The following is a 110,336-nucleotide window of genomic DNA, read 5'->3' as shown; positions in this document are numbered from 1 at the left end:
TCGGCCGCCGTGAAGTGCTCGCCCGTCAGGTAGTGGCCGTGCTGCAGCTGCGCGTCCAGCCACTCCATCTTCTTGCGCAGCAGGGCGGCCAGCACAGCCTTGGCGTTGTCGTCCAGCCCGGCCTGGAACAGGGGCGTGAAGGACTTGTGCAGCTCGGTGCTGACGTAGTTCTGCCACTCCATCACCCGGTAGCGCGCCCACGTGCCGGCGGCCGGCATCAGTTGCGTGGCCTGGGCCTGGTCAGCGATGTATTGCGCGATGACCGGGCCTTCGGTGAGGCGGGAGCCGTCGTCCAACTCCAGCACGGGCACCTGGCCTTTGGGGTTGATCGCATGGAAATCCTGTCCGTCGGCCGTCTGGTGGCGCGCGGTATCGACCTTCTCCAGCGCAAACGGCAAGCCACATTCCAGCAGCAGGATGTGGGGCGACAAGGAGCAGGCGGCGGGGGAAAAGTACAGCTTCATGGAGAGGCCCTGGGGGTGTGGTGGAAAGGTGAAGCGATGGTATTGGCGATGTAAACAGCAATAAACTAGGTTCTGGGAATTTCACTGATTACATGAAGTAATAAACAAGACATGGCGCGCCAATTCGACGACCTGAAGCTGGGCAGCATCGAGCTGTTCTGCCTGACCGCGCAGTGGCAGAGCTTCACGGCCGCCGCCCAGGCGGCCGGGCTGACGGCGGCGGCCGTGAGCCGATCGGTGGCGCGCATGGAGGCGCGCCTGGGCGTGCGCCTGTTCCAGCGCACCACGCGCCAGGTGCGGCTGACCGACGCCGGCAAGCGCTACTACGAGCAATGCCGCCAGGCGCTGGGGCAGCTGGCCGAAGCGGAGCGCGAACTGTCAGGCCAGCAGCAAAGCCCGGCAGGCCTGGTCCGCTTCAGCCTGCCCACGTCCTACGGGCACTGCCGCATCCTGCCGCTGCTGCCCGCATTTGCGCAGTCCTACCCCGACGTGGAGCTGGAGCTGCAGTTGAGCAACCGCAACGTGGACTTCACCGAGGAAGGCTTTGACCTGGCCGTGCGCGGTCGCGCGCCCATCGACTCGGGGCTGGTGGCGCGCAAGCTGGAGGACGCCGCCCTGGTGGTGGTCGCCACCCCGGCGTACCTGGCGCGTCGCGGCACGCCGCACGAAACGGCCGACCTGGCGGCGCACGAATGCATCCAGTTCGTGCTGCCCAGCAGCGGCCAAGCGGTGCCATGGATACTGCGCGACGCCGCCGGGCGCGATGTGGAGGTGCCCACCCAAGGCCACCTGCGCTGCGCCGACGACATCCTGGGCACCGTGACCCTGGCGCGTGCCGGCGCGGGGCTGCTGCAGACCTACCGGTTCATTGTGGAGGCCGACCTGCGCAGCGGCGCGCTCCAAGAGCTACTGCCCGCGCATGCGGGCGCCTCCCGCCCGTTTTCGCTGCTGTACCCCGCCAACCGGCACATGCCGCTGCGCGTGCGCGTGCTGGTGGATTTCCTCGTCGATCGGCTGGCGCGGGCTTGAGCCTGGCCCGTCCACCCTGCGCCATGCGCCGGACCGCAAAATACACACAACCACCCTCCCCCACCATGCTCCGCTACCTCACCATCCCTGTTACTGCGTTCCAGCAAAACTGCTCCCTCGTCTGGTGTGACGCCACCCAAAACGCCGCCGTGATCGACCCCGGCGGCGACCTGGAGGTGCTGCTGGCAGAAATCCGGCGCCTTGACCTCACGCTCGAACAGATCTGGCTCACCCACGCCCACATCGACCACGCGGGCGGCACGGGCGAGCTGGCCCAGCGGCTTTCGCTGCCCATCGTGGGCCCGCACCCGGGCGACCAGTTCTGGATCGACGGCCTGCCGCAGCAGAGCGCGATGTTTGGTTTTCCGCCCGCGCAGCACTTCACGCCCACGCGCTGGCTGCACGATGGCGACCAGGTGCAGATCGGCAACGAGACGCTGAACGTGCGCCACTGCCCGGGGCACACGCCGGGGCATGTGGTGTTCCACGCGCCGCAGATCGACCGCGCGTTTGTGGGCGACGTGCTGTTCGCAGGCAGCATCGGCCGCACGGACTTCCCGCAGGGCAACCACCAGCAGCTCATCGACAGCATCACGCAGCGCCTGTGGCCGATGGGAGATCAGACGGTGTTCATTTCCGGCCACGGCCCCGAGAGCACGTTCGGGCGGGAGCGCCAGAGCAATCCCTACGTGGGCAATACCTGACCTGGGCCGTTTCGCTGCCAGCGGACTTCGCCCAGGATGCAGTGGCGCAACGGCTACTACCTGGTGACGCCTGCCATGGCGGCGCCGGCGCGCAGCGAGCATGTCGACAAGGACGTGAAGTTCTCGGGACGTGCCCCGTCACGCAGGTCTACGATTTCGCCCTATGCCCCCCGCCCACAGGCACGGGACCGGAAGGCGCTGCTACGGCGCATCCGGTGCATGCCCAGGCCAGCCGCCATCAGCGACAACAGGATCAGCCCCCACTCGCTCAGGGTGGGAATGGAAGCTGGGCCTGACGTGCCGGGGATCGCAGCCAGCAACACCGGTGCGAACGGGTCTTCAATCACCCCCGCATCGGCTGTATTGCCATCGCCCATGCCGTTGTCGGTGATCGCGTACGCCACAGTCAACCGGTCTGCACTCAGCGTTGCACCGGTCATTGGATACCAGCTGCTGGCGGCCCCCGCGCTGGCAGGCCCATACTTCATCAGCTGCACCCCGGCAGGAAGTGCGTGGGGGTAGGTGATTCGCACCGTCAGCGTGTTGCCCGCGCAGCCTGTGGAGCGGAAGCGAAACATCCCGGCGGGCGTGCTGGCGTTGGCTGGCAGGCCTGAAGGCACCGCGCTGCTGAACCCCGTGGCGGTGGTATCGAGCGCGCAGCCTGGCGCGCCGCCACTGATCGCTACCGACCCCACACCCGTGCCCACGCTCCCCCCTCCGCCCGGCCCGCCACCCACCACAACGGACACAATGGCGCTGTATGTCTGCACTGCAGGGGCAGAAGTTGCATAAAGCTCGACGCTGGTGTCAGAGCTGCCGCTGCCCCCTGTAGCCAGGACCCTGCCGTCAGCGAGCAGGGTGGCTCGGTGGTTGACGCGCCCGGTGTTCAGGCTGCCCGTGGCGCTCCAAGTGGCGGTGGCCGGGTCGTAGAGCTCAGAGCTGGCGAAATCGCCGCTGCTTCCGCCCGCGAGGAGGACCTTGCCACTGGGCAGCAGGGCGGCCGTGTGACCTGTGCGGGTGCGTACCAGACTGCCCGCTGCGCGCCAGGTATTTGCGCCAGGGTCGTAGAGTTCTGCATCGGCCGGCATGCCACTGACGCCCCGCCCCCCCGCGACGATGACCTTGCCGTCGGGCAGCAGGGTGGCCGTGTGGGAATAGCGCCAGGTGGCCATGCCGCCCGCGGGGCTCCAGGCGTTGGATGCGGGGTCGTAGAGTTCAGTGCTGGAGAGCATGCCGACGCTGGTGTATCCACCTGCGACAAGCACTTTGCCATTGGGCAGAAGGGAGGCCGTGTGATAAATGTGCTCATCGGCCATGTTGCCTGTGACACTCCACTGGTTCGTCTCGGGATCGTAGAGCTCGCCTTTGGTGAAGACACTGCCAGCGCCCTCACCTCCCACGACAAGCACCTTGCCATTGGCCAGCAGAGTGGCCGTGCGGTTGTAGCGAGCGACAGCGAGGGTGCCGGCAGCACTCCATGTGCCAGCGACGGGATCGTAAAGTTCTGCGCTGGCAAGCGCACCGCCGTTCGCGACCCCTGAAGTGACCAGTACCTTGCCGCTGGGCAGCACGGTGGCGGTGTGAAAAGTGCGCCCGGTGATCATGCTGCCCGTGGGGCTCCAGCTATCTGTGGCGGGGTTGTACCGTTCAGCGCTTGCAAGAAAACCCCCGCCACCGCCGAACCCGCCGGTGACGAGCACTTCACCACTGCGCAGCAAAGTGGAGGTGTGGACACTGCGCCCGCCAATCATGCTGCCGGTAGCCCTCCAGGCGCCAGGGCCTACTTCGTATCGCTCGGCACTTGCGAGGTAGCCGCCAGTATTCCACCCGCCTACAACGAGCACTCTACCGTTGGACAGCAGGGAGGCCGTGTGGCTGACCCGGCCGGTGGCCAGGCTGCTGGTAGTGTCCCAGGTGCCGGTAGCGGGGTCGTAGAGCTCAGCGCTAGCGAGGTAAGTGCTGCCATCTCCTCCGGCAACAAGCACTTTGCCGCTGTGCAGCAACGTGGCGGTTTGAGAACTGCGCTTGTTGGCCAGGTTGCCAGTGGTGCTCCACGTGCCTGTGGCCGGGTCGTACAGCTCGGCACTGGAGCGCGCGCCGTTGCCTCCCCCACCAGCCACCAGCACTTTGCCACTGGGCAGCAGGGTGGCGGTGTGACTGATACGCGGTGTGGTCATAGTGCCTGTGGCGCTCCATGTGCCAGTGACCGGGTCGTAAAGTTCAGCGGTGGCAAGGTAGCCAACGTCCGCGTTGTTCCCCCCCGCGACGAGTACCTTGCCGTTGGGCAACAACGTGGCAGTGTGGGCGTCGCGCGTGGTGACCATGGTGCCCGTGGTGCTCCACTGGCCGGTGGCCGGGTCGTAGACCTCTGCGCCATTCCCCGCGACAAGCACTTTGCCATTGGCCAGCAGGGTGGCGGTGTGGAACAAACGTGCGCCGGACATGCTGCCCGTGGCGCTCCAACTGCCTGTGCCAAGGTCGTAGAGTTCGGCGCCGGCAAGCGCGCCGCGGCTCCCTGCTCCACCGGAAACCAGCACCTTGCCATTGGGCAGCAGGGTGGCGGTGTGGTACGCGCGCCCAGCATTTAGATTTCCTTTGGCGCTCCAGGTGCCTGCGACCGGGTCATACAACTCGGTGCTGGCAAGGTTGCTGCTGCTGTAGGCCCAGCCCCCCGCAATCAGCACGGTGCCATCGGGCAGGACCGTTGCGGTATGGGCTTTGCGTGCGGTAGCCAGGCTGCCGCTGCCAGCCCAGGTGTTGGTCTGCGCCTGCACAACACCTGACAGCAGCACCATGGCCAACGCGACGGTGCAGCGCAAAAGCGCCCCCGGGACGGAGCGGCGGATCATCGCCATGGCCCCGCAACGGGAGCCAGGCGTCTGGTAAATCCGGGACAGCGAACGCCGGATCTGATGAATGCGAAATAAGACCGCTGTGCACTGGGCTTGCAATGGCTTCACTGGAACCGTCTTCCCTGAATGAGTCTTTGGGGGGAGAAGGCGCCGAATGAAAGCCAGTACCTCCTGGCTGGAGTGAGCGCGAGACGAACATCGCTGACCAGCTATCGCATCCTAGGAGGGTCAACCACATCCAGATTGACTGGGAGTTTCAGACAAATTGACTGTGCGTATCAAAATCTGCGTGCGGGCATGCCCGACGTGGCACAACATCCTCCGGCGGCTTGCCTGGGCACGGGCCCATGCGACGCCCCCAAGCATCCACGGCATCCTGATGGTGCTCCAGCGCGGCCCCGCGAGATCGTCAATCCCTGTTTGCAACCGCCTATCTCTGTCAGCAACACCCCACCAGGTCGTCATGATGGACCCCGTGAGCAACCTGGACCTGCTGTTCACGGAGGTTCGGAGCCTGGGCCTCACGTTGTCACAACAGTGGCCGATGGGAGATCAGACGGTGTTCATTCCCGGCCACGGGCCCGGGAGCACGTTCGGGCGGGAGCGCCAGAGCAATCCCTACGTGGGCGGGACCTGAGCCCCGCTGGACAGACCCGCGGCGGCGCGCGGCCCGTGGCCCGGCTTGCATGCCGTGCCGACGGAAGTCTTGGTGTTTTGGATGTTTTTGGCCGCCAGCGCCTATCCATCAAGCGCCAATAGCTACTATATTAATAGCGTAACCAGCCCCACCACAGGCGCCTGGCGTGCCCACCAGGACACACGCCAGACCCCGTGGCGGGGTTGCTTCGCTCGCGCCGTGCTTCGCCGGGATCAGAAGTCGAACGAGGCCGACAGGCGCACGGCGCGCGGCGCGCCCACGTTCACCCGGCCCGCGCCCCAGATGCTCTCGAAATACGCGCGGTTGGCGAGGTTGGTCACCGTGGCGCGCAGCACCACCGGTTGCGCGCCAAGACGCGTGGCGTAGCGGGCGCCCACGTCCAGGGTGGTCCAGGACGGCAGCTTCACGCTGTTGTCGCCCGTGAGCCATTGCGAACCGGTGTGGTTCACACGGCCGTTCACCGACAGGCCCTGCACGCCGGGAACCGCCCAGTCGGCACCCAGGTTCAGGGTGAGCCGGGGCACGCCGAACTGCGCGCGGCCCTGGTTCACGCCCTTGTTCGTCCGGGTCTGGTCGGCCTCGGTGTAGGCCACGCCGCCCAGCAGGGAAAGCGCCGGGGCCAACTGCCCGAACACGTTCCACTCCACGCCCCGGTTGCGCTGCTCGCCGTCGAGCACCTGGCGGTTGTCTTGCTCGATCAGGGCGGGCTTGCTGATCTGGAACAGGCTCACGGTCTGCGTCAGGCTGCCGCTCACCCACTTCACGCCGACCTCCATCTGCTTGCTCTTGTACGGCGCGAAGGTCTGGCCTTCGTTGGCATAGGGCGCCTTCACGGTCGTGCCCGCGCTCAGGCCTTCCACGTAGTTGCCGTACAGCGCAACGGTCTCGCCCCAGGGCTTGGCCACCACGCCCACCAGCGGCGTCACGGCGCTCTCCTTGTACTTGTTGAGCTTTTGGTGCACCCGCTGCGCGCGCAGGCCCAGGGTGAGCTGCACCTGGTCGTCGGCGAACGACAGCGTGTCGACCGCGCTCAGCGCCGTCATCGCGTCATCGTTCATCTTGCTGTAGGTCGATGCCGCCGCCCCGGCCGGCATGGTGATGGGCGTGGGGTGGTAGATGTTGCTGTTGATGGGCGCCGTGCCGTTGCCGCGGCTGCCGCCTTCGTAATTCATCACGTTGGCGGCCAGGGTCAGCCTGTGCGCCACGGCGCCGGTGCCGAACTGGCCGCGCAGGCCCAGCTCGGCCGTGGTGGTGCCGTACTCGCCCCAGGAGTTGTAGGCCGTGCCCGTGGCCTTGCCCGAGGCCGCGTTCGCCGCCGTCCACACCGGGCGGGTGCCGAAGATGAAGCCGTCGTAGGAATGCTCGGCCTTGCCCGCCGAGGCAAACGCCGTCCAGCCCGCGTTGATCTTCGCCTGGCCGCGCACGATGAGGCCCTGGGTCTGCGTATTGCTGTACACGCCCTCGCCGTAGAAGAAGTTGGTGGAGCCGTCGGGCGCCTTGGGCACCGTGGTCCAGCCCGCGATGATGGGCTGCATGGGCGAGCCCTTGCGCACCTTGTTCCTGAGCGAATAGGCATCGGCCTCCACGTTCCAGCCCTCGCCCTGGTAGTCCAGCGCCAGGTGGCCGATCTCGCGCGCCTTGGTCTGGTGGTCGAGCCAGGTCTCGCCGCCCGACAGCACGCCATTGACGCGCACGCCCAGGCGCTGTTCCCCGCCGAAGCGGCGCGACACATCGGCGTGCACGCCCACGTTGGATTGGGACGAATAGGTGGTGGTCACGCGCGTGAGCGGCTCCTTGCCCGCGCGCTTGGGCACGAGGTTGATCGCGCCGCCCACGTCGCCCGCGGGGGGCAGGCCCATCATCATGGCGCCGGGGCCCTTGAGCACCTCCACGCGCTCGAACATCTCGGTGGGCGTGTTCTGCTCGGGCGCCAGGCCATAGGCACCGTTGATGGCCAGCGAGCCGGCGCCCACGCCGAAGCCCCGGATGATGAAGTTCTCGACGATGTGGCCTTCGTTGGTGGTGGTGCGCACCGAAGGGTCGTTCTTGAGCACCGCGCCCACGGTCTGCGCCTGCTGGTCGGCGATGCCTTCGGCGGTGTAGCCCGTCATGTTGAACGGCGTGTCCATGACCCCCACGTTGCCGAGCACGCCCAGCCGCGTGCCCCTGGCGACCTGGCCGCCCGGGGCCGCGGCTGGCAGGCTGTCGGGAGTCTCGGCGGCCGCATTCACCGTGACTTCCCGCAGCAGCGTGGCGGACGGGGCGGGCGCGTTCTGCTGCGCCAGGGCCGCGCCGGCACCCGCCAGCAAGGTCCACGCGCAGGCCTGGGCGACCTGGCGCAAGGCAAAAGGATGTGCCCGGGGGACACCCGGGGATGGGCGGCGAGTCTGCATAGAAGTCCTGAATCAAAAACGAAGGAGAAGGGAGTCCGCCTCGCCAACGGATTGCAAACAGGAATGAATGCGATTTCACTCAGGGCGCGCAGTGGCTCCGCGAGGAAGCCATCCAGGCGCGGTGCCCGGAACGTGTTGCAAGGCGTGCCGGCTGGTTCCACCCGGCATGGGAGCGATGATTTCACGCAGCCCGCCGCCCCGTGTTTGCACGCCCAACAAAGACGTTTGCCGCGGCCCCGCCAGGGCCGCCGTGGAACGGGCCTTGCCAGGACCGGGGGAGCCGCGAGGCGGCCCGGCGGGCTTCAGACCCTCACTCGCGCCAGCTTGGGGGGCATGCCAAAGCGCTTGCGGTAGGCCGTGGCGAAGTTGGCGGCGCTGTTGTAGCCCGCCACCAGCGCCGCCTGGCCCACGGTCAGGCCCTCCTGCTCCAGGGCCTTGCGGGCGCGCTGCAGGCGGCTTTCGCGCACGAAGTCGAACACCGTCGTGCCGTACACCGCCCGAAAGTGCCGCTGCAGCGTGTTCGCGTTGGTGCCGGCCTGGCGCGCCAGGGCATCGAGCGACAGGTCCATGGCCCCTTCGGTCTGCAGGAAGGCATGCAGCGCCCGCATGCGCCGGTGCTCGTGGGGCAGCAGCCGCAGCCCGGTGGGCGCGGGAGCAGGTGCCGGCGCGGGCCCGGGGGCGTGCTGCGCCAGGCTGCCCAGCGCCTCGCCCACCAGCTCCAGCGCGCGGCTCTCCAGGTACAGGTGCAGCAGCAGGGGGCTCAGGTCCGGCGCATGGGTGATCTGCTCGGCCAGGGCGGCGATGCGCGCCGAGGGCTGCCAGTGGTGCATGGCCAGGTGCTGGCGGCGGAAGGCCTCGATGGCGCCGGAGGCCGACGGGCCGGCCACCTGCTCCAGCCATTCGCCGCCCAGGCCCACGCTCACCCGGCGCGCATACGCGCCCTTGCGGGCGCGGCGCTCGAAGCGCTCCGGCTCCGCCACCGACACCAGCAGGGCGCGCGGCAGGCTGGCCAGGCCTGCATCGTGGGACTGGCGGGCGTGGTCCGCCGCGCTCGACAGCGCCACGCGGCGCGGCCCATAGCTCACGTCCACCGAGCCCTCCAGCAGCACCACGATGCGCAGGCCCGTCTCCATCTCGCCGCTGGCCGTGAAATCCTGCGCATCGGCCGCATCGTCCGCGTGCAGGTGCAGGCCCGGACGCAGCACGCGCAGGCGCTGCAGATGGCGCTGCAGCGACGCCTGCATGCCGTCCGACGCGGGCGCGGCGGACAGCACACTCAAGGGGCTGACGACAGACATGGGCAGGCAGGTGTGACGGCGAAAAAGCGGCAGGGGCAGCGGACGGCAATGCACCACGGCGCGTGGAACCCGGGGCCTGGCGTTTGCGCAAAGGTTTTTCTCCGCTTGGCAAACACGGCGGGCACCGCGGCATGGGATGCTAGCAAGTCGGCATAATAAATGCAAATGATTCTCAATATTGGCCATTGAACCGGCCGCCGCCGATGGCCGCCCGCACACCGTCCCTCCCATGCCCCTGATCCGTTTTTGCCCCTGGGCGCCACTGGCGGCCCTGCTCTGCGCCCTGGTCCTGGGTGCCTCGCCCGCGCGCGCGCAGGGGGGCACGCAGACCGTGACCGACCTGGCGGGCCGCGCCGTCACCCTGCCGGCCAAGGTGGAGCGCATCCTGCTGGGCGAAGGCCGGCTGCTGCCCGCGCTGGGCGTGTTCGAGCGCGACGACGTGGCCCGCCGCCTGGTGGGCATGATGGGCGACTACGAGACGCTGGATGCCGCCGGCTATGCGCAGTGGCGCGGCCGTTTCCCGCAGATCGACAAGGTGCCGCGCGTGGGCCGCAACAGCAGCGGCAGCTTCAGCGACGAACAGGCCATCGCGCTGCGTCCGCAGGTCGCCATCCTGGGGCTGGCGGGTGGCCACGGCCCGAGCAAGAACGACCGCGAAACGCTGGCCCGCCTGGAGGCGGCCGGCGTGGCCGTGGTGTTCGTCGACTTCCGCCACGACCCGCTCCGCAACACGACGCGCAGCATGGAGCTGCTGGGCGCCGTGCTGGGCAAGCGCCAGGAGGCCCAGGCGTTCAACACCTATTGGCGGGCCCAGCTCGACCGCGTGGAAGCCCGCCTGCGCACCCTGCCGGCCGGCACGCGGCACCCCGGCGTGTTCCTGGAGAACCGCGTGGGCCTGGCCGATGAATGCTGCGCCACCATGGTCGGCCTGGTGGGCGTGCTGCTGGATGCCGCCGGGGCCCAGAATGTGGCGCGCGGTCGCATTCCGGGCGAGCACGGCACGCTCAACCCCGAATTCCTGATCGCCACGCAGCCCCAGCTGTACATCGGCACCGGCATCGGCAGCATGGCCACGGCCGAGAAATCCCCCCTGCGCATCGTGCTGGGCGCCGACGCCACGCCCGAGGCCGCCCGCGCCTCGCTGGCGCGCGCCACGCAGCGCCGGGGCATCGCCCAGCTGCAGGCCGTGCAGCAGCCCGGCCGCGCGCATGCCATCTGGCACCACTACTACAACTCGCCCTTCAACGTCGTGGCGGTGCAGGTGTTCGCCAAATGGCTGCACCCCGAGCTGTTTGCCGACCTGGACCCGCGCGACACCCTGCAGACGATGTTCACCCGCTTCCAGCCCATCCCGCTGACGGGCGTGTACTGGACCAGCCTCTGATGCGCTCCATGCCCATGCCCCGCGACACCCGCCGCCGCGCGCTGCTGGCCTCTGGTGCCAGCCTGTGGCTGGCGGGCTGCGCCAGCGGCGCGCCAGAGGCGTCCCTGCTGCAGGCGGGCCCCGCGCGGCTGCCGGACACGCGCCAGCTGGACCTGCGCGACCCGGCGAGCGGCCGCGTCTGGCGCATCTGGGTGCAGCAGCCCGCCGGCCCCGCGCCCGCCACCGGACACCCCGTGCTGTATGTGCTCGACGGCAATGCCGCCTTTGCGCTCGCGGCCCAGCTGGCCCGCAATGAGGCCGCGCGCCCCGCGCAGATGCGCGCGGACAGCGCCATCGTCGTGGGCATCGGCCACCCCGGCGATGCCGTGGTCCACCCCGCGCAACGCCAGCGCGACTACACGCCGCCCGCGCCCGGCGGCTCGGCCACGCCCGAGGCCGGCGGCGCGGACATCCTGCTCGACTTCATCGCGCGCGAGCTGCAGCCGCGCGTGGCGCGGGCGTTTTCCATCGACCCGCAGCGCCAGGCGCTGAGCGGGCACTCGTTCGGCGGCCTGCTGGTGCTGCACGCGCTGTTCACGCGCCCCGCGTTGTTCACACGGTATGCGGCCACCAGCCCGTCGGTGTGGTGGAACGGCGCGCAGGTGCTGCAGACGGCATCGCAGTTCATGCAGGCGCACGCGACGGCGCCGCGCCCCTTCCGGGCCCGGCTGCAGCTGCGCGTGGGCAGCCTGGAGCAGCCCCGGGCCGCTCCCACCGCGGCGCGCGCCGCCGTGCAGCACGAACGCCGCATGATCGAACGCACGCAGGCGCTGGCGGACCAGTTGGAGGCCTTGCACTGGCCCGAACTGCGCGTTCACATGGGCATATTGCCCGGCGTGGACCATGGCGGCGCCATGGCGCCGGGGCTCATCGACGCCCTGGCATGGGCCCAGCAGCCCCGCTGAAAACCGCCGCCCCGCGCCATGGAACCCTCTCGCACCCCACACGCCCTGCCCCGGAACTGCCTTCGTTGAACCCCGCCGCCCCGTCTCCCTTGCCGCCGCCCCTGGACGCGGCCCGCGCTGGTTCGCTGGCGCGGCGCTACCAGCACTTCGTGCGCCTGCGCCTGCTGCTGCTGGCCGCCCTGCTCGCCGTGCTGTGCGCCAGCGTGGTGGCCGACATCGCGCTCGGCCCCTCCACCTTCGCGTTCGCCGACGTGCTGCGGGGCCTGTTCGCCCCCGCCAGCCTGCCGCAGGCGCAGCAGGTCATCCTGTGGGAAGTGCGCCTGCCCTACGCGGTGATGGCCGTGCTGGTGGGCGCCAGCCTGGGCTTGGCAGGGGCCGAGATGCAGACCGCGCTCAACAACCCGCTGGCCAGCCCGTTCACGCTCGGGGTGTCGGCGGCGGCGGCCGTGGGCGCTTCAGCCGCCGTGGTCACGGGCTTCACGCTCGTGGCCTGGGGCGAGAACCTGGCCGTGCCGCTGTGCGCCTTCGCGGGCGCGGCCGGCGCCACGGCGCTGATCCAGTTGCTGGCCTGGCGCCAGGGCGCCACGGTGGACACCGTGGTGCTGTTCGGCATCGCGCTGCTGTTCAGCTTCGAGGCCCTGCTGTGGCTGCTGCAGTTCATCGCCGACAGCAACGCGCTGCAGCAGATCGTGTTCTGGACCATGGGCAGCCTGGGCCGCGCCACCTGGACCAAGATCGGCATCGTGGGCACCGTGCTCGCGCTGTGCATGCTCTGGTCGGCGCGCCAGGCCTGGGCCCTCACGGCGCTGCGCGCGGGCGAGGACCAGGCGCGCAGCTTCGGCATCGGGGTGGAGCGGCTGCGCCTGGTCACGCTGCTGCGCGTGAGCCTGCTGGCGGCCACCGCCCTGTCGTTCGTGGGCACCATCGGCTTCGTGGGCCTGGTGGGGCCGCACATCGCGCGCATGCTGCTGGGCGAGGACCACCGCTACTACCTGCCCGGCAGCGCGCTGGCGGGGGCGCTGATGCTGTCGCTCGCGTCCATCCTCAGCAAGGCGCTGGTGCCCGGCGTGGTGCTGCCCATCGGCATCATCACCGCGCTGGTGGGCGTGCCGCTGTTCATGGTGCTGGTGCTGCGCCAGAGAAGGGCCACATGAAGCACCCCCTGAGCCGCTGCGCGTCTTCCCCCTCTCCCACATTGCTGCGCGACGCGGGAGGAGGACGCCCCCAGCGCGGCGGGGCGGCCCTTGCGCGGGGGCGCTGGCCCGGGCCGCGTCAGTTTCATTGGCTGCCGAGGGTGCGTAGCGCCATGGAGGCTTGATATGACAACCGGCCTGACCCTCGAACAACTCACCGCCGGCTACCCCGGCCGGCCCGTGCTGCAGGGCGTGGACCTGCCTGCCGTGCCCGCCGGCACGCTGGTGGCCGTGGTGGGGCCCAACGCGGTGGGCAAGTCCACGCTGCTCAAGGCCGTGGCCGGGCTGCGGCCGGCGCAGGGACGCGTGTGGCTCGAGGGCACGGACCTGGCCACCCTGCCGCCCCGCGAGCGCCTGCGCCGCGTGGGCTACCTGCCGCAGGCGCTGCCCCAGAGCACCTCGCTCGTGGCCTACGAGACCTGGCACAGCGCCCTGCGCGCCGGGCGCAGCGACTGGAGCGCCGCCCGGCGCGAGGCGGCCATCGAATCCGTCGTGGCATCGCTGGGGCTGCAGGCGCTGGCGCTGCGCCGGCTCGATGAACTCTCGGGCGGGCAGCGCCAGATGGTGGGACTGGCGCAGGCCATCGTGCGCGCGCCGCGCCTGCTGCTGCTGGACGAGCCCACCAGCGCGCTCGACCTGCGCTGGCAGCTGCAGGTGCTGCAGGCCGTGCGCGACCTGGTGCAGCAGCAGGGCACCGTGGGCCTGGTGGCCGTGCACGACCTGAACCTGGCGCTGCGCTTTTGCCAGCAGGTGCTGGTGCTGGGCGGCGGCGGCGTGCTGGCCGCCGGCGCGCCGGCCCCGCTGCTGACCCCCGCGCTGCTGCGGCGCGCCTATGGCGTCCAGGCCCGCGTGGAGCGCTGCTCGCAAGGCAACCTGCTGGTGCTGGCCGACGCCGCGCTGCCGCTGGATGCCGCTTCTTCCATGACCACAACCAGCCCCTTCCCATGATGCGACGCCAGGGCCATGTGCCCACGCCCGACGCCAGCCGCTACCTGCAGCGCCTGTGCTACCACTTCACGCGCAAGATCACCGTGACGTATGACGAGCACCAGGGCCAGGCCCACTTTCCCTGGGGCCTGTGCCTGCTGCGGGCCGATGGCGCGGCGCTGCACTTCGACTGCAGCGCCGACGACCAGGCCAGCCTGGACCGGGTGCAGTTCGCGATCGACTCGCACGTGGAGCTGTTCTCGCGCAAGAGCCCCATGGCCGTGGACTGGCAGCCCGTGCAAACCGTCAGCGCGCCGGCGGCTGGCACGGCGCCCCCCGCCCCTTAAGCCCCAATTGCGGCCCGCCTGCCGCCCACATCGGACGATGGGCAGCGCAGGCGCTTCCTAGAATGTGACATTTTGTTATCGCGCCGCACCGGTGCCCGAACACCGGCGAGGCCCCTGCCCGCCATGGCACATTCCGCATCCGCCCGCCCCGAGCCCCGCCCGCCCCGCCCGTTCGCCATCCCGCAGCGCGGCTCCAGCCTGGCGGGCAAGGCCTACTGGGCCATGGTGCAGCGCGTGGCGCTCACGGCGGCGGCCATCGACGGCGGCTACATCGTGCTGTTCCTGTGGCTGGGGTCGCTGCCGCTGGCGGCCGTCAACCTGGTGAGCATCGCGATGTACCTGGGAGCCTACCGGCTCATCCAGTCGCGCTACAACGCGGCCGCGCTGGCGCTGATCTGGCTGGAGGTGGTGGGCCACGCGGCACTGGGCTCGCTGCTCATCGGCTGGAACAGCGGCTTTCACTACTACCTGCTGCTGTTCATTCCGGCCATCGTGATCGCCAACACGCGCGGCTTCGCGGCGCCCATGGTGATCGCGCTGCTGGCGTACTACCTGGGCCTGCAGGTGCTGTGCGACCACCTGGGGCCGCTGGCCCCCCTGCCGCCCCTGAGCGTGAAGATCGTCAACTGGATCCACATCTGCCTGGTGTTCGCGATGTCGGCGGCGCTGGCGGCGTTCTACCGCCGCACCATCCTCATCGCCGAGGGCCGGCTGCGCAAGCAGGCCACGCTGGACCCGCTGACCGGCCTGAACAACCGCAGCCACTTCGAGGCGCTGGCCGCCCACACGCTGGCCCGCGGCCAGCGCGACGGCACGCCCATCGCCCTGCTGCTGTGCGACGTGGACCACTTCAAGCGCGTGAACGACCAGTACGGCCATGCCGTGGGCGACGAGGTGCTGGTGGCCATGGCCCGCACGCTCAGCCAGAGCCTGCGCGAAGGCGACGTGCTCGCCCGCTGGGGCGGCGAGGAGTTCCTGGCGCTGATGCCCGCCAGCCCGCTCGACGCCGCCTGCGCCACGGCCGAACGCATCCGCGCCGCGGTGCAGGCAACGCCGATGGAGGTCGGCCCCGCGCCCCTGTCGCTCACCATGTCGTTTGGCGTGGCGCAGGTGCATGGCGCGGACGACCTGCAGGCCGCCATCGTGCGCGCCGACAAGGCGCTCTACGAAGCCAAGCACGCAGGCCGCAACCGCGTGAGCGTGGCCTGAGGCCAACGTCCATGCCGAGCGGGGCAGGGCAAAAAAAAGGCAGCTGGCGCTTGATGGACAAGCGCAGAAAGCTACCATTTTAATAGCAACCCAGCACCAACACCCGGCCCCGGGGCCGCCCGGCGCCTCAGCCGTTGCGCCGCGCCGCCTCGTACAGGCCCTGCACCTTGGGCACGTTCAGCTCCAGCTCATGGATGCGCGCGGGACCCGAGGGGTGGGTGGACAGGAACGCCAGCCCGCCCTGCTTGCTGCCGCTGGCATTGCCCATCTTCTTCCACAGGCTCACGGCGGCCGAGGGCTGGTAGCCCGCGCGGGCGGCCAGCTCCAGGCCCACCAGGTCGGCCTCGCTCTCGTCCGAGCGGCTGAACTGCAGCGTGAGCAGCTGCCCGCCCAGGCCGGCGGCCGCCTGGCCCAGGTCGCCCAGGCCCAGCAGCTGCGAGCCCAGCCGCAGCGCGAGGTTGGTGCCCTGCGTCTTGGCGATGCGCTCGCGCGCATGTTCGCGCAGCGCATGGGCCATTTCGTGGCCCATGATCATCGCGGCCTCGTCGTCGGTGAGCTTGAGCTGGTCCAGGATGCCGGTGTAGAACGCGATCTTGCCGCCGGGCATGCAGAACGCGTTGATCTGCTGGCTGCCGATGAGATTGACCTCCCAGCGCCACTGCCTGGCGCGGTCGTTCCACGGCGCGGCGTGCGGGATCAGCCGCTTGGCGATGGCGTGCAGGCGCTGCAGCTGCGGATGCCCCTCGGGCGCCAGCGCGCGCTTGGCCTTGGCCTGCTGCAGCATCTGCTGGTACTGCTGGGCGGCCGAGTTTTCCAGCGTCTCGGCGGGCACCAGCTTGCGCAGGCTGGACGCCGTGCCCACGTCCACCTGCGCGAGCACCGGCGCGGCGGCAGTGGCGCCGGCCGCCAGCAGGAATGCACGGCGCGCCGACCACGGGGACGACGGTGCAACGGAGGGAGCGGGGCAGAAAAGGCACATACAGGCAATCCCTGAAGGAATAATAAGCAGCGCTGGCGCACCACACACCAGGGCTTGTCGCCAGATGGAGGCTGGCAGGCCGGGCTGCAAGGGTGTCGGCGATGATAGACAAAACCTCCGCCCCCCATGTCAGACACATCCACTTCATCCCCCCCCGGCCTCAGCCCCGAAAAGTCCGCGCGCACGCCCTGGCTGCAGACCCTGCGCGTGTACCTGGAGCCCGCCAGCCTGCGCATGCTCACGCTCGGGTTCTCCGCCGGGCTGCCGCTGCTGCTGGTGCTGGGCACGCTGAGCTTTCGCCTGCGCGAGGCGGGCATCGACCGCAGCACCATCGGGTACCTGAGCTGGGTGGGCCTGGCCTACGGTTTCAAGTGGGTGTGGGCGCCGCTGGTGGACCGCATGCCGATCCCGCTGCTCACCCGGGCCTTGGGACGGCGGCGCAGTTGGCTGCTGCTGTCGCAGGCGCTCATCGTGGGCGGGCTCATCGGCATGGCGCTGGCCGACCCGCGCCAGACGCTCGGACCCATCGTGTGGTGCGCGCTGGCGGTGGCGTTCGGCTCGGCCACGCAGGACATCGCGCTCGATGCGTTCCGCATCGAATCGGCCGACGCCAATCACCAGGCGGCGCTGGCGGCGTCATACCAGACGGGCTACCGCCTGGCCATGATCTGGGCCGGTGCGGGCGTGTTGTGGATTGCGGCGCGCTCCGAAGTGGCCCCTGCGGTGGGGCAGGTGGTGGCGCAAGGCGCGGCCGCGTACCAGAACGGCGCCTGGCAAGCGGCCTACCTGGCCATGGCGGCGTCGATGGCGGTGGGCGTGGTCACCGTGCTGTTCTCGCGCGAGCCCGCGCCCGTGCAACTGCCCCCGGCCAGAAACGCGGCCGAGTGGATCCAGGGCGCCATGGTGGAGCCCTTCGCCGACTTCCTGCGCCGCTACGGCTGGCACGCGGCGCTGATCCTGGCGCTCATCGCCGTCTATCGCATCAGCGACGTGGTGATGGGCATCATGGCCAACCCGTTCTACGTGGACATGGGCTTCACCAAGGACGAGGTGGCCGCCGTGACCAAGGTGTACGGTGTGATCATGACGCTGGCGGGCGCCTTCGTGGGCGGCGTGCTGTCGATGCGTTTTGGCGTGATGCGCATCCTGATGCTGGGCGCCATCCTGAGCGCCGCGAGCAACCTGCTGTTCGCCTGGCTGGCGGGCCACGGGCACGACGTGACGGCGCTCATCGCCGTGGTGTCGGCCGACAACCTGGCCAGCGGCATCGCGTCGGCGGCGTTCATCGCCTACCTGTCGAGCCTGACCAACGTGAGCTACTCGGCCACGCAGTACGCGCTGTTCAGCTCCATGATGCTGCTTGCCCCGAAGTTCGTGGCGGGGTTCTCGGGCGACTACGTGAATGCCTTCGGCTACGCGCACTTCTTCACGGCCACCGCGATGCTGGGGTTGCCGGTGCTGGTGCTGGTGTGGCTGGCATCCCGGGTGAAAACAGCCTCTGGCGCTTGATGGCAAGGCGCTAATAGCTATCTAATTTATAGCAATCGCCTGCTTTTCACCCCCGGCGGTTTACCGCAACTTTACGGAGGCTTCAACACGGGGAGACGCCCGCGCGCGAGCATGGGGGCTCTGTCCAGGCCTCCCACTACACTGCCCCCATGAGCTCCCAACTGCTGATGATCGAAGACGACGCCCGCCTCGCGCAGATGGTGGGCGAGTACCTGGGCCAGTCGGGCCTGCAGGTCACGCACCGCGCGGACGGCAAGAGCGGCCTGGCGCAGCTGCAGGGGCCGGACGCCGGGCCGTTGCCCGACCTCGTGATCCTGGACCTCATGCTGCCCGACATGGACGGGCTGGAGGTGTGCCGCCGCATCCGCTCGCTGCAGGGCAGCGCGGCGCAGGTGCCGGTGCTCATGCTCACCGCCAAGGGCGACCCCATGGACCGGATCATCGGCCTGGAGCTGGGCGCCGACGACTACCTGCCCAAGCCTTTCGAGCCGCGCGAGCTGCTGGCGCGCATCCGCGCCATCCTGCGGCGCCGCACCGATGGCGGCGGTGCCTCGGCGGCCACGCAGGTGCTGCGGTTCGGCACGCTGGAGATCGACCGCGACGCGCGCACCGTGACTGTGTCCGGCGAGCTGGCCGACCTCACCTCCTACCAGTTCGATTTGCTGGTGGCCCTGGCCGAGCGCGCGGGCCGCGTGCTCACGCGCGACCAGATCATGGAGGCCGTGCGCGGCCGCGAGCTGGAGGCTTTCGACCGCTCCATCGACGTGCACATGGGCCGCATCCGTGCCGCCATCGAGGCCGACGCCAAGAACCCGCGCCGCATCCTCACGGTGCGCGGCGTGGGCTATGTATTCGCGAAACAACAAGACTGACCGGTGGAGCGCGGCCCTGCCACGGCGCGCACCCCGCTTTGCTGAATGTCCCTCTCCACCCCCTTTTCCCGCCGCCTGTATCTGCGCATCTGGCTGGCCGTGGTCGGCGGCATCGCGGTGCTGACGCTGACCGTGGGCTGGGCCTGGCGCATGGCCGAAGAGCAGAAGGCGCAGAACGCGCAGCCTTTTGTGCCGCCGTCGCGCGAGATGGTGCTGCGCGACCCCGCCGGCAACCTGGTGCTGCGCGGCCTGGCCACGCGCCAGCCCAGCGAACCCGGCGAAGGGGCCGAGTTCCATATCGAGTCGGGCACCGGCCAGCCGTTCGTGCTGCAGATGGCGCCCCGCCAGCCGCGCGGCGAACGCGGCGGCCGGCCCGGCGGCCCCAACCAGGGCGACGCGGCGTTCTGGACCCGGCCGCCGTTCGGCTTCCTGTGGCTGCTGGGCATCGTGAGCCTGGCGGTGGCCGTGGGCGTGTACCCCATCATCCGGCGCCTGACCCTGCGGCTGGAGGCGCTGCAGCGCAGCGTGCAGAAGTTCGGCGAGGGCGACCTGTCGGTGCGCGTGCCCGAGCAGGGACAGGACGAGGTGGCCGACCTCGCGCGCCAGTTCAACGCCGCCGCCGCGCGCGTGGAAACGCTGGTCAAGTCGCACAAGTCCCTGCTGGCCAACGCCTCGCACGAACTGCGCTCGCCGCTCACCCGCATCCGCATGGGCATGGAGCTGATGGGCGGGCAGCAGCCCTCGCCCGCGTTCCGCGAGGAAATCCTGCGCAACATCGCCGAGCTGGACCAGCTGGTGGACGAGATCCTGCTGGCCAGCCGCCTCGATGCGCGCGAGGCCGACGTGGGCACCGTGGAGCTGGTGGACCTCATCGGCCTGGCCGCCGAGGAGTGCGCGCGCGTGGATGCCGACCTGGATGTGAGCTCCAGCGCCGACTCCGTGGACGTGCGCGGCGTCTCCAAGCTGCTGCGCCGCGCCATCCGCAACCTGCTGGAAAACGCCCGGCGCTACAGCACGGGCGAGATCACGGTGGTGGTGCACCGCCGCCAGGGCCACGCCGAGGTGCGCGTGTGCGACCGGGGACCAGGCGTGCCAGCCAGCCAGCGCGAACGCATCTTCGAGCCCTTCTACCGCCTGCCGGGCGCCAGCGAGCGCGCGGGGGGCGTGGGCCTGGGGCTGGCCCTGGTGCGCTCCATCGCAGGGCGCCACAACGGCACCGTGCACTGCGAGGACCGCGAGGGCGGTGGCGCCTGCTTCGTGCTGCGCCTGCCGGTCAGCACGGCTGGCGCCAGCGCCATGCCATGACGCCGTAGAGCACGGCCCCCAGCACCAGCACCGACCCCGCCACGCCCAGCGCCCAGTCAAAACCCTGCGCCTGCGAACCCGCGCGTGCCAGCAGCGCCGCCGCCATGGGCGGCCCCACGATCTGGCCGATGCCATAGAGCGCGGTCATCAGGCCGGTGAAGCCCGCGCCCGCCTGGGGCCACTGGTGGCGCGCCTCCTGCAAGGCAAAAAACGTGATGGCGGTGAACGGCAGCCCCAGCAACAGGCTGCCCAGCGCGAACCCCGCGCGCCCCGGCCAGAGCAGGCCCAGCCCGATGGCCGCCGCCTGCAGCAGGTAGGCCCAGGCCAGCAGCATGCGCCGGTCGCGGGTGGGTGCGATCCGTGTGGAGAGCAGCGCGCCCAGCGCCACGCCCGCGCCGAAGAGCGGCCAGAACAGGTCGGGCCAGACCGATCCGGCGGGCAGCGCCGCGCGTGCGATGACGGGCAGGAAGGTGGCCGTGACGATGTACCCCAGGCCCGCGAGGCCGTAGGCCACGGCCAGGAGGGTCCGCTCGGCCACGGGGCGCGCGGGCGCAGAGGCGCCGCCTGCGGCCCCCGCCGCCCCCGCGGCCGGGGCGTCCACCCCCTGGAACACCGCCCAGGCCCCCGCGCACAGCACGGCCGCCAGTGCGCTGAAGGCCGCCCAGCCCGCCGCGGCGCTCCAGCCCGCAGCCACCATGGCGCTGGTGGGCAGGCCGGTGATGACGATGCCCAACCCCGGCCCGCAGAAAATCAGCCCCCCCAGGGCCGGGCGCCCCAGGTGCGCCAGCCGCCCCATGCACCAGTTGGCCGTGCCCAGGAACACCAGCGCGCTGGCCACGCCCGCGAACAGGCGCAGCAGGGGCCAAAAGGCCGGCCACGGCACGGCCAGCAGCCCCGTGAGCAGCACCGTGGCCACGAGCCCGCCGCGCACCAGCGCCGCGTTGCCGGGCACGCCGCCCAGGCGCCGGCCCAGCCAGGGCAAGGCCATGTAGAGCAGCGCCCCCGCGAGGTAGCCGGCGTAGTTGGCCGTGGCCAGCCAGCTGCCCGTGGCGATGTCCACCACGCCGTCGTGCAGCATCATGGGCAAGAGCGGGGTGAAGGCAAAACGGCCGATGCCCATGGCCGCCGCCAGCGCGGCCATGCCGGCCAGGGCGACCTGCAGGGCCGTGGCGCCGTCAGCGTGCCGGGAGGTGGGAGGGGAAAGAGACGCCGGGTTCACGGTGGGGACATGGGGTTGCCACGGGGAATGCTGTTGCATATCATCTTAGCAAGAGATTGAATTTTTGTAATTCATACTTTTTCATGATGGACAAAGGGCCACCCCCGCTCGACCTCGCCGCTCTCGACATCTTCCGCACCGTGGCGGCGGAGGGCAGCGTCACGCGCGCGGCCGAGCGTTTGCAGCGCGTGCAGTCCAACGTGACCACGCGGGTGCGCCAGCTGGAGTCCGACCTGGGCACGCCGCTGTTCCTGCGCGAGGGCAAGCGCATGGCGCTCACGCCCGAGGGCGAGGTGCTGCTGGGCTATGCCGACCGGCTGCTCGCGCTGGCCGAGGAGGCGCGGCAGGCGCTGCACCCGGGCCCGCCCGCGGGGCGCCTGCGCCTGGGATCGATGGAAAGCACCGCGGCCAGCCGCCTGCCCGCGCCGCTCGCGCGCCTGCACCGCCAGTGGCCCGGCGTGGCGCTGGAGCTGACGACCGCCGCGACCCGCGTGCTGGTGGAACGCCTGCGCGCGCATGCGCTCGATGCGGTGCTGGTGGCCTGGCCGCCGGGCCAGCCCGCCGACCCGGCCCTGGAAACCCGGCCGGTGTTCACTGAAGAGCTGCTGCTGGTCCTGCCCGCCGGCCACCCGCATGCCGCCGGGCCCGACCAGGTGCAGCCCGGCACACTGGCGGTGTTCGAGCCCGGCTGCACCTACCGCCGCATCGCGCAGGACTGGTTCGCGCCACGGCGCGAGCCCATGCAGCTGCTGGAACTGGGCTCGTACCACGCCATCCTGGCCAGTGTGGCGGGCGGCGGCTGCGCGGGCATCGTGCCGCGCTCGGTGCTCAGCATCTCGCCGAACGCGGCCCTGCTGAGCCAGCAGCCGATCACCACCATCACCACCTTGCTGACCTGGCGCCAGGGCTACCGCTCGGCCGCGCTCGATGCGCTGCAGCAGGTGCTGGTCGAGTGACCGCCTTCAGCTCGTTTCCCCCTTTATTTCCTTCTTTCTTTCACGGAACGTCACCATGCCCGACCGCAGCCTGCGCACCGCCCTCTCCCTTCGCCTGCCCATCGTGCAGGGGCCCATGACCGGTGCCGACACGCCGGCCCTGGCGGCCGCAGTGTCCGCCGCGGGCGGGCTGGGCACGCTGGGCTGCGGCATGCGCTCGCCGGCGGCCATGGCCGAGGCCGCCGCCGAGGTGCGCCGTCGCACCGACCGGCCCTTCGGGCTCAACCTGTTCGTGCAAGACACACCCGCGCCCGATGCCGCCACCGTCGAGCAGGCGCTGGCCCGCGTGGCCCCGCTGTACGCCGAGTTCGGCCTGCAGGCCGCCGTGCCCGCGCGCTGGTGCGAGGACTTCCCTGCGCAATTCGAGGCCCTGGTCGAGGCCCGGCCCGCCGTGGCGAGCTTCACCTTCGGCATCCTCACTGCCGCGCAGGTCGAGCGCCTGCACCACGCGGGCTGCTACGTGATCGGCACCGCCACCACGGTGGCCGAGGCCCTGGCCTGGGCCGACGTGGGGACCGATGCGGTCTGCGCGTCGGGGATGGAGGCCGGGGGCCACCGCGGCACCTTTTTGCCCACGGGCCGGCCGCAGGCCGAAGGGCTTGCCCCCGCGGACGCCACCGTGCGCGCGGGCGTGCCATCGCAGGCCGACTTTGCCGCCGCGATGGTGGGCGCGCTCGCGCTGGTGCCACAGTGCGTGGATGCGCTGCGCCCACGCGGCGTGGCCGTGATCGCGGCGGGCGGCATCATGGATGGACGCGGCATCGCCGCCGCGCAGGCGCTGGGGGCCGAGGCGGTACAGATGGGCACGGCCTTCCTCGCCTGCGACGAATCGGGCATCGGCCGCGCCTACCGCGATGCCATGGCCCAGGCCATCGCCACCGACACGCGCACCACCCGCGTGTTCTCGGGCCGCCCCGCGCGCGGCATCGTCAACCCCATGCTGCAGCGCCTGCATGCGCACGAGACGGAGGTGCCGGCCTACCCGGTGCAGAACGCCCTCACCGGCGCCCTGCGCCGGGCCAGCGCCGAAGCCGGCCGCGCAGACCACCTGTCCCTCTGGGCCGGCCAGGGCGTCGCCGCGGTGCGCCCCATGCCCGCCGCCGCGCTGGTGGCCGCGCTGGAAGCGGAATGGCGGACGGCGCTGGCCGCGCAGGCAGCGTTGCTGCAAGCGCAGTGACGCTATCCATTCGATAGCCGCTAGCGCTTACTGGACAAGCGCTAGCGGCAATTCAACCAGGATTCTCTGGAGAGTAATCGGGCTTTGCAACACCGTGTACGCCCTGGCTTCGACAGGCTCAGCCCGAACGGGTGGGAGTGATGGAGGCAGTGCGGACGGCCAATCCCGGTCTCTGCAAAGCGCGCGGCCCCGCCAGTGCACCCGTGGAACCGGCTTTGCCGAGCCACCGGGTGCGTCCCCCTCGGGGGATGGCGCGCAGCGCCTCAGGGGGGCTTCACTGCCTCCAGGGCAGTTCGCGCGCAGGCCCCTGGATCACCGGCGGCTGGGCATTGATCTTCTCGCCTGCGAGCACACGTTCGTACATCCGCAGGTAATTGCGCGCCATGCGCTCGGCGCTGAAATGGTCGACCACGTGCTGGTGGCAGGCGCGCGCATCGAAACGGTTGCCACGCACCGCCTCGGCCAGCACGTTCGCCTCGGCCGACAGCACGCCGCAGTGCAGCGGCACCAGCTCGGGCAGCGCGCCATAGGGCGTGGAAAACACCGGGCAGCCGAAGTACAGGCTCTCGATCACCGCCAGCCCGAAGGGTTCGTGCCAGCGCACCGGAAAGATCAGCCCGCGCGATGCGTTGAGCAAGCCCGTCTTCTGCGTGCCGCCCACCATGCCGTGGAAATGGATCTTGCGCGACAGTGTCCAGCGAAAGCCGCGCTTGAAATTGATGCGCGTGCCGCCCAGCACATCCAGCTCCACACCCGCGCGCAGTGCCACCTTGATGGCGCCGCGCACGTTCTTCACGCCCCACGCCGCCTTGCCCAGGAAGTGGTAGCGCGGGCGCGGCGATTGGAAGTCCACCGGGCCGTAGCCGCTCCAGTCCAGGCCGTTGTAGACGAACTCGGTGGAGCCATACCGCGCGGCGTGGTCGCGCGACAGGAACACCGTGTTGAGCGGCAGCGGCTTGGGCTTGCGCGCGTTGCCGTGCTCGGTCACCAGGTACGGCTTGGCCAGCTCGGTACGGGGGTTGAACTGGAAGTGCGTGATGTCCACGCCCTTCGGGATCTGCCCCTCCCACGGCTCGTCCGGGCGGATGGGCAGCACGTCGCCGAAGTCGCAGGTCGAACCCTCGGGCACCAGGTAGCTCACGCGGTGGCCCTGCTGGACGAGTGTCTTGCCCAGGTCCCAGATCACGCGCTCGGTTCCCCCGTAGCCGTAGACGGGGATGGGGGAGTTGTTGACCAGCAGGATGTGCATGAAGAATGCCTCTGTCTCAGTTGTCTATGGCGCTCTGCGAGGCCCGCAACGGTTGAAACCGGCACGGCCCAGTCCCCGGCAGCCGAGCAAGGGCCGCCCCGCAGCGAGGGCTGCGTCCCCCTGCCCGCATTGCACAGCAATGCGAGAGCGGGGGGATGCGGCGAAGCCGCTCAGGAGGGTGTCGCATCTAGAACGGCCGGCCGCAGCCGATGCGGGCACGCCGCTCGTGCAGGGCGGCCAGCAGCAGCGGGCACATGAAAAGATAGAACATGTTGCCGCTGTTGTGGGCCAGGAAGACCTGGGTGAGGCCGAAGCCGATGTACGACAGGGGCACCATCACTCCCACCAGGCACAGGGAAAGCGATTCCTTGTCCATCTTTCCCGCCCCATCGCGGATGCGCCGGGCCGTGGGCCAGAACATCGCCAGCGGAATGCCATAGAACGCCAGCAACAGCAGCACGCCGGGCAGCCCCCGCTTGGCGAAAAGATCCAGGATTTCGTTGTGCGCGTGGCCGAATTCGAGCACCACCGGGTGTGCCAGCCCGGCCGCCACGCGCCGCGCCTTCTCCTCCGCATAGCCCGCGCGGCCCCAGCCGGTCAAAGGCCGGTCCCAGCCCATCTCCCACGCCAGGCCCCAGTGCGCCAGCCGCTGCCCGACCGAGCTGCGGCCATCGCCGTGGTCCTTGTAGGTCTGCACTTCCTGGCGCGCCTCGTCCACCCGCTGCTCCACCGCGGGCACCTGCGACAACGCGGCCGCCGCCAGCGCCAGCGCGCACAGGCCCCAGTACATCCGGCGCTGCCCCGTGGTGCGCACCAGCAGCCACGCACTGACCGGAAGCAGCAGCACCAGCGCCAGCCAACCGCCCCGCGACTGCGACAGCACCGACCCCACCGCGCCCAGCACGATGGCCGCCGCCAGCAGCACCCGCTGCCACAGCACCCAGCGCTTCCACTGCACCACCAGCAACAGGCCGCTCATCACGGCCAGCAGCATGCTCAGGTTGCCGTACTGGATGGCGTTGGTGAAGCCATTGGCGCGGGGCAGCGCCTGCACGCAGATCTGGTAGATGGCCACCAGGCCGCTGCCCACCGCGCCCACCGCCACCCCCATCCACAGCCACGATGCGCGCGGCTCGAAGGTCATCAGGTAGAAGATGCAGGGCAGCGCCAGCAGGTACTTGACGGGGCGGTCCATGCTGCCCCAGCCCCAGGTGGCCCCCACGTCCAGCAGCCACAGCGCCGCCATGCAGGAAAACGCCGCCGTCAGCCACCAGGCCGCGCGCGGCGCGGGCCGGTTCCACCACACCGGCGCGCTGGCGAGCGCGGCCAGCAGCAGCACGACCGCCCCATAGGAATAGCCCGAGGGCAGCCACAGGGCCAGGCCCGGAACCATGAACGCGCCGAGGCTGGCGCAGCGCCCGAACCAGCGGTAGGCCTTCATCCGCGGATCACCCGGCCCGTGAGGCGGTCACGGTCGTACCGCAGCGCCGCATAGCGGAAGAACCCCTCCAGCGCCACGAAGAAGCAGTACAGGAAGCCCGCGCCCCCGCACAGGAAGCCCAGGCGAAACACGTACAGGCGCACGAACATGGAAGTGCCCGAGGCCAGCCCCCGCAGCACCCCCCCCCGCTGCCCGTTCTCGGCGCGCTTCGCGGCGCCGAGCATCACGTACTGCGTGAGCTTCTCCAGGCTGCCGCGCACCGTGGTGCGCGAGTAGTGCAACAGGCGCGCCTTGATCAGGCGGCGCGGCACCTCGCCGCCACCGGGCAGCGCATGCAGCTGCGCCTGCTCGTGCACCACGCCCGTGTACTCCCGGACCATGCCGCGCACGAACAGCCGCTCGATCTGGGACTGCGAGCGAAAGTGCGTGAGCTCCTGCCCGAACGCCACCATGCGCCAGCGGATCTTCCACACGGCCTGCTCGCCCGAGCGCACGATGGCCTGCAGCTCCCGCGCGAAGGCCGGTGTCATCACTTCGTCAGCATCGAGGAAGAAGATGTAGTCGCCGCGCGCATGGGCGAGCAGGCGGTTGCGCTGCACGGCAAAGCCCTGCCAGTCCGGGTGGACATGGACTTCGGCGCCCAGGCCCCGCGCGATGGCCACGGTGTCGTCCGTGCTTCCACTGTCCACCACCAGCAGCTGGTCTGCAAAGGCGGCGCTCTTCAGGCAGGCTTCAATGCGGTGCGCCTCGTTGTGGGTCAGCACCGCCACGGTCAACGTGGGCGGCGGCGATGCGCCGCCGGCTGCAACTGGCATCAATCAATGACCGGCGTGCACGCGCTCGCCCGCCCTGAGGCGGTACACCGTTCCGCAGTAGGGGCACTTGGCCTCGCCCGTGCGGGCCACGTCCAGGTACACCTTGGGGTGGCTGTTCCAGATTTTCATGTCGGCCTTGGGGCTGGGGCAGAAAACCCCGCCCTGTGCGTTCAGGTCCTTGGCCAGGAGTTCAACGGTTGCTTGCGACATGTTCATCAGACCTTGGTGAGCCAGTGGGCGTAGTTGGAATTGCGGCCGTTGACGATGTCGAAGAAGGCACTCTGGATTTTTTCGGTGATCGGGCCCCGCGACCCCGCGCCGATCTCGATGCGGTCGAGTTCGCGGATGGGCGTCACCTCGGCGGCCGTGCCGGTGAAGAAGGCTTCGTCGGCGATGTAGACCTCGTCGCGCGTGATGCGTTTTTGCACGATCTCCAGGCCCAGGTCCTTGGCGATGTGGAACACGGTGTTGCGGGTGATGCCGTTCAGGGCGCCGGCCGACAGGTCGGGCGTGTAGATCACGCCGTTCTTGATCACGAAGATGTTCTCGCCCGCGCCCTCGGACACGAAGCCGGAGCTGTCGAGCAGCAGCGCCTCGTCGTAGCCATCGTCCAGCGCTTCCATGTTGGCCAGGATGGAGTTGGTGTAGTTGCTCACCGCCTTGGCCTGCGTCATGGTGATGTTGACGTGGTGGCGCGTGTAGCTGCTGGTCTTCACGCGAATGCCGCGCTTCATGCCCTCTTCGCCCAGGTAGGCGCCCCAGGCCCAGGCGGCCACCATCAGGTGGATCTGGTTGCCCTTGGGGGAGACGCCCAGCTTCTGCGAGCCGATCCAGGTCAGCGGGCGCAGGTAGCAGGATTCAAGCTTGTTCTCGCGCACCACGGCCTTCTGGGCCTCGTTCACTTCTTCCTTGCTGAAGGGAATCTTCATGCGCAGGATCTTGGCGCTGTTGAACAGGCGGTCGGTGTGTTCTTCCAGGCGGAAGATGGCCGTGCCGTTGGCGGTGTTGTAGGCGCGCACGCCTTCAAAGGCGCCGCAGCCGTAGTGCAGGGTGTGGGTCAGCACATGGATCTTGGCGTCGCGCCAATCGACCATCTGGCCGTCCATCCAGATCTTGCCGTCACGGTCGGCCATCGAGGGAACTACGGGGCTCATGGGTGTCCTTTTGTTGCTGTGGGTCGCAAACCGGGGATTTTACGGGGCGGCCGGGGGCTGGCCCGCCGGGGCGGCGGAACCGTCGCCTTCGGGCCGCCACAGCGTCCACTTCGCCAATTTGCCGTGGCGGAACTCGCACGTCACGTGCGACTGGGTGCCATCCGTCCAGCGGTACACCTCCGGCTCGGCCTGCGCCGGCGACAGCTGCTCGCCCAGGGACTGCGTCATGGCCACCACATGCATCAGGTTGACCCCCTCGCCGAGGCGGGCGTTGAGCATGACCGCGCTGCCCACATACCCGATGGGGCGGTTGGCGGCCTTCTTCATCACATTCATGAGCCGCGTGAAATGCAGCAGCGCCCACATGACCAGCCCGCCCATGACGGCGGCCACACCGGGCCATCCGTAGGCCATGAAACCAAAAACAACCAGCCCCACCACGCCCAGGGGCACCAGGATTTTGCGCAAATTCATGGGCGGTATTGTCATATGAGCGCCCGGGCCGCCGGCAAAGATCCCGAGGCCGGGGCGCCAAGCGGCCGGCAAGGCACCTCCAGACGCTGGCCGAGAAATTGTTTCGTTGTGTAAGCACTACATTAATGAAATAACATCGCACGCGAAGGCGGGCCGGGCCCCCGCAAGTGTTTACGGCCGTGGCGGAAGCACGAAAAATGCGGACTCGTCCTTTCTGGAGATGGTCAATGAAATTGGATAACGTGCGCCTGTCGCCCAAGCTGTGGGGTTCTATCGTGGGGCTGCTGGGTGCCATGCTGCTGGTGTCGGTATGGGCGCAGCACCAGGTGGCCCAGGTGATGGACCGGTCCATGGAGTCGATGGCATCGTTCGAGAACCGCATCACGCTCGCCGCGCAATGGAAGGGCGCCACCGAAACCACCGGCGAGCGGGTGCTGGCCAGCAATTCCACGCCCGATGCGGACCTGACGGCCCTGTTCGACGGCCGCGTGAAGGCCGGCGTGGCCGGCATCTCGGCCATCCAGGCCAAGGTGGTGGAACTGGCGACCAGCCCGGCAGACAAGGCCGCCCTCGAGCGCGTGGCCGCCGAGCGCACCCATGTGCTGGCCCTCAACAAGCAGGCGCGCGAAATCAAGCAGGGTGGCGACGGGGCCGCCTTCAAGTCGTTCATCGAATCCAAGTACCTGCCGTCCATCGGCCGCTATGTGGACAGCCTCGAGACCTTCGTGCAGCTGCAGCAGAGCCAGCGCGACGCGGCCCGGCAGGAGGCCCAGGCCGCCCGCAGCCACGCCAACCTGCTGGCCTGGATCACCCAGGGGGCCGTGTTCGCGCTGGGCCTGGTGCTGTCGTTCCTGCTGGTGCGCTCCATCACGCGCCCGCTGAACCGGGCGGTGGATCTGTCCGATGCCATCGCCAGCGGCAACCTCACCGTGTCCGCGCAGGACGATCGCCAGGATGAGTTCGGCCACCTGCTGCGCTCGGTATCGCAGATGGCGGCCCGCCTGCGCGGCCTGGTTTCCGAGGTGCGCAGCGGCGTGGACTCCATGTCCAATGCCTCGGTGGAGATCGCCACGGGCAACCAGGACCTGTCGTCGCGCACCGAGCAGACGGCCGCCAACCTGGAAGAGACCGCCGCCAGCATGGAAGAGCTGACCGCCACCGTCACCCAGTCGGCGGACACCGCGCGCCAGGCCAACCAGCTGGCCACCACGGCCGCGCAGGCGGCCACGCGGGGCGGCGAGGTCGTGGCGCAGGTGGTCGAGAGCATGCAGCACATCACCAGCAGCTCGCGCAAGATCGCCGACATCATCGGCGTGATCGACGGCATCGCCTTCCAGACCAACATCCTGGCCCTCAACGCCGCCGTGGAAGCCGCCCGCGCGGGCGAACAGGGCCGGGGCTTCGCCGTGGTGGCCAGCGAGGTGCGGGGCCTGGCCCAGCGCTCCGCCTCCGCGGCCAAGGAGATCAAGGAGCTGATCAGCGCCTCGGTCGACACCGTGGAGACCGGCTCGGGCCAGGTCGCGCAGGCGGGCCAGTCGATGGACGAGATCGTGGCCAGCGTGCGCCGGGTGTCCGACCTCATCGGCGAGATCACCGCATCCTCCAGCGAACAGCGCGACGGCATCGGCCAGGTCAACCAGGCCGTGAGCAACCTGGACCAGATGACGCAGCAGAACGCCGCCCTGGTGGAGGAATCGGCGGCCGCCGCGGCCTCGCTGCGCGACCAGGCGCAGCGCCTGGCCGAGGTCGTGTCCGTCTTCAACGTGGGCCACCAGCCCGCCAGCACCACGCCCAGCCCTGCCCGCGCGCCGGCCCCGGCGCCCAGGCCTCGGGCGGCGGGCAGCGCGCTCAAAGCCGCCCCCGCCAAGGCCGCCCCGCCCCTTGCCAGGCCGCTGCAGGCCCCCGCGGCGCGCCCAGCGCCGCCTCCCGCACCCGCCGCCCCGGCGGGCCAGAAGGCGTCGGATGACGACTGGGAGTCTTTCTGACGTGCCGGTGCGGCACGGGCCGCCACCATCGGCTGCTCTAATTGCGCACTTCTGCATCCAGCCCCCCACCGCTTTCCATGCGCAACCCTCCCCTTTTGCTGGCGGCCCTCGCCGCCATGCTGGCCGCCTCCACGGCCAGCGGCCAGAACCTGTTCAAGTGCACGGACGACAAGGGGCACACCACCTTCTCCGACCGGGCCTGCGCCCAGGCGCCACGCCCGGCCGCGCCGCCCAGCCCACGGCCGTCTCCCGCCACGGCACCCGTGGCCAAGGTCAAGGCCAGCGCGCCCTCCGCGCCACCGGCCGCGCCCGCCGCCAGCAGCCCCAAGGCCGAGAACATCACCAGGCTGACCCCGGCCGTGGTGGAGGGTGTGCTGCGGCGAGCCGTGGAGCTCGGCGACCGGTCGGACTACCGTGCTCAGTGCGCGCTGGCCGCGCCCGACCTGAGCTTCAAGCTCACCGACCACAGCAGCAGCCCCGCGAGCGTGTACTCCGGCGGGCGCGCGGAGATCTGTGCGCTGCAGCAGCAGTCCGCGCAGGCCATGCAGGCCAGCGGTCTGCGCTCCGCAAGCCGGCTGGGCAAGCTGGACATCCGCGTCAATGCCGATGGCACCCAGGCCACGGCGCGGTCTGAATCGGCGGCGGCCATTTCCGCCCAGGGCCAGCATGTGCTGACCATGCAATGCACGCGCGAGGAGGTGCTGGGCCTGTACAGCGGCAGCGTGCTGTACCAGCGCGTCACCGCCGTCTGCAGGCCCTCCTAGCCCATCTCCCGCACCACGTTCATCGCCTCCTCCACGCGCTCCACGGCGTGGATGGTCAGGCCCTCGATGGGCTTCTTGGGCGCGTTGGCCTTGGGCACCACCGCCACGCTGAAGCCCAGCTTGGCGGCTTCTTTCAGGCGCTCCTGCCCGCGCGGCGCGGGTCGCACCTCGCCCGCCAGGCCCACTTCGCCAAAGGCCAGGAAGCCGCGCGGCAGCGCCTTGCCGCGCAGGCTGGAGGTGATGGCCAGCATCACCGCCAGGTCGGCCGCCGGCTCGCTGATGCGCACGCCGCCCACCGCGTTCACGAACACATCCTGGTCCATGCACGCCACCCCCGCATGACGGTGCAGCACGGCCAGCAGCATGGCCAGGCGGTCCTTGTCCAGGCCCACGGACAGGCGCCGGGGGCTGGGGCCACCGCTGTCCACCAGCGCCTGGATCTCCACCAGCAGCGGGCGCGTGCCTTCGAGCGTGACCATCACGCAGCTACCCGGCACGGGTTCGCTGTGCTGGCTCAAAAAGATGGCGCTCGGGTTGCTCACGCCCTTGAGGCCTTTTTCCGTCATGGCGAACACGCCGATCTCGTTGACCGCGCCAAAGCGGTTCTTGATGGCGCGCACCAGGCGAAACTGGCTGTGCGTGTCGCCCTCGAAGTACAGCACCGTGTCCACCATGTGCTCCAGCACGCGCGGCCCCGCCAGGGCGCCTTCCTTCGTCACATGCCCCACCAGCACGATGGCCACGCCGGTGGACTTGGCACAGCGCGTGAGGTGGGCCGCGCATTCGCGCACCTGGGCCACGGAGCCGGGCGCGGACGTGAGCTGGTCGGAATACACCGTCTGGATGGAATCGATCACGGCCACCGCGGGCTGCATGGACTCGATGGTCGCCAGAATCTTCTCGAGCTGGATCTCGGCCAGCACGTTCACCTGGCTGTGGTCCAGCCCCAGGCGGCGCGAGCGCAGCGCCACCTGGGCGCCGCTTTCCTCGCCCGTCACATACAAGGTGGGCAGGCCCACGCGCTGCAGGGCATCGAGCGCCTGCAGCAGCAGGGTGGACTTGCCGATGCCCGGGTCGCCGCCGATGAGCACCACGCCGCCTTCGACAATGCCGCCGCCCAGCACCCGGTCCAGCTCGTCGATGCCGCTCGGTGTGCGCTCCACATCGCTGGCCTCGATGGCCGACAAGGGCATCACCGCCTGCGCCTGGGCCAGGCCTGCAAACTGCGACCCGCTGTAGCGGTTCTTGCCCGGCCCCGCGTCGGCCACCTGCTCGATCAGCGTGTTCCAGGCACCGCAGGCCGGGCATTTGCCCAGCCAGCGCGGGCTGGTGCCGCCGCATTCGGTGCAGGTGAACGTGGTTTTTTCTTTGGCCATGGCGATGTAGAGGGAAAGCCCCCGGGGTGGGGCAGCCGACTATAGCGGCCATGCCCCCACGTGCTGGCAACAGCCCGTACGATGGAGGGCTTGGCACCCCGCCGCAGGAAGCTCACATTGCAGACACCCGTCAACCCCTTCAAACAGGCCATGGCCCAGGGCCAGTCGCAGATCGGCCTGTGGCTTGCGCTGGCCGACGCCTACAGCGCGGAAATCATCGCCGGCACTGGCTACGACTGGCTGCTGGTCGATAGCGAACATGCGCCCAACGACGTGCGCTCCATCCTGCACCAGCTGCAGGCCATCGCCAGCGCCAGCAGCGCCCTCGCCCCCGGCGCGCGGGCGCCCCACCCCATTGCGCGGGTTCCCGTGGGCGACACCGCGCTCATCAAGCAGTACCTGGACATCGGCGCGCAAACCCTGCTGGTGCCCATGGTGGACACCGCCGAGCAGGCACGGCAGCTGGTGCGCGCCACGCGCTATGCACCTGAAGGTGTGCGCGGCATGGGCAGCGCGCTGGCCCGTTCGTCGCGCTGGCAGGCCTACCCCCGGTATGTGCACGAGGCCAACCAGCAGGTGTGCCTGCTGGTGCAGGCCGAGACGGTGGAAGCCATGGCCAACCTGGATGCGATCGCCGCCACGCCCGGCGTGGACGGCGTGTTCATCGGCCCGGCCGACCTGTCGGCTTCCATGGGGCACCCCGGCAACCCGGGACATCCTGACGTACAGGCCGCCATCCACGATGGCATCACCCGCATCCTGCGCGCGGGCAAGGCGCCGGGCATTCTGGCCACCACCGAGTCGCAGGCGCGCCAGTGGCTGGCGGCGGGCGCCCTGTTCGTGGCCGTGGGCGTGGACACCATGCTGCTGGCCAGCGCCGCGCAGGATCTGCTGGCCCGCTTTCGCACCGATGCCGTGGGCACCCCCCAGCGCCCGGCGGGCTACTGAGGCCCCGCAGCAGTCGCGCGCCCCGAATCCCTCACCACCACAAACAACAACCCTGGAAGACAAAGGCTCTACAACCATGAAAGCATGTATCTACGGCGCGGGCGCCATCGGCGGCTGGCTGGGCGTGGCCCTCGCGCAGGCGGGCCACCCGGTCAGCATGGTGGCGCGCAGCGACACGCTGCGCGCCCTGCAGGCCGAGGGGCTGCGCATGCGGCGCGCCGACGGCACGCTGGCGCAGGTGGCCGTCACCGCGCACGACGACCCGGCGGCACTGGGCGTGCAGGACCTGGTGGTGATCGCAGTCAAGGCGCCGGGCCTGCCCGAGGTGGCGCGCGCCATGGCCCCGCTGATCGGGCCCGAAACCACCGTGCTCACGGCCATGAACGGCGTGCCGTGGTGGTTCCTCGACGGTTTTGGCGGCGCGGCGCAGGGCCATGCCCTGCAGTCGGTGGATGCAGGCGGCGTGATTGCCAAAGCCATCCCGGCGCGCAGCGTGGTGGGCAGCGTGGTGCACACCAGCTGCTCGCTGGAATCGCCCGGTTTTGTGCGCCAGCACTTTGGCAACCGCCTCATCGTGGGCGAGCCCGACGGCCGCCGCAGCGAGCGGCTGCAGGCGCTGGCCGACACGCTGCAGCGCGGCGGCATCGATGTGGAGGTGACCGGCTGCATCCAGAAGGACATCTGGTTCAAGCTCTGGGGCAACCTCACCATGAACCCGATCAGCGCGCTGACCGGCGCCACCACCGACCGCATCCTGGACGACGACCTGGTGCGCGGTTTTGTCAGCGCCGTGATGCTGGAGGCCAAGGCCATTGGCGAGAAACTGGGCCTGCCCATCGACCAGCAGCCCGAGGACCGCCACGCCGTCACGCGCAAGCTGGGCGCGTTCAAGACCTCGATGCTGCAGGACGTGGAGGCCGGCAAGCCCATGGAGATCGACGCCCTGGTGGGCGCGGTGCGTGAACTGGGGCAGATCACCCACACACCCACGCCCCACACCGATGCGCTGCTGGGCCTGACCCGCCTGATGGCACGCACACGAGGCCTGTACTGAAATATTTCAAGAAAATTGGCCGTCAGCGCTTACCTATCAAGCGCCAATAGCTATCTATTTTATAGCACATCAACCATGACCACTCTCACGCTCTACTACACCCCCGGCACCTGCGCGCAGGCCGTTCGCATCGCTTTGGAAGAGGCCGACGCCCCGTACCAACTGGTGCGCGTGGACTTCGCCGCGGGCCAGCAGCGCACGCCCGAGTACCTTGCCGTGAACCCCAAGGGCCGCGTGCCCGCGCTGGCCACGCCACACGGTACCCTGACCGAAACACCCGCCCTGCTGGCGTATGTGGCGCAGAGTTTCCCCGAGGCGCGCCTGGCCCCCACCGATGCCCACGGCTTTGCGCGTCTGCAGGAATTCCACAGCTACCTCGCGTCCACGGTGCACATCGCCCATGCGCACCGCCCCCGCGCCAGCCGCTGGGCCGACGAGCCCGAAGCGATTGCCGCCATGCAGCGCAAGGTGCCGCAGAACATGACCGACTGCTTCAACCTGATTGAAACCCACTACCTGCCCTCTGCGGAACACGGCCCCTGGGTGATGGGCGCGCAGTACACCGTGGCCGATGGTTATCTCTTCACCATCGCCAGCTGGCTGGCCAGCGATGGCGTGGACATTGCGCTCTTTCCCAAGGTGCACGCCCACACCCAGCGCATGCTCCAACGCCCCGCCGTGCAACGCGCCCTGGCCTGAAGCCCGCGGCGAGCAGCGGCAGGAAAAAAAGCCCCGGGCTCTGGCAGCACCGGGGCTTTTTTTGCGGGGCGCAGGTGATCAATTCACCTTGAGGTAGCGCCAGTCGATCCGGTTGTCGGCACGGTGGATGATGTCCACCTTCTTCGTCGCTGCCCACGGAATCACCTGGTTGTACAGCGGGATGTGCGAGACCAGTTCATGCTCCTTGATCAGCGCCTGCTCGATCAGGTTGTTGCGCGTGGTGGCATCGGTCTCCTTCTTCACGCGCTCCACCAGGGCATCGAGCTGCGGGTCGGAGAAGCGGCCCAGGTTGAAGTTGCCATCGCCCCCCGCGCCAGGCGAGCGCACCAGCGACTGCAGGCTGTAGAACGCATCGAACGTGGGTACGCCCCAGCCCAGCAGGTAGATGCTGGCCTCGTTGCGCTGGATCATCGGGAAGTAGGTGGCAAACGGCAGCGAGCGCAGCTTGGCTTTCACCCCCACCTTGGCCCAGTGCGCGGTGATGGCCTGGCACAGCTGCTCGTCGTTGATGTAGCGGCCCGCGCTGCAGGCAAAGTCCACCTCGAAGCCGTTGGGGTAGCCCGCGTCGGCCAGCAGCTTCTGCGCGGCCTTGGGGTCGTAGGGCCAGCGCACGTCGGCCTTCCTGGTCCAGCCATTGACCTGGTTGGCGATCAGCGTGCCCGTGGGCTGGGCCAGGCCGCGCAGCACCACGCGCTGGATGGACTGGATGTCGATCGCCTGGTACAGCGCCTTGCGCACGCGCAGGTCCTTGAGCGGGTTCTTGCCCTTCACGTCCGAGCCGGGCAGCTCGTCGCGGAACTGGTCCAGGCCCAGGAAGATGGTGCGGTACTCAGGCCCTTCGAGCACCTGCAGGGTGGGCGTCTGCTTGATGCGCGCCAGGTCCTGCAGGCTGGGGTCGATCACAAAATCAATCTCGCCCGACAGCAGCGCGGCCGTGCGCGTGGCGTCGGCCTTGATGGGGGTGTAGACGATCTCGGTCAGGTTGGTGGGGTACTTGCCCTTGCCCCACCAGTGCGGGTTGGGCTCCAGCACCACGCGCTGGTCGGGCGTCCACTGCCTGAGCTGGTAGGGGCCGGTGCCCAGCGCATTGCGGTGGGCGTACGTCTCGTCCTTGGTCTTGATGTCCTTGGGCTCGACCGACTTGTTCTTTTCGGCCCAGGCCTTGCTCAGAATGCGCAGCTCGGTGAGCTGGTTCACGAGCACCGGGTTGGGCAGGTCGGAGTGGATGTCGATGGTGTACGCATCGACCTTTTCCACGCGGTCGATGCCCTGGGTGTACACCGCGAAGTTGGAACTCTTGGCCTTGGCGCGCTCCAGCGAGAACTTGGCGTCGTCGGCCGTGAACTCGCTGCCGTCGCTGAACTTCACGCCCTTGCGCAAGGTCAGGCGCAACTGGGTGGGCTTGATGAGCTTCCACTCGGAGGCCAGCGAAGGCTCGGGCTTGAAGGTCTTGCTGTTGTATTCGACCAGCGTGTCGTACACCGCGCCGTGCATGGTGTTGTTCACGCCCACGTTCTGGGCGTGGATGTCCCAGGTGGAAATGTCCACCGACCGGGACCAGCGGAAGGTCTTGGCCTGTGCCGCCATCGGCAGGGCGGTGGCCAGGGCGGCCGCGAGCAAAAGGGTCTTGAAACGCATGGGGAAAACACTCCAGATCAGTCAATAGACCGACTATGGAGCAAGCCCGCGTTTTACCCAACGAACTTATCTTTCTTAGCTTAGACCCATCGCCACCGCCAGAACCATCATGGTGGCCGCCGTCACCCCGTCCAGCACCCGCCAGGCCCCGGGCGACGCGAACACGGGCGCCAGCCAGCGCGAACCGAAGCCCAGGCTCAGGAACCACAGGGCGCTGGCCAGCGAGCCCCCGGCCGCAAACGTGGCGCGGCCCCACACCGGGTAGGGGCTGGCCATGGTGCCCAGCAGCACCACGGTGTCCAGGTACACATGCGGGTTCAGCCAGGTCAGCGCCACCACGGTGAGCAGCGTGGCGCGCAGGCTCGCACCCGGCCCGTTGGCCGACACCAGCAGATGGGCCGGCTTGAAGGCCCGGCTGGCGGCCTGCACCGCGTACGCGGCCAGAAAAATCGCCCCCGCCCAGCGCATGAACTGCGCCCACTCCGGCCGGGCCAGGAGCACGCCGCCCATGCCCCACACCCCCGCCTGCAGCAGCGCCGCGTCGGACAGGGCGCACACCAGCACCACCGGCAGCACATGCTCGCGCCGCAGGCCCTGGCGCAGCACGAAGGCGTTTTGCGCGCCGATGGCCATGATCAGGATGGCCGTCGACGTGAATCCGTGAAGAAAGGCAGTGGTGCTCATGGGCGCGGATTGTGGGCCGCGTGCCATGGTCACGCCAGCTATACTTTTTAACGATCCGTCAGAATGGCTAACCATCCATGCGCCTCGACTCCGCCCAGCTCAACGCCTTTGCCACCGTGATCGACGAGGGCAGCTTCGAGCGCGCCGCCGCTGTGCTGCACGTCACCCGCTCGGCGGTGTCGCAGCGCGTGAAGCTGCTGGAAGAACGCGTGGGCCAGGTGCTGGTGCGCCGCGCCACGCCCTGCGCGCCCACCGAGGCCGGCCAGGCCCTGTACCGGCACGCCCGCGAAGTGGCCCTGAGCGAGGCCGACGCGCTCGCCACGCTCGGCGGCGGGCAGCACGCGTCCACGCGCCTGGCCCTCGGCGTCAATGCCGACTCGCTCGCCACCTGGTTTCCCCATGCCATGGCGCAGGCCGCGGAGGGCCAAAGCATCACCTTCGACATCCATGTCGAAGACCAGGACCATTCGGCCAACCTGCTGCGCGAAGGCCGCGTGATGGCCGCCGTGACGGCCGACCCACAACCCGTGCAGGGCTGCAAGGTGCTGCCGCTGGGCACGCTGCGGTACCGCGCGCTGGCCAGCCCCGCCTTCCTGCAGCGCCACTTTGCCCAGGGGGTGAACGCCGCCACCCTGGCACAGGCGCCCATGCTGGTGTTCAACCGCAAGGATGCGCTGCAGGCGCGTTTCGTGGGGCGCATCACGCGCCGCAAACTCGCGCCGCCCGTGCACTGGCTGCCCGAGGCGAACGCGTTTGTCATGGCCTCCCGGGCTGGCCTGGGCTGGGGCATGACCCCGGACCCGATGGTGCAGCACGACCTGAAGGCCGGGACGCTGGTCGAGCTGATTCCGGGCAAGCCCGTCGATGTTCCGTTGTACTGGCAATACTGGCGCCTGAACGTGCAGGCGCTGCACCACATGACCGAAGCGGTGCAGCAAGCGGCGGGGCTTACCCTGCTGCGCTGACCAGGTCTTCGTGGTGGTCCGCAGCGCCGCGCTTCCAGTAAGCGGAGATGCGCATGCGCTTGGCGTCCACGCCCGGCTTGGCCAGCACGGCACGGCGCACCGCGGCCATGTCGCTGTGCTCGCCTGCGGCCCACACAAACCCCGCACCGGTTGGCAGCGAGAGATCTTCCACCGCCGCAGGCAGCGCGTCTACCCATTGCAGATCGAGCCGCGCCGCACTGGCCAGGACCCGCTGGTCGGCAGGATTGCTCACCTGGATGCGCACGGTGGCCTGGGTGTGCGCGGGCAGCTCGGCCAGGCGGCGGGCGATGGCGGGCAAGGCGGTTTCGTCGCCCAGCAGCCAATGCCAGTCAAAACCGGTGGGTACGACCATGCTGCCGCGCGGCCCGGCAATGCCCACCCACTGGCCCACGGCGGCGCTCGCGGCCCAGTCGGTGGCAGGGCCTGCGTCGTGCAGGGCCACTTCGATGTCCAGCTCGCCCGCAGCGGCGTCATGGCGCGCGGGGGTGTAGTCGCGCAGCACGGGGCGCGGGTCGGGGAAGACGGGGCGGCCGTCCTGCATCGACGGCAGCGACGGGCGCTCCTGGCCCGGCTGGGGCAGGATGAGCTTGAGGTGGTCGTCAAACCCCGCGCTCACAAAACCGGCCAGCTCGGGCCCGGCCAGGGTGAGCCGCACGAAACCGGGGCTGACGGTGGTGCGCCGCACCACCTGGAGGTGGCGGGCTTGCAAGGGGTGGCGGACGCGTTCGATGGCAAGGTGTGCAGCGTCGGCGCGGGGTGTGGCGGTAGGCAGGGGTGCGTTCATGACTTAAAATGTTGATTTAATCAACCAATAATCTGCGCATTGGTTGATTTTGTCAACCATAGATCGCCATGACCACCCACGCGCCCGCCGATGTCTTTGAAGCCATGCACGACCTGCTGCATGCCTACCGGGCCCACATGGTGCGCGCCATGGCCGCCATCCACCCCGACCTGACGCACAACGAAGTGCGGGCGCTGATGTTCGTGGGCCGCCACCCCGGCACCACGCAGCGCGAACTGGTGGCCCACAGCGGCGCCGACAAGGCACAGGTGGCCCGCATGGTGGGGATGCTGCAGGACAAGGGCTGGCTGGAGAGCGCACCGAATGCCGAGGACAAACGCAGCCGCTGCCTGCGCCTGAGCGCCCAGGGTGCGGCCCTGCACCAGGCGCTGCGCGACGCCCGCCGGGGGCTGGCGGCGTCCCTGCTCAAAGGGTGTGACAACGCCACGCAGGCCCAGCTGCTCGCCCTGCTGGCACAGGTGCGCAGCAACCTGGACGCCATCGATACCGGCTGCCAGGGCGGCCGGGACTGCCGCCGCTGAGGCCGGGAGAGGGAACGCGGGGCCAGCCTGACCCAGGCCGGGAGGCGCCAGGACATGAAAAGAACCGGCCCCTGCCGCTTGATACTCCTATATTTCAAGCTACCAATTTAGTAGCATTCTGCCTTTTGCATCACTGCCCCTGGATCACGCGCACGGCCTGGGGCAACGACTGCACGCCGGGCATGAAATGGTCGATGGTGGCACCCAGCACCACGGCGCAGACCAACGCGCCCAGCAAGGGCTTCCAGGTCAGGCGCACGGCGGCCGTGAGCCAGCCCTCGCGCTCCACGCCCACGGCGGCCCGCGCAGTGGCCACCGAGAATGCGATCTCCACCGCCACGGTCAGCAGCACATCCCAGCCAAAGAACAGCATGGCCAGCGAGCCCGCGCCAAAAATGATCGCCGCGCCGATGAGGAAGATCGCCACCACGGGCACGACCACCACGGCGCCTTCGTCGGCGCTGCCCAAGGCGTCGGCGGCGCCACTGGCCAGGTCGCCCAGCGCACTGGAATCGCCGCCGGAGCCCCCGCTGGACAGGCCCTGCGTCCATGCGCCACCAAAATCGCCCGACGCTCCGCCACCGCCAAAATCACCGCCGCCCGTGCGCGGCAGCGGCACCTGGCCACCGCCACCGCCCGACGGCCCGTTGCCGGGCCAGGACACGTCGGGCACATCCAGGCCGCTGCCATCGCCACCCGTGTCGCGGTCCTGCCGCACCAGCCGCGCCGCCCAGGCCCGCAGCACCAGCAGGTACCCCAGGTAGCCGACCGAGAGGGTGACGAAATACCGCAGCGCCAGCGACTCCACGCCCACCAGCATCTGCACGTGGGAGGTGCACCACATCAGCAGCAGCGTGAAGCTGCCGATCAGCAGGCCATGCCAGCGCAGGCTGTAGCGCTGCTGCAGGGTGCGTGCCACCGTGCCGTGGTGGGGCATGCGCACGGAGCGCCAGGTGGAGGTTTTCTTCTTGCTGTTGCTGTGGCGGTCTCTGCGGGAAGTGGCCATGGAGGAAACACCTGCGGTGGAAAGAGGGGGGCGGCCGGCGGTGTTGCGTGCCAGCGCCGCGCCATTTCACACCACTTTGGCCCGGCGGTGCAGCCCCGCGCCCCGCCGTGCGTGAACTTGTCGACGGTTCGGATCAGCCGATGCCGTCCACCGACACGGGCACGCGCTGGGCCAGTGCCGTCAGCAGCTCCCAGCTGACGGTGCCCGCGGCGGCGGCCACCTCGTCCACGCCCAGCACCGTGCCGTTGCCAGCCTGGCCCCACAGCGTGACCTCGGAGCCGAACCCCGCGGCCACGCCCGCCTGCTGCAGCGGCGTGAGGTCCACCGTCACCATGTCCATGCTCACCCGCCCCACCAGCCGCGTGCGCACGCCGTTGACCAGCACGGGGGTGCCGGTATCGCAGTGGCGCGGGTAGCCGTCGGCATAGCCGCAGGCCGCCACGCCGATCAAGAGCGGCCCCTCGGCCGTGAAGCGCGAGCCATAGCCCACGGTGTCGCCCGCCTGCAACTGCTGCGTGGCGATGAGGCGGGTGGCAAGTGTCATCGTGGGGCGCATGCCCCAGTGGCTGGCGTCATGCTCGGGGTAGTCGGGCGCGCTGCCATACAGCGCGATGCCGGCGCGCACCCAGTCGGCGCGCACGCGCGCGTCCGCCGCGTGGCGCAGGGTGGCAGCACTGTTGCTCAGCGTGCGCTCGCCCGGCAGGTCCTGGGCGGCGGTGTTGAACACGGCCAGCTGGTGGGCCACACCCCGGGGGCCATCCGCATCGCTGAAGTGGGTCATGAACGAGATCTCGTCCACCTGCGGCAGCGCGTTGAGCCGCGCCCAGGCCGCGCGAAAGCGCTGCGGCGCGAAGCCCAGCCGGTTCATGCCCGAGTTCATCTTGAGGAACACGCGGTGCGGCACCTGCGTCTTGTGGGCGGCCAGCATGTCGATCTGCTCGTCGCAATGCACTGCGTGCCACAGGCCCAGGCGCGAGCACAGCTCCAGGTCGCGCGGCTCGAACACGCCTTCAAGCAGCAGGATGGGCCCGCGCCAGCCCAGATGCCGCACGCGTTCGGCCTCGGCCAGGTCCAGCAGCGCGAAGCCGTCGGCGCCACGCAGGCCTTCGTACGCGCGTTCGATGCCGTGCCCGTAGGCATTGGCCTTGACCACGGCCCAGACCTTGGCATCGGGCGCCGCCTGTCGGACACGCTCCAGGTTGTGGTGCAGGGCTGCGGTGTGGATGGTGGCGGCGATGGGACGGGGCATGGAAAGGACCAGGTGGGGCAAGGGATTTACCGGGGAATACGCGCAGGATTCTGGCACCGTGGCCGTTTATCCGCGTGATATAACCGTCCGTCACTTGCCAGGGTCCCCACATTTAACAGGGCATCAGCCGAACTGATGCAGCCACCAGCCATTCGATGAAGCGCGGTTTCTACACCATCATGTCGGCGCAGTTTTTCAGCTCGCTGGCCGACAATGCACTTTTCGTGGCCGCCGTGGAGCTTTTGCGCACAGAAGGCGCTCCCGAGTGGCAGCGCGCCGCCCTGGTGCCCATGTTCGCGCTGTTCTATGTGGTGCTGGCGCCCTTCGTCGGCGCCTTTGCCGACGCCCTGCCCAAGGGCAAGGTCATGTTCGTCAGCAACGCCATCAAGGTGGTGGGCTGCCTGATGATGCTGTTCGGTTCGCACCCGCTCATCGCCTATGCGGTGGTGGGTCTGGGCGCCGCGGCCTACTCGCCCGCCAAATACGGCATCCTCACGGAACTCCTTCCCGCCTCGCAATTGGTCAAGGCCAATGGCTGGATCGAGGGACTCACCATCGCGTCCATCATCCTGGGCGTGCTGTTCGGCGGGCAGCTCGTGGGGCAGCACCTGTCGGGCATGCTGCTGGGCTTCGACCTGCCGATGATCGACACGGGTGTGGACACCCCCGCCGAGTCCGCCATCGCCGCGCTGATCGCGGTGTATGCGCTGGCGGCCTGGTTCAACACCCGCATCCCGCACACCGGCGTGGAAATGCGCCCCCTGCGCGCCGACCCCGCGCGCAGCGTGTTCTCCAACGCGCTGAGCCTGCTGCCCGACTTCTGGGCCTGCAACGGTCGCCTGTGGCGCGACAAGCTCGGCCAGATCTCGCTGGCCACCACCACCCTGTTCTGGGGCGCGGGAGCCAACCTCAAGTTCATCGTGCTGGCCTGGGCCGGTGCCGCACTGGCCTACAACACCACGCAGGCATCGGCCCTCACTGGCGTGGTGGCCATCGGTACGGCCGTGGGGGCGGTAGTGGCTTCGATGCGCATGCGCCTGGACATGGCCACCAAGGTGATTCCGCTGGGCATCGCCATGGGGCTGCTGCTGATCCTGATGGTGTTCATCAACAACATCTGGCTGGCGATCCCCTTCCTCATCCTGCTGGGCGGCCTGGGCGGCTACCTGGTGGTGCCCATGAATGCACTGCTGCAACACCGGGGCCACAACCTCATGGGTGCGGGCCGGTCGATTGCCGTGCAGAACTTCAACGAAAACGCGTGCATCCTGGCGCTGGGCGCGTTCTACAGCCTGTCGCTCAAGCTGGGCCTGTCGGTGTTTGGCGCGATCATCACCTTCGGCCTCGTGGTGGCCGGGATCATGTGGATCATCCGCCGCTGGCACCAGCGCAACTGCATCAACTACCGCGACGAAGTGAACCACCTGCTGCACATTGCGCGGCACGATACGCATCATTGAGTTGCCCCCCTGAGCGGCTGCGCCGCTTCCCCCGGAGGGGGACGCACCCAGTGGCCTGGCAGAGCCAGTTCCACGGGTGCACTGGCGGGGAAGCGTGCCAGTTTTTGGCGCCGCCTCACTTGCGCAAATTGCTACATAATCGATAGCTATTGACGCTTATCCATCAAGCGCTAGAGCCTATTTTTATTCTCGATGCAATCTCCCCTGCCCTTTGCCGCCCTGCTGTTCAACGCCCTCGTCTGGGGCCTGGCGTGGTGGCCGTTCCAGCACATGCACCAGGCGGGGCTGCATCCGCTGTGGGCCACGGCCTGCATGTACGCCGTGGTGCTGCTCGCGCTCATGGCCTGGCGCCCGGGCATCCTGCGGCAGGTGCGCGAACATCCGCAGCTGTGGCTCCTGGCGCTGGCCTCGGGACTGAACAACGTGGCCTTCAACTGGGCCGTGACCATCGGCGACGTGGTGCGCGTGATCCTGCTGTTCTATCTGATGCCCGCCTGGGCCGTGCTGCTGGCCTGGCGGATCCTGGGCGAACGCCCCACGCCCTCGGCACTGCTGCGCCTGGCCCTGGCCTTCGCCGGCGTGGTGCTGGTGCTGCTGCCCGAGGGCGCGCCCGCCGCCCGGCTGCTGCAGAACCTCAGCCTGGCCGACGCGCTGGCCCTGCTGGGCGGTTTCATGTTCGCGCTCACCAACGTCACCCTGCGCCGCCTGCACGCCGTGCCCGGGCCGGCGCGCATGGCCACCATGTTCGGCGGCTGCATGCTCATGGCGCTGGCCGTGGCTGGCCTCGGGCTGCAGGTGGGCGTGGTCGAGCCCTTCCCCGCCCCCAACAGCACCTGGGTCGTCACCGGCCTGCTGCTGGCCGGCGTGCTGATGCTGGGCAACTGGGCGCTGCAGTTCGGCGCCGCGCGCCTGGCGGCCGGCACCACGGCGCTGGTAATGCTGTCGGAGGTGATGTTCGCCAGCGTGTCTTCCGCGCTGCTGGGCGCCTCGGCCTTGAACACGCGCACCGTGCTGGGCGGGGCGATGATCCTGCTGGCGTCCCTGCTCGCCGCGCTGCAGTTCCGCAGGGCAGGCCCCAGCACCCCCTGAACCGCCAGGGCGAAAAGCAGAAAAGGGGCGCAACCCCTACCATGCACAGTCTTCCACCTTCAGGAGCATGCGCCATGCCCGACAGCATCTACGACTTTGAAGCCCAGCAGATGAACGGCCAGACCGTGCCCTTGTCGCAATACAAGGACAAAGTGCTGCTCATCGTGAACACCGCCAGCGCCTGCGGCTTCACGCCCCAGTTCGGGGGCCTGGAAGAGCTGCACAAGCAGTACGGCGGCCAGGGCCTGGTGGTGCTGGGCTTTCCCTGCAACCAGTTCGGCAGCCAGGACCCGGGCAGCAACGACGAGATCGCGAGCTTCTGCCAGCTCAACTACGGCGTGAGCTTTCCGATGATGGCCAAGATCGATGTGAACGGTGCCAACGCGTCGCCCCTGTACCAGTGGCTCGCCGCCGAAGCGCCCGGCCTGCTGGGCAGCAAGGCGATCAAATGGAATTTCACCAAGTTCCTGGTTGGCAAGGACGGCCGCGTGATCCGCCGCTATGCGCCGCAGGACGCGCCCAAGAAGCTGGCGGGCGACATCGAGGCGGCCCTCGCGGCCTGAGGCCGCGCTCAGCCTGCTGCCGCTGCCGCCGCAGGCGCCCAGCGGCACAGCACCCGCTCGCGGCCCGTGGCCGGATGGGTATCGACCGGCCCCTCCACCAGGCCATGGCGCGCATAGAAGCGGCGCGCGCCGTGGTTGCCCGTGGCCACGTGCAGGGTCCAGCCGCCCGGGCACAGGCGGATCACCTGCTGCAGCATTTCGGCCCCCACGCCCCGACTCTGGCATGCGGGGTCCACGAACAGCTGGTGCAGATGCGCGCCGCCCACGTCCAGCACCAGGAACGCCGTGACCTCCGGCCCCACCGCACGCACCAGCACCGCACACGGCGGACCGAATTCCGCGCGCACCCGCGCCTCCCAGTGGCCGGGCGGAGCCACGGGCCTCACCGAGGGGTTGGCGGAACGCCAGGCCCTGCGCCACACGCGGGCCAGGCCGGCGTGGCTGTCGGCATCGGTCGCCGGCCGGATCACGGGCTGGACGCCAGGGGCATGGGAGCGGGGCTGCATGCTGGCATTGTCTTCGGAACGCGCCCGCGCCCGCCCGGCAACCCGAACAGCGGCCGCAGCCACGCCACACGCCGCACCACCGTCCCGGCCACCAGGACCCGCGGCTCCACCACCAGCCCCAGTCGCGCGGGCGCCAGCGCCCCGCAGCCTCCTTCATGCACCACGGCGTGCCCGGGTGCCACGCGGGCGGCGCCCAGGTACCGCGCATTGCCGGCCTGGTCGGCCGCCAGGGAGGCCGTGGCGCCGGTGGGCACGACGGGTTCGCGGCCGCCATGCGCCCCAGGCGCGGCAGCGGATCTTGCGCGACGGCGACGGCGCCGGCCCGGATTGCCCTGGGGGTGCCGGAATCCTTGATCGAGCGTCCCGAAACCGCATGCAAATCCCGGTGCGTAGCAATTCGTTGCACCATGGTGCCAGGACCGCCGCACCCCAGGCCCGCGGCCCTGGCGCCCCATGCGAGGGCCGTCTTCCAGGCCGGGCATCTGTAGCTCAAAGTCCCATCAGCGCTTATCGAATCTGCGCAAATAGCTATTTTTCTAATAGCATCAAGAAGCCGCCGCACCACCAATGCCCCGCCACCCAAGGCCCCTCGCGCGCATTGCAGCCTGCCGCCAGATGTGAGAGGCTACTGCGCTGTCCCGCCCCCAAGGAGCACCAAGATGGTCAGCAAGAACACGGTATGTCTGTGGTACGACGGCACCGCGCTGGATGCCGCGAAGTTCTATGCCGAGACGTTTCCGGACAGCGCCGTGGGCGCGGTCCACCGGGCGCCCGGGGACTTTCCCTCGGGCCGGCAGGGCGACGTCCTGACGGTCGAGTTCACGGTGATGGGCATCCCCTGCCTGGGCCTGAACGGAGGCCCCGCCTTCCGGCACAGCGAGGCTTTCTCGTTCCAGGTGGCGACCGACGGCCAGGCCGAAACCGATCGTCTGTGGAATGCGATTGTCGGAAATGGCGGCCAGGAAAGCGCCTGCGGCTGGTGCAAGGACCGCTGGGGCCTGTCGTGGCAGATCACGCCCCGGGCCCTGACGGCCGCGGTCACCGGTCCCGACAAGGCGGCGGCCGCGCGCGCGTTCGAAGCCATGATGGGGATGAAAAAAATCGACATCGCCACGATCGAGGCGGCCCGGCGCGGCTGATGCCTGGCGGGCCGGCGCGGCCCAGGGCCCGAAGGCCTTCAGGCCGTCAGCCCGGGCGTCGGCGCGGGCGGCCATTCGGGCGGCCGCGAGGCCATCTCCGCCTCCACCTTGCGCAGCATGTCGGCCAGCGTCTTGCCGGGCTCCTGGCGAAACTGCTCCTCCAGCACCACAAGGTCCACGATGCGGTCGATGCGAAAGCCCCGGAAGTCGTTGCGCAGCTCGCACCAGGCCGACAGCGTCCAGACCTTGCCCCAGTAGAAGCACCCCAGCGGCCGCAGGCGGCGCAGGCTGGGGCGGCCGTGCACGTCGGCGTAGTCGATCTGCACCACGTGGCGGCTGTGCACCGCCTCGCGCAGGGCCTGCAGGGTGGCCTGCGCCCGGGGGTCCAGCCCCACGGACGGCGCATACAGCGCCTGCGCCTCGGCCGCCGCGCGCGCGGCCGGCGGCAGCACCGACAGGATCTTGCCCAGGGCCCCTTCCACCTCGCGCGCGAGCCCCGCGTCCAGCCAGGCCTGCGCCAGCCGCGCGGCCGCCACCAGCGCGTTGGCCTCGCCCTGGCTGAACATCAGCGGCGGCAGCTCGAAGCCGGCGCCCAGCCGGTAGCCCACGCCGGCCTCGCCCTCAATGGGCACGCCCTGGTGCTGCAGGTCCGCCACGTCGCGGTAGATGGTGCGCGGAGACACCTCGAGCCGCTCGGCCAGGAACGCCGCCGTGGACAGGCGCCGCCCCCGGATGAGCTGGACGATCTGGAAAAGGCGGTCAGCGCGGCGCATGGATGAAAGGGGACATCTTGTGGGTATTCCTGGCTTGCACCGCTCATGCCATCAGCGCGGGAAGCTATTGAACATATAGCATCATGCACCAACGCCAAGGCGCTGCGCGTGGCGGCTGGGCGGGGTGCGCCGCCATCGGCAGGCCGGTGGCGCTACGGCTTCACGCCGACGTGGATGGCCACGCTGTCCGGGCCCTCGTAGGCCTCGAAATCGGTGCCGAAACGGCGCTGCACCTGCGGGTTCTCGGCGAAGTAGCGCCAGATGCGGACCCAGGTGTCGATCACCATCTGGGGCATGTCGCCGTGGCCGGTGAAGACGAGGTAGTCGCCCGCCTGGATGTCCACGCGGGCGGCTCCGGGCACCGCCTGGGCCAGTTCCGGGTCGGCCGTGGCCACGCCGGCGGTCACGTCGAAGGCGCCGTGTTCGTTGGATTCGTAGCCGCTGTAGACGCCGAAGATGCGGCCATCGCTGTCGCGGCCAGGCAACTTGCGCTCCCAGCTCTGGCTGAAGAAGCGGTCCCACAGGCCCCCGAGGCGCGCGATGGCGGGGTTCATCTCGTCGCTGTTGCGCGTGCGGACGGCAATGCCGGCCACGCTGAAGGCGGGAATCTGGACGGTGGTGGGTGTGGTCATGGGCTGGTCCTCTCTTGTCTGTGAAGGGGATCGATGGATCGATCGGTGGTGTGCAGCTGCGAGGACCGATGGTGCGGACCCGCTGCTGACAGCCTGATGTCAGTAGCGTGCGCAACGCGCTGGGGGCCGGGCGGCAGGCTGCTGACACACCGTGTCAGCAGCCTGCCCCGGGGGGCCTCAGCCCTGCGGCTCCACGATGGCGGCCGTCACCCGGCGCACCACGGGCAGCACCAGCAGCAGCGTGGGGAAGGCGACGAGCCAGGACAGTGCCCAGGAGCTCATCCACAGGCGGGGAAGATCCAGCGAGAAGCCCACCACGCGCACGGTGCTGATCAGCGACACGATGAAGGTCATGAGCAGCGACAGCAGCAGGGGCATGACCCAGGCCGCAGACCGCGCGGGCAGCTTGCGCAGGCCCCAGGAGGTCCTGGGGGAAGGCGGTGGGGTGGGCGACGAAGAGTGGTTCATTGCAGTTCCAGAAAGCAGCCGGTCAGACAAGGTGCCGCCCCCGCCCGCCCACGCGGCGCGGGCCGCGCCGGGACAGGAAAGAGGCCACCACCCCGGCAAGGCCGGCGTTGGTTGGCACGTTGATTGACGTAAACGCTTACGGCAACCCATGAACCGGGCCGCAGCGGGATTCTAGGCGTTCTGCGAAGCGCCCTGTCCGGCATCCCCTGAGGCGCCGCCCCGCAGATGGCGGTGGATGTGCCCGGCCACGGCCCCGGCGTGCGTGCGGGCCAGGTCGTGGGCACCGCCTGGCAGCACGTGCATGCGCGCGCCCGGCAGCAGGCCGCACAGGCGCCGCCCCACGGCCACAGGGCTGATGGGGTCCCTGTCGCCCCACAGCAAAAGGGCGGGTGCGCGCACCGACGCCAGCCGGGCCGACAGATCCCACCGCGCCTGGGCCATCCACGGCGGAAACGCGGGGTTGGCGCGCAGGAAATCGGGCCGCCAGTCGTGGGGATGCAGGTCGTCCATGGGCACGCCGCCCGACGTGGCCACGAGCACCAGGTGGGTCAGGTGGTCGGGCCGCTCGAGGGCGGCGAGCAGGGCCACCACGCCGCCCAGGGACTGCGCGACCAGCGCGCAGGGCCGGTCCATGTGCGGCGTGACCGCATCGACCAGATCCTGCATGCCACCGGCCTCGTCCAGCGCCAGCCCCGCGCCGGCTCCTGCATCGCGCCAGGGCCAGCCGAGCAGCACGCGCGCGGCGGGCAGCGGCATGGCCGACGAGACCGGTTGCCAGAACGCGGGGTCGCCCCCCACGCCGGGCAGGAAGATCAGCCTGGAAGGTGCCGCCGGCACGGGCGAGCCTCTCGCGTCAGGCGTCTTGCGGGGCCGGTGCGATGGCGGCCACGGCCGCGGCCGCCGCGGCCTGCACCCGCGCGGCGGCGAGGCGGCGAGCGCGCTCGAGCTGCTGGCCCACGGTGCGGGGCACCAGGCCGTACATGTCGGCAAAGGCCTCCAGTGTCTGGCCGCTGGCCTCGAACGCGCGCAGCAGGGCCTCGTCCTTGGCGTTGCGCGCCGACCATTCGGCAAAGGCCTCTTCGAGGATGGCGTTGGCGGCTTCGTCGCGGCCCTGCACCAGCTCGGTGTAGGCCTCGCGCGTGAGCCCCGAGGCCTCGAACGCGGCCATCATGCGGTTGCGCAGCTTGGGCAGCAGGTCCTCGGTGGCACGGGCCTTCTTGCGGCGATAGACCTCCAGCAGCGCATGGTGCACGTGCTCGGGGGCCATGTCCTCCACGGGCTGGCCCGAGAGGTCATGGCGCCGGTCGCCCGCCGCCACGCTTTGCAGGTAGCGCGTGGAGCGGGTGTGGATGCCCAGCGCCACCTTGAGCGCCTCGCGCTCGAACACCTCGGGGTGCGCGGCCAGCAGGTCCTGGAAGATGCCGCGCTTGAGCGGGCGGAACACCGCGCCGAACAGGTGCGGGTAGAGTCCCGCCAGCTGCTCCAGCGCGGGGTGCACACGCTGCGGCGCGCGCGCGCCCGCAGGTGCGGGGGCAGAGGCCTCGGCGCCGCCCTCTGGCGCCGGGCGCCCTTCGGGCTTGCGGCGGTTGCGGCCGCCACGGCGTGATCCGCCCGCGCGCTGCTGGGGTGCTCCGGCAGCGGCGGCGGCGGACGCCCCGGGAGCGGCGGCAGCCACCTCGGCCGGTGCGGCCGAAACAGGCGCCGCCAGCGGTGTGGCAGGGGCTGCGCTCGGTTGTTCTTGTGCGGGCACGGAGTCGGTCATGGCGGTGCGAATGGGTGAGGGAGAGGGCAACAAAACCCTCAATCATGCCAGCGTTGGAGAAAAGCCCGCCAGCGGCGGCATCCCCTTGTCAGGCCAGGGCTTCGTCCAGCACCTCGATCCAGTGGCGCACCGGCGTGCCGGTGCCGCTTTGCAAATGGGTGATGCAGCCGATGTTGGCCGACAGGATCACGTCCGGGGGCTGGTCGCCGAACGCCTCGCCGAGCACGCCGAGCTTGCGGTCGCGCAGCTGGTACGCCAGGTCCGGGTTGAGCACCGAATACGTGCCCGCCGAGCCGCAGCACAGGTGGGCCTCGTTGCGCGCCGCGCGCAGCCGGAACCCCAGGCGCGCAAGCTGAGTTTCCACCCCGCCGCGCAGCTTCTGGCCGTGCTGCAGCGTGCACGGCGGATGGTAGGCGTACAGCACGTCGGCGGCGGGCTGGGCGCGGCCCGCCAGCTTGTCGGCCAGCTCGGGCAGCAGGGCCGGCAGCAGCTCCGACAGGTCGCGCGTGAGCGCGCTGATGCGTTCGGCCCTGGCGGCGTACTGCGCGTCGTCCTTGAGGATGTGGCCGTATTCCTTGACGGTGACGCCGCAGCCCGAGGCGTTCATGACGATGGCTTCCACCCCGCCCTGCTCCACCAGCGGCCACCAGGCGTCGATGTTGGCGCGCATCTCGGCCTTGCCGCCGTCCTGGTCGTTGAGGTGGAACTTGACGGCACCGCAGCAGCCCGCCTTGGGCGCGACCACGGTCTGGATGCCCACGGCGTCGAGCACGCGGGCGGTGGCGGTGTTGATGTTGGGCATCATGGCCGGCTGCACGCAGCCGGCCAGCAAAAGCACCTTGCGCGCATGTTCGCGCACGGGCCAGGCGCCGGCATTTTGGGGCGCGGGCACCTTGGCCTTGAGGGATGCGGGCAGCAGGCCGCGCACCAGTTGCCCGGCCTTCATGGCGGGGGCGAACAGGGGCGAAGGCAGGCCCTCCTTCAGCGCCCAGCGCAAGGCCTTCTCGCCCACCGGGCGGGCGACTTTCTCATCGACGATCTTGCGGCCGATATCGACCAGATGACCATATTGCACGCCGCTCGGGCAGGTGCTTTCGCAGTTGCGGCAGGTCAGGCACCGGTCCAGGTGCATCTGGGTCTTGCGCGTGGGCTCGGCGCCCTCGAGCACCTGCTTGATGAGGTAGATGCGGCCGCGCGGGCCGTCGAGCTCGTCGCCCAGCAGCTGGTAGGTGGGGCAGGTGGCGGTGCAGAAGCCGCAGTGCACGCATTTGCGCAGGATGGCCTCGGCCTCCAGGCCATCGGCGCGGGCGCGGTATTCAGGGGCGAGTTGGGTTTGCATGGAGCATGCCTGGACAGGGGAAGGTAAAACAGGGCCGGAAACGCTCAGAGCGCGGGCGGCGGAGTGAGCGGCGGCTCCAGCGGCAGCGCCTTGCGCAAGGGGTGGCGCAGGCGCGCGCGGTCGGCCCACAAGGGGGGCAGCGACAGCCCCAGCAGCACCAGCGCCAGCGGCACCACGAACACGAAGCCCACGTGCTTGAAGCCCGCGGCCCCGGCAACGCCTCCCACGAGGAACATCGCCACGAGTCCCGCGAACAGCCGCAGCCGGGCCTGGTTGGCGCGCACCTGGGATTCCGGCGCGGTGCCGGTGCGGTTCCAGTAGAGCATCTTGCCCAGCTCGATGCCCAGGTCGGTCACCACGCCGGTCATGTGCGTGGTGCGGATCTGGGACGAGGACATCTTGGTCACCGTGGCGTTCTGCAGGCCCATGATGAACGACAGCAGCAGCACCGTGGTGGGCACGGCGAACGGCGTGCGCCAGTTGAGCGTGATGGCGCCCACCAGGCCGAACACCAGCATGAGCACCGCCACCACCAGCAGCGGCAGCGCATAGCTGCTGTGCAGTTTGCGCTGGCGCGCCCAGTTGACCATGACGGCCGTGGTGGCCGCGCCGCTGACGAAGGCCAGCAGCGCCCCCACCGCGCCCAGCACCAGGGCCATGTTGCCCAGCACGAGGTTGTCGGCCAGCATCGAGACAAAGCCGGTCATGTGCGAGGTGTACAGGTGCACCACCAGGAACCCCCCGGCATTGACCGCGCCCGCATTGAAGGCCAGCAGCAGGCCCAGCACGCGGTTGCTCGCCACCGTGCGGTGGTGTCCGGTGAGATGGCGCAGGCGTCGCATGGGTGCCGCAGGCTGGCGCGTGGCTTACCAGGCGCGGGCCATGCGCCCGGGGTTGAAGATGCCCGCGGGGTCGAAGCTGTGCTTGAGGCGCGCGTGGATCTGCTCCAGCGCACTGGATTTCAAGCCAAACTGGCCGCTACCGCTTGATGCACCTGCGCTGGAAGCTATGAAAACAGAAGCACTTCCGCCCACCGCGCGTGCTGCCTCGCGCAGGGCATCGCCCGCCGCTTCCGGCGCCTGCACCCAGCGCAGGGCGCCGTGCCATTCGATGAGCGGCTGGGCCGCCGCAGGCAGTTGGAGCACGGGGGCCGTGGGCGGCAGGGACAGGCGCCACAGCGCGTGGCCGGGGCGCTGGGCGCGGTCGCTGAACCAGGGCAGGGTCTGTTCGCGGCAGGCGCTCCAGTCGGGCGCCACGGCCGCATTGTCCAGCCGGGCCCCGCCCATGGTGCGGCAGGCGGCCTCGACGGCGGCCACGGCCCCGCGCAGGCGCACGTAGAGGGTGCCCGCGCCCGTGTCCTGCACCCAGCAGCTCGCGTTGAGCGGCAGGGGCTGGCCGCCCCAGGCGTGCAGCTTGCGCAAGGCATCGGCCTGGTTGCATTCGAAGCGCAGCGTGGCCTCGGCCGGGGCCACCGGCAGCACCTTGAGGCTGACCTCGGTGAGCAGGCCCAGCGTGCCCCAGGCGCCGGCCATGAGGCGCGACACGTCATAGCCCGCCACGTTCTTCATCACCTGCCCACCAAAGCTCAGCAGCTCGGCCCGGCCGTTGAGCAGCGTGACCCCCAGCACATAGTCGCGCACCGCGCCCACGCTGGCGCGGGCCGGCCCCGACAGGCCGGCCGCCACCATGCCGCCCACGGTGGCGGCATCCGGCGGGGTCTTGGCGAAGTGCGGGGGCTCGAAGGGCAGGCACTGGCCCTGTTCGGCCAGCGTGGCCTCCAGCTCGGCCAGCGGGGTGCCCGCGCGCACGGTGACGACCAGTTCGCTGGGCTCGTAGCTCACGATGCCGCGCAGCACGCGGGTGTCGAGCACCTCGCCATGCAGCGCCAGGCCATGGAAGTCCTTGGTGCCCCCGCCCCGGATGCGCAAGGGGGTCTGGTCGGCGGCGGCGGTGCGCACACGGTCGGCGATCTGGGCAAGGGCGAGGTCCATGCATTGCATCGTAGCTCCAGCGATGTCCGGCGCCACGCGGAGAGCGCGTGAATTTTTTGAACAGCGCGCGTGCAAATGGCTCGGGACCGCCGGGAGGGATGTCTGCGGACGTGTGCTCTGGGCGTGCATGCCAGAACAGAATGCAGACAAGCGAGTCCCCCCGCCCGGTACGAAAAAAACCCGCCGTTGCCGGCGGGTTCAACAACCAAAGGAGCGACTCGCTTGTTCTTGTTGCGACGCCACAGTGCCACCAGACACCGCGGCGCGTCGGGCGCACCGGCCTGCTTCAGCGGTTGTACGCTGTTTCGCCGTGCGAGGTGATGTCCAGGCCTTCGCGTTCGTCTTCTTCCGAGACACGCAGGCCCACCGTCAGGTCGACGATCTTGTAGGCCACGAAGGAGACCACGCCCGACCACACGATGGTCAGCAGCACGGCCTTGGTCTGGGTCCACACCTGGGCGGCGATGGAGTAGTCGGCGGAGGTCACCATGGTGGCGGTCACCCAGTCGGCCACGTAGCCGGGGCCACCCAGGCCAGGCGCATTGAACACGCCGGTCAGCAGGGCACCCACGATGCCGCCGATGCCGTGCACGCCGAACACGTCGAGCGAGTCGTCCGCGCCCAGCAGCTTCTTGAGGCCGTTCACACCCCACAGGCAGGCGAAGCCGCCCACGAGGCCGATCACCAGCGCACCGCCGATGCCGACGTTGCCGGCAGCGGGCGTGATGGCCACGAGGCCGGCCACGGCACCCGACGCGGCACCCAGCATCGACGCCTTGCCGCGCATCAGCGCTTCACCGATGGACCATGCCAGCACGGCGGCGGCGGTGGCCACCAGCGTGTTGATGAAGGCCAGGGCGGCAAAGCCGTTGGCTTCCAGGGCGGAGCCGGCGTTGAAGCCGAACCAGCCCACCCACAGCAGCGAGGCACCGACCATGGTCAGCGTCAGGCTGTGGGGCGCCATGGCTTCCTTGCCGTAGCCGATGCGCTTGCCCACCATGAACGCGCCCACCAGGCCCGCCACGGCGGCGTTGATGTGCACCACGGTACCGCCGGCGAAGTCCAGCGCGCCCCACTGCCAGATCTGGCCGGCCTTGCCGGTCATGGCGTCGGCCACTTCCTTGGAGGCGTATGCGTCAGGGCCCATCCAGAACCACACCATGTGGGCGATCGGCAGGTAGCTGAAGGTGAACCACAGCACCATGAACATCATGACGGCGCTGAACTTGATGCGCTCTGCGAACGCACCGACGATCAGGGCGCAGGTGATGCCGGCGAACGTGGCCTGGAAGGCGGCGAACACCACTTCCGGAATCACGACACCCTTGCTGAAGGTGGCGGCGTTGGCGAACGTGCCGGCGGCGTTGTCCCAGATGCCCTTCATGAACAGCCGGTCGAAGCCGCCGATGAAGGCGCCGCCCTCGGTGAAGGCCAGGCTGTAGCCGTAGATGAACCACAGCACCACGATCAGCGAGAACGTGACCATCACCTGCATCAGCACGGACAGCATGTTCTTGCTGCGCACCAGGCCGCCGTAGAACAGCGCCAGGCCGGGCAGGACCATCAGGATCACGAGGATGGTGGAGGTCATCATCCAGGCGGTGTCGCCCTTGTTGGGGACCGGAGCGGGGGCTTCGGCGGCGGCGGCCGGTGCAGCGGCTGCAGCGGCGGTCGCGGGAGCAGGGGCAGCCGCAGGGGCTTCAGCGGCGGGAGCGGCCGCCGCAGCGGGCGCGGCGGCGGCCGGCTCGGAGGCGGCGGGCGCCTGGGCCAGGGACAGGTTGCCCATGGTCAGCAGGCCCAGCCCCAGAATGAAGGAAGCAAGCAGTTTTTTCATGGCGTTTCTCTTCTTGGGTGTGATGCGGCCGGGCCCTTACAGGGCTTCCTTGCCGGTTTCGCCAGTGCGGATGCGCACCACCTGCTCCAGGTGGGTCACGAAGATCTTGCCGTCGCCGATCTTGCCGGTGCGCGCGGCGCTTTCGATGGACTCGATCACGCGGTCCACGAGGTCATCCGCCACGGCGGCTTCGATCTTGACCTTGGGCAGGAAGTCGACCACGTACTCCGCGCCGCGGTACAGCTCGGTGTGGCCCTTCTGGCGGCCGAAGCCCTTGACCTCGGTCACCGTGATGCCTTGCACGCCGATGTCCGAGAGTGCTTCACGCACCTCGTCGAGCTTGAAGGGCTTGATGATGGCTGTCACCATTTTCATTTTGGTTCCTCCGACGATGGGCGCACCCGGCGCCCATCGAGACTTGCTTACAGGGTTTTGGTGAGCGTGACGATCACGCGCGACTTGTTGACGTGGCCGAAGAAGGCCTTCTTGTTGGCGCCCACCACGGCGGCGCCCAGCGACAGGCCGCTGCCGAAGTCATACGCGCCGCCCACGCTGTAGTCCATGTAGTTGGGCACGCCCAGGTCCTTGATGTCGCTGGCGAAGCGGGTGAAGCCCACCGAGGCCTTCAGGGTGACGCTGGGAGCCACTTCCTGGGCGAACGCCAGGTTCAGGTAGCCGGTGTTGCGGCCCTTCAGGCCCGAGCCGGACTTGGCGCCGGCCCAGCCGAAGTAGTCCTTGGAGATGGTGTGCGAATACTTGGCGGTGAAGGGGCCCATGGTGGCCGCGCCATACAGCTCGGTGGTGTTGCCGTTGGCATTGCCGGGGTAGATGTAGGTCAGCGCGCCCAGATCCAGGTCGGCGCCGCCGGCCTTGAACTTGTAGCCGCCGTACAGGTCGGCTTCGAGCGAGTTGTTGGCCAGCCAGTCCACGCTGGAATTCCAGTTACCCACGTACCAGCCGGATTCGCCGAAGGCATAGTCAAAACCGCCTTGCAGCGCGGGCTTGAGGGCCTTGGCCTTGGAGGCGTCCTGGTCCTGGCCACGGAACTTGTAGTTGGTGGTCAGGCTGACGTTGCCGGTGAGCTGGGCGCTGGCCAGCAGGGGAAGGGATGCTGCAAGGGCAACGCCCAGGGTCTTGATGATGGCGCGGGTCATGTTTCCTCCGGTTGGACAAAGTAGGGACGAGCGCTTTAAGCACGGACCGTGCCACGCGGCGCAATACATCCGCGCGCGCCGTTGCTTCGCGTTACAACGATCCCCGGTACAGTGAGCATCAGCACCGTGCCACGGCCATACGCACGCTATTGGTGCATGGCGCCAAGGGCCCGCGCGGGAACGCCATAAAACGCACCCATCTGGGGAGGAATCGCTTCATGAGTCTTGCTTTGGTGCAAAGCCGCGCCCTTCTGGGGCTGCAGGCGCCGTCCGTCACTGTCGAAGTGCACCTGGCCAACGGCCTGCCCAGCTTCACCCTGGTGGGCCTTGCCGAAGTGGAAGTGAAGGAAGCGCGCGAGCGCGTGCGGTCGGCACTGCAGAACGCGGGGCTGGAGTTCCCCCACAACAAGCGGATCACCGTCAACCTCGCCCCCGCCGACCTGCCCAAGGTGACATCTGGACCGCAATTTACGAAGTTGCCGTTAAATGCGAATTGGGATGATTATTTGCGAGGTTTTACTGTGAGAAAATTTCAGACCCTATGCCGCTAACACCGTGTTCGCGCGGGGAAGCGCATAGATGCCTTGGAAAAAAAGTACAGCTTTCCACTTCCCCTCCCCCCTGGTCGTTGGCGAGTCATTTGGTTCGGTAACCTCGCACAGCTACCCCAAGCAGCCAGCGCGCTGGGTATTCACACCTTCTTCGTGTTGGCCGGAGTACCCAAGGATGAACGACGTACTGCGCACGTCTTAGTTTCCCTGGCTCACATGCCGCTTCTGCACATTGGCGCAGAGATCGACAGCACTGATGGAACGATCTGGGCAGCGCAACCCTCGGCCTCATTAAGACTGCGCACACTGGCACTCGATCTGAGGCTAAGTAACACTGAGCTGACCACGCGTTCGTCTCTTGAGTTGCGGACGCTTACAGCGCCTCTTGTGAAAACTCCGGAATACGACTCGCACCTCATCAGAGTGATGGGGACCTCGCACGCCCCCGAAGTTTTCATACCATGCTCGACGTTGTTTTTGTTCTTTTGGGCAGTGTCATCTGCTCTGATAGACGCTGTGACAACGGAAAAGTTAATGCGCCCAGAGCGCTATTTGTACAACCCCAAAAACACAGATCTAGGATCCCACCCGGTGCGCTTGGAGATTCGGCGCCAATGGAGCGATGATGAAGGTCCCTATCTACTGGCTCTACTCAAGGAGCCAGATGCGCTTAAGGCCGGGGAACGGGTGTTCAAGCGCATAGCCGGCGCTCGAATGCGTGACCCGACCGGTTCGTACCCCCTTGAGGTATGGCCCCCATTCGCCAGGCCACTCTCCGTTACGGGCCTCGTTTTACAGCTCGAGAACGCCCTACTACTTACTCACATCACGTCCTCAGACTTGGCACCGCATTGGTCTGTTTTGGACCTCTATCGGGAGGGCGGGCGTCACCTGCACACCGCCCCACCGTTAACTGAATACCCTGAAAGCCCGCACGAAGCGCCCGGCGAACCGCCTTCGCCCCGTGGCTTCAACATCGGTCCAGCAGCCGACAACAATGAGATCCTTGAGTCACCTAGCGGCTATGGCAACGCTGCAGCAGACCTGCCCGCGATCGCAGCGCTGAAAGACCGATTCCCTGATCTGGCTCGTTCAACTGTAAACAGGCCTTTCCAAAGCGATCTTGTAGAACAGCGACCGAAGAAACGCCGCCATCTCACTCCTGGCCCATGGAGCGGAATTGATGGCAGGCAGCTTCCTGGGAAACGTACCATCAAAGGAAAATTGGTAGGCGAGAAAGCTACAGAGACAACTGAAGAGCCTGCAGAGGAGTACAGAGAAATCAATGCTCCGTTCGACGATCAGTTAGCAAAATTCGCGGACCTGCTTGCACGTCCAGTTGACACGTTGAGTGTCAACGGGAAAGAACTCAACGTTCGGTGGGACTTCTGGAATCCCTACGGCGGCATTGGTGGCGCAAGTGCGGTCACTTTTTTCGAGCTTCCGACGACGATTGACGACGAGGTTCTCACTTGGCTCTACAGAGACCCAAACTGCCGGCGGACAAAACGCGGTTTATGCGTCCGTGTCACTACTGAAGATAGTTCCGGCTATCGACAAACCCGCTTCATCCTTGACCTTGAACGTCGCATCCCCAGCCCCCGGGAGGGTACCCAAAACGCTGGACTGATAAAGAGCGGACTCATGGTGGTTTGGTTCGATGAAGAATCAAGCGCTCTCGATACTTGCATCAATCTGAGCATTGTTCTGGCAGATGCCGCCAGAGCCAGAAGCCCCGCCCTACGCAAGCGACCATTTGAAGGCGTGAAAGTAGCAACTATTCGGCATAGCAATACAGTTCAGCAGATTCTTTCAAGCGCGCTTTTGGTTGCTGACCAATGCGATCGTGCCAAACAGAGACGCCACAAGGCAGTCGCGCTAACCCTGCGCGAGTGAGCACAAAAATCCGAGCTTGGAGGCGCGTGAGAACGTCGCAATTCGCATGCTTGGAACTCGATGATTCTCCCGTGCCGTACTAGCCGACTCGACCGCTATCGCTTGATCCGTGCGTCATGGTTGCCCGACGCAGTAGAACTTGATCGAGACTTGAGCATCAAGTGATTGCACCGCCTCACGACACAACCTGGAGAAGGCGCTGCGCCGTGCGCAAGGGACCGATAGGTACAAGCCGTTTGGACAAATGAAGTTAAGCGAGTCACGGGTCACCGACATTTGAACTCACAGGGATCTGCCAGCAACTTATTGACACGTCTCCAACACGCGTCGGAACAAAGGCTTGCAACGCACTTAGCTCGTTACATTTCTCACCATCGTAGGTAGTATTGGAATTCCTACAAGGGAGGTGTACATGTCTGGCTCTAGCGGTGGTGGTGGTGGCGCGGTGGCTGATGACCAAATTGCTTGCGATTTGCTGCGATTTGAAACCCGGATTACTTCCCCCAATGCGGCGGTCCTCGCGACGCTCAATGTGGGAATGCAGCTGAGCGTTCAAATTGCTACGGGATCAGCTGCTCAGGAAATACAGGTGGTGACCCAAACAGGCCAGATCGTCGGTGGCCTGTTGCACAACCGGGTACAGCGCCTACGTGAGTGTCTCTTGGCTGGCACACACTACAAAGCCACAGTGCGGTTGATCAACAATGGTCAAGTGAACGTATTCGTGGAGCCCATCTGATGGCAATTCATGTGGTCGGTGGCTTCTACGAAGAACGATGTACACGGCCAGCATGGGATGAAACTTTCGGCTCAGGCGGTCGAGCTGCAGCCGCTATCGCCACGTGTGCCACGGAAGTTGTCTTTCATACCTATACCAGCCCTAAGTCGCAGAGCTACTTGGAAATGGTCGCAGCGGCATACAAGCTGAGTGTCCACACAAAGACCATTCAACGAACAGTCGCGTTCTCATATCTGCACGATCTGGCAGATCCACGCATCTCCAATGTTCCCTCCTCGGATGCCAAGGAGCCGCCGCTACAGATCCAACAAGACAAGGTCGTGCGCTTTGGCATGCTAGAAGGCGACGCGGTCGTACACGCACAGTGGGCTGTTTATGACCCTCAAAACCAAGGTGCCCCAGTTGCATTTAGTGCCAACGGCTCGACAGCAAAGCACCTTGCCCTTGTTCTCAACAGTTGGGAAGCCAGGCAAATGGCTGAACTCCCGCAAGGTGATGCGCAAGCCTGTGCTCACAAGATTGCGCAGGAGCAGCACGCCGAAGTTGTGATCATCAAGCAGGGCGCAAACGGTGCACTTGTCTGGGCGAATGGAAACGCCTGCCAAGTGCCCGCCTACCGCACCAATAACGTCTGGAAGATTGGCTCGGGCGACTGCTTCGTTGCCTATTTTGCGCAAGCTTGGATGGAGCAAAAACTCCCTCCCGCCATCGCTGCCGACTTCGCGTCTCGCGCCACCGCCTACTACGTCGACACCAAGGGGTTCGCCACCTTTGCGGCGCTAGAGGCATCGCATTACCCCCCCATCCGCACCGCGAGCAGCTCGTTGCCCATCACACCAAAAAAGGTGTATCTGGCTGGACCTTTCTTCCACCTCGCGCAGATCTGGTTGATCGAAGAGGCCCGAATGCTGTTGCAGACAACTGGCCTGCACGTCCTTTCGCCCTTCCACGATATCGGACTGGGTACGGCAGCGGACGTCGTACCCCTGGACATCCAGGCGATCAAGGACTGCGACCTGGTTTTTGCAGCCGTGGATGGTCTGGATCCTGGAACAGTGTTCGAAATCGGATATGCGCGCAGCTTGAACAAGCCTGTCGTAATCTACAGCGAGGTCCAGGTCGGCGCCGAGAGCCTCAAGATGATGGAGGGCACGGGCTGCGAAATTTACGGCAATTTCACCACTGCAATTTATGCAGCACTCTGGAGGTCCGTCGAGTCATGAAAACGGCGTTGTTATTGTCCGGAGGCATGGACTCTCTAGCGGTCGCCTGGTGGAAGCGGCCAGACGTAGCAATCACAATCGACTACGGGCAGAAGGCGGCAGAGGCAGAGAAAAGGGCTTCTGCCGCTGTGTGCGCTCAACTGGGAATCGAGCATCACATCCTGCACATCGACTGCAGCTCCCTTGGCTCGGGCGACATGGCGAACTCCGCGCCAGATGCCGCAGCGCCAGCCAGCGACTGGTGGCCCTACCGCAACCAGATGCTGCTCACCTTCGCCGCGATGAAGTGCATCAGCCTCGGGGTGAAGAAGCTGCTAATCGGTACGGTTCGCTCTGATGGAACTCACGTGGATGGAACATGCGAGTTCATCGACGCTATGGATCAGCTGCTGGGCATGCAAGAAGGCGGGCTACAGGTTGAGGCTCCCGCCATTGGATTGTCGACCGCAGAACTGATCCGCCAATCGGCTTTGCCTTCCGAGATGCTTGCTTGGGCGCACAGTTGCCACAAAGCAAATACTCCGTGCTGGAACTGTCGTGGGTGCAACAAGTATCGGGAGACCTATGACGAGGTCAATGCCTACGTGGCTTGATCTAGGCAATCCACGGCCCAAAGAGCGGCCTACGGCCTACACGCCCATCGAATGGAGCGGTCAGCGTATTGCACTACCGAGCAAAGGTTCATCACGCGCCCCTCACCTTGCAGCGCTGCTTGCGTCCAGGCGTTCGCGCCGAGATTTCGCTGGACCTGCCACTCTTGACGATTTGGCGGCGATGCTGGAGCTTTGCTGCCGAACGCGGGAGCTGCAAGCCAGCGATTTGGGCTTCGATCTGGAGTTTCGCCCCCATCCTGCGGCTGGAGCAATCCACAGCGTTCACACCTTGGTTCAGCGCCAGAGCGCCGAGGATTGGATGTACTACGATGCCCAAGCCCACCAGCTAGTCTCCCTGCCAGGTACAGCCTCTGCTGCCAACGTGGCCCGTAGCGCAGCTGATGAGCTTGTACCGACAACTAACGCATCCCTGATTGCCTTGGTAGCGGAGCCTAACAAGGTAGCTGCGAAGTACGAAAGTCCGGGCAGTCTTATATGGCGCGACGTCGGCGTGCTGCTCGGCTACTTCAGTATCTGCGCAGAGGCGCTAGCCCTCTCGTTTTGCCCGCTGGGAATCTCTGGATCACCCATCCTGGACCTAGAGCTAGATAAGCAAGGACGCTTGTGCGGGGTCGGCATGGCGCTGCTTGGCCACCCGTCCGCTGCTTGACCTAGCGCTATTAGGTGGCAGCTTATGTCCTAGCATCACTTGCGTAGACAACGGCGACCGGGCCATCTCATACCAAATCACCGCGTCCAACTCGGAGGCGCGGACACCCATTCGCTGACTGAATGCCAAGAACAGTTCTTCAAGGGCGAAGTAATGGCGCTCGACCGTCAAAGTCTTTGGGAACAAACCAATTGCCACGCCTACTCGCAGGATGTGAATGTCCAAGATAGCAACATCGTCGGCGCGTAGCCAGTTGCGAGCTATCCAAGAGGCTGTTTTTGGCCCAATCCCGTTGAAGTCTAGTAACCAATCGCGCAGAGCCCTGCCGGACTGTAGCGGAGCATCTCCCACCGACACCCTCTTGAGCGCCTCGCTGACGTAGCGGGCCTTTTGCTTGGCAAAGCGATAGCGTACGGCTCGCCCTCCGACCTCCAATGGCTTTTCGAGAAGCGCCAACAGTTCCTCTTCGGTCGGAGCTTGAGCCAGCACACCGCGTGTTCGCAAAAGCTCAAACGCAGCAAGACCAACAGCAGCTGGAATGCCGTGACCTCCCAGCAGGCAGGCAGCAACCTCCTCTGCAAGGGTATGGCCGAGCTTGTATTCCGGCGGTCCTCCGAGGACGCGCTTGGACATCACTTGGTATGCCCAATAAGCTGGCGTGGGAAAGCCCTCCACGCGGCCCCAGGGAACGCCAGGCAACAGCAACTCAGCTGGAGGCGGGAGTTCAAGCTGCATGACCCCCACGGGCCCCAAGATCGCGGCAGTTTGCATCACGCCACCTCCCTTGATTGAAACGAGAACTCTTCGCTCATCCATTGCATGAACGCCGTACGTTCCGCCGCATCCATGGCCACCACTTTAGACTGCAAGCGCTGCAATCGACGCTTTGTACTCTGGCGCTCTCGGAAGTTTTCTCCAAGATAGCGCGCATCATGTAGTTCGGTGGGTGGCTCGTAGTTGAACCATAGGCATTCCACGCGAATACCTTTGTGCGACGCAGCCTCAAACTTTTTGCAGTTCCAGCCAGCAAGCATCTCATCGTAAAGAGGGTGTGCATAGCCGGAAATCAGTACCTTGCACGGCAGGCTCGTGAGCAGCTTGAGCAGCTCTGCATGGTCTTGCTCGCTGTAATCGTGGCGGTAGACCCGTGGCTGCCGTCGGGTAGCAGGGTGGTATGGGGGATCGCAGTACACCAGCTCACAACCAGTGAATGCATAGCTACGCAAAAAATCTTCAGCCTTACCGTGCACCAGCTCTGCGGGCACCTGCGGCGAACACTGCCATGCCGCAACTACGCGTTCATCCAATTCAATGGCAATGCTGCGTTGTGCGGGCTTTTTGTTGCGTAGAACAGCCCCCCCTCCCAGATGCGTCTCGATGTAGACGGTGTGCGGGGGCATGAGATTGACGACGTGCTGGAATGTGCGGCCTTTGCCACCTGGATACTGCATTCAACAGATCATCGTCAGATCTGACGATGAAGTCAAGCATCCTGGCGCTGGGGCGCATCCCATCAGAGATCAGTCGACATGGGTACAACTTAGATCTCCTTCAGCACATGCGTCAGGCCTTCCTAAGCGTCTGAAGTGGGACAGGCGGCCAGGGGCAGGAGTCAGAACGGGATATCGTCTGGGTCCTCGGTTTGACTTTGGCTCTCGGGCGCAGCTATCGCCGCTGCTGCGGAAGGATCTACGGCCCCACCCAGCGCCTTTTCTAACGCCTTTTCCACAGCGTCAATTCGCGTCTGGCAAACCTTGTAGGCTGCCACGGATTCTTCGACGATGCTCAGCAGATCATCAATGTTGGGCTCGGTCTGTTTGCGTAGGGTTTGGGCATGCCGCTGCAGTATCCCGTACGACTCTTTGAAAGTTTTGTTGCTCATGGCTTGCTGTCCTTGGTGAGCTCTGCGGCCCTGGTCCCGTCTCTGAACTGGATAGTGATTTGGGTCTCTGCGCTGCCTGCGCTGGTAATTGCCTTGCCGGAAGCATTGCGTATCAGCGCGAAGCCTCGTCCCAGTGTTTTGTCAGGCCCTTGCCCGGCGATCTCGCGCATCAGTGCCCGGGTATCTGCTCTAGCGTCCGCAACAACCGTCCGAGCTTGGACGGTGAGGTCTTCGAAAGAGCGCTCGGTGTTGTCTTTGAGGTATCGCACATCGGCCGATGCCCGGTCTAATACAAAGTCCTTATGTGTGAGAACGTGGTTCCTGGCGCCCTGCAGTGTTTGCTTGGCCTCGACCCGGATCTCGGACAGAAGAGCTGGAATCTCGGTGCGCGCGGTACTCACTTGCTGGGTTGCCAGACGGCGCACATCGTAGAACTCAGCAGCAGTCCGCTCAGCCGCCGTGTGAAGGGCCTGAACCGCACCCATTCGGGTCAGGGTCAATAGCTCCGATGTCCGCTGACGGCTGCGAGCAATCTCCTGACGTGCACCTGCTTCAATGCCTACGAAATATTCAGCCACGGCGCGCTGGGCACCGCCGACTCTACGGCTGACCTCCCGACTGACCTCCGCGTACAGGCTCTTCACTTCGTGGACCCGCTGCAGAATCAATCGCTCAATGCCGGCGATCACCTTGGAGGGAGTATCAAAACGGATGTTGGCTACCTCATCCAACACAGTGTTGTCGCGCTCATGGCCAATACCTGTCAGTACGGGCACTTCCGTCTCACAGACGGCACGCACCAAGGCATAGTCGTTAAGCCAAGCCATATCATTGATGGCTCCGCCACCCCGGATGATGGCTACGGCATCTGGGAGATCGCCAGCCTCTCGCATGCGTCCCAGAGCGCCCAGCAGTTCCGCCCGGATCTGGGCCGCTGCGCCATCCCCTTGGAAGCGGCTATGCACATAGACGAACCGGCAAATGCCCTGGTCTTCCAGCCTTTGCGCCTCTGCCTGGAAATCCCCCAGTCCAGCACCTCCTTCCGGCGCCACAACCAAGACCAGCCTGTAGTCCCACGGGGATGGCAATTGCCGGTTAAGTTCGAACAGCCCTTCGCGTTGAAGCCTCTCCCGGATGTCGCGCTTGCGGGCCTCGAGATCACCGAGGGTGTAATCAGGGTCAATCGCGTCAACTTCCAAGCTGAAGCCGTACTGAGGTTTAAAAACCGGTCGCGCCCGCACCAGCAATTTGATTCCTGGCCCGACTTGCGCGCCAGTGGCCGCCGCGAACTGAGGCAGTAGCCAGCTTGCTGTGCTGGACCACACTACTGCGGTTGCCTTGGCGGTCATCACCCCGGAAGAATCCCGCTCAGAAACCTCCAAGTAAACGTGGCCACCGCGAACACGCGTATCGACCACTTCCACAAGGACCCAGACACCAGCCTTAAAGGCCAGGGCTACGGCCGCAGAGACTCCTTGCAACAGTTGGGACAGCGGGAGCCCGCGCTGGCTCGTCGGGGCCAAGGCAGCGGCTGGCATAGGCGCCACAAGTGAAGTGACTGAAGCAGAGGCCGCATCTGCAACTGGCAGCCACTGGGCAAATGGAGCCAGCTCTCGCCCCTCCGGGACATACCACTGGCGCCGGGTTGGGTCCCAGCGTGCGCCCAGGGCTTTGACCCGGTCCTTATCCGCAAACGACGAAACGAGGTAGGTGCCACTCATTGCGCAGGGGTCGCAGGAGGCGGTGCATCATTCGCCCCACGGCGCCAGGTATGCAAATCAGAGAACTCTCGCCCACACCCCGAGCAGACCAGCCGATCGGTATAGCTCATTGCCCCAGCCTCATCGCGCTCAATCAACGGGCGATAGCTGGTCGCACTGCAGAGGCCGCAGCGGTTCATGGGTAGGAGCTGATCGGGGGGCATGACGATTTGGCGGCGGCCAGAATTTTGGGTAAGCTGGGGCGAAACACAGTCAGTGAGATGGAAAGCTTTGAGCAGGTAACGACGCCTAGCGCTCGCGGTTGAGATCGACTTAGACACTGATCTCGGGCTTGTACCGCCTCCCTTTGCTTACGAATTTTATTGGCGTGGGGGATGCTGTTAGCTCCAGCATAAAGAGTTAGCCCGATGCAAGACAAGAACTGTCAGGAAATCGTGGATGGTGAATATGCGCAATCCAATTCTTTCGACCACGGAGCCCATTACCGCGCACAGTGTGACGAGAGCAATGACAACTGCCTATTCGCGCTGCCGCTGCCGGAGACCCAAAGCTGACGCTTAATCCTAGGGATTGCATCGTCATCGCTGCGGGCTGGTCTACTGCCATTCCACGGACTACACCATGGCTCTTGAAGACGACATCAATACTCTCACCGTGCTCGTACAGAGAATGGTCAATGAAGCGGGAGAACCACGCGGCTTTGACGCACGGTCTTGGCTTGACCATTGGCTCATAGGGGAGGTTCGCGCATTGGGCAATCGGAGGCCTCTTGATGTGCTGTTTGAGCCCAATGGCCTGGATGTGGTGAGCAGCTTTCTCTTGCGCGCTCAGTCTGGTGCTTTCTCGTAGCTTTCATTGGAAATTGCTGAGTTCGCTCCGGCCATGCCGTCGTCCACGCAGACCTAGTAGCGCCAAGCAGAATCCCCACGGCAATGCCTTTAGGCCAGAATTCCCCGTATCTTCCGGCATCCACTCCGCGCAGTGCCGACGTCGTTCTGTACCTGGATCTTGACGGTGTTGTCCACCACGAAAAAGTGCTTTGGCATCCCCGCAAGGGTATCTACATGAGCCCGTACGAGGCGGCTGGGCATTCTCTTTTCGAATGGGTTCCTATCCTGGAGTCATTGCTCGAACCCTACCCAACAGTCGCATTGGTACTCAGCAGCACCTGGTGCATCCGGCCCGGATACAGCGCGACCCTCAAACGCCTTCCGGCCTCCTTGCGTGTTCGGTTCATTGGTGGGACGTACCACAGGCGTGTGCATGGTGTGGACCCCTGGAACCTGTCCATGTTTCGCACCACCCCCCGGGGGGTGCAAGTTCAAGAAGACGCTCAGCGGCGAAAACCCCGGCAGTGGATAGCTCTCGATGACGACCTGGAGGGTTGGCCCGATTCCTGTCGGCAAAACCTCGTGGCATGTGAGGGAACGGCGGGCTTGTCCAGCCCAGATGTCCAACAGGAACTGAGCAAGAAGTTGCACTGCTGCTTTGTGGCTTTGTCGGCCAAACCCTCATAGTTTCTAGAAACAACCAACTGACTGGGGAAGAAGCCCTTTGACAGTAGATTTCCGATCAGCACACTGCAAGCAAAACTGTCCTGCAGCGTGACGAGTTTGTCGTCGGCGGAGAGCGGACCCACGGCAAGCACCATCAAGCCGACGTGCGGTTTGGACGCTTGCGCACAGCGGAGCGGCAGCTATTCGGTGCATATCTACAAATGGCAGTATCGCTTCTCAAGGACTGTCTCCCTACTGCACGAGTTGTGGTGGCACCTTGTCATAGGAACGCGTAGCGTAAGGCTCAACGGGTCGCCCCGGGCGCGGACGAGATGACTGTTTTCGCTCGTCGCCGTTGTATCAACGCAAGCACCATGAGACAATCGAACTTTACGAAACATACCAACTAATCAAAATTATCATGATTGTGTTGAAGGCAACCCAAGACAAGGTCCTCGCGGTCTTGCAATCTGTCGCTGGCATCGTGGAACGCCGCCACACGCTCCCGATCTTGGCCAATGTGCTTATTCATCGGTCACCCCATTTCAACGTTATGGAGCTGGAAATGTGTCCGGCTGCTGTCGAAGTACCGGTTCGCCATAGCGCGGAGGTATTCACCTTGTTCTCCCGTCCCGCTGCCAAGCTCAAGCAGGCTCTTGTCCTCAACTTGCCCCGCACTTCCTATTTCAGCAGCAAGGTCAACGGCCGCAACGCGCCATAAGGCGCCATTGATGAAGTCCTCATGAAAACAGCCTCGACAACATCAACCTCATCGACTCGCCACCGCACAAACAACACCCCAAGCGCAGTTGCACATCCGTCGCCCTACGCGTCTGCTGCTCAGACCAAGGCCTTGCTGGCTGGCAGCCTGGCCGCCCGGATGGCTCGCTTGGAAGCCAATGACATGCTCAGCACCGATATGGCTGCCGATCTAGTGGGTACCACTCGAGTGACGATCAATGCGTGGATCGCCAAAGGGCGGGCTATCGGATTGACCCAAACTCGGCGTGGTTTCAAGTTGCCCAATTGGCAATTTGAACCCGCTCTATGGGATGCCGTGCCCAAGCTTTCAAAAGCCCTGGGCACCAATGAGGGCTGGGCACTGCTCGCCTTCTTGGAGACGCCATCGGGCGCTCTGGGTGGCCTGACACCGCGTCAGGCAATCGAGCAAGGCCATCTGACACGTGTTGTTGAAGTGGCGGGTGCTGAGGGCTATTGACCCTTTTTCGCCCCATGAAACTCGCAGATCTTCAGTACATCCCTCACTTTGATCTTCAGGCCCCTCAGCTTCTTTTTCGTGTTCAGCACTCCATCGCGCGTGCGGGTACGGTGAAAATTGGGACACGGCTACTACTGCTGCCACCATCAAATCTGCTTTCGGGGCGTTTTGACATTGCCGGCGAGCCAGTTGCCTACTTTGCAGAACGGCCTGAAACCGCCATTTACGAGGCCATCTGCCGTCGTGAAGCCATCGGAGTTTCATACGCTCTTATGGCAAAACGCTCCCTGCTCAGCGTACAAGCTACCGGTCAACTCTCCTTGCTTGACTTGCGTCCGCATGTTTCGAGCTGGCCGGTACTTCATTCCCTGCGCTTTGGCCAAACTCAAGCCCTGGCGGCGGAAGCTCATGCAGCTGGCTTCTCTGGCATTGTTTACAAGTCGGCCCAGCAGCATGACAAAGACTGTTTCGCACTATGGGGGCACGCTCTCGCGACACTGCGCAGGATGTCTCTTCAAAGCTTAGTTGAGTCAGGATCGGGCAATCTGCACGTCGCCTTGGCAACGGCTTTGAATGGGTCGCGGTTGCCGCTATTGCCGTAGATGCGGGCGGGGCGCCAGCGCGACTTTCACTGACCTTCTTGGCTGTACCCTACAGGAGGGCGGCAGCACGCTAGATGCGATCGTCACCCTGCTTGGCCTCGTGCGAGAAAACGGGAGCATCGACGTTAGGCGCCTCTTCTGCCAACTTATCTAGCTTTTCCCGGACGGCGGCCAGCTCGCTGGAGCTGACTTGGCCCTGAGCATGGAGCGATTCCAGTTCGCGTCGAATAGACCCAAACTTAGCTCCAACAGTTCTGTGTTTCTCTGACCTCTCCGAAAACTTGAAGAAGGTCTGCAGGCTAGAAAGCACCGTGGCTGCGATGCTGAACAATCCTGCAATCACCTTGGCGTACAGCGGAACTGTTTGAGAGAGGATGGACGCGAATGCCGAGGCACCCACGAATGCGGTGATTACGATGACTGGAACGCCGAAAGCGCGTCCATAGTTCCCCAATCTATTGGAAGCGCGATAGTGTGCGAACTGCGACTCCCTTGCACGCCTTAGCCAAGCGACGACTAGTTCAGCTTGGGTGGCAGGTGGAGAATATCGGGTGGTATCAGGGGTTGCCATAATATTTATTCATATGAATAGCCTAAATCTGCGCATACGAGCTTCAGTCCTGGCAAAAGAGATTCGTCTGGCCAGGAGCGCTTTGTTTCGATAAAGTGCTTATCAACAAGCCAATATGTGAGAACACAGCCTGCGCTACTGAACAGCTTGTCATCAAGCCTGCCCTTTATTCGCGATCGAACGGCGTCAGAATCTACAGCATCTCCAACGTGGCTCATCCCTACGTTTTCCAAGAGATGGCGAAATCTATCAAACACAACTGCACATACAACATCGACTGGTAATGGGCTACGCTGAGCGGCCACTCCATATACCCCGGCAAGATATTCCAACCATTTATTGCGGTCCTCCGATATTTCTTCGAGTTGCTTTGCTGTTTCGCTGAATATTGAATCTGTCGACTCCATTAACGCCATCGATCTAGCTACCAGACGTTTTGCGCTCTGCGGGATTGAACGAAAGTTCTTATAAATTTTGTCGTGGCACAACTCCGCGTAAGCATGTTGCATGATCGTGCGAATTTGTATTTCGCACTTCACATCATCGGAAAGAACATGCCCTCCGATAGTAGCACCTCTACTTCCGCTAATCACTAGGTGAATCGACTGGTAGTCGAAGACATCGGGATCGTCGTCCACTTCATACTCAAAATGCCGCGTGCGAATAGCACTCCAGCCGGAATGATTTTTAATAATATCTTCCACGATCTGCAGTTCATCACGGAGTAATACAACAAACCTAGCCGCTACCAGATCATGCATTTCCTTTGATGATTCTAAAGAGTCCCAGCGATCGAACTTCCTGAGTGCAGATTCTTCAGTTTTTAGGCGATATTGAGGCTCGATCTTAAAGAAGCCGTGGTAGCGCTGCGGGCCAATTTCTGCCTTGACCATCTCAGAGATTAACTTCACAGATTCACGCGCCCACAGCTCAAGTAGAGATGCGTCATCACGCATTTCCGCAAGAAATTGGTCGCGCGAGATCTTCACTCTTGACTCTCTACTGTTCCACTGATTTTCACGACTGTGGAGCCATCAGAAGATGGCTCGATCGAAACAAGAGATATTTGATCAGCTGGTGTACTGATCATCACCCCGGTGGTGAAAACAATTTTTCTCCGGCGCTTCAATCTGGTCTTGATGTACTCGGTATCTTTGGTAATAGCATGCTTGCTGATGTTCGCCTTATCCATAAACACGATATACTGACTCTGCAGCGCAGGGTCAAAATGATCGTCGGAGAACCCCTTCACGCTGATCGTTTTTTTGTTACTTCGTAGTTCAGCACGTAAAGCTTCGCCAAGCGCTATTTTCTTGGCTGTTGGGATATTCTGTGCCTGCACGAATTCATTAGTCTTCTCAAAAAACTCCCTTGTTCGATGTCGGTCGGAGGAAGCGACGTCGGCTCCAAGAAATTCCGAATAAAAGTAGAAGGCCGCGCCGCGCGTCTCCGTGCCTGTCATTAGATGGTCGAACAGATGAACCGCGAAATGCTCAGGCGCCGCCTTCGTGCCTAGACTGTTCGTTTTCTGAACAAAGCCGATTTTGTAGAGCTTCTGGCTTTCCGCAAAGAAAATATCCGTCAAGTAGTCCACGACGGTCTTCCCCTTGTTTGACTTTTCGGTAAGCCCGTCCTGCAGTTCCGATTTGACAACCGCAGAAAATGGAAACTGGCTTTTCGATGTATGGCCTGATATAACTATTAACTTGCTTGCAGACAGGTTTTTTGATTGCTGAGATCTTGTCAAGTCTCCCGCCACGATGGCGGAACTCGCGATGAACTGAGCATCATTCCCTTCCATCATGTCCACTGCATTGGCGAAGAAGCTTTGCGCTCCGGTGTTGTGAAACTGAGCTTGAATGCCGTGCGAGTGGTGCCCGAGTGCTTGACTGATCCGTTTCGCGAACATGTCCAGGCCTGGCTTGGGCAGCGTAACAAGCGACGTTGCGCAAGTTGGTGCCACGAACGACTTGTCGTCCGCTCGCGGGGGGATGTGGTGGACGATGATGCGTTCGATTGACAAAAGCGTGAGGTCAATCATCAGGTGCGTACTCCTTGGCATTTATGATACTGTATACATGTACAGTATTATTGTTACAAATTACTTCGGCAAGGATGTTACTGGCCGGATCACAAACCGCATAGCGCCGTTTTGCCAATCGTCCTAGCCGCGTCATCCGTGACCGCTCATCTGCAGGGCGAACTGCTCGGCCCAGGCGGCTTGAGAGACACGCGGCGGCTTTGCTTGCTCTGAATGCTGGGGGCGGAGCAACTACCATGCGCGCGTTAGCTATCACGCGCATGGTAGGCAAACACGCGGGTCGAAATCTTTATACCGAGGATCAGCCTCAGGGTTGCGAGTGTGGGGGCACGAGACCAGAATGCAGCATGGCCCGCCCCAACGACGCCCGCCCCCCACAAGTTCTGACGGACCTGGTCCAGCAGATCGTGGTGGAATCGGGCACCCCCGAAGGCTTCAACGCCGAGGCTTGGCTGCAGGAGTGGCTAACGGCGCCACTCCCCGCCTTCGGAAACCGCCGTCCGTGGGATGTCCTGCAAGAACCCGAAGGGCTGGCGTTGGTCCAAGCAACGCTTCTGCAAATCCAGAAAGGCAGCTTCGCCTAGATCCTGATTGACGGTCCACAGCGCATACAGCGCAGCTGGACTCAGGCCTGTGCAGCCTGGCGCATCTTCTTTGCGGCCTTGGCTGGCCCCATGTTTACCAGTCCCTCAATCTTCGCCAGCTGTTTGGTCCGGGGCTGGGCCTGCCCCTTCTCCCACCGCGAGTACGTGAGTGGAGAGACGGCCAGCAACGCAGCCATCTGAAGTTGCGTCGCTTCCAGTGCTTGGCGCATTTGGGTCAGCATCTCCGGGGCGAACACGAATTCCTCGCGCGCGGCGCGTTTCGAAAATTTCGGTGGATCAGCTGGAGCAGCAACGCCCACAACTTTGGTTTGGCGTTGTGCTGTCTTGAGCTGCGAAGTGAGACTCTTCACTTCTCGTTTCAGTACCGCGATCTCGGAACGGTGGCTGGTGATCGCCTTGCGCATGCCCTGAAGTTCAGGTTTGAGCTCCTTGCGCGCCATGCGAACAACTTCAGCGCGAAAGGCATTAGAAAACGTATTCATAGGCCCAATGGTAACTTTGACGCCTTATCGCGCACTTAGGAGGGACGCACCGCCGTATCGCACACCTTCTTCGTCCCCAAAAAACAAAACCGCCAAAGGCCCAAACCCACGGCGGCTTGTTTCGGTGGCGACCGAGAAAGTTTGACTTACTTCCCAGCCTTGTCCGCCTTGCGCTTGGCAGCCTTGGGATCCACCACCGCCTTGAACTTCGCGCCCGCCACAAACTTCGGCACCGTGCTTGCAGGGATCTTCAGGGCAGCACCGGTCGATGGATTATTGCCCGTGCGAGCTGCACGCTTGGCCGACTTGAAGGTGCCAAAGCCCACCAGTTGCACGGCGTCACCTTTCTTCACGGCCGTCTGGATGGTGTCGATCAGCGTTTCCAGCACTGCATTGGCTGCGGTCTTGGACAGGTCATTCTTGGAAGCCAGGATTTCAACGAGTTCTGCGCGGTTCATGGATGCTCACGTGTAGAGGTTGGAAAGGACCGATTTATAACGTCACCGCTGACACGGCCCTTGCTGCGACTCAATGCTGCAGTGCACTTTTTGGCAGAAACTCCACGCCCGTGCGTTTGACCAGCTCCTGGTAGCTGATCGGCCGCCCCACCGTCTCCCCCTCGCGGTTCTCCTGCCAATGCGCCCAGGCCTTGTTGGTCGTGGCGTCATACACGAGCTTGTACAGATAGGTCGGTACCTTCACTCCGTTGGCCCCAATGCGTGGCCCCGCATCCGTGAACACTGGCCCGGTGATCACAAACACATCTTCCTTGGCCCGCTTCACATAGTGCCGCGTGTCCTGCTCGATCTTGTTCCAGGCGCCCCCGTTGTGCTGGGCATTTTGGGGGACCATGTTCGCCAAACTGAAGCTCTGGGCCATGGAAGTGGGTGTGGCCATATCTCCCGCTGGCGCCATGTGGCCTCGGGAGTAACCTGAGTTCTTGTAGTCCTCCAGCTCCGCCCGCTCCCCACTGGGCAAGCGCGCGTCCGCGAAGAACCGCTTGGCCCGTTTCTCGTTGGCCCCTTCCAGCATCTGTCGATTCAGCCGTTGGGCTACGAACACTGGCGTCTTGGTGGTACCGGAGTGCAGCACCGCAAAGGCCTCATAGCAAAGCTCACGCAATTGCGGACGGGGTGTGATGGCCGGTGGTATGCCATTCGCAAAGAACTGCGGGCACTGCGCAAAGGAGGTGGGCTCGGGTGTGAGCAGCGCCGCACTGTCGAAATGCGGAAACCGCGCCCAGGAGAGATTCGGGAGAGCAACGCCGGCAAGAGACAAAGCCAGCACAGCTGCCAGGTGCACACGGCCTGGCCAAGAGAACAAACGATTCACAGAAGGAGCAATCGGGTCGAACAAAACGGAGCCCGATTGGAGCACCGTTCATCTCTCGCTTTAGGCCCGAATGCTCGGAATCCGCAGGGTTTTACAGCTGCTTGCAGAGATGGGGTCCCGCAAACAGAAATCGCTCCCGAAAGGTGACTCTCAAAGCCAAGACTCAATGTCCAAGCGGCAATTTCACCGTGGCTAGTTGAACTCCGTCAAGGTAACCATAGTGACTCGATATTCGCGCATCAATCTCGACAACGCCCTCGTCAGTGATGCGCAGCAGGCCTCGGTCGTAGAGCGTATGAAGGTCTCTGCGCAACAACAGCCCGTCACTTGCTCTGTTGTGTCCCAGCCGCCAATCACGCCCCAACAGATGGGCTGCCTCAAGCGCTTCAGGGACAGTGCACCCGCTGATGAGGCAACGACCTCTGCATGACTCGAAAACTGCGAGGCGAAATTCTGCCTGCTGCGGGCGCACCTCTACCTGAGCAAATCGAGCCGCACGCTGCTTTAGGTCATTGGGAAGCAGGCTGCCCTTCTCGCTCTCCGCTGGTGAATTCGATAGCTTTGCAGATTCCTGTTGCTCCTGGCGCGCCCCCCAGTACGCATAACAACGTTTCCGCTCAAGGGCATCGTCATCGATGTGGAACTCATCGAAGAGACCCTGTGAGCATCTTCCAGTGTGTTTATCGACGATTAGCGCCGTAATGATGGGTTCACCTGCAGCCTTGCAGTCATTGCCGAGACGACTCATGGCATTACGTAGCGGGTAGAACGTCAACCCGAAACGATTCATGACGTCCGCGTAGGTGACCGTCTCTTTCGCTTGGCACACTTCAGTAAGCCAAGCGCGAATAGCGGGCAGCTTCTGCTTATAGCTATCAGTCGAGAGTCCAGTGCGTTGCGCATCGTCGACGGGAAAAATACCGTCAGCTGCCGCCACCCGGTGAGTCGCGATGTTGCGCGCCAGCGATCCCACCTCAACCAATCCACTTACCTGCGCGACGATGGCCCCATCGTCTCGCAACGAGAGCCGCTCTACAGAAAACACCGCATCCTCGCGATAGTCTTTGATTTCTCTTGGGTGTTCGTCCGCATCTTTCACAGTCGCTATGACCACGTAGGCGGCTATGCCGCCCGCCCATAGTTCCTTGAGTTGCACAATCCTTTCATCAAGACCATAAGAATCAGATACAAGGTACCGCTCTGGCTCTCGAAGAACGGTCACTGTTTTGTGTTTGAAGGAGTACTCGTCATCCCACGCCCGAAGGAGTAACGCGGTCCCGTCCACATTTCTAGCGCCCCAGGACCAACGAATATTCTTGAGCGGAAAGCCCAAGTCCGCAAAGAACTGACTGATTGGTTTTGACATTCTTCTCTCGTCAGCGTCCGAGAAGCTCCCGAGCCTCCACCAGTACCAAGCCGCGCCAGCCAGGAATGTTCGGGTCAACCCCAAACTTTTGACGCACTATTGCCTTAGCCTCTCGCTCGACGCTGGCAATCTCCGCAGGTGTGGGTGGTCGATTGCTCTCTGCCTCCAACCGACGCCGTTGAGCCGCCTCTTGCTCTGCGCGTTCTCTATGCTGCTGCTCCGAGTGCAATTGGCTCTGTTCAATCAGCGCCCGCTGTTCAGCTTCGAATTGCGCGATAAGCCGCTCAGTGTTTTCTACCAGCATGAGACGCTCTTCGGCCGTAAGTTCTCGGCCACCTCCGCCACCGTACTGAGGCGCTTTGCCCACGATTTCACCGAACAGCTTATCGAAGCAGTCTGATCCGTACACGCTAAGGTCGCCCGTGGCACTGCGCACGATATGGATGCGTCGAAACACGCTATGACCACAGCCGTCTGCTTGGCAGATGACACGATCTGCTTTGTCCACTTCAACTATTGCAAGCAATTGAACACTCATCGGGATCTGCGGACCTTTGTTAATTTCATGCCAGTGGAATTATTCCGATCAACTGAGGAGTGTCCACAAAAATCAAGGCAACCCAGGTGGGCGTCACGCAACCCAATGAATCTTTGAACGCCCGCTCAACCCCTCCTTAGTGCCTCCAAAAACTCCCGCGCATTGAGCTGGCTCTTGTCCTCCATGCAGTTGTTGAACACCGCATGCGGATACCGCACCGACCGCGCAATCGGGCTGTACCGCAGGGCCAGGCCCTGCAACTCTTCGGAGGTGTACGCATAGTCAAACCGCTCTGCAGCTGACTTCGCAGGCATTCCATACGCCATCTCATTGCGCCCATGGAGCCTGAGCAGGGCATGGTCGGGATGGGTGGTCTCCCAGATCGCAGGAACACTGTGGGGCGTGCCCTGCGGTCCATCCACGATGGTGTGGACCAGCCCCAGGTTCCTGAGTAGGCCCAAGGTGTCTGCGGTCACCGCATCGTTCTCCCACCAGCTCGGATGCCGGAACTCGATACTCAAGGTGTGACCGGGAAGATGCTCCACGCAGTGCTCGATGTGGGCCATGGCCACTGGGTGGCGCACCACCTTCGGCGAGAACTGGAAGTGCACCAGACCCAGCTTGCCGTTGATCTGCAAGGGCACCAGGCAGGCCACAAAGCGCTTCCACAACTCCTCCCGAAACTCCGCCGCCATGTCCTTGTAGACCATGCGCCGCCCAGGCCCCAACGCCTCCTTGATGTCCTTGGGCAAGACATCCGTGCTGGTCCACTGTCCAGTGAACAGGCTGAAGGCCTTCACGTTGAACACAAACCCAGGCGGGGTGCGGTCAGCCCAGTGCTGGGCGATGGTGACTGCTGGAATGGCGTAGTAGCTGGTATCCACCTCCACCAGGTTGAACTGCGAGGCGTAAAAGCGCAGCCGCGCTTCGGGTGCCTTGGCCGTGGGTGGATAGAACTTGCCGCAGTCGAGCAAGGTCTTGTCCGACCAGGAGGCGGTCCCGACCAAGGGATTGAAACCAGGACTGTGGGGGGGAAAGAGTGCTCCATGGGGAGGCCTCCTTGGGTTCATCCTACATGCGCATTTGCGGCAAAAGCTGTATATTTATCCAGTATTCAACCACAGGAGAAGCAGCGCCATGCAAGTCATCGAATCCACCTATGTTGTCACCCTGCGCGACTACCCCGAAGAGATCCCTGCCAAGGAGCGGATTGCCGCAGAAACCCGGTATGCCAAGGCCTTGGAGAAGCAGCTCGGCGGCCCCGAACAGGTTGCTGCCGCCCTGGACACCATGCACAGCCTGGAAGAGTCGCCACCTGAGGTGGTGTCGCCCGGCGATCTCACTTTGCTCAAGGCCTGGGGCAAGGCCAGTGCGGCGGCCAAGCAGGCAGGGTTCCGGGATCTGGGCGAAGGAGATGGGGCGTACTTTGAAGTGCGGCTGGTGTGAGGGTGAAGGTCCACTGAGGACACGCCATGCCGATCGACGCGCACTGGAACTACCCGACTCTACTGTGTACGACACCGGGCGGAGCTGATGGTGTGTTCCCGACGGAGACCGTGCTGCCGCTGGAGCCCGAGGCGTATGCGGTCACGCAGGAGAGTGAGATCTGGCGGGTGACGGTGAAACACTCGGGAGAGGTGCTGTACGCGGGGCCTGGGCCTGTGGTGTTGGTGGAGTCGCCTGCGCCGTTTTGAAGCAATTCGATTGCACCGCACCGGCTACCGGTTGTATGGTGCAACAGCCAGCAAGGAGTCGATATGTCGATAGACCGTGCCAACTATCCCGGGGTGCCGGAAGACTTTCCGGTGGCTGCAGTACCGTCTGCGGTTGCGGGTGCTCAGCCCAAGATGAACCTGGTTGAGGAAGGTGGGAAGTTCTATGCCCCGGGCACGTCGCCTGGCGAGGTCATGGCGGCCTTCCAGATGTGTGACGATCTGGTCTCGCAGATGGTGCCGTACTGCCAGAGAAAACTCGCCACCTACGAAGGCAACCAGGAGGCGACGGTCAAAGCCGCGCTGAAGGGCCTGCTGGCCAAGCGGTGGTGTACCGATGCGCAGTGTGTGTGGATCATGCGCAGGGTGGTGGATGAGCTGCAGTGGACCGTGGGTGAAGCCATTCCATAATGAAAACTCCACTGGAATTCAACACATCGTCCATACAGGCCTTGTTGGGAGCGCATGGCGGAAACACCCCCCATGTCGTCGGAACCTGCGCTTTGGATCTGTAGACACCAAGGACTCAGAAATGACAGACGCAGTTGAAGTTGGAAGCACCAATATATATGCCGACCTTGGATACCCAGACGCTGAGGCGTTGCAGCGAAAGGCTTCGTTGGCGTCACATATCGCTTGCACGATCAAGGCGCGACATTTGACCCATGAGGCAGCTGCAGAGTTACTTGGGATGGATCAAGCAGACATCGTGAAGATTATTCGTGGGCAGTTCCGCGGCACGAGTGAAGCAAAGATGCTTGAATGGATTGCGATGCTCGGCCACGATGTGGCGATCCTGGTGACCAAAACAATCCGGCAACGGCCGGGGAAGATTGCGCTGGAGTTCCGCTGCTCTTCCTGAACACCAAGCTCACAAGATCAGTGGTTTTCGATAGAAGCGGCAATCATCAGGGCCGCGTTCTTCAGCATCCAGCTGTCGACGCTTGGGCACGTTGACAATGCCTTTCACGTCATCGGCGTTCTCATTTTTTTATGCGCACGGACAGTCCTACGACCGCTACGCAGCGGTTGCCGTCGATCGCGGACGAGGCTCCGACGGCAGCTATTGGGCCAGAAGCAGACGCGCGTTTTCAGCCGGCTCATTCCACTAACATTCAAACTCAGGCCCCCAATCGAATCGCTGGTACAGCTGAAAGGGGCAGGCCACCACTGCAAGCCACAACAGTGGCCCAGGCTGCGGGCCTGTCAGCGCCAAAATTTAGACCTCTCTTTGACGAACCTTCGAATTAGCTCGCGTGAGCGCGCGAACGCTTGGTCTGGCTCATCCTCCTGCCAAGCCTTCACCGACTTGAGATAACGCGGCCCATTCCAAAGCTGCCACACGGCGTCCATCAAATCGTTGAGGAGTTCTTCAGATGCGACTAGCGAAACGAAGCCTGCAGGATGCACCGGAAGGTCGACGCATTTCTTCGCGACGGCGCGACGCAGACGCAGTCCGTTGTCCCAGGATTCGTTCGAAGGCATCCATGGCAATGCCGACTCCAAGAGATTCCAAGATTCGCTTGGGATAGCCTGACGAACCGCCGCTTGATGGAGGGGTTCGAAGGTCAGTTGCAAAAGGGACGTGACACTCCTCGAGCGCCAACTCATCGAGCGCCGAAATCCATACGCACACAGTTCGATAGGCAGCGGACCTGAGGAACTGCTCAGGTTGTATAGGGCGACGCACCAAGGGTCGTCGCCATAGTCGTTCGGAATGGCGTCTGGGGCCAACGAAGCTGCCAAACGGATCAAGAGCTCAGGAGACTGACGACTGTGTGCGAGGAATTGGGCAATTCCCGAAACGTCATTGCATGCCTGTCGCACCCAGTTCGCAATGCCTTCAACAGCGATATCGCGGCGCAGCAGTTCCTCCAAGCATGACAGCAATGGTTGCGTACCGATGACATGAAGAGCTGAGTTGATGGCCCCAAGGTCATGAAGCCCGGTGACCATCGCGTGCAATGCAGCGGGGCTCTTAACATCCACGCCCAGCGCTGCGACGCTCGAAGGCCAGGACTGCGTCAGCGCCCAGAAGCGCTTATCCTCAGCCAAACTAGGTAGCAGATGTAGCAGAGGCTCTGCCAAATCCGCGAACTTGGGAAGCACCTCAAAGACGGCTTCTTTGTCCAAAGACACCACACCTTCGCGAAGTGCAGCCTGAACCTCCTTGCTGCCTTCGTATGTCGCAACAATGAACGCACGAGGGTCTGTCCGCCATACAACTCGGGACAGCAATGAAGCGTTTTCCTGGCCTTCGCTTTCCCGCAGTAGTTCAAAGTGCACGAGCACGAAGTCGAGCACCTCCTCGGTAAGGCGAACGAACAGCCCTATTGAAAGAGCCGCTAGAACGACTGCGGCTTTAGCGGTCCGAGACTGTGTCAGTTGTGGGTCTTCTCTCACAAGGACCGTCGCAATCGAAACGGCGTGCGGTTCTAACTTAGTATTCTCGGAGTTCAGCAATGCATGAAGCGTGGCCATGGAACGCATCGCTTCCCGGCCACCCAGCATCTCTGTGCCAGCTTGACGAAGAAACTGCTTCAGTGGCCTCGTCCGCGGTTCGTCCAGGTCGTCAATCAGCGCCTCGACCCATGCGGCATTCGATGCGTCGACTGCCTCAATGTCAACTCCTGGTGTGGCAAACCGAAGCCGCACATTGCTCCCGCGAGACGGCGTCAATTGAAGGTCAAACTGCAGTTCGTCGATTGAACGATCTTTAGTCGTCAAGGTGCAGAACTTGAAGTTCCTGCGCAACTTGGGCCACTGTTGGTCCCACAGCCGAAGCACGACCTCGATGTGAGCAGCGTCAGACGAAGGGCGTACCCAGACCTGTTTGTCCGGATGCTCGTATAGGGCCTTCGCCAGGACCGACGCGAACTCACGAGTCGATTTGGTCAGTGGTGGGCGTCGACCTTGGCCTACCTCGACCTCAACTTCGGTAGCGTAGTCAGCCACTGCCTGAGCATCGGGCTGCTTCATCATCTCGACTAGCACCGACGGGGCATCCATTCGGGCGAGGTCGGAAAAGCTGATGAGCACCGAATGTGTCCAGACGCACCCAGGACGCGACATCTCCGGGGCTGCCCAAGTCGAAGCGATCACATAGAGGCCCGACTCGGCGAGCGGATAGCCCGTGAAATAGACGTTCGAAAGCGTCGTTACACCCGGGCCTGAGGCGTCGCTCATCACGAGCATCAGCCTGGCGTCGTTTGGGGACAGGTTGATTGAAGACCCAAGAAGGCGGTGCCCGTCGGCGTACCCGTGCAGCATCTGATGAACTGTTACACGCACCGCAACCTCAGGTAAGCAGCCAGTGCAGCGGCTCGGTCAAGTCGTTGGAAGAATTGCCATCACCGATGACCCTAATGCGGTCCGCCGGAACATCAAGTTCCAACATCCGCTGCGCGCTTGCGTCGTCTCCGTAGTCTGCACCTTGAGCACTGACGCCGAACACCCTGAACGACCAACCCTCGGCAAGGCCATGATGGATGTACTGATGCAGCATGGGGAGGTTCGCCTCAAGAAAGTCCTCGGGAGTAGTCCCCTCTTCTTCCATGGTGTCCCATGCAGAAAGAATCACTGCAACCTGGCGCGGTCCAACCGCCAGTGGCGCTTCGTTCAGGCAGCGAAGCAAGTCAATTAGCTGAACTTGGGTTGGCGATGAACGGGGGGCCCACGGCCTGGGCGCATCGCCCTCAGGGGGCATGCCCGCCTCTTCATCATCTGCGATCCAACCGGGGTGACGGATGGTGTCCGAATGGATGAAGAGGAGAACCCCCTTCGCCTTCACTAAGTCGACAGCGCTTGGGGAAATCTCTCGGTTCTCCCACATTCGCGCAAACGTTTCACCAGCGAGGTCCGGAAACGAGAGCGTGAAGTCTGGTCGCCCTTGTCCACGGAGAGAAATCGAGACAGTTCGCCCGCTTTCCTGCTGGGTGCGCTCTTGCCGCTGTGCCGACGCCCAGCGCGCCGCGATGCTCTTGAGGTACTCGCCATTGCCTGCCAAGAGCTTGACGAGGGTGTACTTGCTCTGAACCTTGAGCGAGGTCAACGAGTACCAGAGCGCGGCTAGGTAGGTCGTCTTGCCGGAAGCCGGCAGCCCAAGAACAACAACTGACTCGTCAACCATTTTGTGCTTTCGGTTGGACTCGCGTTAAGCGGCCGAAAACCCGACCTCCGGCTTGCTTCACCAAAGGAATTCGCTGGGGGATGTCGCGCCCTGGCTGGGTCATCCAGTATCTGAGAACCTCCTCCATGCCTTCTCCGCGCGGCGTCGCGCCACCCTTCGGTGACGCAGCGATCTCGAAGCTCTGAATCTCGAGGAAATCCCCACCGAATTGCTGTTTGGCATCTTTTACGATTGACAGGAAAAAGGTTTCAGCACGAGTACGCGGCGCCTCATCGGCGGCTCGTACTGCGTCGACCTTTGTCAGAACTACCGCGACTCTCTGTGTTCGCAGGGTTGCCCCGCCTTCGAGAAGCGCGCGTAGAGTGACCAGGATGTCGTCTCGCACTTGCTGGCGCTGGCGAAGGTCGAGAAGCCTCTCGCCGTCGACCAGCATCGTCAGCGTGTCTGCACGTCGGATTTCATAGAAGCCGGTCGCCAGCGTCGTGTCGCTCTGAGCGTCGGTGTAGTCCTCGCCAGCGCGATTGGCAAAGAGAATGGCCCGCTTCTCCCGCGACACGTCGTTCGCCAGGTCAAGGTGAAGGAATGTCGCTGCTCCTTTACCTGTGCGCTCCATACCTGCATGCCTGTTCCCGGACTCTCGACGGGAATCGTGGCATGCGCGCTCGAACGCATACAACGTGTTCGAGCCGGCGAAGGCAAACCCTCCGACCTTGTTCCGTTGGAAGAGGTCGTAGAGGCCGGCGATAAGACTTGTCTTGCCGGCATCCTGAGGCCCCACGATACCGATGACGTTAGCCGCCCTTTGTCGCATCAAGACCTGGGCTTCTGCCATCGAAAGTGCCTCTGCCGATGACAACCGGACGCCCGAGGGTTCCGTCGGCGTGGCCGCTGGCTTGGCACGCTGCACTACGACGACGCTCTTGCCGTAGTGCGTGCAACTGGCCGGCTCAGGAATGCCTTCGACGCACTTCCTGTCTATCGCCACTCTGCATTCGGCGTTCTCACATCGAACGCCTTCCTCGTCCACGGCGACTTCCATCTCAGCCGCCCAGCTTAACGAAGAGAAATTCGCGGTATGCAGCCAAAGCTAACTTCAGTGGCTCGAGAGGTGCGTCGCGTGAAATCCCAGTGACTGTCGACCAGGGACCGATCCAATCATCCGTGTCCCCAGCCTCGTGACTTCTGACGATTGCAAACAAAATTGGGTTCACGTAAGATAAGTCGGCACTCACACTCACGGATTCTGCAATGCGCTGCAGCCAGGCCGCAGGCATAGCCTGTACCGCCGCAGGGATCGACATCTGGGGGGCTTCGAGCACGCCAGCGCGTGTCAAAAGGGCCTCTATCGCCGGAGGGCCCGGCAGCACCTTCGTGAGCGATGCGAGCTCGCAGCTCATCACGAGCGGCCGCTGATCCACAGGCACCTGAGCGAAGTCGGCCCCTGCGTCAAAGCTATGCCCGCCCAAGAGCCACCACAGCATGTCTAATTCCTCATCCTGGACGGTAACGTAGACCTGGGTGGCCGCTTCAAACGCACGCTGTCGCGTAGCCATCTTTTCGAGCGCCTTATTGGCGATGGCGAACATGCTCTCGAACGCGGCAGACCAGTTACCTTCAGCCACGGCATTCGCCGTCGCTGCGTCGACAGGTTCAGTAGCAGGAGTTGCAAGTCGTCCTTGCTCTAGGGAAGGCCGTCGCCGCTCGGTGTCGGCCAGTCGACGAAGTACGTTTTCGCTCAGGCCCAAAAGGTCCATAGGTCGGCCCAGCGGCCGCAGGCCAGCACATGACAAACACGCGACGGTAAGAGCAGGAAGCGCGGACAGCTTGGCGGCCTCCGGATTCATGGCCACTGCCAATACAGATGCTGCGAGAAGAGCGAGTTCGTCATCGCCAGGTGCGGGGCCGCCACCAGCGAACGTGTCGCGCAAGGCTGCGACCTCTTTGCTACCGAGACTCACCTTCTGACGGAAAGCCAGCCGCGCCATCAAGGCCAACGAGTCCTTTGCCGGTGCCTTGGCAGCACCTAGAACGGCTGCCCATCGCCGCTGAAGTCCTTCGGCGTCCGGCTGAAATGACATGCCGGTGTACCAGCTAGCGAAATCCTGCTGCATAACTCCCCCTTTGATCAGCTTTTCTTCTCGTACTGTTCGACTTTTCGCGCCAACTCAACGAGTAGGCCTTGGTCCTTGGCGGCCTTCAATGCCTTCGAGTATCTCTCGTGGGGTGGCGCCTTGATGTCGGCGTCGTCAATGAGCTTCAGACTCAGCGCAATCTCCCGCATTTGGCTGCCTGAGAGCTGCCAATATCGGTAGGCGAGGTCCTGGGTAGACGGTTCAGGCATAGTGACCTCCTGAGGCTCCTCTGGCCGTTGGCGCGCAGCTTCAACGCCGACCTCTTGGACAGCCTGATGGACTGCTTTTGCCATTTTCGTCTCTCGCTGACCTGCAGGGAGCGGGTCTTGCGCCAATGTCTTCTCGAAGACAAATAGCTCCGATTTTGGCAATTCCAACTTGTGATACCAGACGAGCTGACCGGGCTTCGGCTCAAGAGGTACGTAAAACTCGGTCGGCGGCGGCTGAAGCCGCCGAAGCCGCCCGTGAATCTCGATTGCTCGGTCGCCTCCGGCTCCGACGACATTAACGTCGATTAAGTTGTAGCCCGGATTCCAGCCTGGCTTGTCACGCTCGGGATTCACGGCGCCAGCTGAGAAACGGATGTAGCTGGGCAGCCGGTCGCACCGCTGATCATGCTCATGCCCAAAGAACTGGAGCATCACTCGAGCGTTGATGATGTTATTGGCCTCGCTAGAGTCAGTGAACCAGCTCGGTGGATGGTGGCACAACACTAGGTTGACGACGTCGTCCTCGGGATTCACCGAGGTCTGGGAGCTGCCGAGAAAAAGCCGAGCAGGCGCCTTGTCACGGTCTCCAGCCCCGGATATGAAGATCGAGGTTAGACCGAACAAACGGAGCGTGACATCGTCTGCCAAGTGCAGCTCGTGAATCCAGAACGGGCGTTCCGGGTACACAGCGCAATCGAATTGGGCAGCGAAGTCGTTGTACGCCTGGACAGGTGAGAAGAGCAGTCGAGCTGCATCGACGTTCTTGAGTTGATGGCGAAACACTTCGTCTCGCTCGTGGACCGTCTTCCCGACAGCGATTGCTTGCTGCATCGCGGAGACAGCGGGGCCCTCTGCAATCTTCCGGTCAACATCATGGTTGCCGGGCACCGTGAAGATGCCTTCCGCCGTGCATCCGCATATACGAGCCACCTTGAGCAGCCATTCCTTGGCGGCCTTGTACTCGTCGGGATGTCCAGCGTACGCAATGTCACCTCCAACCAGGATTGCATCGACGCGGATTTGATCCGCTTTGCACAAATCGCGAAGGTCGGTCTCAAGTCGCGTTCGGTACGCCACTTCCGGATGCCTGTGTGGCTCTAGGCAATCGGGTTGTTTGAAGTGGATGTCAGACAGGTGCAAGAGGCGCATCCTCTCATATTACACATCGTTGACTGCACCAGTGGGCGGGCCTGTCGCTTGCATCGGTGATTCGCGGCGTGTTCAGTGAACGCCTTCGAGCCGAAACCCGAGGCCCAGTCGGAATTCCGGTTGCTGGGCAGAATTGGGCAACAACAAGTGCGGCACCGACCGCCATAGGTGGCGTATAACGTGCGGGACCTCGGCTGTGTGTCACCTATGCACGGCCTCCGGTCGCCATGATCAGGGGCGCCTGTTGTCAGTTAGCGTGAGTTCGCTTCGTGGCAGCGACCGACGGCAACCGCTGCGATGTTGCCAGCCTAAAGAGCGCTGCGAGCGGCTGCTTTGGGCGCAGAGACGTCGTCTGGTTGTCTCCGCTGAACGTCGGCAAGCAGCCTGAATCAGCCCACCGCCCCCTCCACCTGCTTCGATACATGAACCACCTCAAATGAGGCCCATTCATTTCTCAATGTGGAATTTCTCCGGCGGACCTTATTCACCTCCGACGCACTTTATTTGTTGGAGTCATCGGTCAGCCCTATGCGCAAAGCATAGTTAATGTGTGAAACGAATGCGCTAACGGACCAAATCCAGCAACCGTGTGGCGCGCAACACAGGAGGGGCGACAGGTTTCATGACTAAATTCGGCCCTGTGTTTTCATGCAGCACACACACTATGAAGCTAGGCAACAAGCCCCTCTGCGCATTTCTTTTGTGCCAAGTTAGAACGCATGCGCCAGATATGGCCTCCGGCTTACTGCGGTCAATATTACGTTAGGCTCTTTTCGGGATACATCGTGAACGAAACTATCAAAGCAATTATTTTATCGGCGCCACTAAGCGCAGCAATTATTACCGTACTAGCTTGGTTAGTCAGGAACTGGATTTTTGAGCGCTTAAGTAACTCAATCAAGCATGAGTACAGTAAGGATCTAGAAGAGTACAAAGCTAAGCTTAAGGCCCATTTTGACTCTGAACTGGAGATACGGAAGGCAACCCTTAAAGCGCAATCCGACGCCGAGCTAGAGATTCACAAAGCTAACTCTCAAAGGCTTGTTCATATCGATCGCTCGCACTTTGACATGGAGGTTTCTAGCTTTAAACAGCTCTGGGAAAAAGTCTCCACAGCGGTTGATTTGTCTGCCAAGTTAATACGCCTCTATTCTTACCAAGAGGTTGCAACTGAGAAAGGAGAAAAGCGCAAGTACGCGATCAGCGCGGATGAAGCATTCTTCGAAGCCAACCGTATTGTTCAACACCTACGCCCCTTCATACCCCTCAAAATCCATCAAGACGCAAAGGCACTAGCAGCACAATGCAAGGCGGAAATCAATCAGTTCTTCCATGCAATAAAAATGGAAGAGCGTTCAGAGAAGAGCTATGACCCCGCCAAAGCAAACAAGGCCGCCGAAGAAGCACTAGAGGAAATTATCAAGCGGTGGGAAGATCTCGCCGACTCTATCCAAATGCGAATACAAGCCATCCCAGGGGAGCAAGTCAAGGCCCCAATCTCCAGTGGTGCTTTGTAGCGATGTGCAAGTTAAGTACTATGTCTATGCGCCACAAATTCCGGTTGCTGATTTGCCGCTACGTCCATACGCACCGCCAATGGTCTACATCATGAAACTGCCGGCCCTTTCTCGCAATACGGTGCACAGGAGATGTTGACGGCGACACCTGTCACTTACCTCTGCCGTACTCCTATGTCACGCATTCGAGTGCTGATTCTTGTGTTGCACCTAGTAGCCATCCCAAGTAAGTGACATACATCGCGCACTTTGACGAAAGCTCGACCCTCAATGCCTACGAGGTAGCGAATTGCCTCATCAATCTCACCGTCGCTGGGTACGTAAGGCGTCCTGTCCAGATGCTTCCGAATGAGGACCCAGTACCAAAATGGGACAGGCGACTTGCGGCCGCTCGAGTACCGTAACAACGTCTTACCGGACAGACCCTGCAACGCAAGCCCGCGAATAAATTCTTCGACCCCTCGCCTCAATAAACTGCCGAATCCGGCAAGCAATACTGCTCGCTGCCCAACGGACCTCCGCTCGAAGCCACCATAGCGCTCGACGGTTAAATTGACGAATAGCGGTGCCGCAGCCCCTAGTTCACTCCAGACGGCGCCTGCAGCCCGCGGATCGTCCAACAAAGACCAGAGCATTGCAGCTGCTGCGAAAAAAGGAAGGCAATGCACCAGTTGCTCCTCCACCATCACTGCCGCATCCTGAAGAGTAGCAAGCATCCGCTCTTGCGTAACGATCAGATCAACCGAGGCTTGGCTCTGGATTGAGAGCTTTCGACGGTCTGCACCACACTGATGACACCAAACAATGCTGGAGCTGCTTACGTCGCGGAGCACTCCTGTCCGCCAGCGATGTACTGCCACCGGTGCTTGGCAACAATCACATCGATCTTGCAGCAAGCACGCATGATCTGGACAGGCAACAACAAACGCAAGCCGCCAGTTCAGCCTCAGGTAGGGTACTTCGTCCGTTGCTAAGCAGCGCGCACAGTACTGGACGCCATACCCCGTACGGTACGTCCCGTTCTTTATAACGGGCAAAATCCACCTCGTAGCGCCTTGCCGAGGCATCTCACCCCAGAGTCGGCCCTCAAAGACGCGTAAGGTGCCTTGCAGCAAGATGTCAGGCGCTTGACCTGTCGCGCGCGACAATGCTTGAATCAATGCGTCCCAGGCACCGCGATCAATATCCTCTGCGAAAACCTGTCGACCACGGCCCATTAGCCAAGCACCGAGTTGCTGCGTGGACATTCCATGCGCATCGGCAGTACGAACGAACCAGGAGCTGAGGGATTCGCCCCGAAGCATTCTGCGCACCACAGGCAAGTTGCGCGATCGAACGACTGCAGCGTAAGCATCCAGGGGCCAAAGCTCTTGCTGTTCGTCCACGGCGAGCAAATTGTTAGCTAGCTAGGACGTTGGTGTCTGAGGCTAGGAATGACCCATCTGATTGCCTTCAAGCGTTCAGGCGTGAGGTCCACCTCAGAAATACGTTCTGTTCCTGTACGGATCGCATGCTTGGCCAACAACCTTAGCAAGTCGTGTATGTGGCCCAATATTCCGCCCGTGTTTGCAATCACCAATCTTGCAATCGCTTCTGTGCCCAGGTTTGATGGCTTTTGAAGCCCAAGCTTTCTCTCAAAGGTCGCGAGCAGGCTCAATGTGGAAGATTCGTTTGCCTTCCATCGCGGCAAGTGCTCTGCTGGGAACCGGTTCGCAATCTCGCTGTTCGCGGAGAGGATATTCAACCCCTCTTCAACCGATGCCAGGACCATTGGGATCCTCAGCTCATTGCTCAAATACTTAAGGCCGTTGAGCGCCTTTTGCTGACGATTAACGCTGCCAGCTTGGAAGAAGCCAAATTCGTCAATCGCTAACAACTTTACGCCCAGCCCCGCAAAAACAGCCTGGACTCTGGAGATTTTGTGCTCCGTTGGCTCACGCGGTGAACCTTGCAGCAGAAGGACGCGCAGAATCGCGTCCAACAAGCGGTCTTCATCAGGAACTGGCGGCGCCTGAACAAAAAAGACTGGGATCTTAAGTTCTGGCCGATCCACCCCCTTCTGAAAATCGGGGGGCAGCAGGTTGTGCCTGCGCTGAACGTTTCGAAGAATGCTGGTTTTTCCGCTGTACGAAGGAGCAATCACGGTGCAACTGGTGATGCGATCCGAGTACGGAGTCTCCATCACTTCCTCAATACGGGTTCGCACTTCCACAGCGCGCTCGTAGCCAATCCAGAAGGGTTGCTGGAGCCTTTTGATACGAGCCTCCGCGTCCAACATCTCCGGCTCGACCGCCACAGGGGCTGCCGGACGCTGCGGATCAACACGCCGTCCGAACGCCTGACCGAAGAGCTCTTTAGGCTCGGAATTTTCACTGCTCATGAACGCCCCGGCGACACGACCTAATAGTCTTCAATCTCATCATAGGGCTTGACTGGTCCAGGCGATGGCGCTTTGGCAACGTCTCCTACACTGCTGCGCGAACTGGGTGTCCCATCCTCGGGCCGGACCGATGACTCCACATGCTCATGAGCAAGCCTCCCGGCGGCCCCATGACCAAACTCCGGCTGTGGGGAATCACGGCGGCGCGCCGCGTCGCGCTGGCTTCGGGAGTACCGTCCTTTTTTAACGGCTGCAGTCAATGCAGCCTCACTGTCTCGCAGGGCAACCATTTCATTCCTGGCAGCCATGATGACGTCTTCATTCACCTCTTTTTTACCTTGATCCTTGAGGTACTTCCGAACACGCTCTAGCTCCCAAATACTCATGTGAGGATTGGAGAGAGTTCTGTAGGGGATAGGACTGTAGAGATTGGTTTCAGGATCCTTGAAATAGATCACAGCAATATCACGAGGGTCACGCTTGAAAACAAAAAGCCTTGCCTTACGTGGACTAAGGGGATCACGGGCTCCTACCCAGCGCCGCAACACATCGGCTGAGTAATGAATCTCGTCAACCTGAACACCATGCTGCTGGATCGTTCTTTCAAACTGAGGCAGAAAATCCAGATAGAGGCGACGCTCGTCAGGCTCAATCCGGAGCGAACCTGTTGGCAGGCCGTCTTCTCCGGCGATGCCTCGTTTGAAAACGACTATAGGAGGTAGATCATTCAAGCCAGAGTGCGGGCGATGATGGTACTGACCAAGAATGAGGTGCGCGAGCCAACGTTCAAACTTGGCTAGCGTGAAAACCGCCTTACCTTCTGAGTCGTAGTCCTCTTTGTCCACAACATTCGAAAATGTTGTGCCGGGCAGCGCGTGGATATCGGACATCAGCGTCCCCATGTAGCGCTCAATGTAGGCCCCGTGCTGTGGCTTCTTCTTCTTTCGGAATCGAAGGTCGATGTGGTGAAGGTCACACACCGCTTGGAGGGACTTGCCGCGAAATTCTTTTGCATTGTCCGCATGGACAATTCTTGGTACACCCTGGCAGGGATAGTCGTAGTCGACGCCCAACTTAGCCATCCACTCTTGCTTGTTGCGTATGGCGTGGGTCAAACACAGGCCGGTCCCAAGCATGCCTGGCGGGTCGAAGCTGATGTAATAGCCAAGGCACATCCGACTGAAGACGTCGATCGCGACAGTGATCCAAGGACGACCGATCGGCATACGATGCTCACCATCGACGAGCTGTATGTCCACATATGTATGGTCAATCTGTACAAGAGCGTACGGGAAGTTCCCCCCCTCAAGGCTCCCCTTGTTCAAGCGCAGCTTATGGGCTTTACGATTCTCTCCGCGAGCTTTAGCAGCGTCCCTTTGATCGCAAATCGCCAAACGCGCCTTGAACGTGTCCATAGATGGCGCCCTAAGCTTCCTAAGCTTGCAACGACGCTCTAGCTCACCATAACTTTGCGTCACTGAGGGACGCTCATGGGTACGATGGAAATCACGAATGACCTGTCGGATCAATGCCTCGATTCTGGTCCCCAGCCGCGTCTTTCCAGCGTCGTTGCGAGGTTTGCGGTACAGATCCATGACGCGTCGCGAGACCGAGAAACTCTCGATCCATCGGTAGAGCGTTGAAGGATGGACTTCGCATTCCGAGGCCACCTGTCTAACGACAGCCTCGCCCCCTCCCAGCGCAAACACCCTGTCGACAGCATTAGCCTTCTCCCGCGCCGCGTCCCACCCCTCATCGGTGACTTTCTCAGGGGGAACGTCCTTCGAGTCATCGTCTTTCGGCTGGACGGCGCGGAGGTCGGAAAGGTGTACCGACTTACGCTTGAAGGTAGTCCGATGCTCGACCAACACCATTTCGGCAGAACGAAACTTGACAACGACATACACATCGCCGTCTTCCAAGGCGACTATGGCGCCGGTGTGGACCTCAACGACGCCAGTCATTTTCCGGTTGCCGCCAGTCGGCCCTGTAGTCAGCGGTACCGAAGTTGAGCATATTTGCCCCCGCGTCACCTACCCGCCAAGAAATCGTGTCTAACGTGAGAGGCACCAGCAAGTCACACTGGAAAACGTAGTCCGCGTACAGATTCCACATCCACGGAATGATGTCCTCCCGAGCTGCTACGTCGGACACCCTCGCTAGCAACTCTCTCGGGGTGAAATCGTCGTTAGACCGTTTAACGGACCACACCAACCGTTCAACGATCTCCTCCTCCTTCTTAGTCCGAAGCATGAAGCGCGGGCCGCGATAGCCCAGCAGGAAAACAACGTTCTCGAGGAAACGAGGATGGATTCGGTCCTCAGTGAGAACTCTGAAGCGGAAGCCTGACTCAGCCAGGAAAGACCGAGCGGCCCTCAGCTTGGGTTTCAGTTCAGGCCACTCCTCGTCCAACTCCTCCCGAGTCTTGATTTCGAAGGCGGTCGGCGCGTACTTTGGACGACGTTCTGAAAACAGTTGACTCGATATGGCAAAGCAATCAGGGGTGTAGTGAGTCACCTTGCCGTTCGATCGCTTGAATGGAACCTTAAAAGGCTGGACTACGAAGGTATCCACCGTGTAATCCCACTCCATCAACTGATAGAACTTCCTTTCGACGTCAGATTCATGGGGCACGTGGCCTCCTGCCTTGAAGCAGTGCACATGCCCCTTGGCACCCCGATTGGAATTCGATGGCTGACGCACCATCGGGAAGATCGTTGACCCGATCTTGTTCCTGGGGGCAGCAGTAACTTCGGCGGACGCGAGTGCCTGCACAAGGCGGAGTCGCCTCTGCCTGAGTTCTTCGATGGCGGCTTCGCGAATATTCATCTGGTAAGTTCGCAAATATACTCCTTGTTGTCACAAGGATTCCGGCCGGTTCGACCTGCCGATCGCGCTGGGCATCCTGGCGGCCAGCGGGCAGTTGGACGGCGCCCGCCTGCCGGGGCACGAATTCGCGGGCGAGCTGTCGCTGTCGGGCGAACTGCGGCCGGTGCGCGGCGCGCTGGCCACGAGCCTCGCGCTGCAGACGCAGCAGATCAGCGCCGTGCTGGTGCTGCCGCCCGGCAGCGCCGAAGAGGCCGCCCTCGTGCCCGCCGCGCAGGTGGTGCGCGCCCGGCACCTGCTGGACGTGGTGCGCGCCTTCCTGCCACCGAGCAGCGCCGCGGCGGGCGATGCCTCCGTGGACAACGATGGCTGGACCCGCCTGCAAGCCACGCCGATGGCGGCCGCAGCCGCCTCCCTGGACATGGCCGACGTGAAAGGCCAGGCCACGGCCAAGCGCGCGCTGGAGATCGCGGCCGCCGGAGCCCACAGTGTCCTGATGGCCGGCCCGCCGGGCTCGGGCAAGTCCATGCTGGCCCTGCGCTTTGCCGGGCTGCTGCCGGCCATGACGGTGGACGAGGCGCTGGAGAGCGCAGCGATCGCCAGCCTGGCCGGGCGGTTCCGCCCCGAACTGTGGGGGCAACGGCCCACGGGCACGCCCCACCATACGGCCAGCGCGGTGGCCCTTGTCGGAGGTGGATCGCCGCCCCGGCCGGGCGAAATCTCGCTGGCCCACCACGGCGTCCTCTTCCTCGACGAGCTGCCGGAATTTCCCCGTGCCGCCCTCGAGGCGCTGCGCGAGCCGCTGGAGACGGGCCACATCACCATCTCGCGGGCCGCGCAGCGCGCGGACTTCCCCGCGCGCTTTCAGATGATCGCTGCGATGAACCCCTGCCCGTGCGGCTTTCTCGGGTCCACGCAACGCGCGTGCCGCTGCACGCCCGACCAGATCAACCGCTACCAGGGCAAGCTCAGCGGCCCGCTGCTGGACCGCATCGACCTGCATGTGGAGGTGCCCGCCCTCCCCGCCGAGCAACTGGTGCAGGCCCCCGCGGGCGAGCCCACCGCCGCCATCCGCGGGCGGGTGGAACATGCCCGCGCCCTGGCGCTGGCGCGGCAGGGCAAGGCCAACCAGGCGTTGCAGGGCCAGGAGATCGACACGCACCTGCGGCTGGACGATGCGGCCGCCAGGTTCCTGAACACCGCCGCCGCGCGGCTGGGATGGTCGGCCCGCAGCACGCACCGTGCGCTGAAGGTGGCGCGCACCATCGCCGACCTGGCGGGCTCGCCCACCACCGAGGTCATCCATGTGGCCGAGGCCGTGCAATACCGCCGCGTGCTGCGCAGCCCTGCTTGAGGCGGGTGGAGCCGCGTTTTTCGATTTCGCGATATAGCTATATTTTTAATAGCAAAAGATGTATATAAAATAAGCGGCAGCGGCGAAAGGGAGTCAGAAAGTGGTCTTGCCCGATGCGTCGCCAAACCCGACCTTGCTCCGGCACCCATCGCCCCATGTCCAGCGCCCGCCCCTTCAGAAACCCACCGCCCCCCGCCACCGCGCTCTCCACGCCGGAGGCCGTGGACACCAGCTTCCTGCGCACGCTGGTGGGCTACAACGCGCGCCGTGCGTCGCTGGCGGTCATCGAGGTGTTCATGGAGCGCATGGCGGTGTACCGCCTGAAGGTGGTGGAGTTTTCCGTGCTGTCGCTGGTGGCCCACAACCCGGGCATCACCTCGCGCCAGCTGTGCGCCACGCTCAATGTACTGCCGCCCAACCTGGTGGGACTGATCGCCGCGCTGGAGCGGCGCGGGCTGATCGAGCGCCGCCCGCACCCCAGCGACGGGCGCGCCATGGGCGTACACCTCACGCCCGCGGGGGTGGAGCTGACCGCGCAGGCCGAGGAGACCGCCGCCCAGCTGGAAGTGGACGCCACGGCGGGCCTGACCGCCGCCGAGCGCAAGACGCTGATCCGGTTGCTGCAGAAGGTCTATTCGCCGGACCCCGCCTCCTGAGAGCCCGCGCAGGGTTGCTCCGTTCCGTATCAGGCAGCGGACCTGGCCTTGGCGGCCATTGCCTGCGCCAGCCCGCCCCACTGGGCACGGAACAGGCCCGGGTCCATCATCTTCACATCGCGCATCAGGGGCTTGAACCCCATGTGCGCCAGCACGTCGCGTTCCAGGTCGATGCCGGGCGCGATCTCGGTCAGCTCCAGGCCTTCGGTGGTCAGACGGAACACGGCGCGCTCGGTGACGAACAGCACGTTCTGCTCGCGCTGCGCGGCGTCCAGCCCGTTGAAGGTGATCTGCTCGACCTTCTCGATGAACTTGCGCGAGCGGCCTTCCTTGATGATGGTGAGCTGGCCGTCGGCCACCTGCACCTCCAGCCCGCCCGCGGTGAAGGTGCCGCAGAACACCAGGTGCTTGGTGGACCGCGTGATATTCACGAAGCCGCCGCAGCCCACGGGCCGGCCGTTGAACTTGCTCACGTTCACGTTGCCGTGGTTGTCGGCCTGCGCCAGGCCCAGGAAGCTCGCGTCCAGACCGCCGCCATCATAGAAGTCGAACTGCAGCGACTGCTCGATGATCGCGTCGGCGTTGTAGGCGGTGCCGAAGTCACCCAGCTGCGCCGGGATGCCGCCGGTGATGCCGCTTTCCACGCTCAGCGTGAACTGGTCGGACACGCCCTCTTCCGCCGCCACCGACGGCACGCCGGCCGGGATGCCGATACCCAGGTTGGTGATGGCGCCGGGCGTGAGCTCCAGCGCCGTGCGGCGCGCGATGACCTTGCGCTCGTCCAGCGGCATGGGCGCCAGCGAATTGAGCGGCACACGCACATCGCCGCACAATGCGGGGTTGAACTGCGTGGTGATGGTCTGCATGTGGTTCTCGGGCTGGCTGACCACCACGTAGTCCACCGACACGCCCGGCACCTTGACCGACTTGGGATGCAGGCTGCCCGCCTTGACGATGCGCTCCACCTGCGCGATCACGATGCCGCCGCAGGCCTTGGCCGCGTGGGCGATGTTGATCTGCTCGAGCAGCACGCCTTCCTTGTCCAGCGTGATGTTGCCGTTCTCATCCGCCAGCGTGCCGCGGATGATGGCCACATCAACCTTGGGCGCGGGGTAGAACAGCCATTCCTCGCCGTTGAATTCGACGAGCTTGACCAGGTCTTCGGTGGACTTGCTGTTGAGCTTGCCGCCTTCGATGCGGGGGTCCACGAACGTGCCCAGGCCCACCTTGGTCAGCAGCCCGGGGCTGCGGCTGGCAATGTGGCGCGTGAGGTGCGACAGGCTGCCCTGCGGGAAGTTGTACGCCTCCACTTCGCCGTCAAACACCATTTTCATCATCTCGGCGCCGGTCTGGCCGAAGTGGCCCGCCACGGTGCGCTTGATCATGCCCGGGTGGGCAAAGTGCACCATGCCCGCGTCCTTGCTGTTGCCGATGGCGCCGCAGGCCCAGGTGGTCACGTTCTTCGGGTGTCCGGTGTCGAGGAAATTCTTTTCCACGCCCTTGAGCACTTCCTCGGGCAGGCTGGAGACGGCCAGGCCGCCCAGGAAGATGGTGGCGTTGTCGGGGATCAGGGCCCCGGCCTGGGCTGCGGTGATGATTTTCATGGTGACCTTCAATTGAACACTATTACTTCGATAGCTACTTGCGCATATCCCATAAGCGCTTGAGCCCTGCTTCTCTTAAATTTCAAGCATCCGGGTTCTCGATGAGCAAGGCAATGCCCTGCCCGCCGCCCACGCAGGCACTCGAGATGCCGTAGCGCAGGCCGCGCCGGCGCAGCTCGCGCGCCAGCGTCACCGTCAGGCGCACGCCCGTGGCGGCCAAGGGGTGGCCCAGCGCAATTGCGCCGCCGTTCACGTTGAGCTTGTCGCGGTCCAGGCCCAGTTCGCGCTCCACGGCGATGGTCTGCGCGCCCTGTGCTTCGTTGATTTCAAACAGGCCGATGTCCTCCAGCGTGAGCCCCGTGCGCGCCAGCAGCGCGCGGATGGCGGGTGCCGGCCCGATGCCCATGAATTCGGGCGCCACACCCACGGCAGCCGCGCCGCGCAGGCGCGCCAGGGGCTTGAGGCCGCGCCGCTGCACATAGGCATCGCTGGCCACCACGGCGCCCACGGCCGCATCCACCAGGGCGGAGCTGTTGCCCGCTGTCTGCACGCCGCCGGGGTACACCGTGCGCAGCCCCGCCAGGGCCTCGATGGGCGAGGGGCGCGGGTGCGTGTCGCGGTCGAGCTGCGCCACCTTGCGCGGCAGCGTGATGCCGCGCGTGGCGTAGCCTGCCAGCTCGAACTTTTCGCTCGTCACCGGCACGATCTCGCCGGCCAGAAAGCCGTCGGCCTGGGCTTGCAGCGCCCGCTCGAACGAGCGTGCCGCGTATGCGTCCACGTCTTCGCGGGTGATGCCGTACTTCTTGGCCAGGTTCTCGGCGGTCTCGATCATCGTCACCGGGCCAGCGGTGTCGATCAGCGCCTCCATCAGGAAGTCCTTGAACTCCACCGGCGCACCGAGCTTGAAGCCCGTGCGGTGCGTGTACGCGGCGATCGGGTTCCGCGTCATGGACTCGGTGCCCACCACCAGCGCCACGTCGGCATAGCCCAGCGCGATCTGGTCCGCGGCCTGGCGGAACAGCTCGAAGCCCGTGCCGCAGATGCGCTGCACCAGGATGGCCGGCACGCTCTGCGGAACGCCCGCATACAGGCCGATGTGGCGCGGCAGCACGAAGGCGTCGAAGTCGGCCTGCGCCATCGAGCCGGTGATGACCGAGTTCACGTCGGCAGCGGGCACGCCGCTTTTGTCGAGCACGGCGCGGGCGACCTTGATGCCCATGTCGGTGGGCGACACATGGCCGAGCGGGCCGCAGTAGTCGACCATGGGCGTGCGCACGCCGTCGACCAGCCAGGCGTTCAGCGGGGCGGAAAAGGAATGTTCGTTGCTGGTTGTCGTCGCAGTGGTCGTCATGGTCAGGCCTTGGGGGTGGTGCTGGTTCTGCTGTCGGTCACGCGCAGCACGGTGGCGTAGCCGGTGTCGCCCGCGGCGCAGCCGGTGAACAGGCCCACGCCGCCGCCGCGCAGCACCAGCTCTTCGATGAGTTCGATGATGGCGCGCAGGCCGGTGGGCGCCTGTGGGTGGCCCCAGATGATGGAGCTGCCGTAGTTGTTCATGCGCTCCCACGCAAAGCCGGTGTCGCGCGCCAGCGCGATGTCGTTCACCGCAAACGGGTTGTGCGTCTTGATCGCGTGCACGTCGGCAATCGACAGGCCCGCTTGCTTCAAGGCGTTGAACGCCGCCGGCGACGGCGCCATGGGCATGAAGCCGGCCTCCACCCGCGACATGCCGAAGCCCAGGATCTCGACCTCGATGCCGGGGTCGGTAGCCACGGCGCGGGCGCGGTCACGCGTGGTGACGATGGCGCCCGCGTTGCCGTCGGCGGGGTGCGTCTGGCCGCCGAAGGTCACGGTGCCGCCTTCTTTGACCGGCTTGAGCCTGGCCAGGCCTTCGGCGGTGGTGGGGAAGATGCCTTCGTCGGCGCTGAGCGTGCCGGTCTGCTTGCGGAACTTCGAGTCGGTGACCGGCACATCGGCCATGTAGCGCTTTTGGAAGGCGCGGTCGTCGGCCAGCGCGTCCTGGTACTGGTGGTAGCGGTGCAGCTTGAGTGCGTGCTGCTCTTCGGTGGTGATGCCGTAGCGCGCCGCCACGTTCTCGCCGGTCTGCAGCATGGGGTTCTTGGCGTAGGGGTCGTGGCCCATGTTGTCGGGCACCCAGTGCTCGGTGATGCCATAGCCGCCGGTGCCGCTCGAATCGGGGTAGTACACCACCGGGCCGTTGGATTGGCGGTCGGCCATCACCAGCAGCGCACTGGTGGCCGTGCCGCAGGCCACCTCTTGCGCGGCCATCTGCAGCGCGCGCACACTGGTGGCGCAGGCCTGCTGCACCGTGGGCCCCGCCACGCGGTCGATACCCATCATGCCAGTGACCCAGGGCAGCCCGTAGAAACTGCCCTTTTGCGGGTTGGTGATGCCGAGGATCGCCAGGTCCACCGCCGCCAGGTCGTACCCGCGCGCGGCCAGCGCCTGCTTGCCCACCGTGGCCGCCAGCGGCAGCGCGTTGAGGTTGGCCAGCGAGCCCTGCCACTTGGCGAACGGGGACGACCAGTAAATGCCGTAGGGGATGAAGGCGTTCATGACGGTTCCTTGCTGTGAATCGGTGCCATTTTAGTTATTTATCATAATCATATGAGCACCCAGAAAAGCTAGGGAAAGCACCTAGCAAAGACCGTCTCCATGGCCTTGTTTTAGTTATTTTTGATAACCATAATTTCTCCAACTCACCTCGATGACCATGACCAAGCACTCCGACATCTCCCTCGAAATCCGCGGCGAACGCGAGGACATCGCGGTCATCCGCCTCGCCCGCCCCGCCAAGCGCAATGCCCTGAACGACGGCCTGATCCTGGCGCTGCGGGACGTGATGGACAACCTGCCCGCCACCGTGGGCGCGGCCGTGATCGATGGCGAAGGCGAGCACTTCTGCTCGGGCCTGGACCTGTCCGAATTGAAGGAGCGCGATGCGGGCCAGGGCCTGCACCACTCGCGCATGTGGCATGCGGCGCTGGACCGCGTGCAGTTCGGCCCCGTGCCCGTGGTGGCCGCGCTGCACGGCGCGGTGGTGGGCGGGGGCCTGGAGCTGGCCAGCGCCTGCCACATCCGCGTGGCCGACGAGTCCACCTTCTACGCGCTGCCCGAGGGCTCGCGCGGCATCTTCGTGGGCGGCGGCGGCGCGGTGCGCATCCCGCGCCTGATCGGCACGGCGCGCATGACCGACATGATGATGACCGGCCGCGTCTACAACGCGGTGGACGGCGAGCGCGTGGGCTTTGCGCAATACCTCGTGCCCACCGGCACGGCGTTCGACAAGGCCTTCGAGCTGGCCCAGCGCATCGCGCAGAACGCGCCGCTGACCAACTACGCGCTGATGCACGCGCTGCCGCGCATCGCCGAGCAGCCGTCGGACCAGGGCCTGATGACCGAAGCCATGATGGCCGCCATCGCCCAGAGCGCCCCCGAGGCCAAGGCGCGCGTGCGCGCCTTCCTCGACGGCAAGGCCGCCAAGGTCCAGAAGGGCTGACCGCAGCGCCCCGGACAGGACAGATAGCACAGACAGCACGCGCCCGCGCAAGCCCACCGACACGCACCCATGACGAGCAACCCATCCCCCCGCTACCGTCCGCTGCGCTTTGGCGTGACCGAGGTCAGCACGCGCCAGGCAGACAACGGCGTGGTCTACGTGCGGGCCACGCAAGACCTGCAGGCCTACCCGCTGCGCCTGACCGACCGGCTCGCGCACTGGGCCCAGACCGTGCCCGACCGCACCTGGATGGCCCAGCGCGTGAAGAACGCCGACGGCAGCCTGGGCGAGTGGCGCCACGTCACCTACGGCCAGGCCTGGCAGGCCGCGCGCAGCATTGCCCAGGCCTTGCTCGACATGCACCTGAGCGCCGAGCGCCCCGTGGCCATCCTGAGCGAGAACGACCTGGACCACGCGCTGCTGTCGCTGGGCTGCCTGGTGGCCGGCGTGCCGCAGTGCACCGTCTCCACCGCGTACTCCACCATCAGCCAGGACTTCGACAAGCTGCGCCATGTGCTGGACACGCTGACCCCCGGCCTGGTGTTCGCCAGCGACGCCGCGCGCTTTGCGCGCGCCATCGAGGCCACCGTGGCCGCCGACGTCAAGGTGGTGCTGGGCACCGGCAGCATCCCGGGCCGCAGCACCGTGGCCTTCAGCGACCTGCTGGCCACCCCTGCCACGCCCGCCGTGGATGCTGCGCACGGCGCCATCACGGCCGACAGCATCGCCAAGTTCATGTTCACCTCGGGCTCCACCAAGCTGCCCAAGGCCGTGATCGTGACGCACGGCATGTGGGCCGCCAACCTGCAGCAGATGAACCAGTCCATGCCCGTGCTGGCCGAGGAGCCCCTGGTGCTGGTGGACTGGCTGCCGTGGAACCACACCTTCGGCGGCAACCACAACTTCGGCATCGTCATCTACAACGGCGGCACGCTGTACCTGGACGAAGGCAAGCCCACGCCCAAGGGCATGGCCGAGACCATCCGCAACCTGCGCGAGATCGCACCCACGGTGTACTTCAACGTGCCCACGGGTTTCGAGGTGATCGCGCAGACCATGAAGACCGACGCGCAGCTGCGCAAGAACCTGCTCAGCCGCGTGAAGATGTTCTTCTTTGCCGCCGCCGCGCTCTCGCAGCCCATCTGGGACTCGCTGTTCGACAGCGCCGAGCGCGAGGTGGGCGAGCGCATCGTGATGAACACGGGCCTGGGCATGACCGAGGGCTGCCCGTTCTGCGTGGCCGTGAACAGCCCCGACGTGCAGGCCGGCGACATCGGCGTGCCCACGCCGGGGCTCGAACTCAAGCTCGTGCCGGTGGACGGCAAGGTCGAGGTGCGCTACCGCGGCCCCAACATCACGCCCGGCTACTGGCGCAATGCCGAAGCCACGCGCGACGCCTTCGATGAAGAGGGGTTCTACTGCTCGGGCGACGCCGTGAAGTGGATCGACGAGAACGACCCGAACAAGGGCCTGAAGTTCGACGGCCGCATTGCCGAGGACTTCAAGCTCAGTACCGGCACCTTCGTGAGCGTGGGCCCCATGCGCGCGAAGATCATCGCGGCCTGCGCGCCCTACGTGCAGGACGCGGTCATCACCGGCATCAACCTGAAAGAGATCGGCGCGCTGCTGGTGCCCACGGCCACCATCCGCACGCTCAGCGGCCTGCCCGAGAGCGCGAGCCTGCACGAGGTGCTGCACAGCGCCCCAGTGCAGCAGCACTTCCAGCAGGTGCTGGACAAGCTCGCGGCCGAGTCCACCGGCAGCGCCACCCGCGTGGCCCGCGCGCACCTGATGGCCGAGCCGCCCTCGCTCGACAAGGGCGAGATCACCGACAAGGGCTCCATCAACCAGCGCGCCGTGCTGCAACACCGCGCGGACGTGGTGGACGCGCTGCACGGCGGCACGCTGCCCGGCACGCTGGTGCCGCGCCGCTGAACACCAAAGACACAACCCATTTTCATCAAGGACACACAGCATGGACATCCAAGGACAAGCCGCCGTCGTGACCGGCGGCGCATCGGGCCTCGGTGAAGCCACCGCCCGCGAACTCGCCCGCCTGGGCGCCAAGGTCGCCGTGCTCGACCGCAACGCCGAGCTGGCCGAGAAGGTCGCGGCCGACATTGGCAAGGAATTTGGCAACGGCTGCGCCGTGGCCTGCGCCTGCGACATCACCGACCCCGCCAGCGTCACCGCCGCGCTGGAGAAGGCGGCTGCGGCCCACGGCCCCGCGCGCATCCTGATGAACGTGGCCGGCATCGGCAGCGCCAAGCGCATCGTGCAGCGCGACGGCAGCGCCGCGCCGCTGGAGGACTTCACGCGGGTGGTCACCATCAACCTGATCGGCAGCTACAACGTGAGCCGCCTGTTCGCCGCCGCCTGCGCCAAACTCGACGCCCTGCCCAATGGCGAGCGCGGCGTGATGATGTTCACCGCCTCGGCCGCCGCGTTCGACGGCCAGGTGGGCCAGCAGGCCTACAGCGCCTCCAAGGGCGGCCTGGTGGGCATGACGCTGCCCATGGCGCGCGACCTGGCGCAGCACGGCATCCGGGTGTGCACCGTGGCGCCCGGCCTGTTCGCCACGCCGCTGATGAAGGAACTGCCCGAGGCCGTGCAGCAATCGCTGGCCGCGAGCATCCCCTTCCCCCCGCGCCTGGGCAAGCCCGAAGAGTTTGCCGAGCTGGCCTGCCACATCGTCACCAATGGGCACCTCAACGGCGAGGTGATTCGCCTCGATGGCGCCCTGCGCATGGCGCCACGGTAATGCACCCCTCGAGTCGCTTCGCGCCTTCCCCCTCTCCTGCGGGAGGGGGGCGCCACCGGTGGCCTGGCAAAGCCAGTTCCACGGTGGCGCTGGCTTGGGCAGCGCCAGTTTCTTGCGCCCCGGGACGCACCGCACAGCTGATAACGAGAGGGTGTGCGAACACCCCAGTTGATTTTTGAGATGTCCGTCAGATACACACCAGGAGACAAACCATGACCACCACACGCCGTCAATTCGTTCAGGCCCTTGGCGCCAGCGCCGCATTGGGCGCCCTGCACCCCTTCGCCGCCCATGCGCAGGTGGATCAGGTCAAGGTGTATTTTGGCTTTCCGGCCGGCAGCTCGGGCGACACCGTGGCGCGGCGCGTGGCCGAGAAGTGGGGTGGCTCGGCCTTCAGCAAGAACGCCGGTGTGGTGGAGAACAAGCCCGGTGCGGGCGGGCGCATTGCGCTGGAGACCCTGAAGTCGGCCCCGGCCGACGGCTCGGTACTGGCGGTGGCGCAGGTGTCGGCCCTGGCCAACTACCCGCACATCTACAGCAAGATGAACTACACCGACAAGGACTTCGCGCCCGTGTCGATCGCGGCCATCATGCACCACGGCCTGGCCGTGGGCCCCATGGTGCCCGCCAGCGTCAAGACAGTGAAGGACTTCCTGGCCTGGGCCAAGGCCAACCCCAAGGACGCGAGCTACGGCTCGCCCGGCGCGGGCTCCACGCCCCACTTCCTGGGCGCGCTGCTGGGCATCAACAGCGGCGTGGACCTGCGCCACGTGCCCTACCGTGGCTCCATCCCCGGCGTGACGGACGTGGTGGGCGGCCAGGTGGCGGCCATGGTCACGCCGCACGGCGACTTCATCGCCAACTACAAGGCGGGCAAGCTGCGCATCCTGGCCACCTCGGGCCCCAAGCGCTCGCAGTACGTTCCTGATGTGCCCACGTTTGCCGAGCAGGGCTTCCCCGAGCTGACGACCGAGGAATGGTTTGGCTTCTACGCCCCCGCCGCCACGCCCAAGCCCGTGATTGCCGCCGCCAACGCCGCCATCAACGCAGCCCTGAAGGAAAAGTCGGTCATCGACAGCCTGGCCATCGTGGGCCTGATGCCCCACGGCTCCACGCCCGAGGAGCAGGCGCGCTGGCAGAAGGCCGAGTACGACACCTGGGGTCCGCTGATCAAGAAGATCGGCTTCACCGCGGATTCCTGAGCTCCCCCTGAGCGGCTTCGCCGCTTCCCCCTGAGGGGGACGCCACCCGTGGCCTGGCAAAGCCAGCTCCACGGTGGCGCTGGCCGGGGCCGCGCCGGTATCACGGGCAGTGCGCAACGCGGCGCGAGGGCGCGCAGCCATTCCCACCCGTTCAGGCTGAGCCTGTCGAAGCCTGGGCATGCCACCCGCGCAGTCCGTTCGACCGGATCAGGATGAACGGACTGCCGCTGGCCGACCAGGATTTCAAGCAAAAACAGCCGCTACCGCGCGTCCATCAAGCGCCAATAGCTATCATAACAAGAGCAAACCATGCAAGCACGCCAGGCCCTTGCCGACATCCAGCATCTGCTGACCCATGTGCTGCAGGCGCCCAGCCGCTGGCAGGCGCTGCCCCCGTTTGCGGACACCGATGGCGAGCTGGCCGCGCAGGTGCTCGACGAAGCCGCCAAGTTTGTGGACAGCGCCATCGCCCCGCTGCAGCGCGGCGGCGACGAAGAAGGCTGCCGCTTCGACGCAGGCCAGGTGCGCACGCCCGCAGGCTTCCGCGACGCCTACCAGGCCTTCTGGCAGGCGGGCTGGCCGTCGCTGTCATGCGCGCCCGAGGACGGCGGCCAGGGCCTGCCTGCGGTGCTCGAATGTGTGCTGTTCGAATGGCTGGCCGGCGCCAACCACGGCTGGACCATGGCGCCCGGCCTGCTGCACGGCGCGTACGAATGCATCAAGCACCACGCCAGCGACGAACTCAAGGCGCAATACCTAGAGAAAGTCGCCACCGGCGAATGGCTGGCCACCATGTGCCTGACCGAAGCCCACGCGGGCAGCGACCTGGGCCTGGTGCGCACACGTGGGGTGCCGCAGCCCGATGGCAGCGCGCGGGTGAACGGCAGCAAGATCTTTATCTCCGGCGGCGAGCACGACCTGACCGACAACATCGTGCACCTGGTGCTGGCGCGCCTGCCCGATGCGCCTGCGGGGCCCAAGGGCCTGTCGCTGTTCCTGGTGCCCAAGATTCTTCAAGATGGAAGCTGCAATGCCGTGGTGTGCGAGCGCATCGAAGAAAAGATGGGCCTGCACGGCAGCCCCACCTGCGTGATGCGCTTTGACGACGCCACCGGCTGGCTGGTGGGCGAGCCGAACAAGGGCCTCAACGCCATGTTCGTGATGATGAACGCGGCGCGCCTGCACGTGGGCCTGCAGGGCATCGGCCTCCTGGAAGCCGCATGGCAAAAGGCCAGCGCCTACGCGGCCGAGCGCCGCCAGATGCGCGCCCCCGGCGCCAGGGACACCAGCCTCATTCAAGACCACCCCGCCATCCGCCGCATCCTGCACACGCAGCGCGCCTGGATCGACGGCGGGCGCGTGCTGGCCTACCACACGGCCCTGCAGCTCGACGTGGCCAAGCACAGCACCGACGCTGCCGCGCGCGCCGCCGCCCAGCGCTGGTGCGCGCTGGTCACGCCCGTGCTCAAGGCCGCGCTCACCGACCAGGGCTTTCACGGGGCCAGCGCCTGCCTGCAGGTGTTTGGCGGCCACGGCTATGTGCGTGAATGGGGCATCGAGCAGATCGTGCGCGACGCGCGCGTGGCCATGATCTACGAGGGCACCAACGAGATCCAGGCCATCGACCTGCTGGTGCGCAAGGTGCTGGCCGATGGCGGCCAGGGCCTGGGCGCCCTGCTGGGCAGCCTGCCCGGCGCAGCCCCCAGCGCCGCCGCCAGCGCGCGCCGCCATGCGCTGGTCGAGATCACGCAGGCCCTGGCGGCGGCCGCCCAGTCCGACCCCGAGCTGCCCTACTGGGTGGCCGACGACTACCTGCGCGCCGTGGCGCTGGTGCTGCTGGAATGGGCCTGGGGCCAGATCGGCGCCGCCAGCCCCCGCGAACGCGGGAGCGAACCCACCAGCGCCACGGACCGCTGGACCGCCCCCGCCCAGGCCTTTGCCCTGTGGGTGCTGCCCGAATTCGACCTGCGCACCGGCATCCTGCGCCAGCGCATCGCGCACGCCTTGGAATCCAGGGCCCAGGAGGCCACAGGCGCTGAATCCATATGCGCCAGCAGCTCCTGATTCAGTAGCAATCCGCTTTCTGCCGATCTCCCGCCCACAGCGTGTTGAGGCCACGCCGCGGGTTTCCTTGCGCCTCAGAAAAACAGGAGACACACCATGAGCTTGAAAAAAAGAAGGACCAGAATGCGCGCCCATCCCATCGCTTTGTCGGCCGTGACCACGGCCCTGCTCATGGGCTGCGGCGGCTCGTCCGATGCCGCCCTGCCCCAGCTCTCCGCCGCCACACCGGCCCCCCTACAGTCGTGCGCCACGCTCGCCACCAGCCTGGCCCTGCCCGACACGCGCATCACCTCCGCCGAGCAGGTGCCCGAGGGCCCCCTGGCCCTGCAGGGCGTGACCACCCAGGCGCCCGCGCACTGCCTCGTCAAGGGCAAGATGAAGGAGCGCACCGGCCCCGTGGATGGCGCCAGCTACGCCATCGGTTTCGAGATGCGCCTGCCCGTGGCGTGGAACGGCCGCTTTCTGCACCAGGCCAACGGCGGACTGGACGGCAGCGTGGTCACCGCGCTGGGCTCGGTGAGCGGCGCCGCGCCGGTGGCCCCCGGCCTGGTGCAGGGCTTTGCGGTGCTCAGCTCCGACGCAGGCCATGGCGCGCCCACTCCCTTCTTCGGCGTGGACCCGCAGGCCCGGCTGGACTACGGCTACCAGGCCGTGGGCACCCTCACCCCCATGGCCAAGAACCTCATCAAGAGCGCCTACGGCAAGGCGCCCGACCGCTCGTACCTGGCCGGCTGCTCCAACGGCGGCCGCCACGCCATGGTGGGCGCATCGCGCTATGCCGACCAGTACGACGGCATCCTGGCGGGCAACCCCGGCTTTCACCTGCCCAAGGCCGCCACCACCCAGCTGTGGAAGGCCCAGCAGTACGCCAAGGTATCCACCAAGGACGCCACCACCGGCCTGCCCGACCTGAACACGGCCGTGAGCCCCGCCGAGTTCAAGCTCATCGGCAGCAAGATCGTCGCCAAGTGCGACGCGCTGGACGGCGTGGCTGACGGCCAGGTCAACGACGTGGCCGCCTGCCAGGCCGCCTTCAACCTGCAGACCGACGTGCCCACCTGCACCGGCGCGCGCGACGGCTCCTGCATCACCAGCGAGCAAAAGGGTGTGCTGGCCAGCATCTTTGCGGGCCCCAGGAACAGCAAGGGCGAGGCGCTGTACACGGGCACCTGGTTCGACCCCGGCATCGCGGGCGCCAACTTCGCGTCCTGGCACTTCGGCTCGCCAGCCACGCGCGACGCAGGGGCCGTGGCCTTCATCTTCACCTCGCCCCCGTCCACGGTGGCCGCGTTCACCGCCATCCCCGGCATGCAGTACGCGCTGAACTTCAGCATGGAGACGGACTACCCCAAGATGTTCGCCACCAACACCACGTACACCGAGTCCCCCTGGTCCTACATGACCCCGCCCAACGAAGCCGACCTGAGCACCCTGAAGAACCGGGGCGCCAAGATGATCGTCTTCCACGGCGTGGCCGACGGCGTGTTCTCGCCCATGGACACCGCCCACTGGATGGACCGCCTGCAGGCCAACCACAGCGGCAAGGCCGATGCGTTTGCCCGCCTGTTCCTGGTGCCCGGCATGAACCACTGCTCCGGCGGCCCCGCCACCGATCAGTTCGATATGCTGGCCCCGCTGGTGGCTTGGGTGGAACAAGGCAAGGCACCCGACAGCGTGACGGCCAAGGCGCGCGGCGCAGGCGCCAATGTGGTGAATGCCGAGCTGCCTGCCAGCTGGTCCGCCAACCGCACCCGGCCGCTGTGCGTGTACCCCAAGGTGGCGCGCTACAACGGCACGGGGGATGTGGAGAATGCGAGCAGTTTCAGCTGCAAGTGATGGCGGATTGAAAGTGGGAAGCCCGGCTTGTGCCGGGCTTTTTCATCGGGCAAAGGGGTGACTAGAAGCGCTGCTGCGTGCAGCCCCGGAAGTTCCAGACTTTTGGGCCCGGGTTACACACTAGTGAGAAGCGATTTGCGCAGGTTCATTGGCAGCTTTGCAGCGGTTGCTGCCGTTCGCATCTCGGTCACGAATGCGTACTATCGGCCAGGAGCAGTCGGTGGCGGCTAGCAAAGCGGACGCTCAACGTTCGACATGAGCGGCAGCTAGCGGCTTGCCGACAGCTGCCGCTCGATGGGGAGGTTAGATGTACCTCGTCGACTAGGCTCTGAGCTAGGTGCGGATTTGGGCTCGGAGTCAGACCTGCACATCGCTTGCGAGGCAAGCGCTACATCGATAGCAAACATCAACACCGAGGCCCCCATGCGCACAAACAGCCGTGCGCGCAGTAAAGCAAACACCCCAAGTGCAAGCAATACAAGGACGCCAGGCACAAGGAACTCGTGGCATCCGAGTACCGCGAACAATAGCGCTAGCAGAACCAGGCTGCACAAGACGCCAATCGAGATCGCCACAGACGCTTTCAAAGGGCACCTAACGTTTGACATGAGGAGCGTCCACGCGCGATAGCTCTTGGACGTAGCTCACGGTACAGGCTGAGCACCGCATCTTGGTCCGACTCACGCGCTCGACGAATTTGCATTCCTTTGCCTCCAGCTAGTTCCTGATTCTGCGACGAACGTCCGCTTTCGAGGGGGTTGGATCCAACCGTCTGCAACGGCTGGTTTTGGCGGCTATGCGAAGTATTGAATTGCCAGCCAAACAAGAAGTGCACTGCAAGCCGCCACTTGAATACGCTTGCTAATTGCATTCAGACGGTTAATTTCTACATCGAGTTGCGCAGATTTTTGTGAAGACCTGCGCTTGCTTAGCTTGGCGATTTTTACAGCCAAGACTGACTGCACAACGGCAAAGATAAGCAGAACTATTGCGACTTGATACCTAGTCATGGCGGCTTCTTCTGGTCGAGGTGAACGGCATCAGCCAACGGCCGGTACTGGCCGATAGTACTCATTCACGAAAGTGGAGCGTACGTCCGCAACCGGCCTGAAGCGGTCGCCCGTCTGTTACTGTACTTTCGCACTCAATTCGCAAGCTCGATTGCCAGCCGGTTGACAGTGCCGAAGTCACGCCAAGCAACGACATTGGCAGGGCTGGATACAGGGTGGAGTAGGCGCACGGAGTTGGGTTGACGCAGCTATGACCATCGACAGCAATTAGCTATTGCTCCGACGCGCCCGGTGTGCGTTCAGTCGGCAATGGCGATCTGCTGGCTTCGCTCTTCGCCTTCTTCCCTTGGTCGTAATGCCACTTGATGGCAAAGAACATGCCGATGCCGAACACGGCCACCTTGAACACAATGAAGACTATCGGGACCCAATCCATTGTTGAGATTTTCCTGGCTGTTGATTGGCACTCTCTAACGCGAAGTGCACTGCCTAAAACGCTGCGTCTGCAGCTTCATCGTGTTCAAGCCATCGTCAACGCTGACGCCGACACCACTGGGCAAATGATCTGAAAACTTGGTGTGATGCTATCGAGCCTACCGTCCTGGCGTAAGCATCAGTTCTGCCTAAATTTTGCGTAGCAGATGGAGACCGCTGCCCAACGCGACTGCCTGCACTGAACGCCGATTTGGGCGTAGAAAAAGGCTTGCAAGAGGAAACCCCATGCAAGCCTTTGATTGGGTGACGTGCTACTGCCGGGTGACTAGAACGGCAACCCCACGTAGTTCTCCGCCAACGACCCCAGCGCCTTCTCGGACGAGAACAGATACGCCAGGTCCGTGTCCTGCAGCTTCTGGTCGTAGGCCAGCGAGTCGGGGAAGGTGTGCAGCATGGTCGTCATCCACCATGAGAAGCGCTGGGCCTTCCACACGCGGGCCAGGGCCTTTTCGGAGTATTTGTCGAGGCCGGTGCTGTCGCCGTTTTGGTAGTGGGCGACCATGGCGTGGTACAGGTAGTAGATGTCCGACGCGGCGCTGTTCAGGCCCCGCGCGCCGGTGGGCGGCACGATGTGGGCGGCGTCGCCCGCCAGGAACAGGTTGCCGTAGCGCATGGGCTCGGCCACGAAGGAGCGCAGGGGGGCGATGGACTTTTCGATGGAGGAGCCGGTGATGAGCTTGGCGGCCACCTCGGCGGGCAGGCGGCACTTGAGTTCGTCCCAAAAGGCTTCGTCGGACCAGTCTTCCACGTTGTCGGTCAGCGGCACCTGGATGTAGTAGCGGCTCAGCACTTGCGAGCGCAGCGAGCACAGCGCGAAGCCGCGCTCGTGCTTGGCGTAGATCAGCTCGGGCGAGACGGGTTGGGTGCGCGAGAGCACGCCCAGCCAGCCGAAGGGGTAGACCTTTTCATACTCCTTGAGCACGTCGCGCGGGATGGACTTGCGGCTCACGCCGTGGAAGCCGTCGGCGCCGATGACGAAGTCGCAGTCGATGCGCACCACCTCGTCGCCTTGGCGGTAAGTCACATACGGGTTGGCGCTTTTGAGGTCGTGGGGCTGCACGTCTTCGGCGTTGTGGATGACGACGCCCTTCATGCGGTCGCGCGCTTCGTACAGGTCGCGCGTCAGCTCGGTCTGGCCGTACACCACCACCGAGCTACCACCGCTGTACTTGTGCAAATCGACCCGTTCCATCTTGCCGTCGTGGGCGATGATGAAGCC

At 65.1% G+C, this 110,336-nt stretch carries 106 protein-coding genes and 3 pseudogenes (2 of these 109 cut by a window edge); 50 read left to right on the top strand and 59 right to left on the bottom strand.

Annotation, left to right across the window (positions count from 1 at the left end; translation table 11 throughout):
• Positions 1-464 carry the 5' portion of a glutathione transferase GstA gene (gstA, locus tag AC07OC_RS13230; protein WP_494598263.1) on the bottom strand. The gene continues 145 nt to the left of window position 1, outside the view, so 464 of the gene's 609 nt are visible here — the first part of the coding sequence; its start codon is at positions 462-464; its stop codon lies beyond the left edge, outside the window.
• 111 nt (positions 465-575) lie between these two features.
• Here gstA and AC07OC_RS13225 point away from each other — a divergent pair, with 111 nt between their 5' ends.
• Both AC07OC_RS13225 and AC07OC_RS13220 read left to right on the top strand, forming a co-directional pair.
• Entirely contained in the window at positions 576-1,493 is a 918-nt protein-coding gene (locus AC07OC_RS13225; protein ID WP_494598262.1) for a LysR family transcriptional regulator, read from the top strand.
• A 65-nt stretch (positions 1,494-1,558) separates the two neighbouring features.
• A complete protein-coding gene (locus tag AC07OC_RS13220) occupies positions 1,559-2,197 on the top strand; it encodes an MBL fold metallo-hydrolase (protein WP_494601398.1) in 639 nt (212 codons plus the stop codon).
• 161 nt (positions 2,198-2,358) lie between these two features.
• Here AC07OC_RS13220 and AC07OC_RS13215 read toward each other — a convergent pair whose 3' ends face one another.
• Positions 2,359-5,052, bottom strand: coding sequence for an IPTL-CTERM sorting domain-containing protein (locus AC07OC_RS13215; RefSeq protein WP_494601396.1), 2,694 nt, complete (start codon positions 5,050-5,052; stop codon positions 2,359-2,361).
• A gap of 535 nt (positions 5,053-5,587) precedes the next feature.
• Between AC07OC_RS13215 and AC07OC_RS13210 the strand changes: the two are divergent.
• Positions 5,588-5,686 (top strand): annotated as a pseudogene (locus AC07OC_RS13210) (MBL fold metallo-hydrolase); the annotation flags it as partial.
• Positions 5,687-5,919: 233 nt separating this feature from the next.
• Here AC07OC_RS13210 and AC07OC_RS13205 read toward each other — a convergent pair.
• Both AC07OC_RS13205 and AC07OC_RS13200 read right to left on the bottom strand, forming a co-directional pair.
• Positions 5,920-8,049 carry a TonB-dependent receptor gene (locus tag AC07OC_RS13205; protein ID WP_494601394.1) on the bottom strand — a complete coding sequence of 710 codons (2,130 nt, stop codon included), beginning with the start codon at positions 8,047-8,049 and terminating at the stop codon, positions 5,920-5,922.
• Between the two features lie 353 nt (positions 8,050-8,402).
• On the bottom strand, positions 8,403-9,398 hold the full coding sequence (locus tag AC07OC_RS13200) for a helix-turn-helix transcriptional regulator (RefSeq protein ID WP_255590919.1): 996 nt from the start codon (positions 9,396-9,398) through the stop codon (positions 8,403-8,405).
• A gap of 229 nt (positions 9,399-9,627) precedes the next feature.
• On the opposite strand from AC07OC_RS13200, the gene AC07OC_RS13195 reads away from it, so the two are divergent.
• The 6 genes from AC07OC_RS13195 (at position 9,628) to AC07OC_RS13170 (ending at position 15,402) form a co-directional block, all read left to right on the top strand.
• Positions 9,628-10,782, top strand: a complete 1,155-nt coding sequence (locus AC07OC_RS13195) for an ABC transporter substrate-binding protein (protein ID WP_492244727.1) — start codon at positions 9,628-9,630, stop codon at positions 10,780-10,782.
• Between the two features lie 8 nt (positions 10,783-10,790).
• Complete coding sequence (locus AC07OC_RS13190; protein WP_218339130.1) at positions 10,791-11,726, top strand: alpha/beta hydrolase; 936 nt, start codon at positions 10,791-10,793, stop codon at positions 11,724-11,726.
• Between the two features lie 65 nt (positions 11,727-11,791).
• Positions 11,792-12,880, top strand: a complete 1,089-nt coding sequence (locus tag AC07OC_RS13185; protein ID WP_370627740.1) for a FecCD family ABC transporter permease — start codon at positions 11,792-11,794, stop codon at positions 12,878-12,880.
• A gap of 165 nt (positions 12,881-13,045) precedes the next feature.
• Positions 13,046-13,867 (top strand): ABC transporter ATP-binding protein, encoded by an 822-nt coding sequence (locus AC07OC_RS13180; protein WP_218296654.1) that lies wholly within the window; start codon positions 13,046-13,048, stop codon positions 13,865-13,867.
• Positions 13,864-14,193 carry a DUF2218 domain-containing protein gene (locus AC07OC_RS13175; protein WP_218296653.1) on the top strand — a complete coding sequence of 110 codons (330 nt, stop codon included), beginning with the start codon at positions 13,864-13,866 and terminating at the stop codon, positions 14,191-14,193. The genes AC07OC_RS13180 and AC07OC_RS13175 overlap by 4 nt, the downstream gene beginning before the upstream one ends.
• Positions 14,194-14,316: 123 nt before the next feature.
• Positions 14,317-15,402 (top strand): GGDEF domain-containing protein, encoded by a 1,086-nt coding sequence (locus AC07OC_RS13170; RefSeq protein WP_218296652.1) that lies wholly within the window; start codon positions 14,317-14,319, stop codon positions 15,400-15,402.
• A 127-nt stretch (positions 15,403-15,529) separates the two neighbouring features.
• On the opposite strand, the gene AC07OC_RS13165 is transcribed toward AC07OC_RS13170, so the two are convergent.
• Positions 15,530-16,381, bottom strand: a complete 852-nt coding sequence (locus AC07OC_RS13165) for a M48 family metallopeptidase (protein WP_218339131.1) — start codon at positions 16,379-16,381, stop codon at positions 15,530-15,532.
• Positions 16,382-16,507: 126 nt separating this feature from the next.
• Here AC07OC_RS13165 and AC07OC_RS13160 point away from each other — a divergent pair, with 126 nt between their 5' ends.
• The 3 genes from AC07OC_RS13160 to AC07OC_RS13150 all read left to right on the top strand — a co-directional run bounded on the left by AC07OC_RS13160 (position 16,508) and on the right by AC07OC_RS13150 (position 20,067).
• Positions 16,508-17,890, top strand: a complete 1,383-nt coding sequence (locus tag AC07OC_RS13160; RefSeq protein ID WP_369641121.1) for an AmpG family muropeptide MFS transporter — start codon at positions 16,508-16,510, stop codon at positions 17,888-17,890.
• 149 nt (positions 17,891-18,039) lie between these two features.
• Positions 18,040-18,762 (top strand): response regulator, encoded by a 723-nt coding sequence (locus tag AC07OC_RS13155; protein WP_218296649.1) that lies wholly within the window; start codon positions 18,040-18,042, stop codon positions 18,760-18,762.
• A 45-nt stretch (positions 18,763-18,807) separates the two neighbouring features.
• Complete coding sequence (locus tag AC07OC_RS13150) at positions 18,808-20,067, top strand: HAMP domain-containing sensor histidine kinase (RefSeq protein WP_218296648.1); 1,260 nt, start codon at positions 18,808-18,810, stop codon at positions 20,065-20,067.
• Here AC07OC_RS13150 and AC07OC_RS13145 read toward each other — a convergent pair.
• Complete coding sequence (locus AC07OC_RS13145) at positions 20,036-21,325, bottom strand: YbfB/YjiJ family MFS transporter (protein WP_494601390.1); 1,290 nt, start codon at positions 21,323-21,325, stop codon at positions 20,036-20,038. The genes AC07OC_RS13150 and AC07OC_RS13145 overlap by 32 nt on opposite strands.
• 47 nt (positions 21,326-21,372) lie before the next feature.
• Here AC07OC_RS13145 and AC07OC_RS13140 point away from each other — a divergent pair, with 47 nt between their 5' ends.
• Positions 21,373-22,242: a LysR substrate-binding domain-containing protein gene (locus AC07OC_RS13140; protein ID WP_218339135.1), complete on the top strand. Its 870-nt coding sequence runs from the start codon at positions 21,373-21,375 to the stop codon at positions 22,240-22,242.
• 55 nt (positions 22,243-22,297) lie between these two features.
• Positions 22,298-23,458: an NAD(P)H-dependent flavin oxidoreductase gene (locus tag AC07OC_RS13135; protein WP_218339136.1), complete on the top strand. Its 1,161-nt coding sequence runs from the start codon at positions 22,298-22,300 to the stop codon at positions 23,456-23,458.
• Between the two features lie 274 nt (positions 23,459-23,732).
• Here AC07OC_RS13135 and AC07OC_RS13130 read toward each other — a convergent pair whose 3' ends face one another.
• From AC07OC_RS13130 to AC07OC_RS13105, 6 genes are all read right to left on the bottom strand, one after another.
• Complete coding sequence (locus tag AC07OC_RS13130; protein WP_218296644.1) at positions 23,733-24,707, bottom strand: glycosyltransferase; 975 nt, start codon at positions 24,705-24,707, stop codon at positions 23,733-23,735.
• A gap of 187 nt (positions 24,708-24,894) precedes the next feature.
• Positions 24,895-26,148, bottom strand: coding sequence for an O-antigen ligase family protein (locus tag AC07OC_RS13125; RefSeq protein ID WP_218339137.1), 1,254 nt, complete (start codon positions 26,146-26,148; stop codon positions 24,895-24,897).
• Positions 26,145-26,963, bottom strand: coding sequence for a glycosyltransferase family 2 protein (locus AC07OC_RS13120; RefSeq protein WP_218296642.1), 819 nt, complete (start codon positions 26,961-26,963; stop codon positions 26,145-26,147). Before AC07OC_RS13120 ends, AC07OC_RS13125 begins: the two co-directional genes overlap by 4 nt.
• 3 nt (positions 26,964-26,966) lie before the next feature.
• Complete coding sequence (locus AC07OC_RS13115; protein WP_218339138.1) at positions 26,967-27,173, bottom strand: zinc-finger domain-containing protein; 207 nt, start codon at positions 27,171-27,173, stop codon at positions 26,967-26,969.
• A 5-nt stretch (positions 27,174-27,178) separates the two neighbouring features.
• The gene (locus tag AC07OC_RS13110; RefSeq protein WP_218296640.1) at positions 27,179-28,117 is read right to left on the bottom strand and encodes a branched-chain amino acid transaminase; all 939 of its coding nucleotides are present in this window, start codon (positions 28,115-28,117) and stop codon (positions 27,179-27,181) included.
• Positions 28,118-28,156: 39 nt separating this feature from the next.
• A complete protein-coding gene (locus tag AC07OC_RS13105; protein ID WP_218296639.1) occupies positions 28,157-28,591 on the bottom strand; it encodes a glycerate kinase in 435 nt (144 codons plus the stop codon).
• A 227-nt stretch (positions 28,592-28,818) separates the two neighbouring features.
• Between AC07OC_RS13105 and AC07OC_RS13100 the strand changes: the two genes are divergently transcribed.
• Positions 28,819-30,576 carry a methyl-accepting chemotaxis protein gene (locus AC07OC_RS13100; RefSeq protein WP_369641117.1) on the top strand — a complete coding sequence of 586 codons (1,758 nt, stop codon included), beginning with the start codon at positions 28,819-28,821 and terminating at the stop codon, positions 30,574-30,576.
• A 77-nt stretch (positions 30,577-30,653) separates the two neighbouring features.
• Positions 30,654-31,340 (top strand): hypothetical protein, encoded by a 687-nt coding sequence (locus tag AC07OC_RS13095; RefSeq protein ID WP_218296637.1) that lies wholly within the window; start codon positions 30,654-30,656, stop codon positions 31,338-31,340.
• On the opposite strand, the gene radA is transcribed toward AC07OC_RS13095, so the two are convergent.
• Positions 31,337-32,716, bottom strand: coding sequence for a DNA repair protein RadA (gene radA / locus AC07OC_RS13090; RefSeq protein WP_218339140.1), 1,380 nt, complete (start codon positions 32,714-32,716; stop codon positions 31,337-31,339). The genes AC07OC_RS13095 and radA overlap by 4 nt on opposite strands.
• A 117-nt stretch (positions 32,717-32,833) precedes the next feature.
• Between radA and hpaI the strand changes: the two genes are divergently transcribed.
• The 3 genes from hpaI (at position 32,834) to AC07OC_RS13075 (ending at position 35,417) form a co-directional block, all read left to right on the top strand.
• Positions 32,834-33,664 carry a 4-hydroxy-2-oxoheptanedioate aldolase gene (gene hpaI, locus AC07OC_RS13085; RefSeq protein ID WP_218339141.1) on the top strand — a complete coding sequence of 277 codons (831 nt, stop codon included), beginning with the start codon at positions 32,834-32,836 and terminating at the stop codon, positions 33,662-33,664.
• A gap of 76 nt (positions 33,665-33,740) precedes the next feature.
• Positions 33,741-34,718, top strand: a complete 978-nt coding sequence (locus tag AC07OC_RS13080) for a 2-dehydropantoate 2-reductase (protein ID WP_218339142.1) — start codon at positions 33,741-33,743, stop codon at positions 34,716-34,718.
• 75 nt (positions 34,719-34,793) lie between these two features.
• Positions 34,794-35,417 (top strand): glutathione S-transferase family protein, encoded by a 624-nt coding sequence (locus tag AC07OC_RS13075; RefSeq protein ID WP_218339143.1) that lies wholly within the window; start codon positions 34,794-34,796, stop codon positions 35,415-35,417.
• A 78-nt stretch (positions 35,418-35,495) separates the two neighbouring features.
• Here AC07OC_RS13075 and AC07OC_RS13070 read toward each other — a convergent pair whose 3' ends face one another.
• Together AC07OC_RS13070 and AC07OC_RS13065 are read right to left on the bottom strand one after the other, a co-directional pair.
• A complete protein-coding gene (locus tag AC07OC_RS13070) occupies positions 35,496-37,076 on the bottom strand; it encodes an ABC transporter substrate-binding protein (protein ID WP_218339144.1) in 1,581 nt (526 codons plus the stop codon).
• Positions 37,077-37,151: 75 nt separating this feature from the next.
• Positions 37,152-37,760 (bottom strand): LysE/ArgO family amino acid transporter, encoded by a 609-nt coding sequence (locus AC07OC_RS13065; RefSeq protein WP_218296631.1) that lies wholly within the window; start codon positions 37,758-37,760, stop codon positions 37,152-37,154.
• A 77-nt stretch (positions 37,761-37,837) separates the two neighbouring features.
• Between AC07OC_RS13065 and AC07OC_RS13060 the strand changes: the two genes are divergently transcribed.
• The gene (locus tag AC07OC_RS13060; protein ID WP_494601387.1) at positions 37,838-38,725 is read left to right on the top strand and encodes a LysR family transcriptional regulator ArgP; all 888 of its coding nucleotides are present in this window, start codon (positions 37,838-37,840) and stop codon (positions 38,723-38,725) included.
• Here AC07OC_RS13060 and AC07OC_RS13055 read toward each other — a convergent pair.
• The gene (locus AC07OC_RS13055; RefSeq protein WP_218339146.1) at positions 38,709-39,530 is read right to left on the bottom strand and encodes a siderophore-interacting protein; all 822 of its coding nucleotides are present in this window, start codon (positions 39,528-39,530) and stop codon (positions 38,709-38,711) included. The genes AC07OC_RS13060 and AC07OC_RS13055 overlap by 17 nt on opposite strands.
• Before the next feature lie 68 nt (positions 39,531-39,598).
• Between AC07OC_RS13055 and AC07OC_RS13050 the strand changes: the two genes are divergently transcribed.
• Positions 39,599-40,072: a MarR family winged helix-turn-helix transcriptional regulator gene (locus AC07OC_RS13050; RefSeq protein WP_218339147.1), complete on the top strand. Its 474-nt coding sequence runs from the start codon at positions 39,599-39,601 to the stop codon at positions 40,070-40,072.
• A gap of 130 nt (positions 40,073-40,202) precedes the next feature.
• Here AC07OC_RS13050 and AC07OC_RS13045 read toward each other — a convergent pair whose 3' ends face one another.
• Both AC07OC_RS13045 and alr read right to left on the bottom strand, forming a co-directional pair.
• Entirely contained in the window at positions 40,203-41,078 is an 876-nt protein-coding gene (locus AC07OC_RS13045; protein ID WP_218339148.1) for a hypothetical protein, read from the bottom strand.
• 133 nt (positions 41,079-41,211) lie between these two features.
• The gene (alr, locus tag AC07OC_RS13040) at positions 41,212-42,327 is read right to left on the bottom strand and encodes an alanine racemase (protein ID WP_218339149.1); all 1,116 of its coding nucleotides are present in this window, start codon (positions 42,325-42,327) and stop codon (positions 41,212-41,214) included.
• Positions 42,328-42,482: 155 nt separating this feature from the next.
• Here alr and lplT point away from each other — a divergent pair, with 155 nt between their 5' ends.
• The 3 genes from lplT (at position 42,483) to AC07OC_RS13025 (ending at position 45,439) form a co-directional block, all read left to right on the top strand.
• Positions 42,483-43,787 carry a lysophospholipid transporter LplT gene (gene lplT, locus AC07OC_RS13035; RefSeq protein WP_218339150.1) on the top strand — a complete coding sequence of 435 codons (1,305 nt, stop codon included), beginning with the start codon at positions 42,483-42,485 and terminating at the stop codon, positions 43,785-43,787.
• Between the two features lie 192 nt (positions 43,788-43,979).
• Positions 43,980-44,876 (top strand): DMT family transporter, encoded by an 897-nt coding sequence (locus tag AC07OC_RS13030; RefSeq protein WP_218339151.1) that lies wholly within the window; start codon positions 43,980-43,982, stop codon positions 44,874-44,876.
• A 74-nt stretch (positions 44,877-44,950) separates the two neighbouring features.
• Positions 44,951-45,439 (top strand): glutathione peroxidase, encoded by a 489-nt coding sequence (locus tag AC07OC_RS13025; protein ID WP_218296623.1) that lies wholly within the window; start codon positions 44,951-44,953, stop codon positions 45,437-45,439.
• A gap of 8 nt (positions 45,440-45,447) precedes the next feature.
• Here the strand turns inward: AC07OC_RS13025 and AC07OC_RS13020 are convergent, their stop codons facing one another.
• Together AC07OC_RS13020 and AC07OC_RS13015 are read right to left on the bottom strand one after the other, a co-directional pair.
• Complete coding sequence (locus tag AC07OC_RS13020; RefSeq protein WP_218339152.1) at positions 45,448-45,945, bottom strand: GNAT family N-acetyltransferase; 498 nt, start codon at positions 45,943-45,945, stop codon at positions 45,448-45,450.
• Positions 45,906-46,199, bottom strand: coding sequence for a hypothetical protein (locus AC07OC_RS13015; protein WP_255590920.1), 294 nt, complete (start codon positions 46,197-46,199; stop codon positions 45,906-45,908). Before AC07OC_RS13015 ends, AC07OC_RS13020 begins: the two co-directional genes overlap by 40 nt.
• A gap of 405 nt (positions 46,200-46,604) precedes the next feature.
• Between AC07OC_RS13015 and AC07OC_RS13010 the strand changes: the two genes are divergently transcribed.
• Positions 46,605-47,084 (top strand): VOC family protein, encoded by a 480-nt coding sequence (locus AC07OC_RS13010; protein ID WP_218339153.1) that lies wholly within the window; start codon positions 46,605-46,607, stop codon positions 47,082-47,084.
• 38 nt (positions 47,085-47,122) lie between these two features.
• On the opposite strand, the gene AC07OC_RS13005 is transcribed toward AC07OC_RS13010, so the two are convergent.
• The 11 genes from AC07OC_RS13005 to AC07OC_RS12955 all read right to left on the bottom strand — a co-directional run bounded on the left by AC07OC_RS13005 (position 47,123) and on the right by AC07OC_RS12955 (position 57,037).
• Positions 47,123-47,857, bottom strand: a complete 735-nt coding sequence (locus AC07OC_RS13005; RefSeq protein ID WP_218296621.1) for a helix-turn-helix transcriptional regulator — start codon at positions 47,855-47,857, stop codon at positions 47,123-47,125.
• 152 nt (positions 47,858-48,009) lie between these two features.
• Entirely contained in the window at positions 48,010-48,489 is a 480-nt protein-coding gene (locus AC07OC_RS13000) for a GyrI-like domain-containing protein (protein WP_218296620.1), read from the bottom strand.
• Positions 48,490-48,666: 177 nt separating this feature from the next.
• Positions 48,667-48,957 carry a DUF2798 domain-containing protein gene (locus AC07OC_RS12995; RefSeq protein WP_218339154.1) on the bottom strand — a complete coding sequence of 97 codons (291 nt, stop codon included), beginning with the start codon at positions 48,955-48,957 and terminating at the stop codon, positions 48,667-48,669.
• Between the two features lie 171 nt (positions 48,958-49,128).
• Positions 49,129-49,794 (bottom strand): alpha/beta fold hydrolase, encoded by a 666-nt coding sequence (locus AC07OC_RS12990; RefSeq protein WP_370627741.1) that lies wholly within the window; start codon positions 49,792-49,794, stop codon positions 49,129-49,131.
• Positions 49,795-49,810: 16 nt separating this feature from the next.
• Positions 49,811-50,719 (bottom strand): ProQ/FINO family protein, encoded by a 909-nt coding sequence (locus tag AC07OC_RS12985; protein WP_218339155.1) that lies wholly within the window; start codon positions 50,717-50,719, stop codon positions 49,811-49,813.
• A gap of 88 nt (positions 50,720-50,807) precedes the next feature.
• Entirely contained in the window at positions 50,808-52,058 is a 1,251-nt protein-coding gene (glcF, locus tag AC07OC_RS12980) for a glycolate oxidase subunit GlcF (protein ID WP_218296617.1), read from the bottom strand.
• Positions 52,059-52,102: 44 nt separating this feature from the next.
• Entirely contained in the window at positions 52,103-52,900 is a 798-nt protein-coding gene (locus AC07OC_RS12975) for a YoaK family protein (protein WP_218296616.1), read from the bottom strand.
• 24 nt (positions 52,901-52,924) lie between these two features.
• Positions 52,925-54,058 carry a glycolate oxidase subunit GlcE gene (gene glcE, locus AC07OC_RS12970; RefSeq protein ID WP_218339156.1) on the bottom strand — a complete coding sequence of 378 codons (1,134 nt, stop codon included), beginning with the start codon at positions 54,056-54,058 and terminating at the stop codon, positions 52,925-52,927.
• 277 nt (positions 54,059-54,335) lie between these two features.
• The gene (gene amt / locus AC07OC_RS12965; protein WP_218339157.1) at positions 54,336-55,883 is read right to left on the bottom strand and encodes an ammonium transporter; all 1,548 of its coding nucleotides are present in this window, start codon (positions 55,881-55,883) and stop codon (positions 54,336-54,338) included.
• Positions 55,884-55,919: 36 nt separating this feature from the next.
• A complete protein-coding gene (gene glnK, locus AC07OC_RS12960) occupies positions 55,920-56,258 on the bottom strand; it encodes a P-II family nitrogen regulator (protein ID WP_010466918.1) in 339 nt (112 codons plus the stop codon).
• 47 nt (positions 56,259-56,305) lie between these two features.
• Entirely contained in the window at positions 56,306-57,037 is a 732-nt protein-coding gene (locus tag AC07OC_RS12955; protein WP_218296613.1) for a TorF family putative porin, read from the bottom strand.
• Positions 57,038-57,255: 218 nt separating this feature from the next.
• Here AC07OC_RS12955 and AC07OC_RS12950 point away from each other — a divergent pair.
• The 5 genes and pseudogenes from AC07OC_RS12950 to AC07OC_RS12930 form a co-directional block, all read left to right on the top strand.
• Positions 57,256-57,486: pseudogene (locus tag AC07OC_RS12950) on the top strand (magnesium chelatase domain-containing protein); the annotation flags it as partial.
• Between the two features lie 318 nt (positions 57,487-57,804).
• Positions 57,805-59,484 (top strand): hypothetical protein, encoded by a 1,680-nt coding sequence (locus AC07OC_RS12945; RefSeq protein WP_494601382.1) that lies wholly within the window; start codon positions 57,805-57,807, stop codon positions 59,482-59,484.
• A 412-nt stretch (positions 59,485-59,896) separates the two neighbouring features.
• Positions 59,897-60,223, top strand: a complete 327-nt coding sequence (locus AC07OC_RS12940) for a hypothetical protein (protein WP_494601380.1) — start codon at positions 59,897-59,899, stop codon at positions 60,221-60,223.
• Positions 60,223-61,446, top strand: coding sequence for a PfkB family carbohydrate kinase (locus tag AC07OC_RS12935; RefSeq protein ID WP_494601378.1), 1,224 nt, complete (start codon positions 60,223-60,225; stop codon positions 61,444-61,446). Before AC07OC_RS12940 ends, AC07OC_RS12935 begins: the two co-directional genes overlap by 1 nt.
• Entirely contained in the window at positions 61,443-62,039 is a 597-nt protein-coding gene (locus AC07OC_RS12930; RefSeq protein ID WP_494601376.1) for a 7-cyano-7-deazaguanine synthase, read from the top strand. Before AC07OC_RS12935 ends, AC07OC_RS12930 begins: the two co-directional genes overlap by 4 nt.
• Positions 62,040-62,643: 604 nt before the next feature.
• On the opposite strand, the gene AC07OC_RS12925 is transcribed toward AC07OC_RS12930, so the two are convergent.
• The 4 genes from AC07OC_RS12925 to xseA all read right to left on the bottom strand — a co-directional run bounded on the left by AC07OC_RS12925 (position 62,644) and on the right by xseA (position 66,312).
• Positions 62,644-63,480, bottom strand: coding sequence for an 8-oxoguanine DNA glycosylase (locus AC07OC_RS12925; protein ID WP_494601374.1), 837 nt, complete (start codon positions 63,478-63,480; stop codon positions 62,644-62,646).
• Positions 63,480-64,160: a DNA adenine methylase gene (locus AC07OC_RS12920; RefSeq protein WP_494601372.1), complete on the bottom strand. Its 681-nt coding sequence runs from the start codon at positions 64,158-64,160 to the stop codon at positions 63,480-63,482. The genes AC07OC_RS12925 and AC07OC_RS12920 overlap by 1 nt, the downstream gene beginning before the upstream one ends.
• Positions 64,161-64,321: 161 nt before the next feature.
• Entirely contained in the window at positions 64,322-64,591 is a 270-nt protein-coding gene (xseB, locus tag AC07OC_RS12915) for an exodeoxyribonuclease VII small subunit (protein ID WP_494601370.1), read from the bottom strand.
• Positions 64,588-66,312 (bottom strand): exodeoxyribonuclease VII large subunit, encoded by a 1,725-nt coding sequence (gene xseA, locus AC07OC_RS12910; protein ID WP_494601368.1) that lies wholly within the window; start codon positions 66,310-66,312, stop codon positions 64,588-64,590. Before xseA ends, xseB begins: the two co-directional genes overlap by 4 nt.
• Before the next feature lie 407 nt (positions 66,313-66,719).
• Here xseA and AC07OC_RS12905 point away from each other — a divergent pair, with 407 nt between their 5' ends.
• From AC07OC_RS12905 to AC07OC_RS12880, 6 genes are all read left to right on the top strand, one after another.
• Positions 66,720-66,866, top strand: coding sequence for a hypothetical protein (locus AC07OC_RS12905; protein WP_494601366.1), 147 nt, complete (start codon positions 66,720-66,722; stop codon positions 66,864-66,866).
• A 67-nt stretch (positions 66,867-66,933) separates the two neighbouring features.
• Positions 66,934-67,161: an antitoxin Xre/MbcA/ParS toxin-binding domain-containing protein gene (locus AC07OC_RS12900; RefSeq protein ID WP_494601364.1), complete on the top strand. Its 228-nt coding sequence runs from the start codon at positions 66,934-66,936 to the stop codon at positions 67,159-67,161.
• 83 nt (positions 67,162-67,244) lie between these two features.
• Entirely contained in the window at positions 67,245-67,829 is a 585-nt protein-coding gene (locus AC07OC_RS12895; protein WP_494601362.1) for an HAD domain-containing protein, read from the top strand.
• A gap of 400 nt (positions 67,830-68,229) precedes the next feature.
• Positions 68,230-68,529 carry a hypothetical protein gene (locus tag AC07OC_RS12890; protein WP_494601441.1) on the top strand — a complete coding sequence of 100 codons (300 nt, stop codon included), beginning with the start codon at positions 68,230-68,232 and terminating at the stop codon, positions 68,527-68,529.
• Between the two features lie 21 nt (positions 68,530-68,550).
• Complete coding sequence (locus AC07OC_RS12885) at positions 68,551-69,027, top strand: hypothetical protein (RefSeq protein WP_494601360.1); 477 nt, start codon at positions 68,551-68,553, stop codon at positions 69,025-69,027.
• 14 nt (positions 69,028-69,041) lie between these two features.
• Positions 69,042-69,629 (top strand): RES family NAD+ phosphorylase, encoded by a 588-nt coding sequence (locus AC07OC_RS12880; RefSeq protein ID WP_494601358.1) that lies wholly within the window; start codon positions 69,042-69,044, stop codon positions 69,627-69,629.
• Between the two features lie 70 nt (positions 69,630-69,699).
• Here AC07OC_RS12880 and AC07OC_RS12875 read toward each other — a convergent pair whose 3' ends face one another.
• From AC07OC_RS12875 to AC07OC_RS12865, 3 genes are read right to left on the bottom strand one after another with little or no spacing between them, the layout of a single operon-like run.
• Positions 69,700-70,200, bottom strand: coding sequence for an SLATT domain-containing protein (locus AC07OC_RS12875; protein ID WP_494601356.1), 501 nt, complete (start codon positions 70,198-70,200; stop codon positions 69,700-69,702).
• Positions 70,201-70,205: 5 nt separating this feature from the next.
• Complete coding sequence (locus AC07OC_RS12870) at positions 70,206-71,189, bottom strand: GTP pyrophosphokinase (RefSeq protein ID WP_494601354.1); 984 nt, start codon at positions 71,187-71,189, stop codon at positions 70,206-70,208.
• Positions 71,186-72,241, bottom strand: coding sequence for a nucleoid-associated protein (locus AC07OC_RS12865; RefSeq protein ID WP_494601352.1), 1,056 nt, complete (start codon positions 72,239-72,241; stop codon positions 71,186-71,188). Before AC07OC_RS12865 ends, AC07OC_RS12870 begins: the two co-directional genes overlap by 4 nt.
• 347 nt (positions 72,242-72,588) lie before the next feature.
• Between AC07OC_RS12865 and AC07OC_RS12860 the strand changes: the two genes are divergently transcribed.
• Positions 72,589-72,825 (top strand): MbcA/ParS/Xre antitoxin family protein, encoded by a 237-nt coding sequence (locus AC07OC_RS12860; protein WP_494601350.1) that lies wholly within the window; start codon positions 72,589-72,591, stop codon positions 72,823-72,825.
• A gap of 41 nt (positions 72,826-72,866) precedes the next feature.
• Here the strand turns inward: AC07OC_RS12860 and AC07OC_RS12855 are convergent, their stop codons facing one another.
• The 6 genes from AC07OC_RS12855 to AC07OC_RS12830 form a co-directional block, all read right to left on the bottom strand.
• The gene (locus AC07OC_RS12855) at positions 72,867-73,328 is read right to left on the bottom strand and encodes a helix-turn-helix domain-containing protein (RefSeq protein ID WP_494601348.1); all 462 of its coding nucleotides are present in this window, start codon (positions 73,326-73,328) and stop codon (positions 72,867-72,869) included.
• Positions 73,329-73,474: 146 nt separating this feature from the next.
• A complete protein-coding gene (locus AC07OC_RS12850; protein ID WP_487255534.1) occupies positions 73,475-73,786 on the bottom strand; it encodes an HU family DNA-binding protein in 312 nt (103 codons plus the stop codon).
• Between the two features lie 70 nt (positions 73,787-73,856).
• Positions 73,857-74,660 carry a DNA/RNA non-specific endonuclease gene (locus AC07OC_RS12845; RefSeq protein ID WP_494601346.1) on the bottom strand — a complete coding sequence of 268 codons (804 nt, stop codon included), beginning with the start codon at positions 74,658-74,660 and terminating at the stop codon, positions 73,857-73,859.
• Positions 74,661-74,823: 163 nt separating this feature from the next.
• Complete coding sequence (locus tag AC07OC_RS12840; protein WP_494601344.1) at positions 74,824-76,026, bottom strand: HNH endonuclease; 1,203 nt, start codon at positions 76,024-76,026, stop codon at positions 74,824-74,826.
• A 10-nt stretch (positions 76,027-76,036) separates the two neighbouring features.
• Positions 76,037-76,564, bottom strand: a complete 528-nt coding sequence (locus tag AC07OC_RS12835; protein ID WP_494601342.1) for a hypothetical protein — start codon at positions 76,562-76,564, stop codon at positions 76,037-76,039.
• Between the two features lie 125 nt (positions 76,565-76,689).
• Positions 76,690-77,571: a DUF72 domain-containing protein gene (locus AC07OC_RS12830; RefSeq protein ID WP_494601340.1), complete on the bottom strand. Its 882-nt coding sequence runs from the start codon at positions 77,569-77,571 to the stop codon at positions 76,690-76,692.
• A gap of 130 nt (positions 77,572-77,701) precedes the next feature.
• Here AC07OC_RS12830 and AC07OC_RS12825 point away from each other — a divergent pair, with 130 nt between their 5' ends.
• The 4 genes from AC07OC_RS12825 to AC07OC_RS12810 all read left to right on the top strand — a co-directional run bounded on the left by AC07OC_RS12825 (position 77,702) and on the right by AC07OC_RS12810 (position 79,138).
• Positions 77,702-78,010 carry a hypothetical protein gene (locus AC07OC_RS12825; RefSeq protein ID WP_099729482.1) on the top strand — a complete coding sequence of 103 codons (309 nt, stop codon included), beginning with the start codon at positions 77,702-77,704 and terminating at the stop codon, positions 78,008-78,010.
• Positions 78,011-78,036: 26 nt separating this feature from the next.
• Entirely contained in the window at positions 78,037-78,258 is a 222-nt protein-coding gene (locus AC07OC_RS12820) for a hypothetical protein (protein WP_494601338.1), read from the top strand.
• 63 nt (positions 78,259-78,321) lie between these two features.
• Complete coding sequence (locus tag AC07OC_RS12815; protein ID WP_494601336.1) at positions 78,322-78,687, top strand: hypothetical protein; 366 nt, start codon at positions 78,322-78,324, stop codon at positions 78,685-78,687.
• Between the two features lie 121 nt (positions 78,688-78,808).
• A complete protein-coding gene (locus tag AC07OC_RS12810) occupies positions 78,809-79,138 on the top strand; it encodes a helix-turn-helix domain-containing protein (protein WP_494601334.1) in 330 nt (109 codons plus the stop codon).
• A 344-nt stretch (positions 79,139-79,482) separates the two neighbouring features.
• Here AC07OC_RS12810 and AC07OC_RS12805 read toward each other — a convergent pair whose 3' ends face one another.
• Genes AC07OC_RS12805 through AC07OC_RS12785 form a run of 5 tightly spaced genes read right to left on the bottom strand, consistent with a single transcriptional unit; the run spans position 79,483 to position 85,886 of the window.
• Positions 79,483-81,546 carry a GAP1-N1 domain-containing protein gene (locus tag AC07OC_RS12805; protein ID WP_494601332.1) on the bottom strand — a complete coding sequence of 688 codons (2,064 nt, stop codon included), beginning with the start codon at positions 81,544-81,546 and terminating at the stop codon, positions 79,483-79,485.
• A gap of 28 nt (positions 81,547-81,574) precedes the next feature.
• Positions 81,575-82,405, bottom strand: coding sequence for a TRAFAC clade GTPase domain-containing protein (locus tag AC07OC_RS12800; RefSeq protein ID WP_494601330.1), 831 nt, complete (start codon positions 82,403-82,405; stop codon positions 81,575-81,577).
• On the bottom strand, positions 82,398-83,432 hold the full coding sequence (locus tag AC07OC_RS12795; protein ID WP_494601328.1) for a TRAFAC clade GTPase domain-containing protein: 1,035 nt from the start codon (positions 83,430-83,432) through the stop codon (positions 82,398-82,400). Before AC07OC_RS12795 ends, AC07OC_RS12800 begins: the two co-directional genes overlap by 8 nt.
• Before the next feature lie 13 nt (positions 83,433-83,445).
• A complete protein-coding gene (locus AC07OC_RS12790) occupies positions 83,446-84,516 on the bottom strand; it encodes a GTPase-associated system all-helical protein GASH (RefSeq protein ID WP_494601326.1) in 1,071 nt (356 codons plus the stop codon).
• A gap of 14 nt (positions 84,517-84,530) precedes the next feature.
• On the bottom strand, positions 84,531-85,886 hold the full coding sequence (locus AC07OC_RS12785) for a metallophosphoesterase (RefSeq protein WP_494601324.1): 1,356 nt from the start codon (positions 85,884-85,886) through the stop codon (positions 84,531-84,533).
• Between the two features lie 794 nt (positions 85,887-86,680).
• Between AC07OC_RS12785 and AC07OC_RS12780 the strand changes: the two genes are divergently transcribed.
• A complete protein-coding gene (locus tag AC07OC_RS12780) occupies positions 86,681-87,412 on the top strand; it encodes a hypothetical protein (protein WP_494601322.1) in 732 nt (243 codons plus the stop codon).
• 155 nt (positions 87,413-87,567) lie between these two features.
• Here AC07OC_RS12780 and AC07OC_RS12775 read toward each other — a convergent pair whose 3' ends face one another.
• The 4 genes from AC07OC_RS12775 to AC07OC_RS12760 all read right to left on the bottom strand — a co-directional run bounded on the left by AC07OC_RS12775 (position 87,568) and on the right by AC07OC_RS12760 (position 92,636).
• Positions 87,568-88,716 carry a TniQ family protein gene (locus tag AC07OC_RS12775; RefSeq protein ID WP_494601438.1) on the bottom strand — a complete coding sequence of 383 codons (1,149 nt, stop codon included), beginning with the start codon at positions 88,714-88,716 and terminating at the stop codon, positions 87,568-87,570.
• Positions 88,717-88,814: 98 nt separating this feature from the next.
• On the bottom strand, positions 88,815-89,792 hold the full coding sequence (locus AC07OC_RS12770; protein ID WP_494601320.1) for a TniB family NTP-binding protein: 978 nt from the start codon (positions 89,790-89,792) through the stop codon (positions 88,815-88,817).
• Positions 89,793-89,812: 20 nt separating this feature from the next.
• Complete coding sequence (locus AC07OC_RS12765; RefSeq protein WP_494601318.1) at positions 89,813-91,756, bottom strand: transposase; 1,944 nt, start codon at positions 91,754-91,756, stop codon at positions 89,813-89,815.
• Entirely contained in the window at positions 91,740-92,636 is an 897-nt protein-coding gene (locus tag AC07OC_RS12760) for a TnsA endonuclease N-terminal domain-containing protein (RefSeq protein WP_494601316.1), read from the bottom strand. The genes AC07OC_RS12765 and AC07OC_RS12760 overlap by 17 nt, the downstream gene beginning before the upstream one ends.
• A gap of 19 nt (positions 92,637-92,655) precedes the next feature.
• On the opposite strand from AC07OC_RS12760, the pseudogene AC07OC_RS12755 reads away from it, so the two are divergent.
• Together AC07OC_RS12755 and AC07OC_RS12750 are read left to right on the top strand one after the other, a co-directional pair.
• A pseudogene (locus tag AC07OC_RS12755) lies at positions 92,656-93,972 on the top strand (YifB family Mg chelatase-like AAA ATPase); the annotation flags it as partial.
• A gap of 155 nt (positions 93,973-94,127) precedes the next feature.
• Entirely contained in the window at positions 94,128-94,628 is a 501-nt protein-coding gene (locus AC07OC_RS12750) for a MarR family winged helix-turn-helix transcriptional regulator (protein ID WP_218339159.1), read from the top strand.
• Between the two features lie 29 nt (positions 94,629-94,657).
• On the opposite strand, the gene AC07OC_RS12745 is transcribed toward AC07OC_RS12750, so the two are convergent.
• The 3 genes from AC07OC_RS12745 to AC07OC_RS12735 form a co-directional block, all read right to left on the bottom strand.
• Positions 94,658-96,232 carry an acyl CoA:acetate/3-ketoacid CoA transferase gene (locus AC07OC_RS12745; RefSeq protein ID WP_218339160.1) on the bottom strand — a complete coding sequence of 525 codons (1,575 nt, stop codon included), beginning with the start codon at positions 96,230-96,232 and terminating at the stop codon, positions 94,658-94,660.
• Between the two features lie 82 nt (positions 96,233-96,314).
• A complete protein-coding gene (locus AC07OC_RS12740) occupies positions 96,315-97,583 on the bottom strand; it encodes a thiolase family protein (protein WP_494601314.1) in 1,269 nt (422 codons plus the stop codon).
• 2 nt (positions 97,584-97,585) lie between these two features.
• Positions 97,586-98,806 (bottom strand): thiolase family protein, encoded by a 1,221-nt coding sequence (locus AC07OC_RS12735; RefSeq protein ID WP_494601312.1) that lies wholly within the window; start codon positions 98,804-98,806, stop codon positions 97,586-97,588.
• Between the two features lie 157 nt (positions 98,807-98,963).
• Here AC07OC_RS12735 and AC07OC_RS12730 point away from each other — a divergent pair, with 157 nt between their 5' ends.
• The 6 genes from AC07OC_RS12730 to AC07OC_RS12705 all read left to right on the top strand — a co-directional run bounded on the left by AC07OC_RS12730 (position 98,964) and on the right by AC07OC_RS12705 (position 107,612).
• Positions 98,964-99,749, top strand: coding sequence for a crotonase/enoyl-CoA hydratase family protein (locus tag AC07OC_RS12730; RefSeq protein WP_218339163.1), 786 nt, complete (start codon positions 98,964-98,966; stop codon positions 99,747-99,749).
• 69 nt (positions 99,750-99,818) lie between these two features.
• Complete coding sequence (locus AC07OC_RS12725; RefSeq protein WP_218339164.1) at positions 99,819-101,684, top strand: feruloyl-CoA synthase; 1,866 nt, start codon at positions 99,819-99,821, stop codon at positions 101,682-101,684.
• Between the two features lie 40 nt (positions 101,685-101,724).
• Positions 101,725-102,510, top strand: coding sequence for an SDR family NAD(P)-dependent oxidoreductase (locus tag AC07OC_RS12720; protein ID WP_218339165.1), 786 nt, complete (start codon positions 101,725-101,727; stop codon positions 102,508-102,510).
• A gap of 212 nt (positions 102,511-102,722) precedes the next feature.
• Positions 102,723-103,712, top strand: a complete 990-nt coding sequence (locus tag AC07OC_RS12715; RefSeq protein WP_218296604.1) for a Bug family tripartite tricarboxylate transporter substrate binding protein — start codon at positions 102,723-102,725, stop codon at positions 103,710-103,712.
• A 309-nt stretch (positions 103,713-104,021) separates the two neighbouring features.
• Positions 104,022-105,776 (top strand): acyl-CoA dehydrogenase family protein, encoded by a 1,755-nt coding sequence (locus AC07OC_RS12710; protein WP_218339166.1) that lies wholly within the window; start codon positions 104,022-104,024, stop codon positions 105,774-105,776.
• A gap of 123 nt (positions 105,777-105,899) precedes the next feature.
• Positions 105,900-107,612: a tannase/feruloyl esterase family alpha/beta hydrolase gene (locus AC07OC_RS12705; RefSeq protein ID WP_218339167.1), complete on the top strand. Its 1,713-nt coding sequence runs from the start codon at positions 105,900-105,902 to the stop codon at positions 107,610-107,612.
• A gap of 794 nt (positions 107,613-108,406) precedes the next feature.
• Here the strand turns inward: AC07OC_RS12705 and AC07OC_RS12700 are convergent.
• The 3 genes from AC07OC_RS12700 to pobA all read right to left on the bottom strand — a co-directional run.
• Positions 108,407-108,622 (bottom strand): hypothetical protein, encoded by a 216-nt coding sequence (locus AC07OC_RS12700; protein ID WP_218339168.1) that lies wholly within the window; start codon positions 108,620-108,622, stop codon positions 108,407-108,409.
• 271 nt (positions 108,623-108,893) lie between these two features.
• The gene (locus AC07OC_RS12695; protein WP_218366907.1) at positions 108,894-109,058 is read right to left on the bottom strand and encodes a hypothetical protein; all 165 of its coding nucleotides are present in this window, start codon (positions 109,056-109,058) and stop codon (positions 108,894-108,896) included.
• A gap of 324 nt (positions 109,059-109,382) precedes the next feature.
• On the bottom strand, positions 109,383-110,336 hold the 3' portion of the coding sequence (gene pobA, locus AC07OC_RS12690) for a 4-hydroxybenzoate 3-monooxygenase (protein WP_218339170.1). The gene runs 219 nt beyond the window's last position; 954 of the gene's 1,173 nt are visible here — the last part of the coding sequence; its start codon lies beyond the right edge, outside the window — the gene reads right to left on this strand; its stop codon occupies positions 109,383-109,385.

It is taken from the genome of Acidovorax sp. GW821-FHT10E04 (genome assembly GCF_059415185.1).
This window is presented reverse-complemented; position numbering and strand designations above follow the sequence as displayed.

What these genes read in the sequence shown, in the direction of transcription:
- AC07OC_RS13225 (WP_494598262.1), top strand. Translation starts at nt 576, where the DNA reads ATGGCGCGCCAATTCGACGACCTGAAGCTGGGCAGCATCGAGCTGTTC.
- AC07OC_RS13220 (WP_494601398.1), top strand. Translation starts at nt 1,559, where the DNA reads ATGCTCCGCTACCTCACCATCCCTGTTACTGCGTTCCAGCAAAACTGC.
- AC07OC_RS13215 (WP_494601396.1), bottom strand. Translation starts at nt 5,052, where the DNA reads ATGGCGATGATCCGCCGCTCCGTCCCGGGGGCGCTTTTGCGCTGCACC.
- AC07OC_RS13200 (WP_255590919.1), bottom strand. Translation starts at nt 9,398, where the DNA reads ATGTCTGTCGTCAGCCCCTTGAGTGTGCTGTCCGCCGCGCCCGCGTCG.
- AC07OC_RS13195 (WP_492244727.1), top strand. Translation starts at nt 9,628, where the DNA reads ATGCCCCTGATCCGTTTTTGCCCCTGGGCGCCACTGGCGGCCCTGCTC.
- AC07OC_RS13190 (WP_218339130.1), top strand. Translation starts at nt 10,791, where the DNA reads ATGCCCATGCCCCGCGACACCCGCCGCCGCGCGCTGCTGGCCTCTGGT.
- AC07OC_RS13180 (WP_218296654.1), top strand. Translation starts at nt 13,046, where the DNA reads ATGACAACCGGCCTGACCCTCGAACAACTCACCGCCGGCTACCCCGGC.
- AC07OC_RS13175 (WP_218296653.1), top strand. Translation starts at nt 13,864, where the DNA reads ATGATGCGACGCCAGGGCCATGTGCCCACGCCCGACGCCAGCCGCTAC.
- AC07OC_RS13170 (WP_218296652.1), top strand. Translation starts at nt 14,317, where the DNA reads ATGGCACATTCCGCATCCGCCCGCCCCGAGCCCCGCCCGCCCCGCCCG.
- AC07OC_RS13165 (WP_218339131.1), bottom strand. Translation starts at nt 16,381, where the DNA reads ATGTGCCTTTTCTGCCCCGCTCCCTCCGTTGCACCGTCGTCCCCGTGG.
- AC07OC_RS13160 (WP_369641121.1), top strand. Translation starts at nt 16,508, where the DNA reads ATGTCAGACACATCCACTTCATCCCCCCCCGGCCTCAGCCCCGAAAAG.
- AC07OC_RS13155 (WP_218296649.1), top strand. Translation starts at nt 18,040, where the DNA reads ATGAGCTCCCAACTGCTGATGATCGAAGACGACGCCCGCCTCGCGCAG.
- AC07OC_RS13150 (WP_218296648.1), top strand. Translation starts at nt 18,808, where the DNA reads ATGTCCCTCTCCACCCCCTTTTCCCGCCGCCTGTATCTGCGCATCTGG.
- AC07OC_RS13145 (WP_494601390.1), bottom strand. Translation starts at nt 21,325, where the DNA reads ATGCAACAGCATTCCCCGTGGCAACCCCATGTCCCCACCGTGAACCCG.
- AC07OC_RS13140 (WP_218339135.1), top strand. Translation starts at nt 21,373, where the DNA reads ATGGACAAAGGGCCACCCCCGCTCGACCTCGCCGCTCTCGACATCTTC.
- AC07OC_RS13135 (WP_218339136.1), top strand. Translation starts at nt 22,298, where the DNA reads ATGCCCGACCGCAGCCTGCGCACCGCCCTCTCCCTTCGCCTGCCCATC.
- AC07OC_RS13130 (WP_218296644.1), bottom strand. Translation starts at nt 24,707, where the DNA reads ATGCACATCCTGCTGGTCAACAACTCCCCCATCCCCGTCTACGGCTAC.
- AC07OC_RS13125 (WP_218339137.1), bottom strand. Translation starts at nt 26,148, where the DNA reads ATGAAGGCCTACCGCTGGTTCGGGCGCTGCGCCAGCCTCGGCGCGTTC.
- AC07OC_RS13120 (WP_218296642.1), bottom strand. Translation starts at nt 26,963, where the DNA reads ATGCCAGTTGCAGCCGGCGGCGCATCGCCGCCGCCCACGTTGACCGTG.
- AC07OC_RS13115 (WP_218339138.1), bottom strand. Translation starts at nt 27,173, where the DNA reads ATGTCGCAAGCAACCGTTGAACTCCTGGCCAAGGACCTGAACGCACAG.
- AC07OC_RS13110 (WP_218296640.1), bottom strand. Translation starts at nt 28,117, where the DNA reads ATGAGCCCCGTAGTTCCCTCGATGGCCGACCGTGACGGCAAGATCTGG.
- AC07OC_RS13105 (WP_218296639.1), bottom strand. Translation starts at nt 28,591, where the DNA reads ATGAATTTGCGCAAAATCCTGGTGCCCCTGGGCGTGGTGGGGCTGGTT.
- AC07OC_RS13100 (WP_369641117.1), top strand. Translation starts at nt 28,819, where the DNA reads ATGAAATTGGATAACGTGCGCCTGTCGCCCAAGCTGTGGGGTTCTATC.
- AC07OC_RS13095 (WP_218296637.1), top strand. Translation starts at nt 30,654, where the DNA reads ATGCGCAACCCTCCCCTTTTGCTGGCGGCCCTCGCCGCCATGCTGGCC.
- radA (WP_218339140.1), bottom strand. Translation starts at nt 32,716, where the DNA reads ATGGCCAAAGAAAAAACCACGTTCACCTGCACCGAATGCGGCGGCACC.
- AC07OC_RS13080 (WP_218339142.1), top strand. Translation starts at nt 33,741, where the DNA reads ATGAAAGCATGTATCTACGGCGCGGGCGCCATCGGCGGCTGGCTGGGC.
- AC07OC_RS13075 (WP_218339143.1), top strand. Translation starts at nt 34,794, where the DNA reads ATGACCACTCTCACGCTCTACTACACCCCCGGCACCTGCGCGCAGGCC.
- AC07OC_RS13070 (WP_218339144.1), bottom strand. Translation starts at nt 37,076, where the DNA reads ATGCGTTTCAAGACCCTTTTGCTCGCGGCCGCCCTGGCCACCGCCCTG.
- AC07OC_RS13065 (WP_218296631.1), bottom strand. Translation starts at nt 37,760, where the DNA reads ATGAGCACCACTGCCTTTCTTCACGGATTCACGTCGACGGCCATCCTG.
- AC07OC_RS13060 (WP_494601387.1), top strand. Translation starts at nt 37,838, where the DNA reads ATGCGCCTCGACTCCGCCCAGCTCAACGCCTTTGCCACCGTGATCGAC.
- AC07OC_RS13055 (WP_218339146.1), bottom strand. Translation starts at nt 39,530, where the DNA reads ATGAACGCACCCCTGCCTACCGCCACACCCCGCGCCGACGCTGCACAC.
- AC07OC_RS13050 (WP_218339147.1), top strand. Translation starts at nt 39,599, where the DNA reads ATGACCACCCACGCGCCCGCCGATGTCTTTGAAGCCATGCACGACCTG.
- AC07OC_RS13045 (WP_218339148.1), bottom strand. Translation starts at nt 41,078, where the DNA reads ATGGCCACTTCCCGCAGAGACCGCCACAGCAACAGCAAGAAGAAAACC.
- alr (WP_218339149.1), bottom strand. Translation starts at nt 42,327, where the DNA reads ATGCCCCGTCCCATCGCCGCCACCATCCACACCGCAGCCCTGCACCAC.
- lplT (WP_218339150.1), top strand. Translation starts at nt 42,483, where the DNA reads ATGAAGCGCGGTTTCTACACCATCATGTCGGCGCAGTTTTTCAGCTCG.
- AC07OC_RS13030 (WP_218339151.1), top strand. Translation starts at nt 43,980, where the DNA reads ATGCAATCTCCCCTGCCCTTTGCCGCCCTGCTGTTCAACGCCCTCGTC.
- AC07OC_RS13025 (WP_218296623.1), top strand. Translation starts at nt 44,951, where the DNA reads ATGCCCGACAGCATCTACGACTTTGAAGCCCAGCAGATGAACGGCCAG.
- AC07OC_RS13020 (WP_218339152.1), bottom strand. Translation starts at nt 45,945, where the DNA reads ATGCAGCCCCGCTCCCATGCCCCTGGCGTCCAGCCCGTGATCCGGCCG.
- AC07OC_RS13010 (WP_218339153.1), top strand. Translation starts at nt 46,605, where the DNA reads ATGGTCAGCAAGAACACGGTATGTCTGTGGTACGACGGCACCGCGCTG.
- AC07OC_RS13005 (WP_218296621.1), bottom strand. Translation starts at nt 47,857, where the DNA reads ATGCGCCGCGCTGACCGCCTTTTCCAGATCGTCCAGCTCATCCGGGGG.
- AC07OC_RS13000 (WP_218296620.1), bottom strand. Translation starts at nt 48,489, where the DNA reads ATGACCACACCCACCACCGTCCAGATTCCCGCCTTCAGCGTGGCCGGC.
- AC07OC_RS12995 (WP_218339154.1), bottom strand. Translation starts at nt 48,957, where the DNA reads ATGAACCACTCTTCGTCGCCCACCCCACCGCCTTCCCCCAGGACCTCC.
- AC07OC_RS12985 (WP_218339155.1), bottom strand. Translation starts at nt 50,719, where the DNA reads ATGACCGACTCCGTGCCCGCACAAGAACAACCGAGCGCAGCCCCTGCC.
- glcF (WP_218296617.1), bottom strand. Translation starts at nt 52,058, where the DNA reads ATGCAAACCCAACTCGCCCCTGAATACCGCGCCCGCGCCGATGGCCTG.
- AC07OC_RS12975 (WP_218296616.1), bottom strand. Translation starts at nt 52,900, where the DNA reads ATGCGACGCCTGCGCCATCTCACCGGACACCACCGCACGGTGGCGAGC.
- glcE (WP_218339156.1), bottom strand. Translation starts at nt 54,058, where the DNA reads ATGCAATGCATGGACCTCGCCCTTGCCCAGATCGCCGACCGTGTGCGC.
- amt (WP_218339157.1), bottom strand. Translation starts at nt 55,883, where the DNA reads ATGAAAAAACTGCTTGCTTCCTTCATTCTGGGGCTGGGCCTGCTGACC.
- glnK (WP_010466918.1), bottom strand. Translation starts at nt 56,258, where the DNA reads ATGAAAATGGTGACAGCCATCATCAAGCCCTTCAAGCTCGACGAGGTG.
- AC07OC_RS12955 (WP_218296613.1), bottom strand. Translation starts at nt 57,037, where the DNA reads ATGACCCGCGCCATCATCAAGACCCTGGGCGTTGCCCTTGCAGCATCC.
- AC07OC_RS12945 (WP_494601382.1), top strand. Translation starts at nt 57,805, where the DNA reads ATGCCGCTTCTGCACATTGGCGCAGAGATCGACAGCACTGATGGAACG.
- AC07OC_RS12940 (WP_494601380.1), top strand. Translation starts at nt 59,897, where the DNA reads ATGTCTGGCTCTAGCGGTGGTGGTGGTGGCGCGGTGGCTGATGACCAA.
- AC07OC_RS12935 (WP_494601378.1), top strand. Translation starts at nt 60,223, where the DNA reads ATGGCAATTCATGTGGTCGGTGGCTTCTACGAAGAACGATGTACACGG.
- AC07OC_RS12930 (WP_494601376.1), top strand. Translation starts at nt 61,443, where the DNA reads ATGAAAACGGCGTTGTTATTGTCCGGAGGCATGGACTCTCTAGCGGTC.
- AC07OC_RS12925 (WP_494601374.1), bottom strand. Translation starts at nt 63,480, where the DNA reads ATGCAAACTGCCGCGATCTTGGGGCCCGTGGGGGTCATGCAGCTTGAA.
- AC07OC_RS12920 (WP_494601372.1), bottom strand. Translation starts at nt 64,160, where the DNA reads ATGCAGTATCCAGGTGGCAAAGGCCGCACATTCCAGCACGTCGTCAAT.
- xseB (WP_494601370.1), bottom strand. Translation starts at nt 64,591, where the DNA reads ATGAGCAACAAAACTTTCAAAGAGTCGTACGGGATACTGCAGCGGCAT.
- xseA (WP_494601368.1), bottom strand. Translation starts at nt 66,312, where the DNA reads ATGAGTGGCACCTACCTCGTTTCGTCGTTTGCGGATAAGGACCGGGTC.
- AC07OC_RS12905 (WP_494601366.1), top strand. Translation starts at nt 66,720, where the DNA reads ATGCAAGACAAGAACTGTCAGGAAATCGTGGATGGTGAATATGCGCAA.
- AC07OC_RS12900 (WP_494601364.1), top strand. Translation starts at nt 66,934, where the DNA reads ATGGCTCTTGAAGACGACATCAATACTCTCACCGTGCTCGTACAGAGA.
- AC07OC_RS12895 (WP_494601362.1), top strand. Translation starts at nt 67,245, where the DNA reads ATGCCTTTAGGCCAGAATTCCCCGTATCTTCCGGCATCCACTCCGCGC.
- AC07OC_RS12890 (WP_494601441.1), top strand. Translation starts at nt 68,230, where the DNA reads ATGATTGTGTTGAAGGCAACCCAAGACAAGGTCCTCGCGGTCTTGCAA.
- AC07OC_RS12885 (WP_494601360.1), top strand. Translation starts at nt 68,551, where the DNA reads ATGAAAACAGCCTCGACAACATCAACCTCATCGACTCGCCACCGCACA.
- AC07OC_RS12880 (WP_494601358.1), top strand. Translation starts at nt 69,042, where the DNA reads ATGAAACTCGCAGATCTTCAGTACATCCCTCACTTTGATCTTCAGGCC.
- AC07OC_RS12875 (WP_494601356.1), bottom strand. Translation starts at nt 70,200, where the DNA reads ATGGCAACCCCTGATACCACCCGATATTCTCCACCTGCCACCCAAGCT.
- AC07OC_RS12865 (WP_494601352.1), bottom strand. Translation starts at nt 72,241, where the DNA reads ATGATTGACCTCACGCTTTTGTCAATCGAACGCATCATCGTCCACCAC.
- AC07OC_RS12860 (WP_494601350.1), top strand. Translation starts at nt 72,589, where the DNA reads ATGGCCCGCCCCAACGACGCCCGCCCCCCACAAGTTCTGACGGACCTG.
- AC07OC_RS12855 (WP_494601348.1), bottom strand. Translation starts at nt 73,328, where the DNA reads ATGAATACGTTTTCTAATGCCTTTCGCGCTGAAGTTGTTCGCATGGCG.
- AC07OC_RS12850 (WP_487255534.1), bottom strand. Translation starts at nt 73,786, where the DNA reads ATGAACCGCGCAGAACTCGTTGAAATCCTGGCTTCCAAGAATGACCTG.
- AC07OC_RS12840 (WP_494601344.1), bottom strand. Translation starts at nt 76,026, where the DNA reads ATGTCAAAACCAATCAGTCAGTTCTTTGCGGACTTGGGCTTTCCGCTC.
- AC07OC_RS12835 (WP_494601342.1), bottom strand. Translation starts at nt 76,564, where the DNA reads ATGAGTGTTCAATTGCTTGCAATAGTTGAAGTGGACAAAGCAGATCGT.
- AC07OC_RS12825 (WP_099729482.1), top strand. Translation starts at nt 77,702, where the DNA reads ATGCAAGTCATCGAATCCACCTATGTTGTCACCCTGCGCGACTACCCC.
- AC07OC_RS12820 (WP_494601338.1), top strand. Translation starts at nt 78,037, where the DNA reads ATGCCGATCGACGCGCACTGGAACTACCCGACTCTACTGTGTACGACA.
- AC07OC_RS12815 (WP_494601336.1), top strand. Translation starts at nt 78,322, where the DNA reads ATGTCGATAGACCGTGCCAACTATCCCGGGGTGCCGGAAGACTTTCCG.
- AC07OC_RS12810 (WP_494601334.1), top strand. Translation starts at nt 78,809, where the DNA reads ATGACAGACGCAGTTGAAGTTGGAAGCACCAATATATATGCCGACCTT.
- AC07OC_RS12805 (WP_494601332.1), bottom strand. Translation starts at nt 81,546, where the DNA reads ATGCTGCACGGGTACGCCGACGGGCACCGCCTTCTTGGGTCTTCAATC.
- AC07OC_RS12800 (WP_494601330.1), bottom strand. Translation starts at nt 82,405, where the DNA reads ATGGTTGACGAGTCAGTTGTTGTTCTTGGGCTGCCGGCTTCCGGCAAG.
- AC07OC_RS12790 (WP_494601326.1), bottom strand. Translation starts at nt 84,516, where the DNA reads ATGCAGCAGGATTTCGCTAGCTGGTACACCGGCATGTCATTTCAGCCG.
- AC07OC_RS12775 (WP_494601438.1), bottom strand. Translation starts at nt 88,716, where the DNA reads ATGCTTCGGGGCGAATCCCTCAGCTCCTGGTTCGTTCGTACTGCCGAT.
- AC07OC_RS12770 (WP_494601320.1), bottom strand. Translation starts at nt 89,792, where the DNA reads ATGAGCAGTGAAAATTCCGAGCCTAAAGAGCTCTTCGGTCAGGCGTTC.
- AC07OC_RS12765 (WP_494601318.1), bottom strand. Translation starts at nt 91,756, where the DNA reads ATGACTGGCGTCGTTGAGGTCCACACCGGCGCCATAGTCGCCTTGGAA.
- AC07OC_RS12750 (WP_218339159.1), top strand. Translation starts at nt 94,128, where the DNA reads ATGTCCAGCGCCCGCCCCTTCAGAAACCCACCGCCCCCCGCCACCGCG.
- AC07OC_RS12745 (WP_218339160.1), bottom strand. Translation starts at nt 96,232, where the DNA reads ATGAAAATCATCACCGCAGCCCAGGCCGGGGCCCTGATCCCCGACAAC.
- AC07OC_RS12740 (WP_494601314.1), bottom strand. Translation starts at nt 97,583, where the DNA reads ATGACGACCACTGCGACGACAACCAGCAACGAACATTCCTTTTCCGCC.
- AC07OC_RS12735 (WP_494601312.1), bottom strand. Translation starts at nt 98,806, where the DNA reads ATGAACGCCTTCATCCCCTACGGCATTTACTGGTCGTCCCCGTTCGCC.
- AC07OC_RS12730 (WP_218339163.1), top strand. Translation starts at nt 98,964, where the DNA reads ATGACCAAGCACTCCGACATCTCCCTCGAAATCCGCGGCGAACGCGAG.
- AC07OC_RS12725 (WP_218339164.1), top strand. Translation starts at nt 99,819, where the DNA reads ATGACGAGCAACCCATCCCCCCGCTACCGTCCGCTGCGCTTTGGCGTG.
- AC07OC_RS12720 (WP_218339165.1), top strand. Translation starts at nt 101,725, where the DNA reads ATGGACATCCAAGGACAAGCCGCCGTCGTGACCGGCGGCGCATCGGGC.
- AC07OC_RS12715 (WP_218296604.1), top strand. Translation starts at nt 102,723, where the DNA reads ATGACCACCACACGCCGTCAATTCGTTCAGGCCCTTGGCGCCAGCGCC.
- AC07OC_RS12710 (WP_218339166.1), top strand. Translation starts at nt 104,022, where the DNA reads ATGCAAGCACGCCAGGCCCTTGCCGACATCCAGCATCTGCTGACCCAT.
- AC07OC_RS12705 (WP_218339167.1), top strand. Translation starts at nt 105,900, where the DNA reads ATGCGCGCCCATCCCATCGCTTTGTCGGCCGTGACCACGGCCCTGCTC.
- AC07OC_RS12700 (WP_218339168.1), bottom strand. Translation starts at nt 108,622, where the DNA reads ATGACTAGGTATCAAGTCGCAATAGTTCTGCTTATCTTTGCCGTTGTG.
- AC07OC_RS12695 (WP_218366907.1), bottom strand. Translation starts at nt 109,058, where the DNA reads ATGGATTGGGTCCCGATAGTCTTCATTGTGTTCAAGGTGGCCGTGTTC.